This is a genomic window from Brenneria nigrifluens DSM 30175 = ATCC 13028 (genome assembly GCF_005484965.1).
Classification (GTDB): domain Bacteria; phylum Pseudomonadota; class Gammaproteobacteria; order Enterobacterales; family Enterobacteriaceae; genus Brenneria; species Brenneria nigrifluens.
In genome coordinates, this window is record NZ_CP034036.1 from 115,344 (window position 1) to 230,686 (window position 115,343).

At 53.0% G+C, this 115,343-nt stretch carries 108 protein-coding genes and 2 pseudogenes (2 of these 110 cut by a window edge); 47 read left to right on the forward strand and 63 right to left on the reverse strand.

What is annotated here, in order from left to right:
- Together EH206_RS00490 and EH206_RS00495 are read right to left on the reverse strand one after the other, a co-directional pair.
- Positions 1-1,205, reverse strand: the 5' portion of a protein-coding gene (locus EH206_RS00490; protein WP_009110880.1) for an APC family permease. The gene continues 220 nt to the left of window position 1, outside the view; only the first 1,205 of its 1,425 coding nucleotides appear in the window; it begins with the start codon at positions 1,203-1,205; its stop codon lies beyond the left edge, outside the window.
- 80 nt (positions 1,206-1,285) lie between these two features.
- Positions 1,286-2,248, reverse strand: coding sequence for a helix-turn-helix domain-containing protein (locus tag EH206_RS00495; protein WP_009110881.1), 963 nt, complete (start codon positions 2,246-2,248; stop codon positions 1,286-1,288).
- A 414-nt stretch (positions 2,249-2,662) separates the two neighbouring features.
- On the opposite strand from EH206_RS00495, the gene EH206_RS00500 reads away from it, so the two are divergent.
- From EH206_RS00500 to EH206_RS00520, 5 genes are all read left to right on the forward strand, one after another.
- On the forward strand, positions 2,663-3,379 hold the full coding sequence (locus EH206_RS00500) for a DUF3053 domain-containing protein (RefSeq protein ID WP_009110882.1): 717 nt from the start codon (positions 2,663-2,665) through the stop codon (positions 3,377-3,379).
- A 362-nt stretch (positions 3,380-3,741) separates the two neighbouring features.
- Positions 3,742-5,658 (forward strand): PTS mannitol transporter subunit IICBA, encoded by a 1,917-nt coding sequence (locus EH206_RS00505; protein WP_009110883.1) that lies wholly within the window; start codon positions 3,742-3,744, stop codon positions 5,656-5,658.
- Positions 5,659-5,719: 61 nt separating this feature from the next.
- Complete coding sequence (locus tag EH206_RS00510; protein ID WP_009110884.1) at positions 5,720-6,868, forward strand: mannitol-1-phosphate 5-dehydrogenase; 1,149 nt, start codon at positions 5,720-5,722, stop codon at positions 6,866-6,868.
- A 179-nt stretch (positions 6,869-7,047) separates the two neighbouring features.
- Positions 7,048-7,578 (forward strand): MltR family transcriptional regulator, encoded by a 531-nt coding sequence (locus EH206_RS00515; RefSeq protein ID WP_040342782.1) that lies wholly within the window; start codon positions 7,048-7,050, stop codon positions 7,576-7,578.
- Between the two features lie 96 nt (positions 7,579-7,674).
- Positions 7,675-8,037, forward strand: a complete 363-nt coding sequence (locus EH206_RS00520) for a YibL family ribosome-associated protein (protein ID WP_009110886.1) — start codon at positions 7,675-7,677, stop codon at positions 8,035-8,037.
- Positions 8,038-8,326: 289 nt separating this feature from the next.
- Here EH206_RS00520 and EH206_RS00530 read toward each other — a convergent pair whose 3' ends face one another.
- The 3 genes from EH206_RS00530 to fdhD form a co-directional block, all read right to left on the reverse strand.
- Positions 8,327-10,219, reverse strand: a complete 1,893-nt coding sequence (locus EH206_RS00530) for a methyl-accepting chemotaxis protein (protein WP_009110887.1) — start codon at positions 10,217-10,219, stop codon at positions 8,327-8,329.
- A 313-nt stretch (positions 10,220-10,532) separates the two neighbouring features.
- The gene (gene sodA, locus EH206_RS00535) at positions 10,533-11,159 is read right to left on the reverse strand and encodes a superoxide dismutase [Mn] (RefSeq protein ID WP_009110888.1); all 627 of its coding nucleotides are present in this window, start codon (positions 11,157-11,159) and stop codon (positions 10,533-10,535) included.
- A 300-nt stretch (positions 11,160-11,459) separates the two neighbouring features.
- Positions 11,460-12,293 carry a formate dehydrogenase accessory sulfurtransferase FdhD gene (gene fdhD / locus EH206_RS00540; protein WP_040342784.1) on the reverse strand — a complete coding sequence of 278 codons (834 nt, stop codon included), beginning with the start codon at positions 12,291-12,293 and terminating at the stop codon, positions 11,460-11,462.
- A gap of 289 nt (positions 12,294-12,582) precedes the next feature.
- Between fdhD and exaC the strand changes: the two genes are divergently transcribed.
- The 3 genes from exaC (at position 12,583) to EH206_RS00555 (ending at position 16,233) form a co-directional block, all read left to right on the forward strand.
- Positions 12,583-14,118 (forward strand): acetaldehyde dehydrogenase ExaC, encoded by a 1,536-nt coding sequence (gene exaC, locus EH206_RS00545; RefSeq protein ID WP_009110890.1) that lies wholly within the window; start codon positions 12,583-12,585, stop codon positions 14,116-14,118.
- Between the two features lie 362 nt (positions 14,119-14,480).
- Positions 14,481-15,473, forward strand: coding sequence for an acyltransferase (locus tag EH206_RS00550; protein WP_009110891.1), 993 nt, complete (start codon positions 14,481-14,483; stop codon positions 15,471-15,473).
- A gap of 109 nt (positions 15,474-15,582) precedes the next feature.
- Positions 15,583-16,233 (forward strand): DcrB-related protein, encoded by a 651-nt coding sequence (locus EH206_RS00555; RefSeq protein ID WP_009110892.1) that lies wholly within the window; start codon positions 15,583-15,585, stop codon positions 16,231-16,233.
- Positions 16,234-16,242: 9 nt separating this feature from the next.
- On the opposite strand, the gene xylB is transcribed toward EH206_RS00555, so the two are convergent.
- Both xylB and xylA read right to left on the reverse strand, forming a co-directional pair.
- Positions 16,243-17,709 carry a xylulokinase gene (gene xylB, locus EH206_RS00560; RefSeq protein WP_009110893.1) on the reverse strand — a complete coding sequence of 489 codons (1,467 nt, stop codon included), beginning with the start codon at positions 17,707-17,709 and terminating at the stop codon, positions 16,243-16,245.
- 118 nt (positions 17,710-17,827) lie between these two features.
- Complete coding sequence (xylA, locus tag EH206_RS00565) at positions 17,828-19,147, reverse strand: xylose isomerase (protein ID WP_009110894.1); 1,320 nt, start codon at positions 19,145-19,147, stop codon at positions 17,828-17,830.
- Positions 19,148-19,494: 347 nt separating this feature from the next.
- Here xylA and xylF point away from each other — a divergent pair, with 347 nt between their 5' ends.
- The 4 genes from xylF (at position 19,495) to xylR (ending at position 24,595) form a co-directional block, all read left to right on the forward strand.
- A complete protein-coding gene (gene xylF, locus EH206_RS00570) occupies positions 19,495-20,490 on the forward strand; it encodes a D-xylose ABC transporter substrate-binding protein (protein ID WP_009110895.1) in 996 nt (331 codons plus the stop codon).
- 93 nt (positions 20,491-20,583) lie between these two features.
- On the forward strand, positions 20,584-22,125 hold the full coding sequence (locus EH206_RS00575; RefSeq protein ID WP_009110896.1) for a xylose ABC transporter ATP-binding protein: 1,542 nt from the start codon (positions 20,584-20,586) through the stop codon (positions 22,123-22,125).
- A gap of 34 nt (positions 22,126-22,159) precedes the next feature.
- The gene (gene xylH, locus EH206_RS00580; protein ID WP_232216623.1) at positions 22,160-23,287 is read left to right on the forward strand and encodes a xylose ABC transporter permease XylH; all 1,128 of its coding nucleotides are present in this window, start codon (positions 22,160-22,162) and stop codon (positions 23,285-23,287) included.
- Between the two features lie 117 nt (positions 23,288-23,404).
- Positions 23,405-24,595 (forward strand): D-xylose utilization transcriptional activator XylR, encoded by a 1,191-nt coding sequence (xylR, locus tag EH206_RS00585; protein WP_009110898.1) that lies wholly within the window; start codon positions 23,405-23,407, stop codon positions 24,593-24,595.
- A 41-nt stretch (positions 24,596-24,636) separates the two neighbouring features.
- On the opposite strand, the gene EH206_RS00590 is transcribed toward xylR, so the two are convergent.
- Positions 24,637-25,212 (reverse strand): DJ-1/PfpI family protein, encoded by a 576-nt coding sequence (locus EH206_RS00590; RefSeq protein ID WP_009110899.1) that lies wholly within the window; start codon positions 25,210-25,212, stop codon positions 24,637-24,639.
- 401 nt (positions 25,213-25,613) lie between these two features.
- Between EH206_RS00590 and argG the strand changes: the two genes are divergently transcribed.
- The gene (gene argG, locus EH206_RS00595) at positions 25,614-26,960 is read left to right on the forward strand and encodes an argininosuccinate synthase (protein WP_009110900.1); all 1,347 of its coding nucleotides are present in this window, start codon (positions 25,614-25,616) and stop codon (positions 26,958-26,960) included.
- Between the two features lie 386 nt (positions 26,961-27,346).
- Entirely contained in the window at positions 27,347-28,291 is a 945-nt protein-coding gene (locus tag EH206_RS00605; protein ID WP_009110901.1) for an Rpn family recombination-promoting nuclease/putative transposase, read from the forward strand.
- A 232-nt stretch (positions 28,292-28,523) separates the two neighbouring features.
- Here EH206_RS00605 and EH206_RS00610 read toward each other — a convergent pair whose 3' ends face one another.
- The 5 genes from EH206_RS00610 to EH206_RS00630 form a co-directional block, all read right to left on the reverse strand.
- Positions 28,524-30,029, reverse strand: coding sequence for an amidase (locus tag EH206_RS00610; protein ID WP_009110902.1), 1,506 nt, complete (start codon positions 30,027-30,029; stop codon positions 28,524-28,526).
- A 68-nt stretch (positions 30,030-30,097) separates the two neighbouring features.
- Entirely contained in the window at positions 30,098-31,735 is a 1,638-nt protein-coding gene (locus EH206_RS00615; protein ID WP_009110903.1) for a dipeptide ABC transporter ATP-binding protein, read from the reverse strand.
- 10 nt (positions 31,736-31,745) lie between these two features.
- On the reverse strand, positions 31,746-32,618 hold the full coding sequence (locus EH206_RS00620; protein ID WP_009110904.1) for an ABC transporter permease: 873 nt from the start codon (positions 32,616-32,618) through the stop codon (positions 31,746-31,748).
- Positions 32,618-33,562, reverse strand: coding sequence for an ABC transporter permease (locus EH206_RS00625; protein WP_009110905.1), 945 nt, complete (start codon positions 33,560-33,562; stop codon positions 32,618-32,620). The genes EH206_RS00620 and EH206_RS00625 overlap by 1 nt, the downstream gene beginning before the upstream one ends.
- A gap of 58 nt (positions 33,563-33,620) precedes the next feature.
- A complete protein-coding gene (locus tag EH206_RS00630) occupies positions 33,621-35,243 on the reverse strand; it encodes an ABC transporter substrate-binding protein (protein WP_040343569.1) in 1,623 nt (540 codons plus the stop codon).
- Positions 35,244-35,964: 721 nt separating this feature from the next.
- Between EH206_RS00630 and EH206_RS00635 the strand changes: the two genes are divergently transcribed.
- Together EH206_RS00635 and EH206_RS00640 are read left to right on the forward strand one after the other, a co-directional pair.
- Positions 35,965-36,864, forward strand: a complete 900-nt coding sequence (locus EH206_RS00635; RefSeq protein WP_009110907.1) for a LysR family transcriptional regulator — start codon at positions 35,965-35,967, stop codon at positions 36,862-36,864.
- Between the two features lie 268 nt (positions 36,865-37,132).
- Positions 37,133-37,723 carry a hypothetical protein gene (locus EH206_RS00640; protein WP_009110908.1) on the forward strand — a complete coding sequence of 197 codons (591 nt, stop codon included), beginning with the start codon at positions 37,133-37,135 and terminating at the stop codon, positions 37,721-37,723.
- A gap of 423 nt (positions 37,724-38,146) precedes the next feature.
- On the opposite strand, the gene EH206_RS23245 is transcribed toward EH206_RS00640, so the two are convergent.
- The 6 genes from EH206_RS23245 to EH206_RS00660 form a co-directional block, all read right to left on the reverse strand.
- Positions 38,147-38,449 (reverse strand): AEC family transporter, encoded by a 303-nt coding sequence (locus EH206_RS23245; protein ID WP_232216559.1) that lies wholly within the window; start codon positions 38,447-38,449, stop codon positions 38,147-38,149.
- The gene (locus EH206_RS23250; protein ID WP_232216560.1) at positions 38,446-38,694 is read right to left on the reverse strand and encodes an AEC family transporter; all 249 of its coding nucleotides are present in this window, start codon (positions 38,692-38,694) and stop codon (positions 38,446-38,448) included. Before EH206_RS23250 ends, EH206_RS23245 begins: the two co-directional genes overlap by 4 nt.
- Before the next feature lie 2 nt (positions 38,695-38,696).
- Complete coding sequence (locus EH206_RS23255; RefSeq protein ID WP_232216561.1) at positions 38,697-39,062, reverse strand: AEC family transporter; 366 nt, start codon at positions 39,060-39,062, stop codon at positions 38,697-38,699.
- Positions 39,063-39,271: 209 nt separating this feature from the next.
- The gene (locus EH206_RS00650) at positions 39,272-40,561 is read right to left on the reverse strand and encodes a type II toxin-antitoxin system HipA family toxin (RefSeq protein ID WP_009110909.1); all 1,290 of its coding nucleotides are present in this window, start codon (positions 40,559-40,561) and stop codon (positions 39,272-39,274) included.
- A complete protein-coding gene (locus EH206_RS00655) occupies positions 40,551-40,889 on the reverse strand; it encodes a helix-turn-helix transcriptional regulator (RefSeq protein WP_009110910.1) in 339 nt (112 codons plus the stop codon). The genes EH206_RS00650 and EH206_RS00655 overlap by 11 nt, the downstream gene beginning before the upstream one ends.
- A 262-nt stretch (positions 40,890-41,151) precedes the next feature.
- Positions 41,152-41,373, reverse strand: coding sequence for a type II toxin-antitoxin system Phd/YefM family antitoxin (locus EH206_RS00660; RefSeq protein WP_009110912.1), 222 nt, complete (start codon positions 41,371-41,373; stop codon positions 41,152-41,154).
- Positions 41,374-42,672: 1,299 nt separating this feature from the next.
- Here EH206_RS00660 and EH206_RS00670 point away from each other — a divergent pair.
- Positions 42,673-43,374 (forward strand): sce7726 family protein, encoded by a 702-nt coding sequence (locus tag EH206_RS00670; protein WP_009110913.1) that lies wholly within the window; start codon positions 42,673-42,675, stop codon positions 43,372-43,374.
- 288 nt (positions 43,375-43,662) lie between these two features.
- Here the strand turns inward: EH206_RS00670 and thyX are convergent, their stop codons facing one another.
- The 7 genes from thyX to EH206_RS00705 form a co-directional block, all read right to left on the reverse strand.
- Positions 43,663-44,442, reverse strand: a complete 780-nt coding sequence (thyX, locus tag EH206_RS00675; RefSeq protein WP_009110914.1) for an FAD-dependent thymidylate synthase — start codon at positions 44,440-44,442, stop codon at positions 43,663-43,665.
- A gap of 10 nt (positions 44,443-44,452) precedes the next feature.
- A complete protein-coding gene (locus EH206_RS00680; protein ID WP_009110915.1) occupies positions 44,453-45,214 on the reverse strand; it encodes a dCTP deaminase in 762 nt (253 codons plus the stop codon).
- A 214-nt stretch (positions 45,215-45,428) separates the two neighbouring features.
- Complete coding sequence (locus EH206_RS00685) at positions 45,429-46,559, reverse strand: beta family protein (RefSeq protein WP_009110916.1); 1,131 nt, start codon at positions 46,557-46,559, stop codon at positions 45,429-45,431.
- 10 nt (positions 46,560-46,569) lie between these two features.
- Positions 46,570-47,070 (reverse strand): ImmA/IrrE family metallo-endopeptidase, encoded by a 501-nt coding sequence (locus EH206_RS00690; protein ID WP_009110917.1) that lies wholly within the window; start codon positions 47,068-47,070, stop codon positions 46,570-46,572.
- The gene (locus EH206_RS00695) at positions 47,067-47,678 is read right to left on the reverse strand and encodes a hypothetical protein (protein ID WP_009110918.1); all 612 of its coding nucleotides are present in this window, start codon (positions 47,676-47,678) and stop codon (positions 47,067-47,069) included. Before EH206_RS00695 ends, EH206_RS00690 begins: the two co-directional genes overlap by 4 nt.
- 169 nt (positions 47,679-47,847) lie before the next feature.
- Entirely contained in the window at positions 47,848-48,915 is a 1,068-nt protein-coding gene (locus tag EH206_RS00700; RefSeq protein WP_009110919.1) for a hypothetical protein, read from the reverse strand.
- A gap of 200 nt (positions 48,916-49,115) precedes the next feature.
- Positions 49,116-49,379, reverse strand: coding sequence for a helix-turn-helix transcriptional regulator (locus EH206_RS00705; protein WP_232216562.1), 264 nt, complete (start codon positions 49,377-49,379; stop codon positions 49,116-49,118).
- 235 nt (positions 49,380-49,614) lie between these two features.
- Here EH206_RS00705 and EH206_RS00710 point away from each other — a divergent pair, with 235 nt between their 5' ends.
- Positions 49,615-50,130 (forward strand): hypothetical protein, encoded by a 516-nt coding sequence (locus EH206_RS00710; protein ID WP_009110921.1) that lies wholly within the window; start codon positions 49,615-49,617, stop codon positions 50,128-50,130.
- 46 nt (positions 50,131-50,176) lie between these two features.
- Here the strand turns inward: EH206_RS00710 and EH206_RS00715 are convergent, their stop codons facing one another.
- Positions 50,177-50,557, reverse strand: a complete 381-nt coding sequence (locus tag EH206_RS00715; RefSeq protein WP_009110922.1) for a helix-turn-helix domain-containing protein — start codon at positions 50,555-50,557, stop codon at positions 50,177-50,179.
- A 265-nt stretch (positions 50,558-50,822) separates the two neighbouring features.
- Here EH206_RS00715 and EH206_RS00720 point away from each other — a divergent pair, with 265 nt between their 5' ends.
- Positions 50,823-51,626, forward strand: a complete 804-nt coding sequence (locus EH206_RS00720; protein ID WP_009110923.1) for a lysozyme inhibitor LprI family protein — start codon at positions 50,823-50,825, stop codon at positions 51,624-51,626.
- 473 nt (positions 51,627-52,099) lie between these two features.
- Here EH206_RS00720 and EH206_RS00725 read toward each other — a convergent pair whose 3' ends face one another.
- The 11 genes from EH206_RS00725 to dgcA form a co-directional block, all read right to left on the reverse strand.
- Entirely contained in the window at positions 52,100-53,362 is a 1,263-nt protein-coding gene (locus tag EH206_RS00725; RefSeq protein ID WP_009110924.1) for a tyrosine-type recombinase/integrase, read from the reverse strand.
- 194 nt (positions 53,363-53,556) lie between these two features.
- Entirely contained in the window at positions 53,557-54,420 is an 864-nt protein-coding gene (locus EH206_RS00730; RefSeq protein ID WP_009110925.1) for a YicC/YloC family endoribonuclease, read from the reverse strand.
- Between the two features lie 125 nt (positions 54,421-54,545).
- Positions 54,546-55,454 (reverse strand): LysR family transcriptional regulator, encoded by a 909-nt coding sequence (locus EH206_RS00735; RefSeq protein ID WP_009110926.1) that lies wholly within the window; start codon positions 55,452-55,454, stop codon positions 54,546-54,548.
- Positions 55,455-55,686: 232 nt separating this feature from the next.
- Positions 55,687-56,640 (reverse strand): isoaspartyl peptidase/L-asparaginase family protein, encoded by a 954-nt coding sequence (locus EH206_RS00740; RefSeq protein ID WP_009110927.1) that lies wholly within the window; start codon positions 56,638-56,640, stop codon positions 55,687-55,689.
- 52 nt (positions 56,641-56,692) lie between these two features.
- Entirely contained in the window at positions 56,693-57,514 is an 822-nt protein-coding gene (locus EH206_RS00745; protein ID WP_009110928.1) for a M55 family metallopeptidase, read from the reverse strand.
- Positions 57,515-57,523: 9 nt separating this feature from the next.
- Positions 57,524-58,582 carry a DmpA family aminopeptidase gene (locus EH206_RS00750; RefSeq protein ID WP_009110929.1) on the reverse strand — a complete coding sequence of 353 codons (1,059 nt, stop codon included), beginning with the start codon at positions 58,580-58,582 and terminating at the stop codon, positions 57,524-57,526.
- A gap of 9 nt (positions 58,583-58,591) precedes the next feature.
- Entirely contained in the window at positions 58,592-59,491 is a 900-nt protein-coding gene (locus EH206_RS00755) for an ABC transporter permease subunit (RefSeq protein ID WP_009110930.1), read from the reverse strand.
- Positions 59,492-59,499: 8 nt separating this feature from the next.
- On the reverse strand, positions 59,500-60,420 hold the full coding sequence (locus tag EH206_RS00760) for an ABC transporter permease subunit (protein ID WP_009110931.1): 921 nt from the start codon (positions 60,418-60,420) through the stop codon (positions 59,500-59,502).
- Between the two features lie 18 nt (positions 60,421-60,438).
- Positions 60,439-61,980 carry a glutathione ABC transporter substrate-binding protein gene (locus EH206_RS00765; protein WP_009110932.1) on the reverse strand — a complete coding sequence of 514 codons (1,542 nt, stop codon included), beginning with the start codon at positions 61,978-61,980 and terminating at the stop codon, positions 60,439-60,441.
- 45 nt (positions 61,981-62,025) lie between these two features.
- Positions 62,026-63,903 carry an ABC transporter ATP-binding protein gene (locus EH206_RS00770; RefSeq protein WP_009110933.1) on the reverse strand — a complete coding sequence of 626 codons (1,878 nt, stop codon included), beginning with the start codon at positions 63,901-63,903 and terminating at the stop codon, positions 62,026-62,028.
- A 20-nt stretch (positions 63,904-63,923) separates the two neighbouring features.
- Positions 63,924-64,889 carry an N-acetyl-D-Glu racemase DgcA gene (gene dgcA, locus EH206_RS00775; RefSeq protein WP_009110934.1) on the reverse strand — a complete coding sequence of 322 codons (966 nt, stop codon included), beginning with the start codon at positions 64,887-64,889 and terminating at the stop codon, positions 63,924-63,926.
- 259 nt (positions 64,890-65,148) lie between these two features.
- On the opposite strand from dgcA, the gene EH206_RS00780 reads away from it, so the two are divergent.
- From EH206_RS00780 to pyrE, 3 genes are all read left to right on the forward strand, one after another.
- Complete coding sequence (locus EH206_RS00780; protein WP_009110935.1) at positions 65,149-65,577, forward strand: DUF3574 domain-containing protein; 429 nt, start codon at positions 65,149-65,151, stop codon at positions 65,575-65,577.
- Between the two features lie 119 nt (positions 65,578-65,696).
- Complete coding sequence (gene rph, locus EH206_RS00785) at positions 65,697-66,413, forward strand: ribonuclease PH (protein WP_009110936.1); 717 nt, start codon at positions 65,697-65,699, stop codon at positions 66,411-66,413.
- Positions 66,414-66,647: 234 nt separating this feature from the next.
- A complete protein-coding gene (pyrE, locus tag EH206_RS00790) occupies positions 66,648-67,289 on the forward strand; it encodes an orotate phosphoribosyltransferase (RefSeq protein ID WP_009110937.1) in 642 nt (213 codons plus the stop codon).
- 58 nt (positions 67,290-67,347) lie between these two features.
- On the opposite strand, the gene slmA is transcribed toward pyrE, so the two are convergent.
- From slmA to coaBC, 3 genes are all read right to left on the reverse strand, one after another.
- The gene (slmA, locus tag EH206_RS00795) at positions 67,348-67,944 is read right to left on the reverse strand and encodes a nucleoid occlusion factor SlmA (protein WP_009110938.1); all 597 of its coding nucleotides are present in this window, start codon (positions 67,942-67,944) and stop codon (positions 67,348-67,350) included.
- A 113-nt stretch (positions 67,945-68,057) separates the two neighbouring features.
- The gene (gene dut, locus EH206_RS00800) at positions 68,058-68,516 is read right to left on the reverse strand and encodes a dUTP diphosphatase (RefSeq protein ID WP_009110939.1); all 459 of its coding nucleotides are present in this window, start codon (positions 68,514-68,516) and stop codon (positions 68,058-68,060) included.
- Positions 68,485-69,741, reverse strand: coding sequence for a bifunctional phosphopantothenoylcysteine decarboxylase/phosphopantothenate--cysteine ligase CoaBC (coaBC, locus tag EH206_RS00805; RefSeq protein WP_050815633.1), 1,257 nt, complete (start codon positions 69,739-69,741; stop codon positions 68,485-68,487). The genes dut and coaBC overlap by 32 nt, the downstream gene beginning before the upstream one ends.
- A gap of 187 nt (positions 69,742-69,928) precedes the next feature.
- Between coaBC and radC the strand changes: the two genes are divergently transcribed.
- The 5 genes from radC (at position 69,929) to EH206_RS00830 (ending at position 73,328) form a co-directional block, all read left to right on the forward strand.
- A complete protein-coding gene (gene radC / locus EH206_RS00810; RefSeq protein WP_009110941.1) occupies positions 69,929-70,594 on the forward strand; it encodes a RadC family protein in 666 nt (221 codons plus the stop codon).
- Positions 70,595-70,831: 237 nt separating this feature from the next.
- Positions 70,832-71,068 carry a 50S ribosomal protein L28 gene (gene rpmB, locus EH206_RS00815; protein WP_009110942.1) on the forward strand — a complete coding sequence of 79 codons (237 nt, stop codon included), beginning with the start codon at positions 70,832-70,834 and terminating at the stop codon, positions 71,066-71,068.
- An 11-nt stretch (positions 71,069-71,079) separates the two neighbouring features.
- A complete protein-coding gene (rpmG, locus tag EH206_RS00820; RefSeq protein WP_004392084.1) occupies positions 71,080-71,247 on the forward strand; it encodes a 50S ribosomal protein L33 in 168 nt (55 codons plus the stop codon).
- Positions 71,248-71,374: 127 nt separating this feature from the next.
- Complete coding sequence (gene mutM / locus EH206_RS00825; RefSeq protein WP_009110943.1) at positions 71,375-72,184, forward strand: bifunctional DNA-formamidopyrimidine glycosylase/DNA-(apurinic or apyrimidinic site) lyase; 810 nt, start codon at positions 71,375-71,377, stop codon at positions 72,182-72,184.
- A gap of 157 nt (positions 72,185-72,341) precedes the next feature.
- A complete protein-coding gene (locus tag EH206_RS00830) occupies positions 72,342-73,328 on the forward strand; it encodes a glycosyltransferase family 9 protein (RefSeq protein WP_040343573.1) in 987 nt (328 codons plus the stop codon).
- 22 nt (positions 73,329-73,350) lie between these two features.
- Here EH206_RS00830 and coaD read toward each other — a convergent pair whose 3' ends face one another.
- Both coaD and waaA read right to left on the reverse strand, forming a co-directional pair.
- Positions 73,351-73,830 carry a pantetheine-phosphate adenylyltransferase gene (gene coaD / locus EH206_RS00835; protein WP_009110945.1) on the reverse strand — a complete coding sequence of 160 codons (480 nt, stop codon included), beginning with the start codon at positions 73,828-73,830 and terminating at the stop codon, positions 73,351-73,353.
- 35 nt (positions 73,831-73,865) lie between these two features.
- On the reverse strand, positions 73,866-75,143 hold the full coding sequence (gene waaA, locus EH206_RS00840) for a lipid IV(A) 3-deoxy-D-manno-octulosonic acid transferase (protein WP_009110946.1): 1,278 nt from the start codon (positions 75,141-75,143) through the stop codon (positions 73,866-73,868).
- A 260-nt stretch (positions 75,144-75,403) separates the two neighbouring features.
- On the opposite strand from waaA, the gene EH206_RS00845 reads away from it, so the two are divergent.
- From EH206_RS00845 to EH206_RS00870, 6 genes and pseudogenes are all read left to right on the forward strand, one after another.
- Positions 75,404-75,715 carry a helix-turn-helix domain-containing protein gene (locus tag EH206_RS00845; protein WP_009110947.1) on the forward strand — a complete coding sequence of 104 codons (312 nt, stop codon included), beginning with the start codon at positions 75,404-75,406 and terminating at the stop codon, positions 75,713-75,715.
- 14 nt (positions 75,716-75,729) lie between these two features.
- Positions 75,730-76,689, forward strand: a pseudogene (locus EH206_RS23580) (type II toxin-antitoxin system HipA family toxin).
- Positions 76,690-76,960: 271 nt separating this feature from the next.
- Positions 76,961-78,199 carry an ATP-binding protein gene (locus tag EH206_RS00855; RefSeq protein ID WP_009110948.1) on the forward strand — a complete coding sequence of 413 codons (1,239 nt, stop codon included), beginning with the start codon at positions 76,961-76,963 and terminating at the stop codon, positions 78,197-78,199.
- 183 nt (positions 78,200-78,382) lie between these two features.
- On the forward strand, positions 78,383-78,721 hold the full coding sequence (locus tag EH206_RS00860; protein WP_040343574.1) for a helix-turn-helix domain-containing protein: 339 nt from the start codon (positions 78,383-78,385) through the stop codon (positions 78,719-78,721).
- Positions 78,696-79,955, forward strand: a complete 1,260-nt coding sequence (locus EH206_RS00865) for a type II toxin-antitoxin system HipA family toxin (protein ID WP_009110950.1) — start codon at positions 78,696-78,698, stop codon at positions 79,953-79,955. The genes EH206_RS00860 and EH206_RS00865 overlap by 26 nt, the downstream gene beginning before the upstream one ends.
- A gap of 81 nt (positions 79,956-80,036) precedes the next feature.
- A complete protein-coding gene (locus EH206_RS00870; RefSeq protein ID WP_009110951.1) occupies positions 80,037-81,176 on the forward strand; it encodes a hypothetical protein in 1,140 nt (379 codons plus the stop codon).
- Between the two features lie 67 nt (positions 81,177-81,243).
- On the opposite strand, the gene EH206_RS00875 is transcribed toward EH206_RS00870, so the two are convergent.
- The 4 genes from EH206_RS00875 to EH206_RS00890 all read right to left on the reverse strand — a co-directional run bounded on the left by EH206_RS00875 (position 81,244) and on the right by EH206_RS00890 (position 84,111).
- Entirely contained in the window at positions 81,244-81,702 is a 459-nt protein-coding gene (locus EH206_RS00875; protein WP_009110952.1) for a helix-turn-helix domain-containing protein, read from the reverse strand.
- The gene (locus tag EH206_RS00880) at positions 81,699-82,010 is read right to left on the reverse strand and encodes a type II toxin-antitoxin system HigB family toxin (RefSeq protein WP_009110953.1); all 312 of its coding nucleotides are present in this window, start codon (positions 82,008-82,010) and stop codon (positions 81,699-81,701) included. The genes EH206_RS00875 and EH206_RS00880 overlap by 4 nt, the downstream gene beginning before the upstream one ends.
- 183 nt (positions 82,011-82,193) lie before the next feature.
- Positions 82,194-83,348: an FMN-dependent L-lactate dehydrogenase LldD gene (gene lldD / locus EH206_RS00885; protein WP_009110954.1), complete on the reverse strand. Its 1,155-nt coding sequence runs from the start codon at positions 83,346-83,348 to the stop codon at positions 82,194-82,196.
- 43 nt (positions 83,349-83,391) lie between these two features.
- Positions 83,392-84,111, reverse strand: a complete 720-nt coding sequence (locus EH206_RS00890; RefSeq protein ID WP_050815585.1) for an aldehyde dehydrogenase family protein — start codon at positions 84,109-84,111, stop codon at positions 83,392-83,394.
- Between EH206_RS00890 and EH206_RS23270 the strand changes: the two are divergent.
- The 5 genes and pseudogenes from EH206_RS23270 to EH206_RS00910 form a co-directional block, all read left to right on the forward strand.
- Positions 84,065-84,250 (forward strand): annotated as a pseudogene (locus EH206_RS23270) (IS3 family transposase); the annotation flags it as partial. The gene EH206_RS00890 and the pseudogene EH206_RS23270 sit on opposite strands and share 47 nt — an antisense overlap.
- A 111-nt stretch (positions 84,251-84,361) precedes the next feature.
- Positions 84,362-84,715 carry a type II toxin-antitoxin system PrlF family antitoxin gene (locus EH206_RS00895; RefSeq protein WP_009110955.1) on the forward strand — a complete coding sequence of 118 codons (354 nt, stop codon included), beginning with the start codon at positions 84,362-84,364 and terminating at the stop codon, positions 84,713-84,715.
- A 6-nt stretch (positions 84,716-84,721) separates the two neighbouring features.
- The gene (locus EH206_RS00900; RefSeq protein ID WP_009110956.1) at positions 84,722-85,219 is read left to right on the forward strand and encodes a type II toxin-antitoxin system YhaV family toxin; all 498 of its coding nucleotides are present in this window, start codon (positions 84,722-84,724) and stop codon (positions 85,217-85,219) included.
- Between the two features lie 106 nt (positions 85,220-85,325).
- A complete protein-coding gene (locus EH206_RS00905; RefSeq protein WP_009110957.1) occupies positions 85,326-85,577 on the forward strand; it encodes a type II toxin-antitoxin system Phd/YefM family antitoxin in 252 nt (83 codons plus the stop codon).
- Between the two features lies 1 nt (position 85,578).
- Positions 85,579-85,848: a Txe/YoeB family addiction module toxin gene (locus tag EH206_RS00910; protein ID WP_009110958.1), complete on the forward strand. Its 270-nt coding sequence runs from the start codon at positions 85,579-85,581 to the stop codon at positions 85,846-85,848.
- Between the two features lie 336 nt (positions 85,849-86,184).
- Here the strand turns inward: EH206_RS00910 and EH206_RS00915 are convergent, their stop codons facing one another.
- The 13 genes from EH206_RS00915 to envC all read right to left on the reverse strand — a co-directional run bounded on the left by EH206_RS00915 (position 86,185) and on the right by envC (position 100,375).
- Positions 86,185-87,027 (reverse strand): glycosyltransferase family 2 protein, encoded by an 843-nt coding sequence (locus EH206_RS00915; RefSeq protein WP_009110959.1) that lies wholly within the window; start codon positions 87,025-87,027, stop codon positions 86,185-86,187.
- 453 nt (positions 87,028-87,480) lie between these two features.
- On the reverse strand, positions 87,481-88,377 hold the full coding sequence (locus EH206_RS00920) for a hypothetical protein (protein ID WP_009110960.1): 897 nt from the start codon (positions 88,375-88,377) through the stop codon (positions 87,481-87,483).
- Between the two features lie 48 nt (positions 88,378-88,425).
- Positions 88,426-89,394 (reverse strand): O-fucosyltransferase family protein, encoded by a 969-nt coding sequence (locus EH206_RS00925; protein WP_009110961.1) that lies wholly within the window; start codon positions 89,392-89,394, stop codon positions 88,426-88,428.
- Between the two features lie 42 nt (positions 89,395-89,436).
- Positions 89,437-90,462, reverse strand: coding sequence for a lipopolysaccharide 3-alpha-galactosyltransferase (gene waaO, locus EH206_RS00930; protein ID WP_009110962.1), 1,026 nt, complete (start codon positions 90,460-90,462; stop codon positions 89,437-89,439).
- Positions 90,463-90,525: 63 nt separating this feature from the next.
- Complete coding sequence (gene rfaP, locus EH206_RS00935) at positions 90,526-91,323, reverse strand: lipopolysaccharide core heptose(I) kinase RfaP (protein WP_040343576.1); 798 nt, start codon at positions 91,321-91,323, stop codon at positions 90,526-90,528.
- A 9-nt stretch (positions 91,324-91,332) separates the two neighbouring features.
- Positions 91,333-92,454, reverse strand: a complete 1,122-nt coding sequence (locus EH206_RS00940) for a glycosyltransferase family 4 protein (protein ID WP_009110964.1) — start codon at positions 92,452-92,454, stop codon at positions 91,333-91,335.
- The gene (gene rfaQ, locus EH206_RS00945; RefSeq protein WP_009110965.1) at positions 92,451-93,533 is read right to left on the reverse strand and encodes a lipopolysaccharide core heptosyltransferase RfaQ; all 1,083 of its coding nucleotides are present in this window, start codon (positions 93,531-93,533) and stop codon (positions 92,451-92,453) included. The genes EH206_RS00940 and rfaQ overlap by 4 nt, the downstream gene beginning before the upstream one ends.
- A gap of 219 nt (positions 93,534-93,752) precedes the next feature.
- Positions 93,753-95,006 carry an O-antigen ligase family protein gene (locus tag EH206_RS00950; RefSeq protein ID WP_009110966.1) on the reverse strand — a complete coding sequence of 418 codons (1,254 nt, stop codon included), beginning with the start codon at positions 95,004-95,006 and terminating at the stop codon, positions 93,753-93,755.
- A 28-nt stretch (positions 95,007-95,034) separates the two neighbouring features.
- Positions 95,035-96,018 (reverse strand): lipopolysaccharide heptosyltransferase RfaC, encoded by a 984-nt coding sequence (gene rfaC / locus EH206_RS00955; RefSeq protein WP_009110967.1) that lies wholly within the window; start codon positions 96,016-96,018, stop codon positions 95,035-95,037.
- Positions 96,015-97,067 carry an ADP-heptose--LPS heptosyltransferase RfaF gene (gene rfaF, locus EH206_RS00960; protein ID WP_009110968.1) on the reverse strand — a complete coding sequence of 351 codons (1,053 nt, stop codon included), beginning with the start codon at positions 97,065-97,067 and terminating at the stop codon, positions 96,015-96,017. Before rfaF ends, rfaC begins: the two co-directional genes overlap by 4 nt.
- A gap of 25 nt (positions 97,068-97,092) precedes the next feature.
- Positions 97,093-98,025: an ADP-glyceromanno-heptose 6-epimerase gene (rfaD, locus tag EH206_RS00965; RefSeq protein ID WP_009110969.1), complete on the reverse strand. Its 933-nt coding sequence runs from the start codon at positions 98,023-98,025 to the stop codon at positions 97,093-97,095.
- Positions 98,026-98,123: 98 nt separating this feature from the next.
- Complete coding sequence (locus tag EH206_RS00970; RefSeq protein ID WP_198008308.1) at positions 98,124-99,008, reverse strand: divergent polysaccharide deacetylase family protein; 885 nt, start codon at positions 99,006-99,008, stop codon at positions 98,124-98,126.
- Positions 99,009-99,073: 65 nt separating this feature from the next.
- Positions 99,074-100,375: a murein hydrolase activator EnvC gene (gene envC / locus EH206_RS00975; protein ID WP_009110971.1), complete on the reverse strand. Its 1,302-nt coding sequence runs from the start codon at positions 100,373-100,375 to the stop codon at positions 99,074-99,076.
- Positions 100,376-100,812: 437 nt separating this feature from the next.
- Here envC and EH206_RS00980 point away from each other — a divergent pair, with 437 nt between their 5' ends.
- The 6 genes from EH206_RS00980 to EH206_RS01005 all read left to right on the forward strand — a co-directional run bounded on the left by EH206_RS00980 (position 100,813) and on the right by EH206_RS01005 (position 105,800).
- The gene (locus tag EH206_RS00980) at positions 100,813-101,244 is read left to right on the forward strand and encodes a rhodanese-like domain-containing protein (protein WP_009110972.1); all 432 of its coding nucleotides are present in this window, start codon (positions 100,813-100,815) and stop codon (positions 101,242-101,244) included.
- 115 nt (positions 101,245-101,359) lie between these two features.
- On the forward strand, positions 101,360-101,833 hold the full coding sequence (secB, locus tag EH206_RS00985; RefSeq protein WP_040343577.1) for a protein-export chaperone SecB: 474 nt from the start codon (positions 101,360-101,362) through the stop codon (positions 101,831-101,833).
- Positions 101,833-102,852 carry an NAD(P)H-dependent glycerol-3-phosphate dehydrogenase gene (gene gpsA, locus EH206_RS00990; protein WP_009110974.1) on the forward strand — a complete coding sequence of 340 codons (1,020 nt, stop codon included), beginning with the start codon at positions 101,833-101,835 and terminating at the stop codon, positions 102,850-102,852. The genes secB and gpsA overlap by 1 nt, the downstream gene beginning before the upstream one ends.
- 107 nt (positions 102,853-102,959) lie before the next feature.
- Positions 102,960-103,781 (forward strand): serine O-acetyltransferase, encoded by an 822-nt coding sequence (cysE, locus tag EH206_RS00995; RefSeq protein WP_009110975.1) that lies wholly within the window; start codon positions 102,960-102,962, stop codon positions 103,779-103,781.
- Positions 103,782-104,129: 348 nt separating this feature from the next.
- Positions 104,130-104,678: a lipid IV(A) palmitoyltransferase PagP gene (gene pagP, locus EH206_RS01000; protein WP_198008309.1), complete on the forward strand. Its 549-nt coding sequence runs from the start codon at positions 104,130-104,132 to the stop codon at positions 104,676-104,678.
- Between the two features lie 222 nt (positions 104,679-104,900).
- Entirely contained in the window at positions 104,901-105,800 is a 900-nt protein-coding gene (locus EH206_RS01005; RefSeq protein WP_009110977.1) for a carboxylate/amino acid/amine transporter, read from the forward strand.
- Here EH206_RS01005 and metR read toward each other — a convergent pair.
- Positions 105,706-106,641 carry an HTH-type transcriptional regulator MetR gene (gene metR / locus EH206_RS01010; RefSeq protein ID WP_009110978.1) on the reverse strand — a complete coding sequence of 312 codons (936 nt, stop codon included), beginning with the start codon at positions 106,639-106,641 and terminating at the stop codon, positions 105,706-105,708. The two genes, EH206_RS01005 and metR, sit on opposite strands and share 95 nt — an antisense overlap.
- Before the next feature lie 104 nt (positions 106,642-106,745).
- Here metR and metE point away from each other — a divergent pair, with 104 nt between their 5' ends.
- The 3 genes from metE (at position 106,746) to EH206_RS01025 (ending at position 110,950) form a co-directional block, all read left to right on the forward strand.
- Positions 106,746-109,010 carry a 5-methyltetrahydropteroyltriglutamate--homocysteine S-methyltransferase gene (gene metE / locus EH206_RS01015; protein WP_009110979.1) on the forward strand — a complete coding sequence of 755 codons (2,265 nt, stop codon included), beginning with the start codon at positions 106,746-106,748 and terminating at the stop codon, positions 109,008-109,010.
- A gap of 302 nt (positions 109,011-109,312) precedes the next feature.
- Positions 109,313-110,083, forward strand: a complete 771-nt coding sequence (gene udp / locus EH206_RS01020; RefSeq protein WP_009110980.1) for a uridine phosphorylase — start codon at positions 109,313-109,315, stop codon at positions 110,081-110,083.
- A gap of 84 nt (positions 110,084-110,167) precedes the next feature.
- Complete coding sequence (locus EH206_RS01025; protein WP_009110981.1) at positions 110,168-110,950, forward strand: tyrosine-protein phosphatase; 783 nt, start codon at positions 110,168-110,170, stop codon at positions 110,948-110,950.
- 174 nt (positions 110,951-111,124) lie between these two features.
- On the opposite strand, the gene ppc is transcribed toward EH206_RS01025, so the two are convergent.
- Together ppc and EH206_RS01035 are read right to left on the reverse strand one after the other, a co-directional pair.
- Entirely contained in the window at positions 111,125-113,764 is a 2,640-nt protein-coding gene (gene ppc / locus EH206_RS01030; protein ID WP_009110982.1) for a phosphoenolpyruvate carboxylase, read from the reverse strand.
- A 314-nt stretch (positions 113,765-114,078) separates the two neighbouring features.
- Positions 114,079-115,343: the 3' portion of a glucan biosynthesis protein D gene (locus EH206_RS01035; protein ID WP_009110983.1), read on the reverse strand. Its footprint extends 391 nt past the window's final position; 1,265 of the gene's 1,656 nt are visible here — the last part of the coding sequence; its start codon lies off the right edge, out of view; the stop codon is at positions 114,079-114,081.

Genomic DNA, 115,343 nt, shown 5'->3' on the forward strand with positions numbered 1-115,343 from the left:
CTGCTCCACCAGGAAACCGGCAGCGAGGCTTGGCGCAGGAAGTAGACGATCACGGCGACGGAGACGCTGAACTGCAACAGCAGGATCGACATGCTGCCCAGCGCGGACGCCCAGGAAAAAACATGCGCCATCGGGTCAAGCCGGGCGAGTGCGAACAGCGCCGTTGAAGAGAGCATGAAGCCCCCCTGAACGATGCTCGCCACATAGGGCGTCTGGTGGGCCGGATGCGTTTTCGCCATTTTCGACCACAGCAGACCGTCGCGGCTGATGGCGAATAAGTAGCGCGAAAGGGTGTTATGAAACGCCTGCGCGGCGGCGAAAAGGCTGGTCAGCAGCAGGAGGGACATCACATGGATCGCCCAGGAGCCCAGGACGCTCTCCGTCACGCTGAAGATAAACATGCCGGGATCCTTTGCCACTACCTCCGCGATGTTCGCCGAACCGACATACTGAACGAAGGCCCAGCCGGTCAGGGCGAAAAACGCGGTGATTAACGTTACCGCCAGCAGCGTGGCGCGCGGAATGATTTTTCTCGGATCACGGCACTCTTCCGAATAAATGGCGGTGGCTTCAAAACCGACGAAAGAGCAGATAGCGAAGATCATGGCTATACCGACATCGCCGTGGAATACGGTTGACGGACTAAATGAACTCAGATCGAAGGCGATGGGCTGGGTGAGGATAGCGGCGTCGGCCAGTAGCACAATACCGACTTCCAGCAGCATCAGTATCCCCAGCACCTTACCGCCCAGCTCGACTTTGGCGATGCCGAGCGACACCACCAGCGCCTGCATCGCCAGCGAAAACAGCCACCAGGGAACCGCGATCCCGGCTTGCTCCTCAAGAAACAGCGAGCAGAAGAAGCCAAACATGGCGGTAACGGCAAGCTGTATCGCCGTATAGGCCAGCAGCGCGATGCCTAATCCGGCGATACCGCTGCGGGCGCCCAACCCCTGGGCGATGTAGGCGTAAAATGCTCCGGCATTGACCACGTAGCGGCTCATCGCAATGAATCCGAAGCTGAAAACGAACAATAACACCCCGGCTAATACATAAACCCCCGGTACGCCGGCGCCGTTTCCCGCCATAAAGGCGACGGGCAGCCCCCCGATAACCCCGGTTAACGGCGATGCGGCGGCGATGACGAAAAAGATAATTGACCACAGTCCGAGACTGCCTTTTTGAAGCTGATTGCTCTGTGCCATGTTCCTGTCCCCTGCTTAATGGATCATGGCCAGTCTATGAAGCGGTGGGGCGTTGCCGTTATCGAAATCTGGCAAACCTTTCAGTTAAGGTGACGAATGGCTTTGAGCGTCATGGAGGGCAGCTCACCAAACAGGCGCTTATAATCGACGGTGAACTGAGATAGGTGCCAGAATCCCCATTTTGAGGCGATTTCGCTGATGTTTGCGTCTTTATTGCCGACGACCAGCATCCTTTTTACACCGTTTAGCCGCATATTTTTGAGAAAAACCGCCGGGCTTTGTCCGGTCACGGTCTCAAAGCAGTTCTGTAACGTCCGGCGGGAAGTGTGCGTCATCAGGCATAACTCATCCATGGTCAGCGGACGATCCCGGTTTTCCATCAGCGCTTCCTGCGCTTTGGCCACCACGCGCTGCGCTTTCTGGCGTGAATGTTTTACCGAAGGGGGCTGTTTACCGATCACGTCAAAAAAGGAGAACGCCAATCCTCTTATGTCGCTCTTGAACTGGAGTCTGGCCTGCTTTTCCGCCATCTGCAGCGGATGCTCTATCATGCTGTGGAGCATTGCCGTTATCTGTTGTCTGATGCGTGACGCCAACGCATCGTTTCTGACGGCATAAACGGCATGCGGTAATTCATCGATTATGTCCGGGAGTAGGGAAAGCGGGATACTTAATACCTGCAATGAAGAGTACTCTGGCGTTTGCAGCATCAGTTCACCGCGCTTGTAAGACCAGGTCACATCCTGAGTGGTCAGGTTTTTACCCATCCAGCGCGTTTCGCCGGATAAGACATTAAACACGCCGAGGCAGAGCGTTCCCTCGCGGGCCTCACCGCTTTGAAACACCGATTGGGACAGCCGCTCTTCGTAAAATTGCACGCCGTCCAGCCAGGCTTCCTGAATGTTTCCTTCAAAACGGCCCTGGGAAATTTGGTCATAGCGTAATGACCAGTCGGTAAGGAGTTGACTGTGCTGAGCCAGTTCTTGAATGCGTGAGGCGCAGCGGAAACCATTCTGGTGACTTGAATAAGAAGTGAGTTCCATGATCTGTCCTTACCTGAAAAAGAGGGTAACAAAGATCAGCAAAAATCAAGCCATGAAAATATCGAAATATGGCAGAATTTTTATCTATTAAATAATAAATTACAGATACTTATTTTTTTGATTTTCCTTAATTAAGGCATAAATATATTTTCCGCTTAATATCAGACTAAAACCCTCTCTCCCGCTGCACCAATATGGATGAGTTGCTCATTTTTAAAGCAATGCCGCCTCGGCGATCCCGTCCGCTATCATCTTGAAACGCCGTGGCGGCAAGAGTACCAGGGGCGCCGCTTGTCGTTCTGCGGCATGAACTGACTGATTCGACTATGCTTACGGTTATCTGAAACACACTTGCGGCATGTTCCCTATGCGAAAACCACGACGAGCGACAGGCATGCAAAACAGGGGTATGGAATGAAAGGATTGATGGAATATCGTTCACGCTGGCTGCTGCCGGCACTGATGTTTTTTATGGCGTTACAACTGGCTGGCTGCGGTGACTCCGAGGCCGAACAACGCCGGGCATTTACCGATTTTCTGCAAAGCGTCCAACTGCAACAGGATGGGAAATTACCGGCGCTGACCGAAGAGCAAAAGAAGAGCTTCGGCCCTTTTATCAATGACTACGCGGTATTGACCACCTTTTCCCAGCAGGTGAATCAAGCGGTGGCGGGGAGCTTGAAGCCCCTGCTGGAGCAGGTCTCCCGTATTCGCATCCCGCGGGATTATCTGTCGCAGCGCGACAATCTGCGACAATCCATCGGGGCGATGAATCTGCTGGGGCAGCAGGTTCAGGCCGCAAAGGCCCAGGCGGATAATGCCCGCCGCGCGCTCAAACAGCCGGAAGAATTACAGGTCGTCTATGAACGGCTGTATGCGCGGACCGTCACGCAGCCGACCAATGCATTGCTGCCGCTCGTCCCCAGCGCCATCGCCTTTGCGCAAAGCCTGATTCAGGTGGGGGATTACCTTGAGGCCCAGGGCGATCGGGTGGTGTTCGCCGAAGCAACGGTGCAGTTTCATACGCCCGAGCAGGTGGCGCAATACAACGGCATGGTTGCCAACCTGCCGATTCAGCAACGGAATTTAATGACTGCGCTGAAAGGAGTGAACGGCGTGCTCCATCCCTAATTACCCGCCATACGCCTAATCCGGCGACGCAATGAAAATAAATTGTGATTTGCGTCGCATAAAACAAACAAATGCCCACCTGTAAAATGTGATGTTAATCACGTATATGGCGTGAAAGCCATCCCCAATCTAGCCATTTTTTTAGTTTTTTATATTTTTTTGTGAACCAAGTCACTCACTTGTATCGTTGGTGTGGGGTGTTTGTGTGATTTTTGTCACAAAAATGACACCATGTTGCGCTATTGAAACAGAGTGCTAGAGTCCGCGTTACATACAGTAATACCGGCGGATAGCGTTATACCGTCTCACGATAATTATCACGCGCTCTTATTGTCAGCGCGTCTCAATAGGGGTGTGTTTTTATGCTTTCACCAGATATCAAGATCAAAGTTCAGAACTTTGGTCGCTTTCTGAGCAACATGGTGATGCCCAATATCGGCGCATTTATCGCCTGGGGTATCATTACCGCACTGTTTATACCTACGGGCTGGATCCCCAACGAGACGCTGGCGAAACTCGTCGGGCCGATGATTAGCTATCTGCTGCCGCTGCTGATCGGCTATACCGGCGGTCGCCTGGTGTTTGGCGAACGCGGCGGCGTGGTCGGGGCGATCACCACTATGGGGGTGATCGCCGGAGCGGATATTCCGATGTTCATGGGGGCGATGATTGTCGGCCCGTTGGGCGGCTGGGCGATTAAACGTTTCGACGGCCTGGTTGACGGCAAAATCAAAAGCGGTTTTGAAATGCTGGTCAACAACTTCTCCGCGGGCATCATCGGTATGTTGCTGGCGATCCTGTCGTTCCTGGCCATCGGTCCGCTGGTCGAAGTCTTTTCCCAGGTTCTGGCCGCCGGCGTCAAGATCATGGTGCAGAATAGCCTGCTGCCGTTGACCTCTGTTTTCGTCGAACCGGCAAAAATTCTGTTCCTGAATAATGCCATCAACCACGGTATCTTCTCGCCGCTGGGTATTCAGCAGGCGACGGAGACCGGGAAATCCATCTTCTTCCTGATTGAGGCTAACCCAGGCCCCGGTATGGGCGTACTGATGGCCTATATGTTCTTTGGCCGCGGCAATGCGAAGGAGTCCGCTCCGGGGGCGGCGATTATCCACTTCTTCGGCGGGATCCACGAAATTTATTTCCCTTATGTGCTGATGAATCCGCGGCTGATTATAGCGGTGATCCTGGGCGGGATGACCGGCGTATTCACGCTGAGCCTGCTGGGCGGCGGCCTGATCTCTCCGGCGTCGCCGGGTTCTATTCTGGCGGTATTGGCCATGACGCCGAAAGGCGCCTATTTCGCCAACGTGGTGGCGATTGCGGCGGCCTTCACGGTTTCCTTCATCGTTTCCGCCATTCTGCTGAAAAGCGGCAAAAACAAGGACGAGGAAGATATTGGCGAGGCCACCCGCCGGGTGCAGGATATGAAAGCGACCTCCAAGGGCCAAAACCGCACCGATGGCGGCGTTAGCGGCGACCTGAGCACGGTACGTAAAATCATCGTCGCCTGCGATGCCGGCATGGGTTCCAGCGCCATGGGGGCCGGGGTGCTGCGCAAAAAAGTGCAGGATGCCGGGCTGAGCAATATTTCGGTGACCAACAACGCCATCAACAACCTGCCGGACGATGTCGATCTGGTGATCACCCACCGCGATCTCACCGAACGCGCCCTGCGCCATGCGCCGCAGGCGCAGCATATCTCGCTGACCAATTTCCTTGACAGCCAGCTGTATGGCGATCTGGTGGCGCGTCTGGTCGCCGCGCAAGGCAGCGCCTCTCAGGGGCCGAAAGCCGCGGCAGCCAAACCGGATGTCGCCGGCGAAGGGGCAACGCTGTTTCAGCTTGGCGCTGACAACATCTTCCTTAACCAACATGCCGCCACCAAAGAGCAGGCCATCCGTTTTGCCGGCGAGCAGCTGGTGCAGGGCGGCTTCGTCAAGCCGGAATACGTGGATGCCATGCTGGAGCGTGAAAAACTGACTTCCACCTATCTGGGCGAATCCATTGCGGTGCCGCACGGCACCATCGAAGCGAAAGACCAGGTACTGAAAACCGGCGTGGTGTTCTGCCAGTACCCCGACGGCGTGCGCTTTGGCGAGGATGAGGATGACATCGCGCGTTTGGTTATCGGTATCGCCGCCCGTAATAACGAGCACATTCAGGTAATTACCAGCCTGACCAATGCGCTGGATGATGAAGCGGTGATTGAACGTCTGACGCATACCCAGGACGCGCAGGAAGTGCTTGACCTGCTGTCCGGTAAAAAGAACGCCTGACTATACGGTAGCGCCGCCCGCGGGCGGCCTCTTTTTTCTTCGTTCTAAAAGGGTAAGCATAATGAAAGCATTACATTTCGGTGCCGGTAATATCGGCCGTGGATTTATCGGCAAGCTGTTGGCCGACGCCAATATAGAACTGACGTTCGCCGACGTCAGCCAGCCGCTGCTGGAGGCGTTGAATAGTCGCAAAAGCTATCAGGTGCGTATTGTGGGAGAGCAAACGCAGACCGAAAACGTCAGTAACGTGAGCGCGGTTCACAGCGGCAGCCAGGAAGCGGTGGCGCTGATCGCCGACGTCGATCTGGTCACCACGGCCGTCGGGCCGCAGATTCTGGAAATGATTGCCGGGACCATCGCCCAGGGGCTGGTGCAACGTCAGGATAACGGCAATGCGCGGCCGTTGAATATTATCGCCTGTGAAAATATGGTGCGCGGCACCAGCCAGCTTAAGCAGCATGTGCTGAAACTGCTGCCGCAAGATAAGCTGGAGTGGGTGGCGGAGCATGTGGGATTCGTCGATTCCGCGGTCGACCGTATCGTGCCGCCTTCCGAGGCCGGCAGCAGCGATGTGCTGGCGGTGACGGTGGAAACCTTCAGCGAATGGATTGTCGACCGGACCCAGTTCAACGGCGAGCCGCCGGTCATCCCCGGTATGGAATTGACCGATAGCCTGATGGCGTTTGTCGAGCGTAAGCTGTTTACGCTGAACACCGGTCATGCCATTACCGCCTATCTGGGCCGGCAGGCCGCACATCAGACCATCCGCGACGCCATTCTCGATCCGCAGGTGCGCGCCGTGGTTAAAGGGGCGATGGAAGAGAGCGGCGCGGTGCTGATTAAACGCTACGGTTTTGACGCCGATAAACACGCCGCCTATATCGATAAGATTCTTGGCCGTTTTGAAAATCCCTACCTGCACGATGACGTGGAACGCGTGGGGCGCCAGCCGCTGCGCAAGCTGAGCGCCGGCGACCGGCTGATTAAGCCGCTGCTGGGTACGCTGGAATATCAACTGCCGCATGACAACCTGATTATCGGTATCGCGGCGGCGATGCATTACCGCAGCGAGCAGGATCCGCAGGCGCAGGAACTGGCCGCGCTGCTGCAAAAAGTGGGGCCGCAGGCCGCGCTGGCGCAGATTTCCGGTCTGGACGCCGACAGTAAGGTTGTCGCGCAGGCGGTGAATGTGTATAACGCCATGCGGTGATCGGCGCGTCCCGGCACGAGGTAGGTTTGGCCTTTGCCTGATTCCCGCGGGCGTTCGCAACCTTGATGTTGGGAACAGGCGATGTCGGATATAACCGATGTCGCCGTACACTCGCCGGCGAGCCATATTACCGGAGGTGGGAGCGATCTGTGCGCGGGCTAAAGGTACGAGAAGGGACGATGGAAAAAACACAGGCGTTTGAAAACCGGGTGCTGGAAGCGCTGAATGCGGCGACGACGGTGCGCAGCTTTATGCTGCGGGCCGTTGAGCTGTTGGCCGAAGCGGCCGGCATCCTGATGTTGCAGGTGTTTCGCAAGGACGACTATGCGGTAAAATATGCGGTTGAGCCGCTGATGACGGGAAGCGGTCCGCTGGGCGATCTTTCCGTGCGTCTCAAGCTGATTTACGGATTGGGGATAATCAGCCGTAAAGAGTATGAGGATGCCGAATTGCTGATGGCGCTGGGTGAAGAACTGACGCACGACGAGCATGATTACCGCTTTACCGATGATGAAATTCTCGGTCCGATTGGCGAATTGCACTGCGTCAGCGCGCTGCCCGCCGAGCCGCCCCTGCCCGCTGACGGCGACTCGGAGGATCGGTTGCTGATCGGTATGCGGCAACAGCGTTATCAGCAGATGGTTCGCTCCACGCTGGTGCTTTCGCTCACGGAGCTGATTTCCCAAATCAGCTTGAAAAAAGCCTTTTGACCGCTGTTTCTCCACCCTCGTCCACTGCACCGGCAACCGGTTTAGTGTATGCTTGTTCCCCCGCATGATTCTCCCGGTACATAGGTTTATTAGGTTATGAAAGAGCAGGAAAAAGCAGAAATAAAACGCCTCAGCGATCAGTTGGATAAGTTGAACCGTAAGCAGGTTACGCTGCTGGAACAAGGGGATGCGGAAGCGATAACCCTTAATCAGGAAGCATGCGGGAAGCTGGCGGCGGAAATTGAGCGTCTGCGCAATGTCAGAGAGCAGAAGCTCAGCCTGGAAGCGCAAAAGCTGGCCCGTCTGCCGTTTAGCCGCGCCATCAGCAAAAAAGAGCAGGCCAATCTGGGCGCGTTGAAGAAAAGCGTACGCGGATTGGTGGTGGTGCACCCCATGACGGCGCTGGGGCGTGAAATGGGCCTGAAAGAGATGACGGGCTACGCGCCAAAACCCTTTTAGGCCGCGCCTCCCGTCCTGGGCGCGATGCCGTAAACGGCTTCCCTTATCTTCATATATTGCTTACAGCAATTCAGACCATTGATAAAGCCCGTTATTAGGGAGAGCGTGGCGAGGGGCCGTAGCGGCGTAAGCCGCCGACAAATTTGCCGGGAGCAAATTTGAACAGCATTTATGCTGGCCCGCAGGGTGGGACACAAGGAGGTGTCCCATAATAGCCCCTCGCTACGGTAGGCCCGGGTATCTCAGGCTTACAGACGGCTTTGTCAGCAACCTCTCTTGCTTACCGCCATTACTTTTTATAGCCCAACTGGGGCGATGAACGGGAAAATGCGATGCCGGCCGGCGTTGTATCGTCCTGTGAGGTCGCCAGACGAAATACGGAAACGGCCTGTTTGAGCAGCGTCGCCTGCTCTTCTAACGAGTCGGCCGCCGCGGAGGATTGTTGCACCAGCGCGGCGTTCTGCTGGGTGGTGCTGTCCATTTCCACAATCGCCTGACTGATCTGGGTAATTCCCCGGCTCTGTTCATCGGAAGCCGTGGCTATCTCGCCCATAATGTCATGCACCTGCGTCACGGACGTGACGACATCATGAATGGTTTTACCCGCATTACCGACCAGCGTGGCGCCGTGTCCGATCTGGCTGACCGTCTCGGCGATCAGTCCCTCAATCTCTTTGGCCGCCTGCGAACTGCGCTGCGCCAGATTGCGCACTTCGCCGGCCACCACGGCGAAACCCCGGCCTTGCTCGCCGGCGCGGGCGGCTTCAACTGCGGCGTTCAGCGCCAGAATATTGGTCTGGAAGGCGATGCCGTTAATCACCGAGGTGATCTCGGCGATACGCCTGGAGCTGTGTTCAATATCATTCATGGTTTTCACCACGTTGTTCACCTGCTCGCCGCCTTGCTTCGCGGTCTGGGACGCGCCGATCACCAGGGTGTTGGCGTGGTGGGCATTGTCGGCGTTCTGTTTGACCGTTGCTGTTAGCTGCTCCATGCTGGCGGCGGTCTGTTCAACGGCGGCCGCCTGCTGCTCGGTGCGCGAGGAGAGGTCGGTGTTGCCGGCGACGATCTCCCCCGCGGCGGTGAAGATCTGACTGACGCCGACGCGGATCTCGTCGATCATGTTATGCAGATTGGCATTCATTTTCGCCATCGCCCGGATAAGCTGCCCCAGCTCATCGCGGCGGGTGGTTTCGACTGTCATGGTCAGATCGCCGGTTGCGATGCGTTCGGCCATATCCAGCGTGGTATTCAGCGGGGTGGTGATTTGGCGTGAGATAAACCAGGAGATCAGTAACCCGAGGATGAGGGTAATCAGCGCGGTAACGCCCATCTGGATCTCGGAAGCGCGAATATCCTGCTGGGTGAACTGTAGCTGATCCTGAAGCAGGGATTGGATGATGGCATTGAGTTCGTCGGCACTGGTCGCCATTTGCCGCGCCTGCGCCAGCTCTTCCTGATAGGCCGGCATATAAGCCATGGCCCGCTCTTCATAGCTGTTCATGGTGCTCAGGACCGGCGCGAGTATCGCCTGTTGTTCGGCGGGCAGGCTCTGGTAAAGCGTCGTCAGCGAGGTTTGCGCATCGTCAATGGCGGCGGCGAGTTCATCCGCGGATTCTTTGTCCCGGGATAACAACAGGCCGCGGACATGATAACGAACCGCCGTCAGTTTCAGGTTCAGATCGGCAAGCAGCAACTGAAGCGACAGATTATAACCGTCGGCGTTTAATTGATCGCCCAGTTCTTTTAATGGTTTTTCCGTTTCGGAAATATTCCAGCTTTTCCTGACGTCGTCCTTTTTGTGAATGGCATCAACGTAGTTTTTCTGCCGTTGCTGATATTCGGCGATAACGGTTTCGATATGGGCGAATTGTTCTCTGGCTTTTTCCGGCCAGTTCCAGCCTTTGGCTTCAGATACATACTTATTGATATTCTCAATATGGGTAATATTTTGCTTTATATCTTCCGGGGAGTATGTGGCGCTATAGCGTACCCGATAATATTTTGCCTGGTTAATTTCATTATTGATACTGCTGCTTAAATTGACTTTATCAATACTTTCTTTTAATTCTTCAATATGCATAACGCCTGCGCCGGCAATAATTACCGTCATCATTATGATCAGGAAGAAGCCTAAGCCTAATTTCTTACCGACGTTGATATTTTCAAATTTTATAGCCATTTTGTTTCTTCCACTATCTTATGAACTGAATACTGACTCTGGTTTTGCCCCCTTATATGCGAATTATGGGAGACTGCGCCACGAGATTGTCGTGTGAGATACAACATATCGGTATAAAAAATCATACGATAGGATCACAGTTAATTTATCGGCAAATTATGGGGAAACTTTACTATCTCTATTGCTTATCAATATGCAAATAAAGTCTGGAAGAGGGAGAATATTCGATAATTTATAATAAAAAAACCGGAACAAAGACGGTTATTCCGGTTTGCTTTGCCACCGCCCGGACAGGGCGGCGGCGGGAAACGGCTTATTTTTTCGCTTCTGCGAAACGTTTGGCCGCTTCGTCCCAGTTTACGACGTTCCAGAACGCTTTGATGTAATCCGGGCGACGGTTCTGATATTTCAGATAATAGGCATGTTCCCATACGTCCAGACCCAGGATGGGGTAGCCGGATGCGCCGGAAATAGCTTCGCCCGACAGCGGGCTATCCTGATTGGCCGTGGATACCACCGCCAGTTTGCCGTCATCTTTCAGCACCAGCCAGGCCCAGCCGGAACCAAAGCGGGTTGCCGCGGCCTGTTCGAATTTTTCTTTGAAAGTATCGATGCTGCCGAAATCACGCTCGATGGCGGCTTTCAGATCGCCGGCCAGCGTGGTGCCCAGCTTCAGGCCTTTCCAGAACAGGCTGTGGTTGGCGTGACCGCCGACGTTGTTACGTAAAACGGTTTTTTTCTCTGCCGGCACTTTGTCCAGCTTGGTGAGCAGTTCTTCTGCGGACAGCTCGGCGAATTCAGGCAGGGATTCCAGCGCCGCGTTAGCATTATTGACGTAGGTCTGGTGGTGTTTGGTGTGATGGATTTCCATCGTTTGCTTGTCGAAATGGGGTTCCAGTGCGTCATAAGCATAAGGCAGGGATGGCAGTGAATAACTCATGTTTAGCATCTCCGTGGTTATAGTGCTGAGTAATTGTAGTGGTGAACTGTGCTGTACCGAAACGCGACATTGCTCACAATTTCCTAGGCCCGGTACAAGGACAGTATGCGGCGCCGATTTTGTTAGCACCGCGTAAGCACTACGTTCATTATAGTTAATTAAATGATATTGAAAATGATTATTCTCGTCCGAACGCGGTTACCTGCCGGCGTTTAACCCAATATAACAAGCGCTTATGTGGTTAGGGTATGAGGTAAAAACAAATCGGTCTAAGCTCGGCGGCGATTTTCCTGCGCTGCGCTACTCGCTCAGACGCTGCGGATGGGTATAGACGGTGGCGCGCCCCGGACGACAGAACCCCACCAGCGTCAGGTTGCAGCGCTCGGCCACCTCGACGGCCAGCGAGGTGGCGGCGGAAACCGCGAACAGGATCTCCACGCCGCACATGGCGGATTTTTGCACCATCTCGTAGCTGGCGCGGCTGGAAACCAGCACGGCGCCCTGCCGCCACGGCTGTTTTGCCCGCATGCCGAGCAGCTTGTCCAGCGCCACATGGCGGCCGACATCTTCACAGCCGCCGCGCAGCGCGCCGTCCGGCGTAACCCAGGCCGCGGCATGGGTGCAGCCGGTTAACTGGCCCGCCGGCTGTACCTGCTGCAACTGCGCCAGCGCCGATTCAAGGCGGCTGAGCGAGAAGGTTTGGGTAAATGGCAGGGGCGCAACCGGTTTGCCGATCTCCGCCAACTGCTCCACCCCGCAGACGCCGCACCCGGTGCGGCCATCCATCGCCCGTCTGCGGTTTTTTAAACCGGCGAAGCGACGGCTGGAAAGTTCGATTTGTACCTCAATGCCGTTGCATATCGGCTGAACATCGATACCGTAAATATCCTGCGGCGCGGCGATGATGCCTTCCGACAGCGAAAACCCCAGCGCAAATAGCTCCAGGTCTTTCGGCGACGCCATCATCACCACATGTGAAATACCGTTGTAGACCAGCGCCACGGGCACTTCTTCCGCCAGCCAGTCGGCCTGCGGCCGCGTCAGCGCGCCCTGATGGCTGACGGTACGCCGACAGGCCCCCGTGGGGGGAGTAACCGTTTGTGGGATAACGCTTTTCACCTGAAATACCTGCAAGTTAATCGCCTTTAGTCAATGGCGCTATTATTTCACCGCCTCCCCGCGGATGCGAACTTTTCTCTGCAAATGGCGATCGGGCCCACGTCATGGTTGTGAATTTGTTGATTGATGGTTGCTAAATTGTGACATGCTTCGAAAAGTTACCATTCTCTCTGACCGGCGGCTGTCATAACGCGCCATCCCCGCATACGATTTAACCATGCTTACCGTGCAGCGATCGTTTTCATATAGCCTCTATTTCCACTGCGGCTCCGCCGCGTACCCAAACCGCGAAAAGGAGACTGAAATGGCACATATCACATCTGAAGGCCGGCTTATTTCCGATGAGTATGGCGCGCCTAAGCTGAACAAACGCTATGACAACTTTATCGGCGGAGCCTGGGTTCCGCCCGACGGAGGTGAGTATTTTGTTAATCTGACGCCGATTACCGGCCGACCTTTATGCGAGGTGGCCAGCTCTACCTCGCGGGATGTTGATCATGCGCTGGATGCCGCCCACCAGGCGAAAGCCGAATGGGGCGCCATGTCGGTACAGGAGCGCGCGCTGCTTCTGAATCGTATCGCCGACAGGATGGAGCAGAACCTCGGCCTGCTGGCCAGTGTGGAAACCTGGGATAACGGTAAACCGATCCGTGAAACCAGCGGCGCGGATGTCCCGCTGGCCATTGACCACTTCCGCTATTTTGCCGCCTGCATCCGTTCTCAGGAGGGGGCGATCAGTGAAATCGACGGCGACACCGTGGCGTATCACTTCCATGAGCCGCTGGGCGTGGTGGGGCAGATTATCCCCTGGAACTTCCCGCTATTGATGGCCTGCTGGAAGATGGCGCCGGCGCTGGCGGCGGGAAACTGTATTGTGCTGAAACCGGCCAAGCTGACGCCGATGTCGGTGCTTGTTCTGATGGAGCTGATTCAGGACATTCTGCCGCCGGGCGTGATTAACGTGGTGAACGGGTCGGGCAGCGAAATCGGCGAATATCTGGCGACGTCGAAGCGTATCGCCAAAGTGGCGTTTACCGGCTCCACCGAGGTCGGCCAGCAAATCATGGGCTATGCCGCCCAGAACGTGACGCCGGTGACGCTGGAACTGGGGGGAAAATCGCCCAACATTTTCTTTGCGGACGTGATGGACAACGAGGACAGCTTCTTTGACAAGGTGCTGGAAGGGTTCACGCTGTTTGCCTTCAATCAGGGGGAAGTCTGTACCTGTCCGAGCAGGGCGCTGGTGCAGGAGTCGATCTACGATCGTTTTATGGAGAGAGCGATTAAACGCGTGGAGTCCATCCGCATCGGCAACCCGCTGGACGGCAACACCATGATGGGGGCGCAGGTATCCGCCGGGCAGTTGGACACCATCCTCAACTATATCGATATCGGTAAGAAAGAGGGCGCGCGCGTACTGACCGGCGGCCAGCGCAAAGAGATGGCGGGCGAACTGTCCCAGGGCTATTATCTGGAGCCTACCATCCTGTTCGGCAACAACAGCATGCGCGTTTTCCAGGAAGAGATTTTCGGACCGGTGCTGGCGGTAACCACCTTTAAAACCATGGACGACGCGCTGGAAATCGCCAACGACACCGAGTATGGGCTTGGCGCGGGCGTATGGAGCCGCAACGGCAATGTCGCCTACCGGATGGGGCGCGGCATTCAGGCCGGACGCGTCTGGACCAACTGCTACCACGCCTACCCGGCGCACGCCGCGTTTGGCGGTTACAAGCAGTCGGGCATTGGGCGTGAAAACCACAAGATGATGCTGGAGCATTACCAGCAAACCAAATGCCTGTTGGTGAGTTATTCGGATAAGCCGATGGGGCTGTTCTGATTCCTTGCTCAATTATGGGCCGTTGGGAGACTAACGGCCTTTTCCAACCGCGCCCCGCTGCGATTTTCCCCCCGATTCCGCCCGCCGCCGATTGTGCCGACGCTGAACAGGCACTACGCTGTTCACATTACCTATTGAATATACTCGTCATGCTTCAAGTTGCAGATGCGTTGGCTGCGCTCAGTCACCCGAATCACTTACCTGTGTAAGCTCATCGGGATTAAATGAGAGACTTCCTGTCTCTCACCGGAGGCCAGCCGTTGGCTGGTCAAATTCGTTCCCAACGAATTTGTCCTTCCCTTGCCGCCTTCCTGCAACTCGAATCATTTAGAGTATAAAAATCCTATTTTAAGAGGCGGTGCATGACCGACAAGATCGGCTGGATTGATAATTTACGCGCCGTGGCCTGCATGATGGTCGTTCTGATCCACAGCACCACCTATTACATTACCGCCGGCGGCGCGCCGGGCGATGTCCACTGGGATGTGGCGAATATCCTTAATTCGGCCTCGCGGGTTTGCGTGCCGCTGTTCTTTATGATCTCGGGCTATCTGTTTTTTGGCGAGCGCGGCGCCCGGCGGAAACATTTTGCGCGCATTGGTTTATGCATTCTGTTCTATAGCGCTATCGCTTTGATTTATATCGCCGTGTTAACGCCAATCGACCCGCTGAACGCCGCCAGGCAGGTTCTGCAAAAGCCGATTTTTTATCACCTGTGGTTTTTCTACGCCCTTGCGGTGATCTACCTGTTCTCGCCGCTTATCCGCGTCAAGCCGGTGCCGGGAAAGTATCTGGCTATTTTTATTGCGCTGCTGGCGGCGATCGCCAACCCCAATACGGGTAGCGTTGAATTTGCCGGCGTCAAACTGTTGCCGGTTAATCTCTATATCTACGGCGATACCTTTTACTATTTGCTGTACGCAGTGGTCGGGCGGGCGTTAGGGATGCTGGATATCCCCCGCCGCGCGGCGATGGCCGCCATTGCGCTGTTTATTTTATGCGTGTTGCTGGTGGCCATAGGCACCAAGCACCATACGCTGCTGAACGATAATTTTACCCAGCTGTTTTATATCTACTGCGGGCCGTTGGTGTTTCTGGCGGCGGTCAGTCTGCTGGCGATCTTCAAACGCTGGATGAATCACCGGGTTTGGCCCGGATTGGCCTTGATATCGCGCCATTCGCTGGCGATTTACGGTTTCCATGCGCTGATTATCCATTACCTGCGCACCCATGATATGGCGATCTCGGACCGCCCGATGCTGGATATTTTCTATATCTTTATCGTTGCGCTACTGAGCAGCCTGCTGCTGTCGATGGCGCTGCAAAAAATCGATACCCGGCGCCTTGTCAGCTAAGATGAAGTGACAAAGAAGGCCGAATCGGGACATGATAGGGATAAATCGGGACCATTTACCTAAATGGCGTAAACCTTTATCGGCATAGGCAGCAGAAGGCGGAGCAGAGATGTTAAAGACAGTGGGTAAGTTATTCGCTATCGGCTGGTTAATCGGCGGATTAAGCGCCTGTGATAATCCGTCGGATAACAACAAGCCGGATCCGCAGCCAACGCCGCCGCCGTTGCAGGCGCCGGAAAATAAACCCGTCGCGCCGGTTGAGCCGCCCGCCGCGCCTGAAGCGCCGGCGCACAAGGTTTCTCTGCAAAAAGGCAAAATCAGCTTTATGCTGCCGGATGCCTTTTCCGATCAAACTCCGCCGGATGACGTCAACAACGGCGACGCGGGCAAAGCGCATCTGTTTATCAACAGCGCTTCGCGTCAGCAGGTGGTGTTCTCCGTGGTGCCGCCGCCGGCAGGGCAGATTTTGCGCGCGACCGAGGCGGGGCTGGAGAGCCTGGGAAACGACATTTTCACCAATATGCAGGGGCAGTATCAGCATATAAAACGGATACGACAACAGCCCGTCACCATCGGCAAGATACCCATGCAGCGCATGGATAATGAACTACAGGTCGGCGGCCAGCCGGTGAACTCGATGCTGCTCTACGCCGTGTGGCAGAAGAAAATAGTGACGCTGCAAATCAACACCCCGGCCAACCGCGGAGATATCCATCAGGCGCTGATTGAACAGGTGCTGGCGTCGCTGAACTTTGCATAACCGGCCGCGCTAATGGTCTGACATCAGCGGACGAAGCTGCCGGTATAGCGCAGTAAAGGTTTCTCGCTGCTGCGTATAGTAGGCGTGGCGTTGCGCATCAGGCTGATGGACCCGTTCCAAAGGCAACTGAGGCAACAACGCATCCAGCGGCGTATCGGGGTTGATCGCGATCTGCGCCAGGCGCGCGGCCCCCAAGGCCGGCCCCACGTCGCCGCCGGTGCGGTATTCCAGCTCGTGCCCGCTGATATCCGCCAGCATTTGCCGCCAGTAGGCGCTACGCGCGCCGCCGCCAATCAGCGTGATGCGACTGGGCTGCAACCCCGTCATATGCAGGGCGTCCATACCGTCGGCGAGGGCGAAGCCGACGCCTTCCAGTACCGAGCGAACCAGTTCAGTGCGGCCGTGCTGATGCGTCAGCCCCCAGAAAGCCCCTTTGGCGTGGGGATTGTTATGCGGCGTACGTTCGCCGGAGAGATAGGGCAGGAACCACAGCGGCGTGGCGGTGTTATCCGCGGGCGTTTCGGCAACCTCCTGTAGCAGCGCGGGAACGCTTGGCGCATGCGTCAGGCGGGCCACCCAATCAATACAGGAGGCGGCGCTCAGCATCACCGACATCAGGTGCCAGGTATCAGGCAATGCGTGGCAAAAGCTATGGACGGCGCGCTGCGGATTGCTGAGAAAACCGTTGCTGACGGCAAAGTAAACGCCGGATGTACCGAGCGACAACATCGCCTGTCCGGCCTGGTAGAGCCCGACCCCAATCGCCCCGGCGGCGTTATCGCCCCCGCCGGCGATGACCGGGATGCTGTTCATTCCCCAGCGCTGCGCCGTTTCCGGCCGCAGATATCCGGTGATCTGATTTCCTTCATATAGGGCCGGCATGTGCTCCCGCGTCAGGGAGCAGGCGTCCAGCAATACCTCGCTCCAGTCGCGTTGCGCCACGTCCAGCCACAGCGTTCCCGCCGCGTCGGACATATCACTGGCGAATTCGCCGGTCAGACGCCAGCGCAGATAATCCTTGGGCAGTAACACCTTGTCTACCTGACGAAAGATCTCCGCTTCGTGTTCCCGTACCCATTTCAGCTTGGGCGCGGTGAAGCCCGGCATCATCAGGTTGCCGGTAATCTGCCGCGAGGTCGGCACCTGTTGTTCCAATTCCCGGCACTGCTGCGCGCTGCGTCCGTCATTCCACAAAATGGCCGGCCGCAGCACCTGCTGCCGGGCGTCCAGCAGCGTGGCGCCGTGCATCTGCCCGGTCAGCCCCAGCGCTTTAACCGCCCGGAGGTCGTGCTGCGCCGCCAGCGCCTGCAATGCGCTATCGGTTGCCTGCCACCATGCATCGGGCGATTGTTCCGACCATAACGGATAAGGGCGGGATACGGCTAATGCGGCGCTGTGGCTGGCGATAACCTGTCCCGCTTCATTCAGTAAAATGGCTTTAACGCCGGAGGTGCCGAGATCGATGCCGATGTACATGAAGGACTCCTGGAACGGTTAAGGGATAGGGACTGCGCCTTATACCGCCGTCATGCCCGCGCAGGCGGGCATCTTCCATAGCGGGACGCCGGATAAGGGATGAACCGGGAAGCCCGTATTATCCAAATAAATGACGGTTAACGATATTCTCCAGCAATTCCTGATGACCGCTCTGGTGCTGCGGCGCCAACTGGCGGCTTTCCGCATAGCCGGCCAGTGATTCCAGCGACGCCTTGCCTTGCAGGATCTGTTGCCCCAGTTCTCCGTTCCAGCCGGCGTAGCGTATGGCGACCAGCTGATTCAGTTGGTCGTCTTCGATCATCCGGGCGGCGGCTTTGAGCGACAGCGCCAGGGTGTCCATGGCGCCGATGTGGGCATGGAATAGATCGTAGCGGTCGGTGCTCTGGCGGCGGACTTTGGCGTCAAAATTGAGGCCGCCGGTGGTGAAGCCGCCTGCTTTGAGGATTTCATACATCACCAGCGTATTCTCTTCCACGCTGTTGGGGAACTGATCGGTGTCCCAACCCAGTTGCGGATCGCCACGATTGGCGTCAACCGATCCAAAAACGCCCAGCGCGATGGCGGTGGCGATTTCATGGTGGAACGAATGGCCCGCCAGCGTGGCATGGTTGGCTTCCACGTTGACCTTAATCTCTTTTTCCAATCCGAACTGTTTAAGAAAACCATAGACCGTGGCTACGTCGTAGTCGTATTGGTGTTTGGTCGGCTCTTGCGGCTTGGGTTCGATCAGCAAGGTTCCCTGGAAGCCGATTTTGTGTTTATGCTCGACCACCATTTGCATAAACCGGCCGATCTGTTCGCGCTCCCGGCGCAGATCGGTGTTAAGCAGGGTTTCGTAACCTTCGCGTCCGCCCCACAGTACATAGTTTTCGCCGCCCAGCTTCTGGGTGGCGTTCATGGCGCTGAACACCTGCGTGGCCGCCCAGGCGAAAACTTCGGGGTCCGGATTGGTCGCCGCGCCGGCGCCGTAGCGCGGGTGGGTAAAACAGTTTGCCGTGCCCCACAGCAGCTTGACCCCGCTGCTCTGCTGCTTTTCCGCCAATACGTCGGCGATGGCGGCGAAGTTATTCAGGTATTCCTTGAGCGAAGCGCCCTCGGGCGCCACATCCACATCGTGGAAACAGTAATAGGGCACATCCAGTTTTTGAAAGAATTCAAATGCGATGTCGGCTTTGCGTCTGGCCTGCGCCAGCGCGTCTCCCGCTTGCTGCCACGGGCGCTCAAAGGCGCCGACGCCAAACATGTCTGAGCCGTTCCAGCAGAATGTGTGCCAGTAAGCGACCGCGAAGCGTAAATGGTCCGCCATGCGTTTCCCCAGAATTTCCTGCTCTGGGTTGTAGTGACGGAAAGCGAAGGGATTGTCGCTCTGGCCGCCTTCATAGCGGACTTTTTCGATCTGGGCAAAATAGGGTTGCATCGTTGACTCCTTAGCGGCCTTCCCGAGGGAAGAGAGGTATACGCTTTATATTTAGTCCGGATAACGATTTACTCAATTACGTTATTTTACACTGAAATTAAGAGAATTATTAAATGTGCGCTGGGTCGCAAAAATATTGGCGGATTAATCTGGACGCGCTTTGCGGTTTATAAAAATAGAGAAAGTTCGCTGAACAATAAAATATGACCGCTATCAAAAAATAGCAATTAAACCAAAAAACATAATCGGATGATAAAAATCTGTAATTGCTGATGCGTGGTTTAACGATAATACTCTGTTGGCTATCGGAGTTCTCTGCCCTGTATTTTGAAAAAAGGTACTCTACGATGAAAGTTAAACACTTTTTACTGTCAGCCTGTGCCGCACTCGCTTTAGTAAGCCAGCCCGCGTTAAGCAAAGAAGTAAAAATAGGGATGGCGATTGATGACTTACGCCTTGAGCGTTGGCAAAAAGATCGGGATATCTTTGTCGCAAAGGCCAAGGAGCATGGCGCGAGCGTTTTTGTACAATCGGCAAACGGCAATGAAGAAACTCAGATTTCGCAAATAGAAAATATGATTAACCGCGGTGTGGATGTGCTGGTTATTATTCCCTACAACGGTCAGGTGTTAAGTAACGTTATTGCCGAAGCAAAACGCGAAGGAATAAAGGTTCTGGCCTACGACCGTATGATAAACAATGCGGACGTGGATTTTTATATTTCGTTTGATAATGAAAAGGTTGGTGAGTTACAGGCGCAATATCTGGTGGATAAGGTTCCCGAAGGAAATTATTTTCTTATGGGCGGCTCGCCGGTGGATAATAATGCGAAACTGTTCCGTCAGGGACAAATGAAAGCATTAAAGCCGTTGATTGATAATGGTAAAATCAAAGTGGTCGGCGATCAGTGGGTTGATGCATGGTTGCCGGAAAACGCGCTGAAAATCATGGAGAATGCGCTGACGGCAAATAATAACAATATCAATGCGGTGGTGGCTTCAAACGATGCGACGGCGGGCGGCGCCATTCAGGCGCTCGCCGCGCAGGGATTATCCGGCAAGGTGGTCATTTCCGGGCAGGATGCGGATCTGGCTGCGATAAAACGCATCGTTTCCGGTACGCAAACCATGACGGTTTATAAACCCATCAGCAAACTGGCCAGAGATGCCGCCGATATTGCGGTTGCCCTGGGGGCAGGTAAAAACCCCGAGTCCAATGCCGCGTTAAATAACGGCCTGAAAGATATTCCGGCTTTTTTATTAACCCCGATCCCCGTTGATAAAGACAATATTGATTCCACGGTGATTGCCGACGGCTTTCATAAAAAAGCGGATGTCTATTAACCCCCGTTTTCTTTGCGCCGAGCCGCGCTATGCCGTGGCTTGTGAGCGTTCGCTGTCTCTTACGGCGAGTAAGAGTGAATCACGGAGGTCATGATGCCGCGCCTGTTGGAAATGAAAAACATCACTAAAGCGTTTGGCGCAGTGAAAGCGGTGGACAATGTCAGCCTGACGTTGGAGGCCGGACAGGTGCTGTCCCTGTGCGGCGAGAATGGTTCGGGTAAATCCACCCTGATGAAAGTGCTGTGCGCCATTTATCCCTACGGCAGTTACAGCGGAGAGATTATTTTTTCCGGCGAAGAACTGCGGGCCGGCCTTATCCGTGATACGGAGCAAAAGGGCATCGCCATTATTCATCAGGAGCTGGCGCTGGTTAAGGAAATGACTGTGCTGGAGAATATCTTCCTGGGCAATGAGTGGGCGCGCTTCGGGATAATGGACTACGACGGCATGTACTTACGCTGTCAGCGCATGCTGGAGCAGGTTAAGCTGACGATTGACCCCAATACCAAAGTGGGGGAGCTGGGGCTGGGGCAGCAGCAACTGATTGAAATCGCCAAGGCGCTGAATAAGCAGGTGCGTCTGCTGGTGCTGGACGAACCGACGGCGTCGCTGACCGAGCGGGAAACGGCCATTTTGCTCGACATCATCCATGACCTGCGCGATCACGGCATCGCCTGCATTTATATCTCTCATAAGCTCAACGAAGTGAAAGCGATTTCCGACGTGATTTGCGTCATCCGCGACGGTAAGCACATCGGTACGCGTCCGGCAGCGGAACTTAGCGAAGATCAAATCATCGCGATGATGGTGGGGCGGGAGCTTACGGAGCTGTACCCCAGCGAAGCGCATACCATCGGCGAAGAGATCCTGCGCGTCGAGCACCTGACGGCCTGGCATCCGGTGAACCGGCATATCCGCCGGGTGGACGACGTCTCCTTTTCCCTGCATCAGGGCGAAATTCTGGGTATTGCCGGATTGGTCGGTTCGGGGCGCACGGAGACCGTACAGTGTTTGTTCGGCGCCTATCACGGACGCTGGCAAGGTGAGCTGTTTCTTGATGGCAAAAGCGTGAAGATTAACAACTGCCAGCAGGCGATGGCGCTGGGTATCGCCATGGTGCCGGAGGATCGCAAAAAGGACGGCATCGTGCCGGTGATGAGCGTGGCGCACAACATTACGCTGGCCGCGCTCGATCGGTTTTCCGGCCTGTTTTCAACGCTGGACGACGCGCGCGAACAGGATGTTATCCGCCAATCGCTGGCGAATTTGCAAGTCAAAACCCCGAGCCAGGAACTGGCGATTGCCCGGCTGAGCGGCGGCAATCAGCAAAAAGCGGTGCTGGCGAAATGTCTGCTGCTGAATCCGCGGATACTGATTCTGGATGAGCCGACGCGCGGTATCGACATCGGGGCGAAATACGAAATCTACAAACTTATCAATGCGTTGGTAAAACAACAAATTGCCGTCATTGTAATTTCTTCCGAACTGCCTGAAGTCCTGGGGTTAAGCGATCGGGTGCTGGTGATGCATCAGGGACGCATCAAAGCCGATTTGATTAATCGTGATTTAACGCAGGAACAGGTTATGGAAGCTGCATTGAGGAGTGAACATCGTGTTGAAAACATCGCCGTCTGATCGACAAAATGCCGTTGCCGTCCCGGCGCCCTTACTGCAACGGCTTAAAAACATTAATCTTCAGGTCTACGTGATGATTGCCGCCATTATCGCGATCATGCTCTTTTTCACCTATATGACGGACGGCGCTTATCTCAGCGCGCGCAATATTTCCAACCTGCTGCGTCAGACGGCCATTACCGGCATTCTGGCGGTCGGCATGGTGTTTGTGATTATTTCGGCGGAAATCGATCTGTCGGTCGGGTCGATGATGGGGCTGCTCGGCGGCGCGGCGGCGATCTTCGATGTGTGGTTGGGCTGGCCGCTGCCGTTGACCATTGTGGTGACGCTGCTGCTGGGGCTGCTGCTGGGGGCGTGGAATGGCTGGTGGGTGGCGTATCAGAAAGTACCTTCCTTTATTGTTACGCTGGCTGGCATGCTGGCGTTTCGCGGCATTCTTATCGGTATTACCAACGGCACCACGGTTTCTCCCACCACACACGCCATGTCCCAGATTGGTCAAAGCTACCTGCCTTCCGGCGTGGGTTTTATCTGCGGGGCGCTGGGGCTGATGGCGTTTATCCTGTGGCAATGGCGGCGACGCGGCAACCGGGCCCGGCTGGGGCTGCCCGTCAGCCCGCCGGCCGGCGATATCGGCCGTCAGGCGTTTACCGCGGTGATCGTTCTTGGCGCGATCTATCTGCTGAATGACTATCGCGGCGTACCGACGCCGGTGCTGGTTCTTACGCTGTTGATGCTGGGCGGTATTTTCCTGGCGACGCGCACGGCGTTTGGCCGCCGTATCTATGCCGTTGGCGGCAATATTGAGGCGGCCCGCCTGTCGGGGGTCAATGTGGAACGCACCAAGCTTATCGTTTTTGCGATGAACGGGCTGATGGTGGCGGTGGCGGGGTTGATCCTCAGTTCGCGTTTGGGCGCGGGCTCGCCGTCAGCGGGGAACATTGCCGAGCTGGATGCGATAGCGGCCTGCGTGATTGGCGGCACCAGCCTGGCCGGGGGCATCGGCAGCGTAGCCGGCGCGGTGATGGGGGCATTTATTATGGCCTCGCTGGATAACGGAATGAGTATGTTGGATGTGCCGACATTCTGGCAGTATGTCGTCAAAGGCGGCATTTTACTGCTGGCGGTATGGATGGACACCGCAACCAAGCGAAGAGTATGACAAGGTACTGAGCAAGGGTCGGAAACCGGTGATGGTTCGCAATAATAGGGAAATTATTTTGGCCTCCTGAATGGTTATGCTATTCAAAGGTATCGCCACGAACGGACGCTCATCGCCATGTTTGAAAAACGCTATCGCATTACTTTGCTGTTCAATGCCAACAAAGTGTATGACCGGCAGGTTGTCGAGGGCGTCGGTGAGTACCTGCAGGCCTCGCAGTGCGACTGGGATATTTTCATTGAAGAGGATTTTCGCTGCCGTATCGATAACATCAGAGACTGGCTGGGGGATGGCGTTATCGCCGATTTTGACGATCGGGCAATCGTGCGGCTATTGCAGGACGTCGATGTCCCGCTGGTCGGCGTGGGCGGGTCTTATCATAATCCGGCTGATTATCCCCCCGTGCATTATATCGCCACCGATAACCATGCGCTGGTGGAAAGCGCGTTTATGCACCTTAAAAACAAGGGGCTGCATAGCTTTGCGTTTTATGGTCTGCCGGCGTCGGGGGGAAAAGGCTGGGCGCAGGAACGGGAACATGCATTTCGTCAGTTGGTCGCCGCGGGACAATATCAGGGCGCGGTGTATCAGGGAATGGAAACGTCGCCGGATAACTGGCAGGACGCGCAAAATCGCCTGGCTGATTGGGTACGGGCATTGCCGCCGCAGACCGGCATTATTGCCGTAACCGACTCCCGGGCGCGCCATCTGCTGCAGGTGTGCGAACATTTGAACATCCCTGTGCCGGAAAAGCTGTGCGTTATCGGCATCGATAATGAAGAGTTGATCCGCTATCTTTCACGGGTGGCGCTGTCGTCCGTGGCGCAGGGAACCCGGCAGATGGGATATCGCGCCGCGAAACTGCTGCACCAGCTATTGCTGAACCGTGGCGATTTACCCCTGCAGCGTATTCTGGTGCCGCCTATCCGGGTGGTGGAACGTCGCTCGACCGACTACCGCTCGGTACAGGATCCGGCGGTCATCCAGGCGATGCACTTTATCCGTTATCATGCCTGCAAGGGCATTAAAGTCGAACAGGTGCTGGATGCTGTGGGGATGTCGCGCTCAAATCTGGAAAAGCGCTTCAAAGATGAAATGGGACAGACCATCCACGGGGTTATTCACGCGGAGAAACTCGACCGTTCCCGCAATCTGCTGATTTCCACCTCGCTTTCGATCGGCGAAATTTCACTGATGTGCGGTTATCCCTCGCTGCCCTATTTTTATGCCGTATTTAAAAAGGGTTATGACATTACGCCCAAAGAGTATCGCGAGCGCTACGGTGAAGCGGGTTATCTGAGGGGATGAGCTGGCAAGCGCGGCGGACGCCGCCGCGCTGAAGACGACGCTTACGCCGGTACGCGCCAGTAATCGTAATCAATATGTTCAACCTGAGAATTCGCGTCTTCCTTATCACCCGTCAGGCGGCAGGCGATGGTAAAGGCGAAATCAAACGTCACGCCCAGTCCCTTACCGCTGATCAGATTGCCGTCTTCGACGACTTTCTCGTTGACGTAGACGCCGTCGGTAACGTTGCGCCACAGCTCACCGGAGCAGACATAACGGCGGCCTTTCAGCAGGTTATTGCCGCCCAGCACGCGCGCGGCGGCGGAACAAAGCGGACAAATCAGCCTGTTGGCTTCATCATGGCGGCGAATAAATTCAACAACCAGAGGATTCGCCGCCAGATTGACCGTTCCCTGCGGCCCGCCGGGAACGATCACGGCATCAAACAGCTCATCCATGTTTTTTTCCAGTAAGGCATCGGCAAATATACGAATATTGTGATAACTGCTTAGCTCCAGCCTGTCGTGACACGATAGCATGGTGACATCTATTTTCATGCGGTGCAGTACGTCAATCACCATAATCGCTTCCGCTTCTTCAAATCCGGGGGCCAGCAGAATGGCGACTTTTTTAGACATAGCATCTCCAGCAACATGCAGAGGGGAATAAAGAATAGCAAAGAATACATGATAAAATGAAACAATGTTTTATTATTGTTACTGGCGTCGCGTAACCCGTTTTTAGCGCTTAGCGTGTGGGGGAAATCGCGTTATACTTGTACGCTTGGGCGCAAGCCGAGGACGAATTTTTTTGCATAAAATACCACTCTACTCTTCCCGTCCCAGCAAAAAGATGTTTAAATTATCACTCACTTATTTTGCATAAATATGCATTTATTGAGAGTGTCGGTTTTAATGATAAACCCCGTCCGGGCCATCCCCTATCCGGCAAAGGCATCACCTCTCATCAATGTATGGCGTAACATAATGGCGTAGCTGCTAAGCTGCTGCCCATCGATCTTCGAGCAGGGATTTTATTTATGACAACGATTCTCAAACACCTTCCGGTCGGCCAGCGTATTGGTATTGCCTTTTCCGGTGGTCTGGATACCAGCGCCGCGCTGCTTTGGATGCGTCAAAAAGGCGCGGTTCCTTATGCGTACACCGCGAATCTGGGTCAGCCGGATGAGGATGATTACGATGAGATCCCCCGCCGCGCGCTGGAATACGGCGCTGAAAATGCCCGCCTGATCGATTGCCGTAAGCAACTGGTGGCGGAAGGTATTGCGGCGATCCAGTGCGGTGCTTTCCATAACACCACCGCCGGCGTCACCTATTTTAATACCACCCCGCTGGGGCGGGCGGTAACCGGCACCATGCTGGTGGCGGCGATGAAGGAAGACGGCGTCAATATCTGGGGTGACGGCAGTACCTATAAAGGTAACGATATTGAGCGTTTTTATCGTTACGGTTTGCTGACCAATGCCGAACTTAAAATCTATAAACCGTGGCTGGATACCGATTTTATCGATGAGTTGGGCGGCCGGCAGGAGATGTCCGAGTTTATGGCCCAGGCGGGTTTCGGCTACAAGATGTCCGCAGAGAAAGCCTATTCCACCGACTCCAACATTCTGGGTGCGACCCATGAAGCCAAAGATCTGGAGTTCCTGAATTCCAGCGTCAAAATCGTTAACCCGATCATGGGCGTCAAGTTCTGGGATGAAAACGTAAAAGTCGCGGCGGAAGAAGTCACTATCCGTTTTGATCGCGGCCACCCGGTAGCGCTGAACGGCCAAACCTTCTCGGACGACGTGGAACTGATGCTGGAAGCCAACCGTATCGGCGGACGCCACGGTCTGGGCATGAGCGACCAGATTGAAAACCGCATCATCGAAGCGAAGAGCCGTGGTATTTATGAAGCGCCGGGAATGGCGTTGCTGCATATTGCTTATGAACGTTTGCTGACCGGCATCCATAACGAAGATACCATCGAACAGTATCATGCCAATGGCCGTCAACTGGGCCGCTTCCTGTATCAGGGACGCTGGTTCGATTCCCAGGCGCTGATGCTGCGTGATTCTTCCCAGCGTTGGATCGCCAGCGCCATCACCGGTGAAGTGACGCTGGAACTGCGTCGCGGCAATGACTACTCCATCATGAATACCGTTTCCGACAACCTGACCTACAAGCCGGAGCGCCTGACGATGGAAAAGGGCGATTCCGTATTCTCGCCGGACGACCGTATTGGTCAACTGACGATGCGTAACCTGGATATCACCGACACCCGTGAGAAACTGTTCAACTACGTTGAAACCGGGCTGCTGTCCTCGTCCGCCAACGCCGGGCTGCCGCAGGTAGAGCAGTTGCAGGATAAAAGCAAAAAGTAATCCACAGCGGCTCGACGGTTAGCTGATGTGACGGCCCGGCGGCGTTTTTCGTCGCCGGGCTTTTTATGGCGGGCAATCCCTGCCCGCCACCCTTCGGGCCGTCGCAGGCGACGTTGAAAATCGCTCCCGGCGATTTTTTATGGCGGGCAATCCCTGCCCGCCACCCTTCGGGCCGTCGCAGGCGACGTTGAAAATCGCTCCCGGCGATTTTTTATGGCGGGCAATCCCTGCCCGCCACCCTTCGGGCCGTCGCAAGGCGACGTTAAAAATTTCTCCCGGAAATTTTTTCTTGCGAGCGGCTTTGCAGGGCGGGACGTATTATCTTTACCCGCGAGCGGCTGGCGTTATCGTGGCGTTCTTAGGGAACGCCATTCGCCAGGGACGACATGCAATCACATGATAAGGTATTCAAACTTTTTCTCAGCGATATTGATGTGGCGCGGGATTTTCTGTCCATCCATCTGCCGCCGGATATTGGTGAACGCTGCGATTTCAACACGCTGCAACTGGAGTCGGCCTCGTTCGTGGATGAAGCGCTACGCGCCCGGCTATCCGATATGCTCTATTCGCTGCAAACCACCGCCGGAACCGGCTATATCTATTGTTTGATTGAGCATCAGAGCAAACCGGAAAACATGATGGCATTCCGCATGATTCGTTACTGTCTGGCGGCGATGCAGCAACATCTTGAACAGGGCCATAAGCAGTTGCCGCTGGTGGTGCCGTTGCTGTTCTATCAGGGAGAACGCAGCCCGTATCCGTACAGCCTGCGTTGGCTGGATGCATTTGATGATCCGGTGCTGGCGACCCGGATATACATTAAGGCTTTTCCGCTGATTGACCTCACCGTGACTTCAGATGAAGAGATTAAAACCCATCGGCGGGCGGCGTTGCTGGAGCTGGTGCAAAAGCATATCCGTACGCGGGATATGCTGGAACTGGCGCGAGATATCGGGTTATTATTTGAACGCTGGCAGGTGCCGCTGAGGCAGAAACGGGCGTTGCTGTATTACATCGCGCAAACCGGCAATACATCCAGACCAGCCGATTTTATCGAAATGGTGGCGGAGCCGTTGTCAACGGATCGGGAGGAGATAATGACGATTGCACAGCAGCTGAAACAAATTGGATTTGAAGAGGGTATGCAGGCCGGAGTAATACAGGGAAGAGAGCAAGGCATAGAACAAGGCATAGAGCAAGGCATGAAAGCCAGTGCGCGGCAGATTGCGCACCAGTTACTGCTGACCGGCATGGCGCGCGAGCAGGTTCAGCAAATTACCCGGCTTTCCGACGAGGAGATGGCGCAGTTGGCGCTCTCCGCTAACATTTAAGATGATTTATCATTATTTTCTGGGATTCCCCAGGCTCCCGGCGATTTTTATGGCGGGCTATCCCTGCCCGCCACCCTCCGGGCCGTCGCAGGCGACGTTTAAAATTTCTCCCGGAAATTTTTTATGGCGGGCTTATCCCTGCCCGCCGCTAATCGAATCGGAAAGTCATTGCCATTCGTCGTCGCGGCTGATGCTGTAATCGACCAGCGTTATCTGGCAGCCTTTAGTTTCCTCAATAATTGGCGGTTTTTGCTGCCAGCGGCGCGTGGGTCACATGCACGCCGGGTCTTCTGCCGCCGTTCCACTTACCCTCGATGGCGCGTTCAATCTGCGCGGCCAGCTGTAGCAGCAGGCCGTCGTCGCCCTGGCGCGTTTGCGCCTGAATGCCGAACGGCAGCCCGTTCTCCTGCGCGGCCAGCGGCAGGGAGATCGCCGGAATGCCGCACAGATTGGATAACGGCGTATAGGCGAAATTTTCCCATAAGTGGGCGAACCAGTCCGTTACCGACGGGTTATCGCTCAGCGTCAGGTACTCCATGGTGCCGATCTTCGGCGTGGGCAGCGCGGTGATGGGGGTGAGGATAATATCCCAGGACTGGAAGAAAGCGCCAAAGGCGCGCGATGTGTTGTTGAATACGGTCTGCATCGCCGCGCGTTCGCTGAAGGAAATATCTTTGCCGGCCTGCCAGATGCGGATATTGATGGGTTCGATCCGATCCGACGGCGGCGCGTCCAGCCGCAGATTTTTGAGCATGGCGGAAATCGTCTGCGCAAAGTTGCTGATATAACAGGTGGTTTGCGCCGCAAAGGCGGCGCGAAAATCCACCTGCGGCGTCACCCATTCCACATGGTGGCCCAGATCGGCCAGAAAACGGCCTGTTTTCTCCAATTCGGCGACAAAATGCGGCGTGGCCCGATAGTCGCCCCATTCATGGGAAAGCGCGATGCGCAGCGGCGCGGGATCGCGCTGTATCAGCTCGCAGTAGCTTTCCGCCGCCGTCCAGTAGGGCATGAACTCTCCCGGCGCGCCGCCGCGACAGTGGTCGACAAAGGCGGCGGTGTCGCGCACCGTGCGGGTATGACACCCCTGAATCGACACCAGACCGGTGAGATCGGAGGCGTAAGGCGCGATGGAGAACACCCCGCGCGAGGGTTTCAGGCCGATGTTGCCGTTAAATCCGGCGGGAATGCGGATCGAGCCGCCGCCGTCGGTGGCGTGGGACATCGGCACCATGCCGGCCGCCACCGAGGCCGCCGTACCGGCGGAGGAACCGCAGGTGGTGTAGTCCGGATCCCAGGGGTTTCGGGTGATATAGAGCGCCGGATTTTCCGCTGAACTGCATACGCCGAATTCCGGCGTGGTGGTGCGGCCGATGAGATTCAGCCCGGCCTGACGCATTTTGCCGACCAGAAAGCTGTCGCTCTGCGAGCGGTTGCCCTGCATCAGCAGCGATCCCATCTCCTGCAAACGGCCTTTCAGGGTCGGCCCCAGATCTTTCATCAGAAAAGGCACGCCGGCGAAGGCGCCCTGCGGGTTCATGCCGTCTTGCAGCGGGTCGGCGACCACATCGTCGAATACCTCAACCACCGCGCTTAACGCGGGATTCAGCAGGGCGATGGCCTGCGCCGCCTGTGAGGCCAGCTCGGCCGCGCTGACGTCGCCCTTACGTATCAACTCCGCCAGTCCCAGCGCGTCATAGGCCGACCATTCATCCCAGTCCATCACTTGTGACTTCATATACCACTCCAGGTTGCAACATTAAGGGCAGCGTCCGCTACGGGGATGAAGCCCGAAAAATAAGCCGGTTATTTCATCAACATCAAACGCGGCGCCGCAGCCAGCAGGCGGCGCGTGTAGTCATGCCGGGGCTGGCCGAATAGCTGGGCGGTGATGCCTTGCTCAACCACCTCTCCCTGATGCATAACCATGACGCGATCGCAAAGCTGGGCGGCGACGCGCAGATCGTGGGTGATGAACAGCAGCCCCAATCCCAAATCCCGCTGTAATTCGCGCAGCAGATCGAGGATTTGCGCCTGTACCGACACGTCCAGCGCGGAGACGGCTTCATCCGCCACCAGCACCTGGGGATCGCAGGCGATGGCGCGGGCGATGGCCAGCCGTTGCCGTTGCCCGCCGGAAAACTGATGCGGATAGCGATCGAGCGACGCGTGCGGCAGGTTGATGCGGTCCATCAACGCTTCGGCGGTGTGGCGGGCCTGCTGCCGGCTCTGACCAAAATTCATCGCGCCTTCCATGATCGAAGATCCGATGGTGCGGCGCGGATTCAGCGATCGGTTCGGATCCTGAAAAACCACCTGAACGCGCGAACGCAATGTCCGCACCTGCGATTCGGGTAAGGTTTGTACTTCGCGGTCTCCCCACAGGATCTTGCCCGAACTGGGCGCGATCATGCGGATCATGCAGCGTGCGAAGGTGGATTTCCCCGAGCCGGATTCCCCCACGATGCCGACGGTTTCGCCGCGGTGAACCGCGACGCTGGCCTGCCGCAGGGCGTCGAAGCGTTTACTGCGCCCCAGCCAGTCGCGGCTGACATAGGTTTTGCCGACCGACTGGCCCACCAGCAGCGGCGGGAGGCGATTGCCGGGCGGCTGGCGCGGCGGCGGCGGCGTAATATCGGGCACCGCCGCCAGCAGTGAACGGGTATAGTCGGTGGCCGGATGTCGCAGCACCTGTTCGCAGGCGCCCTGTTCCACTATCTCGCCGCGATACATCACCAGGATGTGGTCGGCGATTTCCGAGACCACGCCCATATCATGGGTAATGAAAAGCACCGCGCTGCCCTGTTCCGCCTGGAGTTCGCGGATCAGCTTAAGGATTTCCGCTTGCGTGGTGACGTCCAGCGCGGTGGTGGGTTCGTCGCAAATCAGCAACTGCGGTTTGAGAACGATCGCCATCGCGATAACGATGCGCTGGCGTTGGCCGCCTGAGAGCTGGTGCGGATAGCTTTTGTAGATACGCGCCGGGTCGGGCAGACGCACCCGCTCGAACATCGCCAATATTCTGGCCTTGCGTTCGGCGGCGGGCCAGTGGGTATGCGCGCGCAGCAGCTCATCAACCTGTTCTCCGCAGCTATGAACCGGATTCAACGCGGTCATCGGCTCCTGAAAAACCATCCCCATACTGGTGGCGCGCAGCTGGCGCATCCGCCGGTTGCTGGCGTAATGGCCTGAATCCAGCAGCGTATTGCCCGCCAGCCTGATGGTGCCGCTGTTGATGCGCAGCTCTTTGGCCATCAATCCCATGATGGTGGTGGCCAGAACCGATTTTCCCGAACCCGATTCGCCGACCACGCACAGCGTTTTCCCGGCCTCGATCGCCAGATCGAGCCGTTGAATGGCGTACGGGCGGTCGGCATCCGCCGGCAGGGCTACCTGTAGGTCGGCGATTTGCAACACCGGGGCGTTATGTTCAAGCTTGTTCATCAGATTCCCCCTACAGCCGTTTTGAGAATTTGGGATCGAGGACATCACGCAGGCCATCGCCGAGCAGATTGATGGCCAGCACCGAGGGAACCAGGAACAGCGCGGGGAACAGCACATCCCCCGGACGTTGCGAGAACATCACGCGCCCTTCGGCCATGATGTTGCCCCAGGTGGGAATGTCGGAGGGGAGCCCTAAGCCGAGAAAACTGAGGATCGCTTCCGTCAGCACCGCCGACGCCGCGACAAAGGTGCCTTGTACAATCAGGGGCGCCATGGCGTTAGGTAAAATATCGCGCCACAGGATCATCATATTGCTGGTCGCCAGCGCGCGCGCCGCTTCGACAAAGGCTTCCTGGCGCAGACTGAGCACCAGCGAGCGCACCAGCCGCGTGACCCGCGGCACTTCGGGCACCGCGATGGCGATGATGACCGTGGTCAGATTGCCGCCGAATATGGCGACCAGCGTAATGGCCACCAGTACCGAGGGGATCGCCATCAGGCCGTCCATCATGCGCATCAGCAGCATATCCAGCGTGCGGAAATAGCCCGCCAGCATGCCGAGCAGGCAGCCGGCCAGAATGGCGGCCAGCGCGGTCATCAGGCCGACGGTCAGCGAGATGCGCGTGCCATAAAGCACGCGGCTCCAGATATCGCGTCCCAGACTGTCGCTGCCCATCCAGAAGGTATGCGGGATTTGCGTGCCGTCCAGCAGAGTAACCAGTCCGCGGGTGCCAGCGCCGACGGAAATGAAATTCATGTCCATCACGCCGGGGTCGAAAGTCCCGAGCCAGGGCGCGCCGATCCCCATCATGGCTAACGCCGTCAGGGTCAGCACGCCGATTTTTACCGACGTATTACGCCAAAGTTGTTTAGCTGTATTCATTATTCATTCCGGATGCGCGGATCCAGCCACAGATAGCTCAGATCTATCAGGAAATTCAGCAGGATATAGGTCACCGCGAAGAACAGAACCACGCCTTGCAAGACCGGAAAATCCCGGTTGAGTACGGCGTCCACCGTGAGCTGTCCCAGGCCGGGAATGGCAAACACCGTTTCCGTCACCACCACGCCGCCAAGCAGCAGGGCGGCGCTGACGCCGATTACCGTCGCCACCGGCACCGCCGCCACCCTAAGCGCGTGATGCCTGAGCACCTGTAGTTCGGTGATGCCTTTGGCGCGCGCGGTGCGAATGAAATCTTCGGTCAACGCTTCGCTGACCGCCGCGCGCGTTACCCTGGCGAGCAGCGCCACATAGGTCACCGACAGCGTGAGACAGGGGAGAATCAGGTTGTTCAACCAGGGGAGAAAGCCCTTTGACAGCGGGTTATAGCCTTGCACCGGCAGCCATTGCAGCTTGAGCGCCAGCACATAGATCAGCAGGTAGCCAATCACAAACACCGGTATGGAGAAGCCGACCACGGAACAGGCCATCACGCAGCGATCAAGCCAGCCGCCCATGCGCCAGGCCGCCAGCGCGCCCAGCGGCAGCGCGATCAGCACGGTGAACAGCAGCGTGCCGAACGTCAGCGACAGGGTGGGTTCCATGCGCTGCATCAGCAGCGAGGTCACCGGCTGATTCATGAAAAATGAGTAGCCGAAATCGCCGTGCAGCACGCCCTGCGCCCAGATGGCGAACTGCTTCCACAGCGGCAGGGTCAGGCCCAGTTGCTCGCGGATGCGGTCGATATCCTCGCTGGTGGCGCTGTTGCCGCCGATAACCGCGGCGGGATCGCCGGGAATCAGTCGGACGATCATAAAAATGGCGACCGCCACCACCAGCAGAACAGGGAGTGTCGCCAGCAGGCGTTTGCCGGTAAATGTCAACATGCTCGTTCCTCGTTGCGACTAGCCAACTGGTCGACGGGCGCCTGCGCGCCCGTCGGGATCACTGCTTGCGGATATTCCAGTACACCTGGGCGCCGGAAGAGACCAGCCCGGTTACGTTGGAGCGGACGGCCGCCCGCAGTTCGTACTGGCCCAGCGGCACATGGGTGACGGTTTCAAAGGCGCGTAGCTGAATTTGCGTGGCGAGTTTTTTCTTCTCTCCTTCGTCCATGGTGCGGGCGAAGCGGGCTTTCAGCGCTTCCAGTTCAGGATCGTCCTGCCAGCCGAACCAGCCTTTTTCGCCGCGCGCGTTCATCATCGCCATGGTTAATGGGTTGAGGACGTCTTCCGCCGCCCAGGCGGTCATAAACGCATTCCAGCCGCCGGCTGAAGGCGCGTCTTTTTTGGCGCGCCGGGCCACCAGGGTCTGCCAGTCCATATTCTGCAAATCGACCTTGAAGCCGGCTTGCTCAAGCTGCTGTTTGGCGACCAGCGGCAGTTTGGCGATGGTCGGGGAGTCGGTGGGGCGCATCAACACAACCGGCTGGCCCTGGTAGCCGGCCTCTTGCAGCAGCGCCTTGGCTTTTTGCGGATTGGCTACGCCGGTGAACTCGCCGGTCTCGTCCGAGGCGAAAGTAGTGCCGCAGGGATACATGCTTTTACAGAATTTTTGCAGTTCCGGCACGCCGATTTGCACGCGCAGCATTTGCTGTTCGCCCAGAGCCAGCATGGCGGCGCGACGAATACGTGCATCGTTGAACGGCGGTTGCAGGAAATTAAAGCGGATGATTTGCAACATGCCGATCGGCTGCGCCTTGACCAGATTGATGTTGGGGGTTTTGCCTAATGCGGGGATTTGTTCGAACGCCGGCTGTTCCAGAATATCGGCTTCACCGTTGATCAACGCATTAAACTGCGTTTGCGGATCGCGGATGATCAGCCACTCCACCCGGTCAATGTAGACTTTTTTCCCGCCCGTGGTGCCGGAAGGCGGATCATCGCGCGGCACGTAGTAAGGGTTTTTCACGTAGACCACCCGTTCGCCGGATTTGAACTCGTCGGTCTTGAACATATAAGGGCCGGAACCGAGGGTGCTGCGGATCTGCACGTCGCCGGATGTCTGGGCGACCGCCTTCGGCATGATAAACGGCACGTTGGAAGAGGGTTTGCCCAACGCCTCCAGCATCATGCCGAAGGGCTCTTTCAGGGTGAGGGTAAAGGTTTTCGCATCCACCGCCTGATAGCGCTCGACGAACGACGCCAGCGCGCTGCCAAAGCTGTCGCGCGTGGACCAGCGTTGCAGGGAAGGGATCACGTCATCGCTGGTTACCGGCGTACCGTCGCTGAATTTCAGCCCGTCGCGCAGGACGAATGTCCAGGTCAGGTTATCAACCGATACCTTCCAGCTCTCTACCATCTGCGGCTTGATGTTGCCGTCGATATCGGTGCCGAACAGCGTGTCGTAAATCATATAGCCATGATTACGGGTCACGTTGGCGGTCGTCCATATGGGATCGAGCGAGACCAGGTTGCTGCTGGGGATGATTTTCAATACGTCGGCAGGGGTTTCGGCAAAAGACGACAGGCTGCAAAACGTTGCCAGCAGGCCGTAAATAATTCGAGGTGAGGTTATTTTTGTGGCTATTTTATCAATAAATGCATTTTTAACCGTTATTAATTTCATAATATCCCCGATGATATCAATACCCGCCATCTTTTAAGTCGCCGGTGGCCGGCGACATTCGCTTGCCACCGTTCTGTTACTTAAAATTTATTGGGTATAACAGGTTAAGTGGAATGGAAAGCAAAAAGCATTACCGGCATAGCAGCCGCTGATAAAATAAAACGATCTCCTCCTGTTGCTGACAACATTACAAAAGTATGATTCACGAGACTATCACAACATCAGCGACTCAGTGTTGATAAAAAGTAGACGCCCGCCTGTGTTCATTAAACAGAGGTTAAAATTATTATCATTATTTATCAATTATTTATGGTTTTTTCTGCAATCATGTGCAGGTAAAAGGTAGCCAATAAGACGCATAATGATGGCAATGCCGCATAGTAGTGCAGTGTGAAAAGAGATATTATTATTAGTTATGAATAGGCATTTCATAGTAAATGAATGTTTTTAATTAATAATTGATAAATGCAAGCACCGTCGTTCATTGGTTTATTCTTTGTCCTGGCGTGATGCACTCATTCCCGACGCTAAGTTGCACTGGTATAGTGCAATTTAGCTGTTTTATCAGCCATAAGAAAATAGACTGTGTTAAATGAGGTTTCGTTTTTTTAGCCAAAGTGAGCAATCAAAAGCGCTGAACAGGAATAAAAGAAGATAAACGGAGAATGGCATATTTATTGCTGAAAGAAAGGGAATAGAACCATTATTCTCAGGAGCCGCTATGCAGTTAAGGGCATTAAGATATTTTAACGAAGTAGCGCAATGCGTTTCGTTACGTAAAGCGGCCACCCGACTATATGTCACGCCCAGCGCGGTCAGTCGTCAGATTGAGCAACTGGAGCATTTTTATGGCGCGGCGCTGATTGAACGCAATCCGCGCGGCATCCGCTTAACACGAGAAGGCGAGTTTCTCGCGCAGGCCGTCAATGCCACATTGCGCGAACTGGATCATGTGAAGGAACATATCGCCAACAGCCAGGGCGTGGTGGCGGGCACCATTCGGATATTTGTCAGCGAGAGCTTAATCGCCAGCATGCTGGCGCCGGTGTTGGCGAAATTTTCCCAACAGTACCCCAAAGTGCAGTTTCAAATCGAAACCGGCAGCGCGCCCCGTATTGCGGATGCGTTTCGCGCCGGAGAAGCGGATATCGGGCTGACCTTCTACATGCCGCCCTGCGCTGAAATTGAAGTGACCCACCACTGCGATCTCTGGCATCGGGTTCTGGTGCCGCAGGGACATGCGTTCACCGGACGCCACTCCATCACCATACAGGATCTTGCCGGTCAGCCGCTGGCGATACCCAATTCCACCTTCTCCACCCGGCAAATCATCGAAGCCGCGGCGAGAAAAGAGGGCGTTGAGCTTAATGTCACCTACACCACCAGTTCGGTGGAAGTACAAAAATCCCTGGCTCGGGCCGGTATCGCCTTGCTGGTGCTGCCGCAGGCCGCGCGCCAGAATCGGGATCTGGGAGATGGCCTGGTTGCCGTCCCGTTGCTGGATCCGCTGATTGAGCGTGTACGGGTCGATCTCTGTCTGCCCCGGCAGAGGACGTCATCCATCGCCATCAAAACCTGCCAAAGCATGCTGGCGCAAATTATGGCGGATTGCGCGATTTAGCCGGATCGCAGGAATTGACGACGCCTCTGTCTGGCTTTCTTCGGGATATTAATCGTTAACTGATAGGGGTTAGGGTTTTAAAACAATCGATTATCGCCCTATGCTTATTCTTTTTTGATATTAATGAAAAATTAAAATTGCCGATACCTTTTACTGAACAGTCTCTTTTTAATGCTGGCATCAACTGTTTTTATCATGTGATGGCACTCGCAATATTGTATCTTATAGAACAGAATCTGGTATTACATGAAATATAAAAAGGAGGGGCATGGTGGATATATCAGGTATCGACACACAGCGTCAGAATATAAAGCCTTTTTATCCTGTTGTATCCATTAGCACCCTGGGTAATACAGATTCATCAACGGCTGGTACGGAAAGTGATTCGCTGGAGAAGAATAGTCTGCCGGGCGTCAGTACTCAGGTCACGCTGTCGACGGATGGAAAAAGACAGTCCGGTATAGCGCAGTCCGGCGACAGCCAGACCGATGTTGAAAAGCAGCAGGCCGCCCGCGAAGCGCAGCAGGTTAAAGAGCAGCGGGAGACAGCGTCTGCGGAGCGTTCTCTGCAAATGATCAATGGCATTCCGCTGTACGGCGGCACGCTGGTATCCATGATTAATTACCCTGACGGCAGTTGGGAAGCTTTCGATGCATTTTCCGGTAAGCCGGTGACGGCCGAAGAGAGCACACGGATAGGGCGGGAGACTGACGGCGATAATACGGATGCGTTCAGCTTTTATAGCAAGGGAATATATAACGGTCTGTCCGCGGCTGAAATATACGAAAAGATACAGCAGATGATGGGGATTGAATCGGCCGATCTGGATTGGCAGGTGATTGGCTCCAACGATATTTGAACGTCGAAAAACTAATGCCGACGCTATTATAAACTTGCCGTGAATAATAGAATGGTGGAGAAATAGGGATTCGTCATTTTCGCCATTATTATATTCGCTAATTACCCGCCGTTCCCGATACAAATAGCTATACCCGTCATACTTCAAGCTGCAGGTGCGTTGGCTGCATTACTCGGCCCCTCCCTGGGCCTCGCCCCGTTGGGGCCGCTGCAAGCAGCGTTCAAATCTGCTCCAGGCAGATTTGTCAGTCACCCGAATCACTTACCTGAGTAAGCTCATCGGGATTGAATGAGAGACATCCTGTCTCTCACCGGAGGCCAGCCGTTGGCTGGTCAAATTCGTTCCCGACGAATTTGTCCTTCCCTTGCCGCCTTCCTGCAACTCGAATTATTTAGGGTATATACAAAACGGATAAGACTTATCTCAGCCTGAATAGGAGCATAACTGGGTGAGCATCAGCATCAAGGGAATGGTGATGGCGTCAAGCAAGGTCTGGATGGTGATAATGCCGGCGGATAATTGATGGTCGCCGCCAAGCAGCTTCGCCATGATGTAAGCGGAAGGGGTGCAGGGGAGCGCGTTGAATAGAACCACCGTCGCCAGGACGGGGCCCGTTATGCCGAGAAATATCCCGATAAGTAATGTTATGCCGGGAACCAGCAGCAACTTGACGAAAGAGGATTGTAAGACCGTCCATTGCGCCGAGCGGGCCGCCTGAATATTCACGCCGGCGCCAACGGCAGGGAAGAGCCGCCGAGAATCTTCAATATATTGTCGGCCGTTTGCGCCAACGGCAATCCACTGTAGTTAAACAGTAATCCCGCCAGTATGGACACAATCACCGTATTCTTAACTAGCGCTTTGACAATCGGCAACCATCCGGGCCTGCTGCCTTGCCCGTAATGCATCAGGATAACGATGGAAGCGACATTCAGCAGCGGTATGGCGACCGTAATACTGATGGAGGTCACGGTTAATCCGGTATGTCCGTAGGCTGCTGCTGCGGCAACCCCGATATAGGTATTGGGACGCAAAGCACCCGTGGATCACGGAAGAGAACGTCGGGCCGGGCTGTTTTAACCACAGTCGCCACAGCCAGAGTATTCCCCCCGCCGATAAAAACGGCGCCAAGAATAGACCATGCGATAGGCTGAACCGCGAACTGGCTGAGAGCGGTTTTGCCGACCTGGGCGAACATCAGGGCGGGGAAAAGATAGAAATAGTTCAGTTTTTCGCAAGGCAACCAAAAGCCGATGTCAATCAGGTTCCTGCTGCGTAGCAGGAGGCCCATGGCGATAAGGAACATTATCGGCAGTAGCGACAACAGCGTGGTTATCATAAGACTCTGGCAGGTACGGCATTGATGGCCGCTGTGACGCGTTTTTTCACCATTCCCAACAACTTCAATGAATTAGGTTTTTTTTATTAATGACATTTTGATGACAAGGAGGGAAATGCGTTTAGTGGCAAAGCAAAGGGAAAAAAATCATAAGAGGGTGTTGGCGGTGCGGCGAAGATTCGAAAAACGCGGAGCGCTTATTGCCGTTGTTAAAAATATGGCCGCGCCAGCCGCGATATGGCCTGCGGCGTACTTTCAAAAATAAACGGATTGAGGAACATCCGTCCCCAAAACAGCTTGCGATCCACTTCGCTCAATGCGGCTTCATCGCAAATACTTGTCCAGCGTTCGCGTACGGTTTCGATGTGATGCGTAATGATCGCAATGGCTTCGCTTTCGTTCAGCCGAAACTTCGGGGCCGCACTCAGACAAACGGCAAGATTGCTCATTCGGTTCTCGCCGATGATCAGCATCGCCTGGGTTGCCTCGTTACCCGTCCGATTCTGCGGGCAGATGTCGTAGGCCGGCGTCAGTTTCAGTGATTTACCGTCCCAGAATGCAGCGTGGTTCCGGGCATGATCATCAGTGTTGCCGCAGATGATATTGAAGACCAGACGGCCAAACAACTCGCGCAGCGTAGCTTGCGGCTCATCGAAGTGGTGACGGATGATGTCTGAGAGTTCTTCATAGCTCGCATATCGTGCCATCATCTCATCAAGGCCGAAAAGGGTCAGTGCCGAGACCATCAGCCGGCGCTGCCAGCCATCTCCAGCCTGTGAGCGATCGAAACGCTCAATCAGGATAACGTCCTTTCCTGCCGTATGGCGCAAGTGCACTGGAGCCACATGCAAGCCGACATCCGCAGCCAGGCGCATGGCGATATATTCAGCTTTCACAACATTGTAGGTATCCGTCGAGGACGAGAACTTCGCGATGAATTTGCGGTTCTCGGCTTCGATCATCGCCTTTGGCCGCGCCCCGCCCAGCGAACTTCCATGAAAAAGAGCCTGATCAAGATCGGACGTCAGCGGCACGCCGTTCTCCACCATTGTTGCCGCATTCATTAGTTCTTCAAGGGAGGCCGCCTGGGCAGTGCGTGGCACATACTCTGTTGGCGATGCTTGAAAATCGAGGCCGCCAATCCTGTCTGAACCGGATTCAAGGAGGTATGTCAGTTCATCCAGCGTACCGACATCCATGTCCTTGCCCTTGACGCCCACCAGGCGATTAAGGATGACGCGACGCCCCCATGCGTCAGGCGCCGCGTCGCGCAGTGCACTCGCCAGCTTCAGCCCTGTCCCGGGCGGGATGGCGCCGCGTTTCAGCGGCAACTCAGGCTCATAGATCGGGATGGCGTCGCGCCGCTCCAGATAGCTGCGACCGTAGTTAAAGATAAACCCGTCTCCGTCTCGTCTTAGCAGGCCAGCAACAACGGGCTTCGTTGCATCGGGCAACCAGATCCACACGTAGGCTTCGTTGACGGTTTTTCTAGAAGTCATCCTTCACCACCGTCTTCGAATGATGAACGGCGCGGGGCAGAAGAGAGAGCGTTTTCTCCGCGTTTGCGATATGGAGCGTCACTGCAGATTGATTCGTGGTGAAAAGCGGAACGCCGACGATGGCGGCAAGCTCAAAAACGGCTCCAATAGTGCACCCCATATCGCCTTCTTCGGCACGATAGACCAGGCCGCGTGATACGCCCGCACGCTCTGCCAATTCCTCTACCGTCAGTTTATGCTCGATCCGCGCGTTGCGGATCATTAACCCGAGCAACCGCGCTGCGTCGCGGCTATAGCGAGAGTAGGTGCGAGTGGAGGGTTTCGCCATGGCTGCATTCCTGTTCCATTAATGAGGCGTAAATTGCATATGTGACCTATTTATAGAACATTATGGGTATATATTTAAGGTCAGGCAAGTGGCTCGTTCTATTAATGAAGCATATTTTCTAATTATGCCTTATGAATAGAACAGTCATGTGGGAGAAACAACCCTTAGCGATGCTGTTCAGCCCGGCTTTTTACCAGCGCCAGAATCTGCGGTTTGCCCGCAGGCGGCGGGTTGCGCCAATGTTCGTAACTGCTGACCCATTTCATCGATCGGTCAGCGCTTCCTCCGTGTGACCGTAGCGCTGCATGATGAGATCAAATTCGGCATCCAGTTTTGCATTTTGGTATGCCTCGAATTCCGCCTTGCTGATGACTACGGTTGCGCTTCCGCCCCGACGTATGATTTCAACTGGCTCGCCGTTGACCGCTGCATCCAGCACGGTAGAGATATTGGCTCTGGCTTGGGTTGAGGTGTATGTACGCATATTATTTCTCTTTAGGTGTACATATAGAATGTACGCTTTAAGCGTATTTTATTCCATCAGGCAAAGACTACGTATTGAGGAGGGGGAAGCGGAGAGCCAGCGGTATCGATTCTTTCCACTTCACGCTAACCGTCTTCTTATGGCGGATGCTCGCGGTAGACATGTTTACCCCCCGATTAATACACATGTAATTGAGCTTTGCAAATGGCATCGGTTATTTTACGAGCGGTGCATATTTTATGCAGCGGCATCTAGACCTGAGTTATCGAGACATATGTGCTATGCCGCCCTTACCTGGATTAGCATGAGTCATCTTATCCTGCAAAAACAAAAATGCCCTGTAAACAGGGCGTTGAGGTTGCTGACAAAGTCGCCTGCAAGTCGGAGATACCCGGGTCTACCGTACCGAGGGGCGCTCCGGCGGCTTACGCCGCTACGGCCCCTCGCCACGCTCTCCCTAATAACAGGCTTTGTCAATGGTCTGAACGCCCTGAAAACAGGGCGTTGTGGCAGTCGGTGGAACAGGGTGGAAATTATTCTTGGATCTGAATGTTGAGTGGTAGTATAAGTTCTTTGATTTAATTGCGTTTTTGTAAAATCACTTTTCTATTAACTACACCCTTAAGTACACGGTAAACAGCATGCTATGCTGAGTATTCGGTTGAATTGTTCAACAACGAGCGACTTTCATATGGATTGTGTGCTTATTGAGCAATTCTCTTTCGTGCTCAACTAATAAACTAAATCGTGACACCTTATATAGCTATACCCTGCTATTAATTGACATAGGGCAAGATGCTATGAGGGCAACCTATCCTAGACCTTATGCTAAGCTGCTTGACTACAAAAAATGGTGATAGTAGGTATTTTCCCAAAATCAACTGTCCCAATCAAAATCAGATGTATTCTGGGGGCAAAATTTCCACCATTTGCAGCCCTACAAAGCTAACAATCTGACAAACCGATACAGCAGGTTCAAAAGAAAGCATTGAGCAGGAGATTGAGCTTTGGGGAAAGGAAGACTGACGGGGTATGGTTTCTGCCATAGAATGAGACCATTCTGCATGAAAAGGACTTCGACTCGGTGTGGATTGAAACACAGATAAAACGTGTGGATAAGGACGTGTTGCATAGGACTTATAACTATGAGCAGTGTCTTGAATGGTAGAGAGGATGATTCAAAGGCATACGGATCATATAGTTAACTAAGATTGCAGCCCTTTAAGGGGTGTAAAAATGCTTGCCTGAGAGAATTATTAGTTGATACTTATAAGGTAGGATTTTTTTAATGGCGGTAGTATGAGTAATTTTAACACCTTCGAGAAAGAAATAAAGAAAACTGTCTTGAATTATTTGCTTAATAAAAGTGAATTGAATAAAGATGTTACTGTAATTAATGAGTTAACAATTGACTCTTTTTCAAGACGATTAGATCTTGCCGTTTTGACTAATAAAAGAATAGTGGCTTATGAAATAAAAAGCGATGCTGATAGCCTGTACAGGCTATCAGGTCAATTGGAAAAATACCGTCAATACTTTGACAAAATCATCGTTGTCACAACACCTAAGCATCTAGATAATATATTAAACTTAGTAAGTGATAACATTGAAGTTTGGGAGGTTGTAGAACAGAAAATAACTATAAAAAAAAGAGGGAAAGCTTCGAAAGTTGAGAGTAAAGCTAATTATCTTGATTTACTAAGAGTACAAGATATGAGAAAGTTGGCTAGTGCTTTCAATATACCATTGGGTAAAGGAGGTAAAAAAGAAATAAAAAATATTATAACAGATAATCTTAATAAAATTTCGTATGAAAAGTTAAAATCCTTTGTGATAGATATAATGTCTCAGAGATTCAAGTTAACATCGACTAATTTTTTAGAGAACATAAATGTAGGTAATAAAGTAACTGTTAACGATTTGGATTTTTTAAGTCCTTATTCTAAAATAAAAAACAATGATGTTATAGTTCGAGGTAGTGTGTTAGAACAGTTAAAATAAACAGTAGCCGAAAAAATAATTAATAATAACTAAATATAAAGGCTCAGGTAACAGTGTTCTGTGCTAGAACACTGTTAAACCTGATAGTCGGAAACGAGCGAGGAGTCGACTAATTAACTTATTAATTAGGACTCACTGAGTCTTTAATTAAAAAACACTTGTATTTTTATGAGTGATTTTTTTAATAAAGATTATCAAGTGTATTATAATCTCTCGCTTGATCCCTCGGGGGGATAGATCAAGCGAAAATTAAATGGATGTTTATATTTTTTGAGCTGATAGAAAATTCTACTTTATAAATTTCACGACTTTAGCGTTATCAGTTTTTTCATTTAACACCTTAAAGTCTTGAAATAATGCTGGTGCATCTTTAATAACTATATCAAAAATCCTTTCGGAAACCATTCTCATTTCATGGTCACCATCTAAAGAACCTCGCATTTGTAAAAAATGGCGAATGGCACGAGCATTTGCAGTGACAATTATTTTCGTTTCTGTTGCATTTGGTAATATTGATCTTGATGCACTTCTCAGTGCTCTCATTTTTTCTTTTTTAGAATGGCTGTCCATGTTTTGGTTTTGCTGTATATCTAAAAGAGAGGTCTTGTATAAATCAAGACAAGTTTTAATATGCTTCTTCCATGAATCAAAGAGCCCAGGATTGTTTTTTACCTCAATTGGAACTACAAATTCAGCATCAGATTCGTCGTGGTATTGTTGGGACAACTGGCTGTAAGAAAACCCCGCACGATGACGAACTAATTGGTGGGTAAAAGCTCTTGAAACACCAGTAATCAGAAACGTCCAGTTTAGATGTTCAAGAACACTCTCATGTCCTTGATCAATCAAATTCATTATATATTCAGTGCTGTTTCTCGGGGATTGATTTAACTCTCCAAAAGACATGTAGCATAGTCGACCAGAAGCTTCAACAAGATGTTCAGCATCAGTCGCGACTCCTTTCTGGATCCAAGTGAGGCCTTTTTCATTAAGAAAATCTTTGAAAACTTCATGTTCAAATCCTGGGTGAGATATACATCTTAATGATAATTCAGCAATTTTTATCATTTTACAACCATCACTTAGTAGATTTTTTTACGATTGTAGCATTTTCCTTCGATTCTCGTGAATGTAGAAGTGCGATTTCTTTATTTAAGTTCTCAATTTTTTCCTCTTGCTGTTTGATGCTTTGTTTTAAATCTTTTGTATTATCCCAATATGATGATGTAAGTGTGAATGCTATTGGTACTGCCATACCAACAATAGCAATTATTAAAGCAGCAAAGACAAATAGTGAGACGGACCATTTTGCTAGCGTCTTTCTAAACTCAACTTTCATTCGCGTATTTAATCCGGCGAAATCTTTATCCATTCGGGTCAATTGATCTTCATCGACTTGTGAAACTGAACCTCCCTTATACCCTGTCGTAATTGATGATGTTTTAAATAATAACAATCTTGCCACTGCATCTTTTTCTCTTAGAGAGAATGTTTCCTTTGACATATTCACAAGGTATAAAGTGAGAATCCCTTTATATCCTGGATCAACATGACCTGGATTTGTCATTATTATTCCATTTTTCGATAGTGTATTTTTAGGGAAAACAATTCCAGAGATATCACTTGATAGTGAAAATATCTCATTAATTTCTAGAATAACAGTTTCACCAGGATGAATTTCATGAGATTTTTTTGTTTTTTTCTTTCCCGGAACGTGAATTAATTTGACTGTTAAGTCAATACTTGATGGTTGCACCTTGAAATTTGATACATTAGTGTCAGTTAGATCGAAAATCTTTCCTGACCTCAACTCAGAATTTAATTCACTTTCAGCAAGCATTTGGTTTTCCCTGTCGGTAATTGACGTAGATTTGACATTGTGTGTTAAACAATCCCTCAATAATAATTGGATCGTAATGAAATTAACACAACATAATAGTATCAGCGTCCGCTCTTGGCACAAGGCTGTCTATCAGGTTAGGGGGGGCCTAAGCAAAAAAAGTATCAGATCAAATCTGCGCTAATATAAATTAAATCTTCGGCTCGGAAGATTTTTAATCTTCCCATTCCTCATCGGTATCGATATCTTCAAGCACATAATCATAATATAATTGAGTATAAAGATGAAGATTAATTCTAACCGCAGTAGCCTTTTGCGGTGAATGTATCCCGTACTTTTCTTGTTTTGATGTTAATTCAATCATCTGCGTACCCCACAAATGCAAAGTCTTCGACCAATACTCCTGCTTCATAATTTCTCTGGCACAAAGAAAGTAGAGATACTCTTTCTCTCCATCTTCTGGGGATTTGGGATCTTTAAACTCATGGCGGATAAAACGCCAGTCATTCTTTAAAGCATAATCTATTCTTGGTGGAGGGACATTTCCACCACCTGATTGTTTTTCAATCCTAGCACTTCCACGATCAGAATAGATTATTGGATAGAAATCAATAGAATTTTTAACTTTATTGAATAATAATCTTTCATAAATCGAATTTTCCCCCTTATGAGAACCTACAAAACTAGATGGGAACGATGTGGCCGAAATAGCAACACGTACATATGGAACAATTCCTTTAGTTCTATTAATCAAGTTTATTAAAGGCTGATAATAGTCATTATATTCTTTTGAAATAGAACCTAAATCATAAACAAAGAATATATCTCTTATTTCTAGCTTTGTTATGGTATTAATTATGTCGAGGTAGGATGTAAGGGCTAGTTTTTTTACTTCGAAAATAAATACTAATCCCCTATCCAAACTAGCTAAATTGGTTAGCTGATTTTCAAGCTGATTTAAGTCATCAAAAAAAACTGTTGGAATAGCCTCTGGAATTTCCTTCAAAAAATTGTACCAGTTTTTATAGCCTTGACTTGGATTTTTTAACGCTAATAGTTGATGGTAAACTTCTCTAGGATAAGTTCCTGTAAGTAAGAATTTTTTATTACCAGAAAGATATTCTTTATCAAAATATGCGATCCATGTTCTATCGCCGATAGTTTTTTTGACTTTTTTTAAAGAATTCTCTAGATTCTGGGAGTTCATCCACCCCTTTAAAGGGAATATAGGCAAGATGAAATCCTTATCTTTTTCAGGAAGTTGCTCTAATGCTTCTGTTTCCGCAGGGCTCAGAGAAAGAATGGGAGCATATTTAAAATTAAAAAACTCTTCTAATAGAAACATACTTATTCCCTCAAATTTTGCCAAGACGAATTTTTATAGCTGTAGTAGATACTTCTGCTATATCAGCTAATTTCTCATATTTTTCCTCGTCCCTAAGTTCTGTAAATTCTTTAAGTTTTGGTTGAATAAGATGACCCGGCATAAGTATGTCCGCAGCTAAACGATTTGCTTGAACTTCCATGAAATCCGATAGCTTCGAACGGTATAAAATATCATCAGTAATTCCATCACCGATGCGGTCTCGATGAAGTAGAAAATGAGCTATTTCATGGGCAAGTGTAAAACGTTGACGTTCTTTGACATCATGTCTGTTTACCCTAATTACTACATTCCCATCTTCTTCTTTTATTTCACCTGAAATTCCAGCAGCTAAAGTAGACCTTTTTACAGTAATTCCTAATGCTTTTGCAATGGCTCCAACTGCAATTGGAAATTGAAGTTGATGTTTTCTTATTAATGAGACTTGTTCTTCGGTGAGAGAAACCCATTCACTTGAGTTTGTTAATTTCATTCTACTCCCTCCTGTTTATTATCCTCAAGCATATCGCCAGATGAAAATTCAATGCCGCGGTAAGTTACTTTTTGCACTGCGCTAAAAATTACAGCGTCAAAGTTTCCTTGAGCTATCAACTTGAGCAACACATTTTCAGTCACTACTGGCGCTAATTTCTCAGTAACTTCTGACGCTTTTTCTGTAGAAATTTTTGTGGCCGCATCTTGAGCACTATTGATCATTTTCTTATAACCTAAAAATGAGAATAATGCCATTACGATCCCTAGGACAGTTAGGATTACTGCAACAGAAGCTAATAAAATTCCTGTCCATACGGCAAAATTGAGACCACTACTGTTTTCAAGTTTATCAATTTTATCCTGCATGGATTGAATTTGTTGTTTCTGATCATTAATCAAAGAATTTAATACTAATAGTTTTTGATATTGTAACTCTTGGTTTTGATTTACGTTTTCCTCATGCACCATGTTCTCAGTGTATGTGCTCACTGCTGGGGTTGAGGTGCCAAGCAGTGAACCTTCGTTCACTGCTGTCTGAGCATTTACAGCGTGTGGCGCGGAGCATGTCAGAAGCAAAAGAAGATAAAAATAGGATACTTTATTCATTTAAATGATGAGGTTGAGTTGTCCATTCTCATACTGTACTACCTCTTTATGTTAATCGCCATAGCCACTTTGATGGTCTCATCCCTGAGACCTTCGAACAGGCTCGTTGAGAGGACAGTACCTGACTACTCCTTACAAGAGTAGTCAACCTCTGATTTTCAGGTTTTTTCTAATCTTTCTTTGTGTAGTGCAGAAAGAAAACAGACGCTATGCTGAATATGCTGCTTAATTGTTCAACGCAGAGCGACCATTGCTCCCAAATTGTATTCTTATTGAGTAGTTCAATCTCATGTTTAACGATTATGCCAATGACCGCACGAGGCAAGCGTGAGCCCTGCATGTCTTGCATGACACAACGTTTCAATGCCACGATACTGGGTTCTGCTGGAATCGTTCTAATAAATCCCTCTGTTAGTAGTTCATGTGCTAAATCGTTTGAGTAGATTTGAAGTCGTTCAAAGAGGTTCCCCATGCTCAAAAGGTGAGCCAGCATCAGGGAGTTACCGTTCTTGCTCGTAGGTTTGGCTTTGGGTGTGTATCGGGATTCAATACGCAAGAATTGCCGATGCTCATTCAGATTGATATTAATGAATCTGGATTTCTCCTGGAAAGTGAGTTTTTTGCTTCGATGAGCATCTACCTTTTCATAGCAAAGAATATGTAAAAGAGAACGTGGACTACCGATCCTGACACCCGGTAAGCCATTTTTTGTGTCGTAATATGCTGTTTTCCCTGCTCGTTCTAATCCCCATATATAGTCGTCTAGCCGACAGCCATAAATATCGATAGCAACATCTATTCGTGTAATCCATGATCGCGCCAGCAGATGATAAAATATTTCCCCTAATCGGTGATTTATCCACGATAATAGATGATCAATCTTACTGGCTGTCAGATGCTGGGGGTGGAAGTCTAAGCGTATCCCTCCTGTATTATGATTTATTGGTGAATAGTCAATGCGTAATAAAACTGGCGATTTTTCTTTGATTCCCATGATTAACAGTGCATTGCGATAGGGTTTTCCTGCTTTATTTTTTATGTGTTTTACTCTGTATTTCTTATAGTTTTTATTTCTCATTTTATTCAGTTTGTAATATGATTTATTTTTTTCAGTCTTGTTAAGAAAACAACTTACAACTGTAAGTTTATCAATTCGTATTTTTAATGAATGCCTATCATTATCCTTTCCAATTCTCATGGAAGAACAAAAATCGATATTGTATTTATTTAATAGCATTGTTATTCCTTACGGGCTATTAGCCATGTGCGGAATAGAGAGAAATAATAGTTGATACTTATCCTGATAGGATGAGTAGTTCTAGATATTAAATGTACCTAATGCCTATTGAGCTATGCTTAACTAATATATTCTCTATTCAGATATACTATGTGTATATAACGTGCTATTAGAGCAACGCCATATAGATTGTGGGAGGGTTAATTCTGCTGTACCTGTGATAGAGGTACTTTTTGGCGATTGGCGATCCATTGAAATATTTCTTCTTCCCGCCATGCAATCGCGCGTGAAGAACTACTTTGGTCATTTGCCCCACCTGTTAAACGGACTGGTTCAGGGAAGTGGCCTGCTTTGATCTGACGGTAGAGGGTGGCTCGAGAGAAAGCGCAGTACTCAAGGACTGTTTTCAGTTTGATCAGACGTGAAGCATTCATCGTAAAAACCTGTTCAATTAACGCATCCAATTGATGCGAACCTCCTTTACAGATTTTTAAAACCGCTAAATTTTTGTGTTAAATGGGTAAATCTGATCATCAGACTTCACTAAAAACCGCTTAAAATGGCTGTTTTGGCTTAAACATATGAAAGTCTGAAGATCAGACTATGATTGATTGTAAGTCTGATCATCAGACTAAAATCTTGACAGTTATCAGCTGGAGAGTAATCTGATCGTCAGATTTTGGTATGAGGCATAGAGTTATGGCGAAGGTGGAAAAGCGTTTGGAAGTAGATGAAGTGACTGCTCGAAAACAGAGAAATAATGATTATCAAAATAGACGTAAAAAACGGTTGGAAGAATTAGGTGAGCATAAAATTTCAATCAGGCTTGATAGTGCTTCCTATGAGAAATTGGCTGATTTATGTGAAAGCTTGGGGCATAGACGTCCAAAGTCGCAAATGCGTAACCTCATAGAAAGCTATTCTTCGGCCTTAGTCTATTTGCTTCGTATAGAAAAGATACAGCAGTTATATGAACCTCAATCACAAGCTTCCAAAGAATTGTATTATTTGTATAAAACTGTGGATCATCTTAAAAACGATATAGGACTTTCTGATTCCCAAATCATCAAAAGCTTGAAGAAACGAGACGTTCGTACTCCGCTTGCAATATTCTTAGGTAATGAAGGGCGTAACTGGAAGAAAACTCATATCAAGAGATTATTAAATAACGATCTGATTCTTAGATGGCTATCGATATTAGATGAAGATGAATAAAAATCTTTATCTGTAAATTTTCGGATATAAAGCCTATTGTCATTTATTATTCTTTGGTGTATTCATCAAGAAGCATAATCAATACGCGCCTTTGCTCATGTGTTAAGCGAGGCCATATTTGATCAAGGCGGCTTTTGAGGTCTGCATCTTTAACTGGTACAAAATCTTGTTGCTTCTTGGATTCATTATCTAATGTCGAGAAGCAATCAATAAAAAACCAGCTAATTGGCGTATTCATTTTAATGGAGATTTTTACGAGATGCGCCACGTTTATCTTGTTTGTTCCGCGTTCATATCGAGAAAGCTGCTGATGAGATATGTCAATAATCTCTGCTAAGTGCTGGGCGGTCATCCCCAGTTCTTTGCGTCGCATTTGAATGCGCTGGCCTACCTGCCTGTCTGCGGTATCTGATGCTAACTTAGCCATGTGCCACTCTTCACTTCCAGAAAATGTCTATAACTGGAAGTTTGTGGCCTTTTGACTCTTGCATGAACATCAAATATGGATTATAAATCGATTTTTGCGCTCTTATGGATTTTTTGTTGTGAATGGAGAGATAAATGAAGAGGAAGATGTCGGCTTTTACAGTTTTCGTGAAGATAAAAGGAGTTTTTGACACTGGTAAATTGGAATTAATGGATATAGATTCTGCAATCTATTTTTTAACTACATATTCTAGAGTGAATTTATCATGAAAATAAATTTTTTATTTATCCTATTTCTTATCACATATAGCTCATGTTATGCCGCTTCTTTCGATTGTGAAAAAGCTAATTCCAGTGATGAAAAGATGATTTGCTCAGATTATAAGTTGAGCCGATTTGATGATTTTCTCTCTGAAAATTACCGAATAGCAATGAGTTCTGTTATGCCTGATAAAATTAAAAATGAAATTAAAGAGTCACAAATACAATGGTTAAGTAAGCGTAATGAATGTACAGATTTTCAGTGTATTAAAGATATGTATATAAGAAGGATAGAATATATTAGGTTTAGATGTTTTGAACATATCCCCGGTAAGAGCGGTTGTATCAGTTATTCTGATGCTATAGAAAGAATAGATAAGGAGGAATATACCCAAACACATAAATCATCGGCGGAGGTTGTTAAGGATTTATTTGTTAAACATGCCAGTCAAGTCCATCAATTGGGTTTTAATGGTAATCAGTTAAAATATGGAGTCTTTATCGAACTTGGCAATTATGTTAAATATTGCACTTTAGAAGAATATTTGTCGTTGATGTTTGAATTGCCCGGTTTTAAATCATTAGAGAAGTTAGATTATAAAGATTATGTCGGTTTTAAAATTAAAATATCAGGACAACCTTATTCTGGCTTTATTTTCAGAGAAGAAGGTGATGAATTTTATTTAGTTGGACTTGTGTCAGGGAATGAAATTATTGAAGCTGTTACCGTAGGAGATACTCGTCGTCTTTCCAGTATATTCATGAGCTATGCAAATCATGTTATCAATAATAATAATGTTAAACATTAACTTATTTAATAAACAGTAAGTTAGTGCTAAAATTTTATGAAAGGTGTTTCGATGAAAAAAAGTTAATAGCATTTATTTTAATCGCTAGTTTACCTTTGGCACATGTTGGCGGATACGTTAAACGTAATAGCGTTTTGTCCTTTTTCTAGGGGAAATATTTAATGCAACATCAATGTTTCACGTGGTGATACATCAGTATGTGAAATGGATGGTGAAGCGATATCAACAGCACCTACTAAAGAACAAAATAATCGATGGGTATATAGTGATCAATCGAGCATGTGTGTAGCAGTGAACCGTGAGTTTAAGGATAATTCTATGCAGGTATGACTAGATATTGTGATAACTTTTATGGAGTATCTTTATAGGTGCTATGGGGGGAAATACAAGAAGACATAAATAGTGTAAGAAATACTAGTTCCTAGCCTGAATTAATTCAGGCTAGGAATAATAATTTTTTAATAGCGATGGTCTTACGAAATATCTTTTCTTAACGGCGTCACGTTATAATTCTCACCTTTTTCTAAAGATATGAGTAAATTGGTCCATAGTTCTAATGCTGCTTTGCGTTCTTCAAAATATTGATAACGATTATAGATACCTTCAACGCCTTTAATTCTGTGATTCAGACAACGTTCAGCTACCACAGGATCTATTCCTAGCGATGCCAAGTGCGATCGCGCTGTGCGTCGGAAGTCGTGAATAGTGAAGTTAGGGATATTCGGCATGTTGGATTTTATTTTGCTCAACGCTACAGGCAATGTGCTTTCCTGAATGTGGGGAATCATTCGATTTTGCATCTTTCTTGCCGGAAGAACCCACTGGCTATTATACGACATGGTGTGGAGCTCTTTTAACCATTCAAGCGCAGGAGCGGGAATAGGGATATCGATTGCGTCGCCATTTTTTACCCGTTCAGCAGGTAGATGCCAGATAGCTTTTTCCAAGTCGAACTCTTTCCACTGTGCCCCGCATAGCTCCATTTTTCGGCAGCAGAAAACGAGCAGCAGCTTAATAGTTAGCTCATTTTGACGTGAGAATCCCTTTGTTATAGGCATGGTCTGAAAGAACTGAATAAGTTCTTCACGGCTTAGCCAGCGCTCCCGGCTTTGTTCCTGACCACCAGCATCTGCGATTTCAAAAGCGCCTGTAGGATTAGTTTCAAGCATATGTCGTTTTATGCCGTAATCGAATATGCGGCGAGTCCATCTCAATACATCGTTAGCGATTGTCGGTGCGCCACGCTGGACAATTTTTTGCAGCATGTCATCGATATGGTAGGGGCGAACATCTTCAATTCTTAGATGCCCGATATTAGGGTTGATGTCCTTGTCTATGCGACGGCGCAGAATGTCTGGATGCTTCCAACGGGTCAGGATCTGGCGTTCAAAGTATTCGGCGGCTAACTCTGAAACACGGAGTGCGTGTTTTTCTTCCTCCATTTTCTTCAACGCTTCTGCTTTGCGTTCTTGCTTCTCTCCCGCTACATCATGGCCCAGAGCAACACGAGCGGAAAGTTCTTTAGCAATTTCCCGTGCTTTAGCGAGTGAAATGCTGGAGTAGTAGCCAATGAGCATTACTCTGGCTTTCCCTGCCATTTTGTAACGAAAGCGCCAGAATGGGGCGCTATATGTCTCTGGAAAACAGATATATAGCCCATTTCCATCGGAGCGTCCCGCGAAGTGTTCTTTGTTTTTTATCCATGTACGGATCTGTATGTCGGTCAATTTGCTCATATGTCGCTCGTTACCAGAGTGGGGTGTACTTAAAGAGGTGTACATAAAACTGGATAAGTACACCTTTAAGTACACCTGAAACACGCGCTGTAGTGATACGGTATGAGACTATATAAAACAAAAAAAAGCCATTTTTTACAATGGCTTTTTTAGACGGTGAGATGTGATGAGACTCTATGAGATCGTGTGAAACGCTATTCGATATTCTGGATCTGCTCGCGCATCTGCTCAATCAATACCTTAAGTTCGATGGCGGAGGCGGTGACGTCGGCGTTAATGGATTTAGACGCCAGCGTGTTGGATTCGCGGTTGAATTCCTGCATCATAAAGTCCAGACGGCGGCCGACGGCTTCTTCTTTCTTCAGGATTTTATAGGTTTCCGCCACGTGCGCTTCCAGACGGTCGAGCTCTTCCGCCACGTCGACGCGCTGCGCCAGAATGACCAGTTCCTGCTCCAGCCGGTTATTTTCCAACTGTACCTGCGCGTCTTCCAGCTTGCTGAGCAGCCGTTCGCGCTGCCATTGCAGAATGTTCGGCATCTGCGCGCGCACTTTGGCGACTTCGGCGCTGACGCCGGCCAGACGCTGTTCGATCAGCGCTTTCAGCGCGTTGCCTTCGCTTTCCCGCGCGCTGATAAAGTCATCCAGCGTGCGGTCCAACGCCTGTAGCAGTTCGGCGCTGATGGCATCCAGATCCTGCTCTTCCGCCGCCATTACGCCGGGCCAGCGTAGAATATCGACCGGGTTGATTTCCCCTTCGTCGCTCTGCATTTTTACCCAGTTGGCGGCGCTGACCAGCTGTTTTGCCAGATTTTCATTCAGAATCAGCGAGCTTTGCGCCCGCGGATCGGGATCAAAACGCAAGTTGCATTCAATTTTACCGCGGGTCAGACGGGTACGGATGCGATCGCGAATAACAGGCTCCAGACTGCGGAACTGTTCTGGTAAACGGATGTAGGTTTCCAGATAGCGCTGGTTAACGGAACGCAGTTCCCAGGCTGCGCTTCCCCAGTCACCCTTGGCTTCTCGCCGGGCGTAAGCGGTCATACTGCGAATCATCGGTGCATACCTATAGAGCAAATGATGCAGGGATTATAGCGTTGTGTCTCCGGGCAGGGTAGGGCAAATCGACCGGCCGCTATCCGGACCGCGCAGCGGCCGCTGATGACGCGCTTGGGCGATGGCTAGGCGGCATGCAGCAGCGCTTCGTTTTGTCGGGCGATTTCCCGGCATTTATTTTTCATCATCTGCTTTAATTGCAGCGTCGCCCGTGACTGGGGACAGTCCCGGCGGCTGATCAGCGTGACTTCAAACGGCAGGGGCTGATTGATGGGAACGATTTTCAGCCGGTCGGCGTAACGGCAGGCGGTAAACAGATCGACGACGCCGACTCCCCCGCCGGCCAGCACCATATCGGCAATCACCGAATAGGTTTTGATGTACAGCGCCGCCGCCGGTTGCAGCGACTTGTCGCGTAACGCGCGGTGCAGCACCTGCCCCAGCGGATCCTGAAGCTGCATCAGCAGCAGGTTGTTCGAGCACAGCCACTCCAGCGAGACCGGGCCGTTTATTGAGCTGTCTTTGGGCAGCAGCGCCACCATAGAGGACTGGAACAGCGGCTCCGCCAACAGCGCCGCCGGCACCTGCTGACCGAACACCAGGGCGAAATCGAGCTGATTTTGCAGAATATTCAGGCACAGGGTATTGAAGTGCTCCGTAACCAGCTCCACATTGACCAGCGCTTCCTGCTTATGGAACTCCACCAGCGCGGGCGCGACGATCGTCTGCCCGAAAGCGTGGGCGGCCCCGAGGCGGACGGCGTGTTCTTTGCCGATTTTAATCTGCTCCGTCAATGCGCTGATGGATTGCAGGTTCCTGAAGAGTTCCTGCACGTTGGGAATCAGGCGGCGGGCCTCTTCCGTGGCGATCATTCCTTGCGTACGTCGTTCGAAAAGCGCGAAGCCAAGCTGCTGTTCCGCGTGATTAAGCACCCGGCTGACGTTGGGCTGGGAGACGTTCAACAGGCGGGCGGCGCCGCTGATGGTTCCCGCCTGAATAATCGCCTGGAAAATTTCGATGTGTCGTAAGCGCATGGAAGCATGCTCCGTCTATCCTGGATAAGGTGATACCGTTCCAGAGCGATGCAATAACCACGCCATAGGCGCAATCCGGCTGGCGCAGGCGTTTGTTGCCGGTCTGCACGGCCGTCGGGCGGGGAGACGGGGTAAAGCGGATTACCCGGCGCGGCTAATCGCGGCGATCCTGATCATCTATGGGGCGGTGTGCACCAAAATGAACCTATTGCCGCCGGGGGGGACGTCTTCGTCAGCGGTAAATCTTCGGCTGCGGGGTTGCGCCGATATAACCATAAGCGCGATACATCCCTTCGCTGTTAAACGGCAGCGCGATGTTGCCGCGGCAATCGACGGCGATCAGGCCGCCGCTGCCTTCCAGCCGCGTCAGCTTTTCCATCACCACCCGTACGGCGGCCTGTTGTAGGGGCAGCCCGGCGTATTCCATCAGCGCGGAGACATCATAGGCGGCGACGGCGCGCATGAAAACTTCGCCCGAGCCGGTGCAGGAAACGGCGCAGGTCTGGTTATTGGCATAACATCCGGCGCCGATAATCGGGCTGTCGCCCACGCGTCCGGCTTGCTTATTGGTCATGCCGCCGGTGGAGGTGGCGGCGGCAAGGTTTCCGGCGCCGTCCAGCGCCACCGCGCCGACGGTGCCGAACTTACGGTCGGGGTCGATGGGGTCGTCGTTGGCCCGGCCGTCATGATCCAACAGCACCCGCCCTTCGCCGGCCTGCGCGTTATGCAACTGCCGGCGCCGCTCCTCGGTGGAGAAAAACGTCGGTTCGACCATCTCCAGACCGTGCAGACGGGCGAACGCCTCCGCGCCCTGAGCGGTAAACAGCACATGCTGACTGTGCTCCAGCACCTTTCTGGCCGCCAGCACCGGATTACGGATATGGCTGACGCAGCTGACGGCGCCCGCGTCCAGCGTGCGTCCGTCCATAATGCTGGCGTCCAGTTCGTGGGTTTCGTCATGGGTAAATACGGAGCCCCGGCCGGCATTAAACAGCGGGCACTCTTCCAGCAGCCGGACGGCTTCGGTCACCGCGTCCAGCGCGGTGCCCTGTCGCGCCAGAATGCGCTGCCCGGCGGCGACGATGTCGCTCAGTGCGGCCAGATAGCGCCGCTCCTTTTCCGCGCTCATGGCGGCGCGGGTCAGCGCGCCGGCGCCGCCGTGGATCACGATCACGGGTTTTGTCATGCTATTGCTTCTCTTGTTATTAATTCAGCATGCCTCACGGCGGGCGGCGGCATCAGTTCTGCGTCGTCGCCAGATAGGAAAAGGCGCTTAACAGACTGATCAGCTCCGCCATGCCCTGCGCGTTATAGCTTACCGTGACGGCGTCCTGCCGCACGATGCCGGGGATCAGGCAAAACAAATCCGCCAGTACCGGCTTTGCCGTCATCAGTTCAAGATGATAGGGAGCCTGAATGCGCGACGCGACTTTTTTATGCGCGGTCTGCACGGCGTTCATGGCGGACTGGTGAATAATCCGGCGCGCCGCCTCCGGGCTTAATGATTCGGCGGCATGCTGGGAGATCGCCCGTTTGACGCAGGCATACGCGGCGGCGGGGTAGTGGCGAGCGATCCACTGTTGCAGTTGGTCGTCTCCGCTGACCAGCCAGAGCGGCGTATCGCGTTCCGCCCCCGCGGCGGCGTAGATATCGCTTTCGGCCATCACTTCACCGTTGATGCGCACCCGGTAAAAGGCGCGGCCATTGATGGTATGGGCCAGCACGCCTGCCTCTCCGGCGGCGCTGTGATAACCAATAAACATCATCCCGTCATACTGCTGCTGTTCCAGCCCTTCTACCATGGATAAACCACGCGGCTTACCTTGCACCAGCCGGGCGCGGGGATCGATATTCTCAGCCCGGAGATTGACCATCGCCGCATGGCTGTCCGCCACGACGACGTCGGTTGCGCCGCCGGCAAAGGCGCCGTCGATGGCGGCATTCACTTCCTGCTCCATCAGGCCGCGGGCAAGCTGATATTCCGCCGTGCCGGGGCTGCACTGTTCCGGACGCATAACCCCGGCGATCCCCTCAATATCTGCCGAAATGAAAATTTTCATAACCCTACCTTACTCCAAGAAATCCTGTACCAGACGATCCAGTACCTGTGGCAATGCCGGACGATGGTGGCCGCGAAAACCGGTTACGGCCTGCGCGGATAACAAGGCATCCAACACCGCATGTTCGGTGGCGTCCGCCGCGGCGCTCAGCAGTGGATCAAGGGCGTCGTCCGGCGGCGGGCGCGGCGCCGGGCAGGTGGAGAACGCCACGGCGATGTCGCCGGAGCCGTGCCCCCAGTAGCTGCCCAGTCGCCCCAGCCCGGCGCCGGCGCGTTTGGCGATGCGGCCCAACTGACGGGCGTTCAGCGGCGCGTCCGTTGCCATGATAATGATAATGGAACCGGCGTCCCGCTGGGGCGCCAGCGTCGGCAATAGCGGTGCAATGGCCTCGCCGATTCGCACGCCGTCCAGCGTCAGCGCGGCGAGAGTGCCGAAGTTGGCCAGCACCAGCACGCCCAGCGTGGCGTCGAGCTCGGGGATCAGGCGCGACGCGGTGCCGATGCCGCCCTTTAATCCGAAGCAACTCATGCCGCGGCCGGCGCCCACGCTGCCGCGGGCAAAGTCCGCCGTCGCGCCGTCCAGCGCCTCGCGCGCCATATTTTCGGTCACCGCCAGCGCCTGAATGTCGTTCAGCCAGCCGTCGTTGCATTCCAGCACCAACGGGTTGACGGTGGGAAGGGCGCGGCCCAGCTCAGGGTTGCGGGCGATGGCGTCACGCGCCAGGGCGGTGAATAACGTTCCCACCGCCAACGTATTGCTGAGCAGAATGGGCGTCTGCAGCAGGCCGAGCTCGGCAATCTGTATCAACCCGACGGGTTTGGCGAAACCGTTTAATATCGCCGCTCCGCAGGGCAGCGGGCGGGTAAACAGGTTGTCGGCGACGGGCTGAATCGCCGTCACGCCGGTCTGATTTTCTCCCGCCGCCAGAGTAACGTGTCCGACGCGCACGCCGGCTACGTCGCTGATACTGTTTCGCGCGCCGCAGGCGCAGCGCGGGTCGCCCAACCGCCGATGTTGCCGCCAGCGGCGCAGCAGCAGCGCCGTCTGTTCCCGTTGATAGCAGTCCATGTCCACTCCTTAGCTTTTCAGTTTGGGATCGAGCGTATCGCGCAGCGCATCGCCCAGCAGGTTGAAAGCCAGTACGGTAAAGAAAATCGCCAGGCCGGGGAAGACGCTGACATGCCATGCCCCCGCCATCATCAGGCTACGGCTCATGGCGAGAATGTTGCCCCATTCCGGCACGTCCGGTTCCGGCCCCAGGCCGATAAAGCTGAGGCTGGCGGCGGTAAGAATGCTGGTGCCGATGCGCATGGTGAAATAGACGATCACGCTGGGCAGCGTGCCCGGCAGAATGTGACGCATTAGCACGATGCGGTCCGGAGCGCCCGCGCAGCGCACCGCTTCTACGTAGGCCGCTTGTTTCAGCGACAGGGTGGACGCACGCACGATGCGGGCGAAGACCGGTACGCTGAATACGGCGACGGCGATAATGACGTTGTTCAGGCCCGGCCCGAGGATCGCCACCACGGCTATCGCCAGCAGCATGCCGGGAAAGGCGAACAGCACGTCGGCGCCGCGCATGATTAGCATATCAATCCAGCGGCCGTAATATCCCGCCAGCAGGCCCAATACGATGCCCGCCAGCATCCCCAGCGTGACGGAAAAGATACCGATGTACAGCGAGATGCGCGCGCCGTAAATAATCCGGCTCATCACGTCGCGCCCCAAGTCGTCCGTTCCCATCCAGTGGGCGGCCGACGGCGGCGAGGCGAGGGCCGTCCAGTCCGGCTCCATCGGGTTCCACGGCGCCAGCCAGGAGGCGAAGATCGCCACCAGAACCAGCAGCAGAATAAAGCCGCCGGAGATCAGCGCCAGCGGGTTGCGGATAAATACCCGGGCGAAATCGCGCCAGGGCGAGCGGATGGTATTTTCGTCAAGCGTTGCCGCGGCGGCTACGGGCTCGGAAGAAAGGTTCATCGTGTCTCCTAACGTAAGCGAATCGCCGGATTGACCAACGCGTAGAGCAGGTCCACCAACAGGTTAATGACGATAAATTCAAAAACGAACAGCATCACCAGCGCCTGAATAACCGGCTGGTCCTGCGTTTTGATGGATTCGATCAGCAGCCAGCCCAGGCCCGGCCAGCTAAATACGCTTTCCACCACGATGGAGCCGCCGAGCAGGAAGCCGAACTGCAATCCCAGCATGGTGATCACCGGGATAAGGGCGTTGCGCATCACATGTTTCCAGGTGATCAGCCGGTTGCGCAGCCCTTTGGCGCGGGCGGTGCGCACGTAGTCCTCCTGCGCTACCTCCAGAAAGGCCGAGCGGGTAAAGCGCGCCATAACGGCGGCCACCGAGGCGCCCAGCGTGAGCGCGGGCAGAATGATATCGCTGGGCTGGTTAAAGCCGCTGACGGAAAAGACCCCGAACGGCATCGCCACAAACTGAATCAGCAGCAGGCCCAGCCAGAAGGGCGGCATGGAGATCCCGCCGACGGCGAAGCTCATCAGAGTCCAGTCCTGCCATTTGCCGCGCCGCAGCGCGGAGACCACGCCAATCACCAGCCCCAGCGCCACCGACCAGGCGAACCCGGCCAGCGCCAGCCACATGGTGGGCATAAAACTCTTGCCGATCGCCTCGATAACCGGTTGCTGGGTGCGGTAAGTCACTCCCAGGTCCCCTTTGAGCAGGCCGCCGAGCCAGTTGACGTACTGCTGCGGCAGCGGATCGTTCAGGCCCAACTGCTGGCGCGCCGCTTCAACGGCTTCAATGGTCGCATCCGCGCCGGCGTATATGCGCGCCGGGTCGCCCGGCAGCAGTTTGATAAAACCGAACACCAACAGGGAGACCACCAGCAGAACCGGGATCATTTCCAGCAAACGTCGGATGATATAAGCAAACATGGCGTTCTCCCGGCCTTATTACTTGAATTCCGCCCGATCGAAGACCAGCGAGCCGTCGGCCAGCATGTAAACGCCGGACAGGTTCTTCGCTTTCCCCACCAGATTGTCCGGCGTGCCTAAAAAGACCACAGGGGCATCGCGCCAGATTTGGCGCTGGGCGTCGGCATACGCGGCGGCGCGTTTGCCTGCGTCGGCGGTCGCCAGGCCGGCGGTAATGGCGCTATCGGTCGCCGCATTGCTGTAGTAAGAGACGTTATAGGCGGTCGGCACCCAGGACTCGGTGGCGAACAGCGGGCGCAGCGCCCAGTCGGCGTCGCCGGTGGAGGGCGACCAGCCGTTGTAGAACAGATCGAACTCCGCCTGCTTGGGATCTTTCACGCCGAACAGTTTGGCGTTGCGCGTACCGGAATCCATCGGCGTTACCGTGATCTTGATGCCGACCTGCTCAAGCTGCTGCTTGAAGAACTGCGCGCTGCGGATATAGTCGGTGCGGTTGGTGGTCCACAGTTTCAGGCTCAGGCCGTTGGCGTAGCCCGCCTCTTTCAGTAGCGCCCTGGCTTTCTCCGGGTTATAGGCGTAGTTCGGCTCGCTCTGCGAGGCGAAGAACTGTACGTCCGGCGCCATGGCGGAGGTGGCGGGCTTGCCCATGCCGGCGAAACCGACTTTAAGCCAGATATCGCGGTTGATGGCGTAGTTAAGCGCCTGGCGCACGCGGATATCGTTAAGCGGCGGACGCAGGTTGTTGATCGCCAGCCAGAACTGATAAATGCTCGGGTCGCGCTGGATCGTCAGCTTGCTGTCGTTCTGCACGGTTTTGATCAGATCGGACGGCAGCGGATAGGCCGCATCCACCTGGCCGGACTTCAGCGACGCCACGCGGGTTGAATCTTCCGGCGCCGGATAGAAGGTCACGCTGTCCACTTTCGGCCAGCCTTTTTGCCAGTAGTTGTCGAATTTCACCAGCTTGACGTCTTTTCCCTGCTGCCAGGCGCTGAAGGTGAACGGGCCGGTGCCCACCGGATGCACGCGCAGCTGCGCCTCGTCGGGATATTTTTTCAACGCTTCCGGGCTGTGCATCACCGCCGACGGGTGGGCCAACGTATTTATGAAAGCGCCGAAGGATTTGTTCAGCTCGATTTTGACCTGGGTCGGCGACAGTACGGTCACGCTTTTCACCATGTTAAACAGGCTGTTGCGCTTTAAACCTTTGCTCTGGTCGGCGAGGCGGTCGAGGTTGGCTTTTACCGCATCGGCGTTGAACGGCGCGCCGTCCTGAAAGGCGATCCCTTCGCGCAGCGTGACGACAAACTCGGTGGCGTTGTCGTTGCTGGTGTAGCCGGTGGCCAGCCGCGGTTCCAGTTTCATTTTGTTGTCGAACTGAAACAGGCGTTCAAAGATGCCGCTCTGAATGGAATAGCTCAGCGTATCCGAGGTGTCGTGCGGATCCAGGCCGGTAATATCGGCGTAGATGGAAATGCGCAGATCCTGCGCCTGAGCAACGGCAGCCAGACACAGTGATAGCCCTAAGGCAACCGCGGACCGGCGAACGAATGGCTTCATGATGTCTCTCCTGGTTAGCAATAAAAAATAAAGCTGTTGCGGGTATCAGGCCGCGGATTCAACGTCCGCGACCCAATGATGCGGCGCCACCTGTCGATAGCGCGTTTTGGCCACGATCTCGCCCGCCTTGCGCAGCGGAGAGGGAATTTCACTGTCGTCAAGCTGGCGCTCCCCGCGTCGGGCGGGATCGGCGATGGGCACCGACGCCAGCAGGCGACGGGTGTAGGGATGCTGCGGCGTATTGAATACGCTCTGACGCGGTCCGATTTCCACAATTTGCCCGAGATACATCACCGCCACCCGATTGGCGATACGCTCGACGACGGCCATATCGTGAGAAATAAAAATCCACGACACGCCGGTTTTCTTTTGCAAATCCATCATCAGGTTCACCACCTGGGCCTGAATGGAGACGTCCAGGGCGGAAACGGCCTCATCGGCGATGATCACCTGCGGTTGCAGCGCCATGGCGCGGGCGATGGCGATACGCTGCCGCTGGCCGCCGGAGAATTCGTGAGGATAACGGCGGGCGTGTTCCGGCAGCAGGCCGACGCTTTTCAGCAACGCCTGCACCTGCGGCGTGGCCTCTTCCAGTGATTTCGCCAGCCCGTGCAGCAGTAGCGGTTCGGCGATGGTAAATCCCACCGTGAGGCGCGGATTCAGCGAGGCGTAGGGATCCTGAAATACCATCTGTATTTCACGGCGCAGCGGTTGGAACGCTTTATCCTTCATCAGGGCGATTTCCCGTCCCTGAAAATGGATGCTTTCCGCCTCGCTCTGCACCAGGCGCAGCAATGCCCGTCCTGTGGTGGATTTACCACAGCCGCTTTCCCCGACGATGGCCAGCGTTTCGCCCGGCCAGACGTTAAAATCAATCTGTTCCACCGCGTGCACATGGTGGGTTATGGAGGAAAACAGGCCGCTGCGCACCGGGTAATAGACGCGCAGACCGCGAATATCCAGCAGGGGATCGGTATCATAACGGGCGGTCACCTGGGCGCTTTCGTCCTGGTCGGCGCTTTGGCCGAGCAACGGGAAGCGTTTAGGCCAGGCGCTGTCGCGCATATCGCCCAGCCTGGGCACGGCCGCCAGCAGGGATTGGGTATACGGGTGGCGCGGCGCGGCAAAAATTTGTGCGACGTCGCCGTGCTCCACCACTTCGCCGCGATACATCACCACCACGCGGTCGGCGATTTCCGCCACCACGCCCATATCGTGGGTGATAAACAGCACCGCCATATCGCTTTGCCGTTGCAGGTCGCGCAGAATTTGCAGGATGCGCGCCTGAACGGTGACGTCCAGCGCGGTGGTGGGTTCGTCGGCAATCAGCAATTGCGGGTCGCAGGCCAGCGCCTGAGCGATCATCACCCGCTGGCGCATGCCGCCGGAAAGCGAGTGGGGATAACTGTTCATTACCCGCTCGACGTCGGCGATGCGCACCTTGCGCAGCAGTTCGCGCGCCTTATTCTCCGCGGCGCCGCGGTCGCAAATACGGTGATCGCATAAGGCTTCCGTCAACTGATCGCCGATCTTCAGCACCGGGTTCAGCGACGTCATCGGCTCCTGGAAGATCATCGCCATTTCACTGCCGCGCAGCTGACGGCGCCGATCGGCCCGCATATTCAGCAGGTCATGCCGCTGCCCGTCGCGGGCGGTAAAGGAGATAACGCCGCCTTCAATGCTGGCGGAGTCGGCCAGCAGCCCCATTACGCTGAGCGAGGTGACGGATTTGCCGGAACCGCTCTCCCCCACCACCGCCACTACCTCGCCCTTATTCAGGGTGAATGAGATGCCTTTCAGCGCCGGATGCTTGCCTGAACGCCCGCTGAAGCTGACGCTCAGATCGTTGATTTCCAGCACCGGTAGGGGGGCGTTGGCAGGCGCGGTGGCGGCGATAGCGCCCGTTTGCGTGATATCCGTCATGGTCACTCCGCTTGGTTGATTCATAGCCAGATACGGCCGAGGTTGTACGTCAGGTAAGGCGAACTGTCCGCCGCCAGCCAGATGGGGCCGTCGAGGTCGACGTGTTGCGCGGTGGTGGCGATCGGCAGGGCGGCCTCCATCGCCATGGAGGAGCCGAGCATGCAGCCGGCCATCAGCTGAAAGCCGCAGAACGCCGCCTCTTCCATCATCGCCAGCGCGTCGGTCAGGCCGCCGCACTTATCCAGCTTGATGTTGATCATCTCGTAGCGGTTACGCAGCGCGGCGATGTCGCCGCTATGTCGGCAGCTCTCATCAGCGCAAACCGGAATAGGATGGATAAAGCTCGCCAGTTGTTCGTCTTTTCCCGTCGGCAGCGGTTGCTCCACCACGGCGATGCGATAGCGGGTCAGCGTGCGCAACAGGCTGTCGAGGTCGAGGCCGCTCCAGGCTTCGTTGGCGTCAATCATCAGCGTGGCCTCGGGGGCGGCGTCGCGAATGGCGGCGACTTTCTCCACAACCCGATCGCCGTCCAGTTTGATTTTCAGCAGCATGGCGCCGCGGGAAACGGCGTCCGCGGCCGCGGCGGCCATCGGTTCCGCGCCGTCGAGCGAGAGCGATTCCGCGCAGATGACCGAGGCGGGCGGCTGAATGCCGAGACATTGCCACAGGGTGCGTTTTTCCAGGGCGGCCTTGAGCCGCCACAGCGCGCAGTCAAGCGCGTTGCGCGCCGCGCCGGGCGGCAGGCGGTTTTGCAGTTGTTCTATACTGAGACCGTTTTCCACCGCGGCGGTTATCGCTTGCAGCTGGCGGCACACGCTGTGGGCGGATTCGCCGAAACGGGCGGTTGGGGTGCATTCGCCCTGTCCGATGAATCCCCGTTCTTCCAGCGTAACCCGAACGACGTCGACGGCGCGGCGGGTGCCGCTGGAAAGGGTGAATGGGCGCGCCAACGGCAGGTTGACGGATTCTATTTGCATATGGCGCATGGTTAATCTTGCCCCTCGCGCGGCGCCGCGTTTTTGTCGCCGGCGTCCGGCCGGTAAAGTTGCGGGTTCAACATGACGCTTTTCTCATCAACGAGTCGGTGGTTGATGAGAATATTTCACGGCGGGCCAGCGCTGACGAATACTTGTTCATCGGTAGGGTATAGCCTGAGGTTATATTCCGGCGAGGCAGACATGTTTGTTATGGTAGCCAGCGATACGCTACGCCCTGAGGCGATCGCACAATCAAGGAGTGAAGAAAATGAAAACAGGCAGCGGACTTTCCGCGTTGGCATTGGCTTTTGTACTGGCGGGCTGCGTCTCGCCGGGTAAACCCACGGAGTCGGCCGCGGCCCGGTGCGTAACCGGCGAGAGCATGATGCAAACCACTCTCTATTTTGGCCTCAACCGTCCCGACGGCCCGGCGATTAGCGCCGGTGAATGGCAGGCTTTCGTCGACGGCGAGGTGACGCCGCGTTTTACCGAGGGGCTATCGGTATTTGACGCCAAAGGGCAATGGCTGGGCAACGATGGCGTGCTGGCGCGGGAAAACAGCAAGGCGTTGCTGCTGATCCACGCGGCGGATGCGGCGAACGAAACGAAAATCGAGGCGCTGCGTTCAGGGTATAAACAGCGCTTCCGCCAGGATTCGGTGATGCGCGTCGATGCGCCGGTCTGCGTCGCGTTTTGATTATCGTCCCGGCACGGATAACCAGGCGGGAAAATATAAGCCGCTGCCGGCCGGTAGGCATTGCGACGCTAAGGCCGTATAATGCGCGCCAGTTAACATTTTCCCGCCGGAGATAAGTCATGCGCCCTACAGGCCGAAATGCACAGCAAGTACGCCCCCTGAAATTAACCCGTCATTACACAAAACATGCCGAAGGGTCCGTTTTGGTTGAGTTCGGCGATACCAAGGTTTTATGTAATGCCACGGTTGAAGAGGGCGTGCCGCGCTTTCTGAAAGGGCAAGGCCAGGGCTGGGTCACCGCCGAATATGGCATGTTGCCGCGCGCCACGCACAGCCGTAACGCGCGTGAAGCGGCAAAAGGCAAGCAGGGCGGGCGCACGCTGGAGATCCAACGCCTGATTGCCCGCTCGCTGCGGGCGGCCATCGATCTTAAAGCGCTGGGCGAGTACACCATTACGCTGGATTGCGATGTATTGCAGGCGGACGGCGGCACGCGTACCGCGTCGATTACCGGTGCCTGCGTGGCGCTGGCCGATGCGTTGAACAGCATGGTCGCCAAGGGCAAGTTGAAGAAAAATCCGCTGAAAGGCATGGTGGCGGCGGTTTCCGTCGGCATCGTCAACGGCGAGGCGGTTTGCGATCTGGAATATGTGGAGGATTCCGCCGCGGAAACCGATATGAACGTGGTGATGACCGAAGACGGCCGCATGATTGAAGTGCAGGGCACCGCCGAAGGCGAGCCTTTCACCCACGAAGAGCTGCTGTCGCTGCTGGCGTTGGCGCGCGCGGGGATTGAGAATATTATCCGCGCGCAGAAGGCCGCGCTGGCGGATTGATTTTTTAAAGCTACAGTCCTACTTTTCCATCGTCATTCCCGCACAAAAAAACAGGAATGTTTTTGAACGTCGCTTGCGGCGGCCTGCAGAGCGAGCCATTGGGATGGGGCGAGTAAGCGGGAATCTTATAAGAACGAATTGCCGGCAGGTGCTGGTCCCTGCCTACGCAGGGACGATGGAGAGTATGTGCATACCTGCCGCATCGATTCACCCATGAGCTCAGGAGACGCAGTAATGAAAGCCTATCAGCGCCAGTTTATTGAATTTGCGCTTAGCAAACAGGTATTGAAATTCGGTGAATTTACCCTGAAATCAGGACGTATAAGCCCTTATTTCTTTAATGCCGGATTATTTAATACCGGGCGCGACCTGGCGTTGCTGGGGCGTTTTTATGCTGAGGCGCTGGTGGATTCAGGCATTGATTTCGATCTGTTGTTCGGCCCGGCCTACAAAGGCATTCCGATCGCCACCACCACGGCGGTGGCGCTGGCGGAACATCACGAGCGCGATCTCCCTTACTGTTTTAACCGCAAAGAAGCCAAAGATCACGGCGAGGGCGGCAGCCTGGTGGGCAGTCCGCTCCAGGGACGGGTTATGCTGGTTGACGACGTTATCACCGCTGGTACGGCGATCCGCGAATCAATGGAAATCATTGCGGCTCACGGCGCCACATTGGCCGGGATCATGATTGCGCTGGATCGTCAGGAGCGCGGGCGCGCCGAGATTTCGGCTATTCAGGAAGTAGAACGTGATTATCAGTGTAAGGTGATCTCCATCATTACGCTGCGGGATCTGGTCGCCTATCTGGCGGAAAAACCGGAAATGGCCGCACACCTGACGGCGGTGCAGGAATATCGTCGGCAATACGGTATTTAAGCCATCGCCCGCTCCCGCCAGAAAGGCGTCTGGCGGGAGCGGACAACGGGAAGGAACGTCAGTGCAGCTGTGCGGCCAGCAGAGGCCAGCGGGTATCGAATTCCTGCGTGGGGCGATAGCGGAATTCCGATCGGATAAACCGCGAGAGCATGCCTTCGCAAAATGCCAGCAGTTGGCTGGCGAGCAGCGTTTCATCGTGCTGAAAACCCTTGCCGTCACGTAATTTCTGCTCGCGCAATACCTGACGCAACTGCGATTCGATACGTTCAAATAACTGATTGATGCGGCCCTGCAAACGGTCCTGCTCAAACATCAGCGCGTGCCCGGTGAGAATGCGGGTCAAACCCGGGTTACGTTCCGCAAACCCCAGAATAAGCAATAAAATCAGGCGCAGACGGTTAAACGTCTCTTTTTCATCCTGCAGAATCAGATTAATGCGGGTAGTCAGGCTATCCTCGATAAACTCGATCAGGCTGTCGAACATGCGCGTTTTACTGGGGAAGTGCCGATAAAGCGCGGCTTCAGATACCCCAACGTTCGCGGCCAGTTTTGCTGTGGTAATGCGTTGGCTGCCGTCGCTGGATTCCAGCATTTGCGCCAGCGCCTGCAAAATTTCCTCGCGACGATTCCGTTTCGTATTTCCTTTTTCTGCCATGTCTGAAAAGACCCTTGCTAAAAATTTGACCGACAAGCACCCGGCAGCGCCACAGTCACATTAACGTGCTGTGGCTTATATGAATTTTGATAATACCGGATGGCAGGGGCGTGTTAGTTACGGCCCGAATGGCCGAAACCGCCTTCTCCACGTTCGCTGCTGATGAAATCTTCGACCAGATTAAACTCGGCCTGAACGACGGGAACGAAAATCATCTGGGCGATACGCTCGCCCGGTTCAATGGTGAATGTCTGCTGACCGCGATTCCAGACGGAAACCATTAATTGCCCCTGATAATCGGAGTCGATCAGCCCGACCAGATTACCTAATACCACGCCATGCTTGTGGCCCAGTCCGGAACGCGGCAGAACCATGGCCGCCAGGCTGGTATCGGCAATATGAATCGCCAGCCCCGTCGGTATCAGCGCGGTTTCCCCGGCTTGCAGCTCCACCGCCCGATCCAGGCAGGCTCGCAGATCCAGCCCGGCGGAACCCGGCGTGGCGTAGGTGGGTAATGGGAATTGTTGACCGATGCGCGGGTCAACAATCTTTACGTCGATTTTTTTCATCATAACGGCTGACAATCTCGTCGATTAAATGTTGGCCAAGAAGACGTTTGTCACATTGCGGCAACTGCTTGTCCCCGTGGCGCCAGAAAAGATGTAATGCATTGGTTTCACTGTTAAAACCATGCCCGGAAAGGGAAACGTCGTTAGCGCAGATTAAATCCAGATTTTTACGCGCCAGCTTTTGCCGCGCGTATTCTTCCACATTCTGGGTTTCGGCGGCAAATCCGACGACATAAGGCCGGCTTTCATCCATGGCGGCGACATCCGCGATGATATCCGGATTTTTGATCAGGGTGACAGTCATTTCATCACCGCGCTTTTTGATTTTTTCATCTGCGACCAGCTTGGCTCGGTAGTCGGCGACCGCGGCGCAGCCGATAACGATATGCTGCCGCGCGGCTTCGGCCATTACCGCCTGCCGCATATCCAGCGCGCTGTTGACATCGATACGCTTAACGTCAGGCGGCGTCGCCAGGGCCACCGGCCCGGTAATCAGCGTAACGTTCGCGCCTCTGGCGGCGGCGGCCTGAGCAATGGCAAAGCCCATTTTCCCCGAACTGTGATTGCTGATGAAGCGCACCGGGTCAAGCGCTTCGCGCGTCGGCCCGGCGGTGATCATGATATTCAGATGTTGCAGGTCGCGGGTCTGCGTGAAGTGGCGTTGCGCCAGTTCGACAATCTCCAGCGGGTCGATCATCCGACCGGGGCCGATATCGCCGCACGCCTGGCTGCCGCTGTCCGGCCCCCATAGCTGCAAACCGCGGGCCGTCAGCGTACGCAGGTTGTCCTGCGTCGGCGCCGCGCGGTACATCTGCTGATTCATGGCGGGAACAACGGCGATGGGGGCGGGCGTCGCCAGACACAAGGTGGTCAGCAGATCGTTGGCCATCCCGGCGGCCAGACGCGCGATCAGGTCGGCGGTGGCCGGCGCCAGAATCACCAAATCCGCCCATTTCCCCAGCTCGATATGGCCCATGGAGGCTTCGGCCGCCGGGTCGAGCAGGTCGTCCGACACCGGATGGCCGGACACGGCCTGCAAGGTCAGCGGCGTGATAAAGGCTTTGGCGGCCGATGTCATGACAACCCGTACTTCCGCACCGCTGTCGCGCAGTCGTCTTACCAGCTCAGGGCATTTGTAAGCGGCGATGCCCCCGCTGATACCGAGCACAATGCGTTTGCCAGCAATACGTTTAGCGGAAAGCCCGTTTAGGCTGGAAAGTTCCGTCATCATCATTGTCCGACTGAAAACTGAAAGAGGCGTTATTTTACCATAACCTTGACTGGAGAGAGGAGTGTTAAGCCTTCAGAGCGATTGACGGACAATAATTGCGAAGCGCTTCGCAGCCTGTTACGGCTGACGTCGTCCCGCTGTCCGGGCCGTGTAATGATGGCGTTCAGTCAATGAAGGAGGTTCGATGGGCTGGGGAAATGAGTTGGCGCCGCGGGAGAAATTAGTGAGTTTAGGCGCAGAGGCGCTGACGGATGCCGAACTGCTGGCGATTTTTTTACGCACCGGGTTGCCCGGTATGCATGTTATGCAACTGGCGGAGAGTTTGCTGCTGCAGTTTGGTTCGCTGTATCAATTGATGTCCGCCGATCGAGCGGCGTTTTGTCAGGCGAAAGGCGTCGGCATTTCAAAATACGCGCAGCTAAAAGCGGTGGCGGAATTGTCCCGTCGGCTGTTTTCGTCCCGCCTGGCGAAGGAAAATGCGATGCTGAGTCCGGAGATCACCGGGCAGTATCTGCAATTATTGCTGTCCCGCCAGGAACGGGAGGTGTTTTTAGTCATGTTTCTGGATAATCAGCATCGGGTGATTCGTCATCAGGAGATGTTTGCTGGTACGATTGACTGCGTCGAAGTACACCCGAGGGAAATTGTGCGCGAAGCGTTGAAAAGCAATGCCGCCGCGTTGATTCTGGCGCACAATCACCCGTCGGGGAAAGCGGAGCCCAGTCAGGCCGATCGTGCGATAACCGAACAAATTATCAAAGCTTGTCTGCTGTTGGAGATTCGCGTGCTCGATCATCTGGTTATCGGGCATGGCGAGTACGTCTCTTTTGCCGAGCGCGGGTGGATTTAAGCGATTTTTCCGCGATCCTGAGGGATCTTTAGCTGTTCGGGACTTGAGCGCTCACGCTTCTGAGCGTATACTACGCCACCTTTGAGAATCTTGGGTGTGGCGTTAAGAGCCTATCTCAGCAGGTTTACCCTGATGACGGAGTCTTTTCAGTGAAGTTGCTGAGATGGGCTCTAGAGCCTGACGAGGCGGCGACACCCTATACGAAGCTCGAGCTGATTTGATTTTTGGAGAATAGACATGTCCCGAGTCTGCCAAGTTACTGGCAAGCGTCCGGTGACCGGTAATAACCGTTCCCACGCACTGAATGCGACCAAACGCCGTTTTCTGCCGAACCTGCACTCACACCGTTTCTGGGTTGAAGGTGAAAAGCGCTTTGTAACGCTGCGCGTATCTGCTAAAGGTATGCGTGTTATTGATAAGAAGGGTATTGAGACGGTTCTGGCCGATCTGCGTGCCCGTGGTGAAAAGTATTAAGGAACTGAATCATGGCTAAGGGTGTTCGCGAGAAGATCAAGCTGGTTTCTTCTGCTGGTACTGGTCACTTCTATACCACCACGAAGAACAAGCGCACGAAGCCGGAAAAACTGGAACTGAAGAAATTCGATCCGGTTGTCCGTCAACACGTGATCTACAAAGAAGCTAAAATTAAATAATTTTTAGTGGATTATTGAAAAACCCGGCCAAGGCCGGGTTTTTTTACGTTGGTCTGTTCAGCCCTGTCTTGGGGGCCGCTGGCGGTGCGCTTTTATGCCAGGCACCAGAATTTCCAGGAGATAACGCATGCCTGAATTGCCTGAGGTTGAAACCAGTCGGCGCGGAATTTCGCCCTACCTTGTTGGCCATACCATCCTCTATGCCGAAGTGCGCAACGCCCGTTTGCGCTGGCCGGTTTCCAGCGAGATTTTATCCCTCAGCGATCGGGTCGTTCTGGGGGTGCATCGGCGCGCCAAATATCTGCTGATTGAATTAACCGGCGGGTGGATCATCGTTCATCTGGGCATGTCCGGCAGTCTGCGTATCCTGCCAGAGTACATCGAACCGGGTAAACACGATCACGTGGATTTGGTGATGGATAGCGGCAAAGTGCTGCGCTATACCGATCCCCGCCGCTTCGGCGCCTGGCTATGGACAAACACTCTGCAGGAGAGCACGGTGCTGGCCCATTTGGGGCCGGAACCGCTGAGTGATGATTTTTCCGCTGACTATCTGCACCAGAAATCACGCGGCAAGAAGACGCGGGTTAAGTTGTGGATTATGGATAATAAAGTGGTGGTTGGCGTGGGGAACATCTATGCCAGCGAATCCCTGTTCGCGGCGGGCATCGACCCGGACCGAGCGGCCGGCTCGCTAAGCGAGGCCGAGACGGCGCGACTGGCGGAAACCATCAAACAGGTGCTGCAGCGTTCCATTGAGCAGGGCGGGACAACGCTGCGTGATTTTCTGCAATCAGACGGCAAGCCGGGATATTTTGCCCAGGAGCTGCAGGTTTACGGCCGTACCGGCGAGCCTTGCCGGGTCTGCGGCGCGCCGATACAAATAGCTAAACACGGTCAGCGCAGCACGTTTTTCTGTCGGGTCTGTCAGCGATGATTGACGTTGTACCCGTCATATTTCAAGCCGCAGGGCGATTTGTCGCCTGTCGGCATTTTTCAATCTATTGCGTATAGATTAATTAAGTATTTTATTTATTATTGCCAGCTTAGGGATTGATATGTTTTTTTTCAAAAAGGTAAGACATAAAAAAGAGATTAATCGCATATTAGTTATTCGTATAGATTTTCTTGGTGATATGGTATGTACGACATCGTTGTTGCATGATTTGAAAAAACGCTGGCCTGATTCGGAACTCCATGTACTGGCTAATAAATATAATGCGCCTATTCTGGATGATAATCCGGATGTCGCTAAGATACATTATTATGTTTATTCAAAGAAGTATGAAAAAAACATCAATCCCGGCTTTTTAAATGCCATGCTTGATAAGGTAAAGTTGATTTTTACCTTAAGAAAAATAAATTTTGATTTGCTGGTCATTCCCAATGGCGGGATGAATAAAAACTCAGTTCAGTTCGCCAATTTACTTAATGTCAGAGATGCGCGCTGGCATAATGAAAAAACCGGATTTGATGATCGGAATCAGTCGCATATTGCCACCAGACCAATGAAGCACGAGGTGCTTTCAGGCTATGAACTATTGCCCGAGTTGGGTAAGGTCGATATTGATAAGCTGAATTTATATGTTTATCCGAATGAATTGCTTAGCAAAAAATGGGGAGAGCGGTTAGGCGACAAGATTAGCCCGCGCATCGGATTCTTTATTTCCAATAAAAGTCCGGCGCGAAGACTCTCATGGGATAAGTGGAGTGAGCTGATTGAGAAATTAGGAAATGATACGGAAATTATTATTTTCCATGCCCCTAACGATCGGCCCGCGCAAGAACAGCTGTCAGGTAAGCGCGCTCGCTGCGTATCAACTGATACGGCAGCTGATTTAGTCTCGGCGATGAGTTATCTGGATATCGTTGTCTCGGCTGATAGCGCTCCGGTGCATCTTGCCTCGGCATTGAAAATACCCGTTGTGGCGTTATTTGAGTCCCGGCCTGAGAAGTATTTACGCTGGTATCCCATCGGCGTGGAGAATATCCTTCTTCATGAAGGAAAAATTGTCGATGATATTTACGTTGCCTCGATAGAACGTGCGATAGTTACGCTGTTAAATAAATCGCAGCAATAAAACGCACCTGTCGTTGGCTTCGTTACCGGAGTTTATCGTTTAATGCGTCAGCAATCGGACCGGGCAGGAAAGGAGCAACATCGCCGCCGTGACGGGCTACTTCCTTGACCAGAGAAGAGGAAATAAACGACCACTCTTCGGAAGGCATCAGGAATACGCTTTCCAGCGCCGGCATCAGGTGGTGATTCATTTTCGCTAGTTGAAGTTCGTACTCGAAATCGGCAACGGCGCGCAATCCACGCACCAGGATGGTGGCTTGTTGGCTTTGCGCGAAATGCGCCATCAGATCGCTAAAGCCGATGACTTCCACGTTCGGCAGGTGCCGGGTGACTTCCTGCGCCAGCGCCACGCGCTCATCAAGGGTAAATAAGGTCTTTTTGCTCGGGCTGGCGGCCACCGCCAGCACCAGATGGTCGAACAGGCGCGATGCGCGGGTCAGTAAATCCAGGTGACCGTTGGTTAGCGGATCGAAAGTGCCGGGGTAAATCGCTTTGGTCGTCATGCTTCCTTCGCTCCTGTGCTCAAAACCGCTGCCAGTTAGTGGATGCGGGGTGGCAGATAAGGCGCCAGCAACGAGAGCAACTTCTGCAGGGCCCCTTGATTCTGATGCAACACCTCGACGGCATGCCTGCCATAATAGCGGCAGTAGTCCTCATCGGCGAGCAGATTCCCCACTTCCTTGGTCAGCGAGGCCGTATCGGTAACGGTAATCAGGCCATCCGCCTGCTCAAGTTTATTGCAGATATCTTTAAAGTTGAAAGTATGCGGCCCCATCAGAACGGGGATGGCATGCGCCGCGGCTTCGAGCGGGTTGTGCCCGCCTCGTTCAACCAGGCTGCCGCCGACAAATGCCAGATCGGCAATGCCGTATAGCAACATCAATTCGCCCATGGTATCGCCGATAACCACCTGCGTCTTGGCCGAGGGTTGTTCGCCGCTGCTGCGCAAGGTGTAGGTGAAACCTGAGCTTTGCGTCAGCGCCTGGGTGTCCGCGAATCGTTCCGGGTGCCGGGGCACCAGAATAAGCAGCAAATCCGGGTAGGTCGCCAATAGTTGACGATGCGCGGCTAACACAATGGCTTCCTCGCCTTCGTGGGTGCTGGTGGCGATCCATACCGGGCGGTGCGGTGCCCACTGACGCCGCAGCGTCACCGCGCGGGCCGCCAGCTCCGGAGTAACGGAAATATCGAACTTAAGGCTGCCGGTAACCGTCAGACTCGATCGTTTCAAACCGAGAGCGATAAAACGTTCCCCGTCCTCCTGATTTTGCGCGGCAACCAGGGTGATGCGCTGTAGAATGCGGCGCGTCAGACTGCCTATTTTTTTATAGCCGGCCGCTGAGCGCGCGGAGAGGCGCGCGTTGGCGATCACCAGGGGAATGTTGCGTTTATGCAGTTCGGCGATCAGGTTGGGCCACAGTTCGGTTTCCATGATGATCACCACTTTGGGACGCACCTGATTAAAAAAACGTCGCAGCGCAAAGGGCAAATCGTAAGGCAGATAGACGTGGTAGACCGAATCGCCGAAAGCGGAACGCACGCGCTCTGAACCGGTTGGCGTCATGGTGGTGACGGTTATCGGCAGATTAGGGTAACGATGACGCAGCGCCCTGACCAGCGGAATGGCCGCCAGCGTTTCTCCCACAGACACGGAATGCAGCATGATGCCATCCGGCCGCACTTTCTCGGCGCAAAATCCATAGCGCTCGCTCCAGCGCCTGCGGTAAGCCGGCGCTTTGCGACCGCGAATCCACAGTCGGATCCATATCAGCGGCTGGATAAGGTACAGAAGAACGGTGTAAAGGGCTTGTAACATTGGTCTTGGCTATTATTGGTTATCGCTGGAGGGGGATTTTATCGGGTTAAGCAGGATAAGGCTAATTGTAAAACAGAGGACCGGTATTTCTCGCGCGGATACCGGGTATTCAATATCTTCCTTAAGAGGTGAAAACTACAATATGGCACTTATGGTTACCATAATATGGTAAAAATGATAAACGAAGGTTCCATGTTAATTGTTTACAGAAAAATAGGTGAGCACTATACTTATCAAAATACGCCAATTTGGTAACAATAATGACCATAGAAAAAAACCATCAAAAGCGCAGTGCAGTCGTCTTTCCCAAGAATCAAAAAATTCTTTCTCAGTTGGGAGAAAACATAAAGCTCGCCTGTAAACGACGGAAATATACGCAAGTAATGATCTCGGAAAGGACGGGTCTCAGTCGTCTTACCATTCGCAAAATCGAGCAGGGTGATCCAAAGGTGTCAATGGGTCACTATGTTGCTGTACTCAGCGTACTTGGGTTGGTGGAGGATTTGACCAGAGTGGCCAGTGACGATGAGTTGGGTCGTAAGCTTCAAGACATTGAACTTCTGAATAAATAGAAAGGAAAACAACAATGAATACCGAAGTCTATGTTTTTGCTGACTGGCAGGATTTTACCGAACCTATGCGGATAGGCAAACTGCGCTCGGACATGATAAAAGGCAGAGAGCATTTTAGCTTCAGCTATGATGCCGTATGGCTCCATTCCCCTTATGTACAAAAAATTGATCCGGACTTGGAGTTATATACCGGGGACCAACATAGCCAAGATTCCAAGAACTTTCGGGTATTTCTGGATTCCTGCCCGGATCGCTGGGGAAGGTTGTTAATGAAACGCCGGGAGGCGATTATTGCCCGTCAGGAAGATCGTCGACCCAGAGTGCTTGGTGAAATAGATTACCTATTAGGCGTACTATGACGAGCATGATATTGCACTCTGGGAATTTTTAACCTACCAATTGGCACAAGGGGCAGGTATTGAAATGGCGGAGTCAAGAATAGAACGATATAACAGCCCTCACCATACCTTTTTGACCCGGAGATTTGATCGCAAGCCTGATACCCGGTTTCATTTCACCTCAGCGATGACGCAGTTGGGCTACTATGACGGTGACGACGAGGCCAGCTATCTCGAACTGGCACAATTCCTGACCGAAAATGGCGCTACCACCAGAGAGGATTTGGCGCAGCTCTGGCGGCGTATTATTTTCAACATCGCCGTATCCAACACAGATGACCATTTAAGAAATCATGGTTTTATTTATCGGGATAGCGGTTGGATACTCTCTCCGGCATATGACATCAACCCGGTAACGCCCGCGACAGGCTTACATTTGAATATCACCGATGACGACAATAGCTTGAACTATGATTTGGCAATGGAGGTTATCAGCTTTTTCCAGCTGAATAGCGTTGAGGCAAAAAAATCAAGGATGAAGTATTATCCAGCGTCAGTAATTGGCGTCGTCTTGCGGAACAACTGAATATCAGCAAGGGCGAACAAGAGCTTATGTCAGCAGCATTTAACGTCTGACGGCCGATCACCGACCCGGCATAACGCCGTTAGGCTGCAATTTCTCGCCACAAAATCCCTCGCGCTCGCGCATAGCTTAATCCTCCCGGTATCATCTATTCTGACTTTTATCCGAGGTTAAGTTTACAATCAGACGATGGTTAAGTTTGCAATCAGACGGTGGTAAAGTTTACAATCAGACGATAATTAAGTTTGCAATTAGACGCTAGTGAGGTTTGCGATTGAACCGAACGCTCGTATCCAGAATTTTTGGTAATTTTAAGAAGGCTAAATGACGAACAATTTTCCAAGATACCTAAAACGGGAAGTGGAGCTAGCGTTATCAGATACGCCGGTTGTTTGTCTTTTAGGGCCCCGTCAGGTAGGGAAAACGACTCTCGCTAAAGAGCTGGATCCGAGTCGAGAATACATCACATTTGATGACGCTTCAGTTTTGCTGGCGGCGAAGAATGATCCAATGGGTTTTGTTCATTCGCTACCGGAATATGTCACCTTGGATGAAGTTCAGCGCGTGCCCGAATTATTGATAGCAATTAAGGCGGATGTTGATCAAAACCGCAAAGCAGGCCGTTTTCTTTTAACCGGGTCGGCAAATCTATTATTACTACCTAATGCTCAGGATTCTTTGGCCGGGCGCATGGAAGTCATTTATTTGCAACCCCTGTCCGAGCAGGAAAAGCATCGTTGCGATCGGTCACTGCTGGAAATGATTATTTCCAATGCGATTAAGCCTGCGGTGAAAGGAAATATTGCTCCTATTGAGGATATAGTGAAGGCGATCATTACCGGAGGATATCCAGAAGTTACTCTGCGGGAAGGACGACGAGCCCGGCGCTGGTTTGAACAATATCTGGATGCCGTCATACAAAGAGATGTTCGCGATATTGCAAAAATTCGGGATACGGATGAACTGGCGGCGTTAATGAAGCTTCTTGCATTGCGTACGGGTAATTTATTGAATGTGAATAATGTTTCCCGTGATTTGCAACTCAGCCGCCAGACTATTGATAAATACCTCACTCTCCTTGAACGGCTTTTCCTTATTAGGCGTTTACCGGCATGGCATAAAAATGGCGCCAATCGATTAGTAAAAACACCCAAGGTTTATGTCATTGATTCAGGAATGGCGAGTTATCTTTGCGGTCAGTCCCGCGAGCAATGGAGCAATCCTAATGGTAAATTTGGGCCTATACTGGAAAGTTTTGTTGTCCAGCAACTTATTTGCCAGGCGGGATGGGTAAATAGCGAATTAAAATTTTCCCACTATCGTGACAAAGACCAGGTTGAAGTTGATTTGGTCATTGAACAGGGCGATGGTGCGTGGGGCGTAGAGGTAAAAAAATCCGCGACTTTTCAGGAAAAGGATGCTGCTGGTTTACGCCGTCTGGCCGACGCGGTGGGGAGCAACTGGAGAGGGGGCGTTTTGTTCTATACCGGTAACAACTGCTTTCCTTTAAAAAATATACCGAACGCTTTTGCTGTTCCTGTCCATTGGCTTTGGGCGCGGTAGCGTCACTTGCTCCCTACGTCAGCTATTTCGTGTGGCCTAAAACGATTCCTTTATTCTGTTTATACAACTTTAACGTTGTCATGTTTTATAAAAACAATGGGTAAGTTGTACCATAGTCGATTTACAACTATTATGTTGTTTATGGATAAAAAAACAATGAATATATTGTTTAAGGTGCGGGATATGAACAAGGTAAGTGCGATCGCTCAGGTGCTATCTCAGCGCCGTAAGGCTCTGGGTATGGAGCAAAAAGACATGTATATGCGTATAGGGATGAAACAACAACAATATCAAAGAATTGAAGCGGGAAGTGATGTAAAGCTATCTACTTTGTTGCGTGTGTTGGAGGGGTTGAATCTGCAATTATCAATCACGCCCATTGAGGCGGGAGAATCGCTTCAACCGCCCGACCACAGTTCAGTGAGTAAGACTGCTGACATGCTGGAAGATGATTCAGATGACTTGCAGTTCTGGTTCGGTTCTGAGGATAAGCAACATGGCCAAACAGACGGAAAAAGTTGAAGGGCTAAGCGTTAACCTGCACGGTATCCAGGTTGGTGTCATTGCCCACTATTCCGGGGGGAAGAATATTCTTGGTTTTTCCCCCGATTATCTTGCAATGCCTGAGACTATGCGACCAACATTGACGCTCAGGCAACTGCTGGATTCGAGTTATCTCAGTAAGTCGCAGGTGCGTTCCGAAAAGATCCCTCCCGTACTTTCTAATTTACTTCCTGAGGGAATGCTGCGCGAGTGGGTTGCCCATACCCTGCAATGTCATGTCAGTAATGAGTTTCCGCTGTTAGCGTATTTAGGGATGAACCTGCCCGGCGCCATTGTCGCAAAACCTATCCGGGCAGGAGAGATGCCATCATGGGCTTTGCGATACCGTCTTAATATTGAGCCATTGCAAATTGATGTGAAACATGCCGACAGCAAATTTTCGCTGGCGGGTGTGCAGATGAAATTCTCTTCGTCCAGAGTCGATGGCCGTTACCACATTGATAAAGAAATATCAGATGATATGTGGATTATCAAGACGCCCTCAACGGTGCATAAGGGGGTTCCTATTAACGAATATACCTGCATGAAGTTAGCGGAAGTAGCAGGGGCAGAGATACCGGAAATACGTCTGATTAAACTTAAGGAACTGGATGGATTACCCAGTATTCGCCTTCCTGATGAAACATTCGCTTACGGTATTAAGCGTTTTGATCGTAGCGCTGAAGGCAGAGTACACAGTGAAGATTTTGCTCAAGTATTTGGCCTGTACCCGGCAGGTAAATATCAGAAAGTGAATTATGAACAATTAGGGCAAACCCTGTATCGCGCAAGTCGCGATCGCCTGACCGATATTCAACAAATGGCGAGACGCTTGTTGCTAAATATCTTGCTGGGCAATGGTGATGCCCATCTCAAAAATTGGACACTTATTTATGCAGATAAGCGCTTCCCACGCCTTGCGCCGCTGTATGATGTGGTATTTACTGCACCGTATATTGAGCATGACCGTCTGGCGCTTAATATGGTTAATACCAAGCAATGGAGTGACATGACCATGCGGCATTTTGAATTATGGGCAAATAAAGTGGGGGTGCCATGGGTCGCCATAAAACCGCATTTATTGGATATAATGGAAAAGGCGAGAACGCTATGGCCCGAGCAATTAACGACTCTGCCCATGTTAGACGAACATAAAATCGCACTGCAAATACATTGGCAAAATCTGCATAACGATTTCCGTATTAAATGTTGAGACATCAAGTGAAAGCACATGCCAAAGAGATACAAGGCTTCTGTCATCAATAAGAACCAAATGGATAATGACGAGTGAATAATGGCTGAATATCAATACTATCGATTTGAGCGTCAGGACGGCGTTTTGTCACCCGAGCAACGACGTCAGCTACGGACTATCTCAAGCCGAGCCGAGATCGACTCGATCGCCTTTTCGGTTTATTACCATTATGGCGATTTAAATGCAGACCCCGACGAGCTGATGATGAAGTATTTTGATATCGGTTTTTATTACGCCAATTGGGGGCAGGTGATTGCCTATCTGAAATTACCCTTTGGCACGCTGCCACAGGAATTTATGGCGATAGACGATGACGTCATGGTTTCCATTACAGAAGATAAAGACTATCAGCTACTCACGTTTTCTCTGGATGAAGATGAACGCTATCGGGAGGATGAGGACGCGAAGGCATTTCTTTCACATTTAAGTGCATTGCGCGCCGAATTGCTGGCGGAGGATTATCGCGTCTTATATTTACCTTGGCTGAGTCGAGCTTATGACGGTGAGGATCTGGATAAACTACCGTTAATCGCGTTCGACTTTAATAAATTAACCGGGGCGCAATTGGCATTCGCTGAACTTTTCAATATTCGGTTAGAAGCGGTCAGAGCCTTGAGCATGTTATTGACATCCTCGCCCTCGCACGTTGTTGATACGAAGGTTCTTTCCCCAGAGCAGCAGGTGGCAGCGCTCTCTTCCGCCGATAAAGACCGATTATTGTGTCTGCTTTTTGAACAGGGTCAGTTGGCGCTGACTCAGGTACGCATGTTGATTAGAGAGCCGCTGGAAAAGCGGAATTATCAATATTGGTTGAGTGCGGCGTCATTGCAGGAATATTGGCCGTTGGCCAGTGATGAAATAAAACGGGAGCGGCTCGCGGCTGAAGAAAAACGACTGGCGCAAGAGCAGGTTGAAAGACGAACGCGGTTAAATACGGTTTTTGCGGCGCGGACAACGCACTGGGACAGCGCAATTAAATGTGCGGAGCAAGGGCATGCAAGTGCGTATAACCAGGCAACCTCTATTCTGCAAGAATTATTTGATGCTTACCAAACTAATGAAGCCTTAGCGGAGTTTATTACTCCCTACCAGAGTTTTATCGAGCAACATAAAAAACGCAAGGCGCTGATCGGACGGCTGGAGTCGCTAACTCAAAAGGTCATGGGGGGTAAGCCTTAACACTGCACGCATCCCGGACTCGGCATAACAGCATTAACAAATTGATATTAAAAAATAATAAAAAGAATTAAATAAACGCATCCGCCGGCACGTTAAAACGCAAAGAGAGAGCTTTGATGTGCTGAACGGTTAATGCGCGGCGCCCGCTGAGAATATTGCTCACGTTAGATTTGGATCCTAGTTCCGCCGCCAGGTCGGCAGCTTTCAAGCCGTATTGATCCATGATAGTGCGTACAACCGCAACGCCATTCTGAATATTATTTAACCGCAGGTTCATTTCAGTGAACTCCGGTGCGGTTCTTTCATACTCTGCAATCTTGGCGGCGAGAGGCTCAAAAAGCGGATTTTCGAGATCGTCCCGGTCGATCATGTATTCGATGAGTGCGAGCGCGTTTTTGTATTCGCTTTCGCTATACACGCCGTTCAGCAGAGGAATGTTTTTTACCGCCTGAGCGAACGTATTGATCATACTTTCGGCACTTGCCGCATTGCTTTTATCATCATGAGTGAACGTTATACGGGTCATTCTTTGTTCTCTCTATAGCTTTTCGTCAGTTTGTCGTACTTGGCATGAGTCACGATGTGCTTGACGAAAATCTTCTGCAATCTGTAATCAATGAAAGCCATGAGTCGTAGCGTATTGTCTGACACATCAATGACCCACCATTTGTTCCGGTACTTGAAGTTATCCAGTGAAGGGAGTTGCTTCCTCATTTCATCCGGGCTGCTAAACTGCTGTTTTTCCAAAATGCTCAGCAAGTCAAAAAGTGCTGCGGCGCTGTTTGGATATTTCAATGCCGCCTCGTTGAATGGCAGCCTGCTGATTACATGCAATTTGGCGCTTCCCTGCCGTTGTTTTCATCTTGAAAACAGTATGCGCCCAATGTTTAATCTTTTCAAGATGAAAACAAAACGCATCGACTCGCACTTCGGTAACCTTATTTGGGGCCAACGACTTTGGCACTGGCCGAATGGCGACGTTCATTACAGAAATGGCGCCGGGGCGCCCATATTCGTTTAGCGAACGCCCGGCGATATGCCATACGCCAGCGAGTCCGCGCCGATTTCGGCGATGGATTTGGCGCCGGTCAACGTCATCGCCACGCGCATCTCTTTGTCGATCAGGTTTAGCAGGTTAACCACGCCCGCCTCGCCCGCGGCCGCCAGCGCATAGACAAAGGCGCGTCCCAGCAGCACGCCGTCCGCGCCCAGCGCAATCATCCGCACCACATCCAGTCCGGTGCGAATGCCGGAATCCGCCAGAATGGTGATATCGCCTTTTACCGCGTCGGCGATCGCCGGCAAGGCGTGCGCCGTCGACAGCACGCCGTCGAGCTGGCGGCCGCCGTGGTTGGAAACCACGATGCCATCCGCGCCGAATTTCACCGCCTCTCTGGCGTCCTCCGGGTCGAGAATGCCTTTGATGATCATCGGGCCGGTCCAGAACTCACGGATCCACGCCAAATCTTGCCACGAAATGGAGGGATCGAAGTTCGCTGCCAGCCAGCCGATATAATCTTCCAGCGTGGTCGGTTTCCCGCGATAGGCGGAGACGTTGCCGAGATCGTGCGGTTTGCCGTTCAGGCCGACGTCCCACGCCCACCGCGGATGCGTCACCGCCTGCAACAAACGGCGGGCGGATGCATTCGGGCCGCTCATCCCGGAATGCGCATCGCGATAACGCGCTCCCGGAACCGGCATATCCACGGTAAAGACCAGCGTCTTCACGCCCGCCGCCTGCGCGCGCTCCAACGCGTTGCGCATAAAACCGCGATCTTTCAATACGTAAAGCTGAAACCACATGGGGCGGTCGATGGCGGGCGCCACTTCCTCGATGGGGCAGACCGAGACGGTGGACAAGGTAAACGGAATGCCTTTTTGCGCCGCCGCGCGCGCGGCCTGCACTTCTCCGCGTCGGGCATACATGCCGGTCAGACCCACGGGGGCCAGCGCCACCGGCATCGCCAGCTTCTCACCGAATAACTGCGTCTCCAGACTCAGCTCGGACATGTTTTTCAGGATGCGCTGGCGTAGCGCGATATCGGCCAGATCGGCGGTATTGCGCCTGAGGGTATGCTCGTTATACGCGCCGCCGTCAATATAGTGGAACAGAAACGGCGGCAGCTTGCGCTGCGCCGCCGCGCGGTAGTCCGTTGAAGCGGAAATGATCATCGTGGTTTCTCGTTATCTTTTTCTTGGGTTAACGAAATGGCCTTTAGTGGAATTGTAGATAAGCCACGTGCGTTTGCAGATATTCCTGCAAGCCGTGTTTGCCGTCGGCGCCGCCGACGCCCGATTTACGCCACCCCGCATGGAAACCCTGCATCGCCTCGAAATTCTCGCGATTGATATAGGTTTCGCCGAATTTCAGCTGCTTCAGCGCCTGCATCGCGGTGTTGATATTTTGCGTATAGATCGACGACGTCAGGCCGTATTCGCTATCGTTGGCCATGGCCATGGCCTCTTCCAGCGTGGCGAATGTCGCCACCGGCAGCACCGGGCCGAACACCTCTTCATGCATAATCGGCATATCCTGTTTAACGTCCACCAGCAGCGTCGGCGGGTAAAAATAACCGGTTCCGCCTGCGCGCTGGCCGCCGATCAACACTTTCGCCCCCTGCGATACGGCTTTCGCCACTTTGTCCTCCACCCGCTGCAACGCCGCCGCGCTGATTAACGGCCCCATATCCAGCTCTTGTCCCACGGTGGGGCCGAAGCCGGTGACGATGTTCAGTACCCCTTTGGGCAAACCGATGTTATGAATGATTTCGGCGAAAATTATCGCGTTGTTGGGCGTAATTTCGCTGGGCTTGATAACGATGGTGTTACCGGTGATCAGCGCCGGCGCGGCCTTGCGGGCGATGAGGAAGAACGGAAAATTCCATGGCAGAATACCGGTGGTGACGCCGGCGCAGCGACACAGTGGTGATGACAAAATGATCCTGATGCGGCGGGATGAAGTGTACCGAGCGGCCCAAGTGGCGCATCCGGAACGTTGGTCAGGTGAAACAAGAAACTGGCAACCGATAAGTACCGTGACACTTAATCCAGAGCGGGAAAAGCAGGCAGCTTAAATCAGCAGGGGGTGACAACAACCTTGACACTGACCGGGTGGGAGATAATGCATTTGCATTGGCAATGAAAGTGCATTACTTTAAACGGCAGATAGCGGAGGAGACAATATTATGGCTGCACTAACTGAACTTAAACCGGTTGATATCTGCGAATCAAAAATTACGGAGCGTGGGCAGACCACTATTCCGGCCACGATCCTGCGTACCCTGAATTTAAAAAAAGGCGTGGATCGTATTCAGTACCGCGTATTGCCGAACGGCGATGTATTGATTCCCCGTAAAAACGATGACGAGTCCGACCCCGTTATTGGTCGTTTTCTTGAATTCCTCGCTCGTGATATCGCGGCCAATCCGGCCACATCACTTCAGCCGTTATCTGCTGAACTGGTGGATCGCATCGGTGGGCTTGTCGCCGGTGTGGAATGGGGAGATCTGGATTCACCATTATCGGATGATGAGGATTGATAATGTATGGACGGGAAAACATATAATATCAACGGATGGTATGTTGTGGCGCACCCGCTGTTTATTCGGCAGTTGGAGGAATTGACGAAGGAGGTTGAAAAATTAAAGGTGGAAAGCTCGGATGGCTATAAGAATAAGAAAGCGACTAAACGTCTTGCCGCCATCTGGCACCTGATTATGAACGTCATTACCGTCGATCCCGCCAATTCCGTGTTTCGACAAGGGGATACATTGGGGGCTGAATACAAGCACTGGTTTCGCGCCAAATTTTATCAACAGTACCGCCTGTTTTTTCGCTACGATTCCGGCAGCAGAATTATCATTCTCGCTTGGGTTAACGATGTTCAAAGCCTGCGCACATATGGCGCAAAAACTGACGCATACAAAGTATTCAACAATATGCTCGAAAGCGGCCATCCGCCGGATGACTGGGAGCAGCTACTTGCTGAATGTAACGATCAGCATGCTTTCAAGCAGTTATTGGGACAATCGCAAGATATTTGAATACAGGCTTCCATCGCTGGTATGGGTATCAAACGTTGACTTATTCAATTATCACGACTAATCTGTACGTTAATATGTACATTTTCTATCTGGAGGAGACATAGCTATGGCACACGTTCGTTTGACAGAATTCCGCCAGAACATCGCTGCGCATTTTGACCAGGTTATCTCATCAAGGGCGCCGTTGCTTGTTACACGCCAAGGGTCAGAGGCGATGGTCATGCTGGCAGAGGGTGAATACGAATCCATCCTGGAAACCCTGCACTTGCTTTCAACTCCGGCAAATTCTGATCGGCTGCGCGAGAGCATTAAGCAGCTTGGTGACGGGAAGGTGGTAGAGGTGGATCCGACTCTCTGATATGAAACTTCTATGGACAGAGCATGCTTGGCAGGAGTACTTATTCTGGCAGGAAACGGATCCCAGCATGGCTGGGAAAATCAATGATTTGATCAAGGATACGAAGAGGTCACCTTTCAAGGGGTTAGCTAAGCCGGAACCACTTAAAGGTGACCTCTCAGGTTTCTGGTCACGGCGGATATCCGGCGAGCATCGGTTCGTCTACCGTGTATCGGGAAAAGGCGATGCTCAGCAACTGGAAATCGTGCAATGTAGATTCCATTACAAATAGTGCGTATTCGATTCATTCTTGCCCGGCTTTTCTATTTTTGCCAAATTGCGCAGTTGATCCTCATCTGGATTTTTAGTGTTGTTTTATCTGAAAATTACTGGACAGAGTTCGCCACTGTATGAAAACGATAAATCCCTTTTCGGGAGCCGACCATAGAAAGGAAAAGGTGTAGCGCTATTAGGCGCGGTTATTTAAACTGGATATACGTGAAAATTAATTATTTATTTAAAAAATAATATTTATTTATTTTGTAATTATCATCTAATATATTTTTATATTTTTATATTTTTATATTTTTATATTTTTATATTTTTATATTTTTATATTTTTATATTTTTATATTTTTATATTTTTATATTTTAGCTTTTTCTTTAAAAAAGACTGATGGAGCTTATCGAAGCATGTTTTTTTATTATTTTCTTTCAAAGCGAGAAGGTCTAAATATTTTATAAATGAATAGAATCTTTCTTTCATATAATTCTCATAAATTTTCTGATTCCTGTACACAAACTCTCTATAGGCAAGATGAAATGGATAACTTTTACTTACTCTATATGAGCTATTACGATCGTGATGCATAACATATGTCAGTTTAGGAAGGCGGATTCCTTTTCCATACTTGTCTGCTAGTCTTAACCATAAATCCCAATCTTCAATTGTGCGGCATTTTTCATCGAATCCGCCAACAGCTCTCATTCGCTCTGTCTTTGTGAAAATCTGGTTGGATGCTATGTTATTAAATAACAACTCAGAGGTTTCTATTTTTTCGATATTGTTGTTATCTGGGTAATATGAGCATTCTTTATCTTCATAAGATTCAATGAAATTACAATAAACAAAAGAAAAATCCTCATTCCAGTTTGTAATGAAATATGAGATTCTATCTGTTGTGAATTCGTCATCATCATCAAGACCTGTTATATACTCTCCTCTTGCACTGAATATACCTAAGTTTCTTGCTGCTGAAGGCCCATTATTTTTATCTGTTCTTAAGTACTTTATTCTTGAATCTTCGCTGGCTAATTTTTTCACAACATCTAGTGTGTTATCATTTGAGCAGTCATCGCATATGATAATTTCTATATTCTTATAATCTTGGTTGATAACAGAATTAATCGCTCTGCTTAATTTTGGAGCTCTATTATATGTTGATATGTATATAGACACGAGTGGACACATAACTAATGTTCCTTATGCAGTAATATAATTCTCTATTAATATGTCTTATAATATTTATTTTAAAAGGGAGTCATGATAGGGGTGTTATATAATATCATATCACTTTATCTGCTATTTTTCTCATATTCCTTTTATCCAAGATATCATAACATGATATTTCAACCGAGTTTTTCGGTGAGACTTGCTACTCAATTTTTATTTGTTCGATGAGACTAAAACAACGGCCTGTCCTGTATAACTGAGGGCTGCTAAATAGTATCAAGCCGTTTAACAGATCGCATAATCAACTCTACCCATTCACGTTTATTTTTGAAAATTGCACCAATAGCCAGCCGAATACTCTTGCTGGGTGTCAGTTTGTGAACCATAAATAAACTCTAAAGTGTAAGGTGCTGTATCAAAGAATGAGCATGTCATTTTTTTTGATATGGATTAAATAACTTTCCTTTATTTCTAATAATCGAGCTGATCGGTTGGTTTTATATTTTTATCAATTTCGAATTCTGATCTCGGGTGCCGACCTGCAAACACGCATTTTAATATCTTCATCGCACTGGAATAACTGCATCTTGCCTCAAAGATGAATTTAATTGCATGGAAATAATTTTTTATTATGCTGCTCTTGTTTTTCCATATGATTCTTCTTAATACCAGAGCATAACCATGTTCCAGTTTTGAGGACTCTTTCATCAACCTGAATTCGCCATGCCCGGAGAGGTTGTGTAATATTTTTCCGATGCATTTACCTTTGATAAAATCAAAGTGTTTTAAATTTATAAGAAAACTTTGGTCGGCCAAATAGAATGCAAATCTTTCATCAAAAATAAACCCAAACTGTTTTATTGCTTTCTGGCACAATGAGGATGATATTGATAAACCTGAGCCACAGGTCAATATGCTATTAGCATTGAAGTCGCCTGGAGGTACTTGTTTTTTTGATGGATAGTAAATTGGACCGTCAAGCTGGTTATTATCATTCTCAAGGTAGACTTCGGGACATATCAGTTCATAGTCCTTATTGGTATATATATTAGAAAAAAAATCAGGCGCTATACTGGTGTCTTGATCGAGAACAACAAAGAAGTCATGTTTTTTTTCCGAAAAGAAATGATTATAGATCTTGCTGAGGGATATGTTTCGGATGTCCTGGTAGACAGATGATGATATGCCATATTGGCGGCATTTTTCCATGTAGTTATTTATATCATCTTGCTCTAGAAACTCGGGGCCATTGTTCCATATGGTAATCGTTAAGTTAATATGGGATAAATCTGCCTGAAATATTGCTTTAATGGTATCAGATTGTACAATTCGAGATTTGTATATAACAACGATAGCATTTATAAACATATTAATATCTTTTTTAGTTATTACTGGTTCTTTAGTGGAGGTAGTTTGTTAGCGGATTTTATTCACTGAGGGGATGATTTTTTTATCCAGAACTAATAGGTCTCCAGGGATATTATATAGATATCTGTGATTTTGATCTGACAAACCACGACACACTCTGGTAATACTCGATAGTAAAGTAAACGTTGATATATTAGTTCCAATAAAAATATCTTTATGCACTGCAATTTCAAAATCAACCACTGAAGCTTCCAGCGAATTCTTTGGATGCATCGCTTCTCCCGCAGAGGATTTTTTTTCTTTCAAACGGAATGAGAACTCTTCCTGTGCCAGATTCACTATTTCCTCAAAAGAGCAAGTAATCGCGCTTTTATCATAAGTAACATACATTGTACCGATGTCTGGTAACGTGTTTTTTATCTTGATGAAAATGTTTCTGCATCGCTCCAGTGGTGATGACGCCACGGTAGAGGACTTATTTTTCCAGGAGTCTTCTATACCCAACGGCCAGTCACTTTCAATTCTTAACTGACATACGGCATCGTAGGGTTCCGACTGTGCGATAAAATAATTAATTTTCTTTTCCATCTCGGCAGACGGGATTAAATATTTAAAAAAGTCTATAATTAGTTCTCTATATTTATAATCTTCATTATCAATGAATTCATTGATAATGGCTTCCCCTTTGAAAAAAAGATCGCTCGGGTTGCATCGCTTTGATACAAAACGGAAAAGGTGATAGTTCCTGACTTTTACATTATATTTTCTCAGAAAAGTGAAAAATGAATCACGGTCAAAAATATCAAATATAGGGATGTTGCGTTGAAAATTTTTGTAAATTAAAGAATAGTATATTTTTTTTGATAAAGTGGAAGTGTCTTTTTTGGCAAGAAAATTTATGAAATGAGGTAAAGTAATAGAAGATTGCTGTTCAATGGCTTCTATAATCAATGCCAGAAGAATCATCTTTTGATTGTTTAGTCCACCCCCTGTTCTTTTAAGAAACAACGTGGTCATAAGTATTTCTCCATTATGCGATCTTGGATCCTGGGTAAAAAATTAATGTATTGTTTTCTTTATTAAATATTTAATGAAATAAAAAATCCCATAACGTTTTTTCCCTTGATAAAAATAATGTTTGGAGCAATATTTAAAATTGCTGACGGTTATCGGTTTTATCAGGGGTTCGTCCCGCCAGGGAGAGTGTTTTTTGGCTTGCATAAAATAATGTGTGCTGGGATAGGCTGCGGCCCACTCATGCCACGGCTTTGTCGGTCCGATATAATGGATGAATATAGTGCTGTTTTTTATTCTAGAAGAGTAGCTTTTTTCTTTATTTTTTGTTAATTCATAGTTAATACTAAACTGTTGGTTGTAATCCTCGCTCAGGAAAATCGTTTTCCCAACGAAGAGCAAATTTAATATATCTTGATCCAGGTAAGATATCTTTTTCCTGATATCATCTCTGGATAGTAAATTCATAGCATTTTCACTAATGTTTTCTCTGTTCCATTGGATCAGGTTTATGAGCAAGAATCCAGCATTAAAATAACCCGATTTTATTCTCTCATCACCTAAAGCTAAAGATCTTTCACTCCACCATTGGCTGTCTCTTTCTGCGACAACCGCTGAAAAATTGGTATCTAGCGGATAGTTACTTAATGCACTTAAACTTCCTTTACAGACTATGTCCGCGTCAAGGTAGAGTATCCTTGTTATATCAGGATAAAGATAATCAGCAATAATAAATCTAAAGTAGGTTGCATAAGACCAGTTTTTAGTACTAGGTAATTTTTTTAATTCATCACAGTTAACAATATATATTATAATTTCGGTATTGTAATTTTTTGCTAGTTCTTTAAATTTTTCAACATTATCATCTTCAAAATAATCAGTAAAAACATGAAAAACGAAATTCATGTTTTTATTGTTGAGCAATATTGAGGCGATAGATATGGCACAACCAAAAAGAAAGTTTTTATCAATTCCATATGCAATATTTAATACAGGAGATTCATCTTCTTTATTATATGATTCATTAAGATTAATCTTTTTTAAAATAACATCTTTTCTATTAAAATACATGATGTTCTCGTGAAATTATTAATTAGATAAAGTTACTGCTCGCATTATTTATGGTGTGGAAGATTATAATAATTTTCTTTGGGTTCTTATTTTTATCTTCTCTGCTTTAATTTTTGCTTCACCGAGCAGGGCTTTTTCACTTTCCAGTATCTTGTTTAGCGGCTGATTAAAATAAACTTGCAGAAAATAAAAAATATCCAATTGCGTCAACCCAATATCAAGCGATGAAAAATACAGACCGATCAGGTCTTTATTTCGCCAGCGGGTAGGGACGCTTTTCCTTATTTGCGCGCGGTGCAAATCAATTACCGATATTTTCAGTTCGTCGCTGCCCGGCGTATAGGGCAGGTGAAGCAAGAAATGGCAGATATAGCAATCCCGGTGGTTAACGCCGCCGGCGTGCATCTTGCGCACCATCTCCGCCACCCGGCGGATAATCGCTCTTTTTTCCCGCAACAGCGGGCGGCGGCGCGGCCACTCGGCGCAGTAGTCTTCCAGGCTGATCGCCGGGTTAAGATCTTCCGTAATAATAAAAGAGTGGCGACGCAACGGGTTTAATCCGCGCTGACCAAAGCCCACGCCGCGCATGGTGTCCACGCCCACCTCAGCCAGACGGTGGATGGCATGCCACTCGCGGTCGGCGCCTAATACCGGCAGCCTGAGCGAAATCAGGTTTTTAAGCGCTTCTTTCAGCGTGGTGCCGCGGTGTATTTTGATAAAATACGACCGGTCGCCCAGGGTGAAACGCAGGGTGCGTCGGCTTTCAAGCGCCCGAAATATATCGCCGTCGAGTTTGTCGACTTCTTTAAAGGGATCTTTATCTTTCCATAAAGAAGCGAAAGGTGGTTTTAATTCAATCATGCTGCTCATTTATTTATGGCCGCCTGAAATCAGCATGGCTGCTTTTTCCGGCAAACTGTATAAATCTTCGCTATCGGCGAAATGGCGGGCATTATGCGCCCAGTTTCGTAAGCTGTCCGGCTGGCTCAGCGCGTCCCGCAAGGCGTCGTTCAGGGCGTCCTGACGGTACGGCGCGGGGATGACGCGCCCCGCCTGCGCCTTGTCGATATAGAAAGCATAGCCGCACACCTCGGTAACCATCACCGGTAATCCGGCGGTAATCGCTTCCAGCAGTACGATGCCGGCGGCTTCCTGATAAGCCGGATGCATCAGCAGATCGGCGGCGGCCATAAAGTCCGCGATATCATCGCGTCCGGAGAAAAAGCGTACATTTTCCCCAATGCCCGACTGGGCGGCCAGCGACCGGTAGCGCTCGGGTTTATCCTGTCCGACGACCAGGAACACCACGCGCCGGCGGAGTTCGTCCGGCAGGCTGGCGATGGCCCGGATGCTGCGCTCCACGCCTTTGCGTTTGAAATCGGAACCGACCTGAAGCAGGACGACGGCGTTTTCGTCAATGCCTTGCGCGCGGCGGAAGGTCTGGCGGGCGTCGGGCGCCCGGCGATCGTATTTGCGATCGAGAGCGATGCCCGGCGGCAGAATAAAGAAGCGTTCGTCCTGCGTGGCGTAATGTTTTTTGAAATCCGCAATCTGGCGCTGAGTCAGCATCAGCATTTTGGTATGGCCGGCGCGTTCGAATACCGCTTGCTCAAACGCGGCGTAGTGGCGGTAGCGCGGCGTCAGGCGGTAGAGCCACCCCTTTTCCTGCGCCACTTTTTCCGCGTAGCACACGTCGGCCGCATAGTAGAAATCCAGCCCCGGCATTTTATTAAAGCCCACCACGCGATCGACCGGATGCTGCTGCAAATGGCGCCGCACCCACTCGGCATAGCGGCGGTTGCGGGTATGGTTGCTGATGCCGGATACGGGCACCAGAATAATCTCCAGGTTATCCGGTTTTTCACCTTGCCATGACAAAACATAAACGCGGACGCGGTGCCCCTGCGTGACGCAGGCCTGGGCAATACTGTAAAAGTCGCGCTGTAGTCCGCCGAAAGGAAAATACTTATACAGGCAGATGGCAATATTCATGGCGATTCCTTTATTTCCTGCTGGCCGCCGCGGTCGGCAACCAGGCTTTCCGCCGCCTGAATCACGTCCTGAGCGGGGATGCAGGAGAGGTACTTGCGGCTTCTGTCGAGATGCCGCCGCTCCGGCATGGCCTGATAATCTCCCGCCCAGATAACGATGCTGTTATCCGACCAGGGCCGCCATTTCTTATGGTCGGTAGGACCAAACAGGCACACGGCGGGGGTGTTTAACGCCGCCGCCATATGCATCGGCGCCGAATCCACGCCGATATAAAGCACCGCTTTGTCGATTAACGCGGCCAGTTCCAGGAAGCTGGTTTTGCCGGCGAGAGTGATATCCGGCTTATGTCCGCATCGGGCGTGAATGTCGCGCACCATGTCGAGATCGTCCGACGACGGGCCGCAGGTCAGTACGACTTCCCATCCCTTTTGTTTCAGATGATCAATAACCTGGGCAAACTTATCGTTATCCCAGCATTTGAACAGCTGCCTGGCCGTCGGCTGAATCACCACGTAGGGCTGATCCAGCAGCTGCGGATGCGCGGCGAAAATGCGCTCCGCCTCTTCAGCTCCGTAAGCAAGGGTCATGCATTCTTTCCGCTGTGCCGCCGGCAGGCCCAACGGCGCCAGCATCGAGCGATTTTGCTCGATAATATGCTCGCCCTGCGGGCGTACGCATTCGCTGAACAGCGAACGCCACCATCTCCCTTTCAGGCTATCGCCGCGGTCTAGGGCGATGCTGCGGCTTGCCAGCGATTTGATTAACAGCGCGACGGGCCATTGATCGGCCAGATTGACGATAAGATCGTAATGGTTCCGCTTGAGCGTTTTTCGTATCGCAATGAACTCTTTTATTTTTTCCGGCAAACTCGCCGTTTTTCTTTTTAAGCCGTAGAGATGATGGATATGCGGATTTTTCGACAGTATGGGGCGAGTGTCTTCGTACAGCAGAACATCGATCTTCGCAGCGGGATAATGGGCTTTCAGCGTGCTGATAAGCGGCGTGGTAAGCAGCATATCGCCGTGAAAACGCAGTTTCACAACCAGAATCCGATGATAGGGAAGGGCTTTTTGACTCACTCGCTTTCCTTACTTTCCTTAAATAACAGAACGCTACCGCCCCTGGCTCAACAGCTACCAATGCACTGCGGGTCATGCTCCGGATTATCACAAGGTTATTCGGCACGAGATCGACGTGCCATTTTAGCCGCTATGGTACTAAAAGCCGCTATGCTCTCACAGCGATAATTAAGATTATCCCCGTCATCTTGCATGGGTTCCGCCCGCTGATTTACGCCGCTAGCGTTGCAGCCATCTGCCGGTCAACGTGGTGCCGAGGCAGAAGGTCATAAGCCAGGCCATCAGCATATCGCGCGAATAGAGGATCACGTCGCTGAGCCCGTACATTATCAGGGCAAAAAGGAGCGCGGCCGAGAGGTGGCTGCGTAGAATGAAAAACGAGAAATAGAGCAGCGCCGCGTATAGCATCACCAGGATCAGCGCGCCGGGCAAGCCTTTGAGTGAGAAAGCGTCGATCGCTTCGTTGTGCAGGTGGACGTTCAGGAAGATTACCGCGCCGCTTAGCTGAGGCTTTTGCTCCGCCAGTGCGCTAATACGCGCTGAACGCTGCTCGGCGGATTGCCCAAGCAGGGCTTTTTCCCCCGTCTCAATGCCGGATTGGTACATGGCGATGCGCGCGCCTACCGATGTCTTGCTGTTATTCATGCTGTAACTGCGTATGTCGTTCAGCAGGTCATTGGTTCGTTTGTTAATCGTGTCGTGAAACAGCAGCGAACACAGCAGAATGGTCATCACCGAACCCAGAAAGGCTTTGATAAGCAGTTTCTTATCATGGCGCACTTCGGATAGCAGGATCATGGCGCCGACGATCGGATAGACAAAAATAGCCGCCCGCGTTTCCGTCAGAATGATCGCAATGGTCACCAGCAGGAAATGCGCCAGATAGAGATAATATTTATAGCGCGAGTTGATCGTTAACAGCGCCTGCGCGCTCAGCGCGCCGATAAAAGTGATGAAATAGGCGGCGCTGGTCGCCGGACCGAAAATCAGGCTTACCCGGTGTATACCGCTAAAGGCCGACTGATAAAAGGCATAGCCCAGCGTCAGGGCGCAGATCGCCATAATGCAGGGGAACTGAAATCTTTGCTTCTCCCTGGCGATATGCAGCGTGGTCAGCAGGATAAATGCCCCCAGAATGCAGGCGTGGGCGGAGGTTTGATAAGCGTCGTAAACCGCGGGAAAGGCGGTGTCCGGCTGATAGTATTGCTGGTGCCAGACCAGGTTGCTCAGGCCGAGAACCAGTAAACACAGCGGGATCGCCAGCAGCCGTTTGGCCGCCAGGATGGTTTTCAGGTGCGTCATGACGTAAAAAACCGCCAGCGATCCCGTTAGGTAGAACACCCAGCCGGCGACGATGGTGCTGAACGGCATAATAGCTAACGTCAGTAAACAGCCGGGGAAAATAACGTTGGGGGCGAGGGCCGCGCTTATGCCGGACGATCTGGTCAGATCATAGTCTACATTATTGATCATCTATTTATTCAACAAGGGGAGAGCGGAATTACTCGCCTGATGGGGTTAAGTCTATCATTTGATCCAGTTTTTGCCGGACTTCCCCGGCGCTAATCGCCGTCATTTGCCGATTTTCAGACAGTTCCGCCACCTGATTCAATCCATATCCGCCAATCAGCCCCGGATCGGTGGGGCCATACAAGGTGATATTGGGGCGGTCCAGCGCCGCGGTCAGGTGGCTTAACCCGGTATCGACGGAAACCACCGCCTGCGCGCCGGCCAGAACCTCCGCCACCTGCTGTAGCGTTAAACGCGGCAACACCTCGACGTGGGAAAACCCAGCCGCCAGACGCAAAGCGCGCTGATGTTCATGCTCCGCGCCCCAGGGCAGTTTGATCCGCAGTCCGCTGGGTTCGAGCTGAGAAATCAGCTCGCGCCAGTGAGATTCCGGCCAGTGCTTTTCATCGCGGGTGGTGGCGTGCAGAAAAACCAGGTACTGATTGGCGTCCGCGGGCAACTGGGCGAGAAAGCGCGCGGCAATCGCGTAATCGCCGCGTTCGGCCGGCTTTTTATAGTGCAGGCTGGCCGCGAAGAGTTCCCGTACCCGTTCAACCGCGTGTTGCCGGCGGTCGACGTGGTGGCGGTAGTTATAGAACCAGCTCGCCAGCGGCTCGCGGGCGCTGCGGTAATCCAGCCCGTGTTTTTTCCCGCGCGCCAGGCGGGTGACCAGCGCGGCGCTTTTTATCAGCCCCTGCGCGTCGATCACCGCGTCATAGCGGTATTCGCGTAGTTGCCGCTTGAAATGGGCGCGTTCCCGGCGCGTTTTCGCGCTGAACCAGCTTTTTCTCCAGCGGCGGATAGCCACCGGAAGCACGCGCGACACCGCCGGGTGCCAGCCGGGGATCTGGGCGAAACCCTCTTCCACCACCCAGTCGAACTCAATGCCGGGCAAGGCCAGCATGGCGTCCGTCAGCGCCGGTAACGTGTGAAGCACGTCGCCCATTGAGGACGTTTTGATAATCAGCACCCTCATGGGGTTTCTCCCGCGGCCGGCAGGTATTTTTCCAGCGCGTCGAGAACGCTGTCGGGCTGAATATCGATCAGGCTTTGATGGTATCCCTGCTCCGCATCGCCTTTACGTACCCGGTGATAACCGCTAATCAGGCGAATCACCTGCGCCTGATGCGACAAGGGAGGGGTAAAATCCGGACTGCTGGGGCCGTAAAGAGCGACCAGCGGACGATCGAGCGCGGCGGCGACGTGCATTAACCCCGAGTCATTACTGACCACGGCATGGCAGGCGGCAATCAGCACCACCGCCTGTTCCAGCGAGGTCTTCCCGGCCAGATTGGCGCAATGGCGCCGCGCCTCTTCCGTCAGCGCCTGAAGAATGTCCTCTCCCGCCGGGTGGTCCTTGGCGGAGCCGAACAGGGCGACCTGATAGCCTCTTGCAATCAGCGATTGCGCCAGCGCGGCATAATGATAGTGCGGCCAGCGTTTGGCGGGGCCGAATTCCGCGCCGGGGCAGAAGCCGATCAGCGGACGGGCATCGTTCAGGCCGAAGGTTTGCCGCATCGCGGCGGTTTCTTCAGAGGCGACCTGCAGCCGGGGCCACAGCAGCGGCTGCGGCAGATCCTGGGCGCTATGAATACGGTTGCCGTCGTAGGCCAGGGCGACGTAGCGCTGCACCATCAGCGGAAAGGCGGATTTATCCAGCACGCGGATATCATTCAGCAGGCCGTAGCGCATTTCTCCGCGCCAGCCGGTCCGTTGCGCAACCTTGGCGAAAAAGGGCACCAGCGCGGATTTAAACGAGTTGGGCAACACATAGGCGCGATCGTAACGGGCGGCGCGCAGCGCGATCCCCAGGCGGCGACGTTCGCCCAGCGCCAGCGCGCCGTGGCCCAGCGGCATGGCCAGCGCCTGATTGACCTCCGGCATGCGCGCCAGTAAAGGGCGGCACCAGGCGGGCGCCATCACGTCAATGACCGCTTGCGGATGTTGCGCCTTTAGCGTGCGATACAGGCTGTGCGACATCATCATATCGCCTACCCAGGAAGGGCCGATGACCAGGATTTTCATACCGCTTATCTACTTCCTTGTCCGCTTAAACGGTACGGTTCAGCCAGGCCATGTATTCGGCCACGCCCTCGGCGACGGTTTTAAACGGTTTATCGTAACCCGCGGCGCGCAGTTTGGTCAGATCCGCCTGGGTATAGGCCTGATAACGGCCCTTCAGCTTGGCGGGAAATTCGATGTATTCCACGCTGCCTGTTTTATGGAACGCCAGCGTGGCGTCGGCGACGGCCTGGAATGATTCAGCCCGGCCGGTGCCGCAGTTGAAAATACCGGAAACCCCTTTTTGCCAGAACCACAGGTTGACGGCGGCGACGTCGGCGACATAGATAAAGTCCCGTTTGAAGTTTTCACTGCCGGAGAACAGTTTCGGGTTTTCGCCCTGCTTGATCTGGCTGTTCAGGTGGAAAGCGACGCTCGCCATGCTGCCTTTGTGCCCTTCGCGCGGTCCGTAAACGTTGAAGTAGCGGAAACCGCAAATCTGTGACTCGGCCTGCGGCAGAATCTCTCGCACGTACTGGTCGAACAGGAATTTGGAGTAGCCGTAGACATTCAGCGGCTGCTCATACTGACGCTCTTCGACGAAGTTATCGTTACGCCCGCCATAGGTGGCGGCGGAGGAGGCGTACAGGAACGGGATGTTGCGATCGAGACAGTAGTGCAGCAGGTCTTTGGAGTATTGATAGTTGTTGTCCATCATATACTTGCCGTCCCACTCGGTGGTTGACGAGCAGGCGCCTTCATGGAAGACGGCGTCAATATCGCCCAGATCGTCGCCGGCGATGATACTGGCGATAAAATCCTCTTTATCCATATAGTCGGTGATATCCAGATCCACCAGATTGACGAATTTCGTTCCGTCTTTCAGGTTATCGACCACCAGAATATCCCGATAGCCAATGTCATTGAGCGCTTTTACGATATTGCTGCCGATAAAACCGGCGCCGCCAGTAACGATAATCATGGGATCTACCCTTGTTAATCTTGCCGGTGAGGCACCGCGCCTCACCCTGTTTATGACCGTTATAATAGCATTTCATTTTACCGCAAGCAGCCCGGGGTTTATTTATTCGGGATTTCTGCGGGCGCCAGCCAGGTTTGCCATCGGCGTTTTACAAAGGTGACGGCGGCGCTGTCGCGGATGCCGCTGGCGACCAGCCCGAAGATAACCTCCTCTTTCACCGGCTGCGGCGCTTTTTTCACCTTGCACTGTTGCACGCCGCGGAATGGATTGCGGGGTTTGGCCGGTTTCTGCGTTTCTGACGGCGGCAGGGGTTGGTAGTGCGCCGGTTCGTTCAGCAACTGGCTGGGGCGCACCAGCACAATGTCAGGCTCCAGCGTCGGCAGCATTTGCTGTAGCACCCTGATGGTCGACGGATGCGGATGCCCGATGGCGATGGCGGAACCGCTGCGCCGCGCTATCTGCACCGCGCGGTTAAACTGGCGGCGGATATCGGCTTCGTTCTGCGAGTCATCGAGGAATACTCTGCGCTTAATCACTTTTACCCCGGTTCCGACGGCGGCCTGACTGGCCTGGCTGCTGCCGATGGTCATGCTGTCGAGAAAATAGAGATGATAGGCGCTCAGGGTCTGCATCACTTTCTGCATGCCGGGGAGGCTGGCGGTCATCGCGCTGCCCATATGGTTGTTCATCCCTACGGCGTAAGGAACGTTGTCGACGGACTGGCGGATAATGCGCTGGATCTCTTCGCTGCTCATGCCGGGATGCAGAGTATCGCGCTCCAGCGGCTGTTTGCTCATTGGCGCCATCGGCAGGTGAATCAGCACTTCGCGCCCTTGGTTATGCGCTTTGGTCGCCATTTCTCTGGCGTAAGGCGCGTTGGGCAACACCGCGACCGAAATGGCGGTCGGCAGGTTTAAAATCTGATTCTCGTTATGAGGACGATAGCCAAAGTCATCGATCACAATGGAAAGTTTGCCGGCCATCAGGCAAGGCGATAGCGTTAATAAACTGAAAAATAGAATTATTTTGGATTTTAAATGAGACAAGACTATCTTCCCAGCCAAGGTTGTGGATTGACCGCCTGACCCTGGCGACGAATTTCAAAATAGAGCGCCGGCTGGCTTTGCCCGCCGCTGGTGCCCACCAGCGCGATGGGCTGGCCCGCTTTAACCTGCGCGCCGACGGAAACCAGCGCGCTTTGATTGTAGCCGTATAAACTCATGTCGCTTTTGCCGTGCTGCACCACCACCACCAGACCGTAGCCTTGCAGCCAGTCGGCCATCAGAACGTTGCCGTCGGCGATGGCTTTCACTTCGGTTCCCTCCGGCGCGGCGATAACCAGCCCTTTCCAGCGTAACTCGCCCTGCAGCGGTTCGCCGAAACGGTGTTCAATCCGTCCGCGTACCGGCCAGAAAGCCTGGGCGGCGGGGCGCCCCAGTCCTCCGGTGCGCGCCATCAGCGACTGTTCGCTTTCCGTCGGCTTATAGCTGCCGCCGCGGCGTTTGGCCTGCTGCTCTTTCGCTCGTACCTTGGCGGCTTCGCGCGCTTCACGTTCGGCTCTGGCTTTGGCTTCGCGCTCGGCCCGGGCGATCTGATCGCGCAGGCGGGTTTCATTCTGCCGCAGTTCGGCGAGCTGGCGCTGATCTTTTTCCAGCGAGCTTTCCAGGGTGACCAGCGTTTTTTTACGTTCGGACTGCGCCTGTTCCAGCGCCTGCTGCTGTTGCTGCTGGTCGTTCAGCAGCGTTTTCTGCTGGTTTTGTTTCTGCTCCAGCAGCTGTTTCTGATCGGCCAGTTCGCTTTGCGTTTGCTGTAGATCGTTGATGGATTTCTGACGCGCGTCGTTCAGATAACCGAAATAGGCGAGAATACGTTCGCTGCGCTGGCTTTCTTCCCCGCTCAGAATCAGTTGCAGCGCGCTGTGCCGACCCTGACGGAATGCGGCGTCAAGCTGATGGGCCAGGATGTTCTGCTGCGTTTTCTGCTGCGACTGCAGCCGGGTAATGGAGGCGCCGAGCGCGGTCAGTTCCTTATTCAATGCGGCCAGCGTGTTGCGCGTCTCATGGAGCTGGCGGCTCGACTGGGCAATCGACTGCTCCTGCTTTTTCAATTGCTGGAGTAGCGCGCCGCGCTGCTGCCGCTGTTGCTGAACGCTTTTTTCTTTTGCCGCGATATCCTGCTGCAAGTTTTTGAGCTGCGCCTGGTTATCCGCCGCCTGACTGGTGGCGGACAACAGCAAAACGCCGACGCAAAACGCGCTGGCGCACCGGGTGAACCGCTTGTGACGCGCCGGAGATCCAACGTTGGCGCCACATGCCGCTCGCAACTGAACAGATAACGCTTTTTTACTCATATCAAGGGATTATTCCACGATGAACAGCGGCTGACCAGTTGTCTGTTGTCCGATTTCTATTTCCATTCGTGACAAGAACGACGCGGCCCCGGCGCGGCGGATGCATCAATAATAGATAAATGGGAACGTATGCGCATAAAATGGGTGAATGACATAATCTGTGAGGCGGTTTTTTGGCAACCCCCCCCTTACGGGCCGTCGCTGATGCGACGTTAAAAATTTCTCCTGGAAATTTTTTATGGCCCGCCATCCCTGGCGGCCACCCTCGCGGGCCGTCGCTGATGCGACGTTAAAAATTTCTCCTGGAAATTTTTTATGTATCGCGCCGCAGATTCCGTACGCTATGTTGGCTTACTGGCTGTATTTGCGGTATCACGCAGGTATACTCAGGAACCTTATATTTTATCGCTTAACTGATTCGGGAGTCGTTACACCCCATGCAAGAGATTATGCCATTTATTAGCAAGCATCCTATATTGAGCGTGGCCTGGGTTGCCCTGCTGGTTGCTGTTATCGTGCTGACGGTGAAGAGTAAATTTTCCAAAGTGAAAGACGTGGCGCGCGGCGAAGCGATCCAACTGATCAATAAAGAAGATGCCGTGATTGTCGATATTCGCAATCGTGACGACTATCGTCGCGGTCACATTGCCAATGCATTTAACCTGCTACCCACTGATATTAAAAACGGCAGCATAGGCGAGTTGGAAAAGCATAAAGCGCAGCCGGTGATCGTGGTGTGCGCCAACGGTCTTTCCTCGCGGGAAGCGGCGGGCAACCTGCTGAAAGCGGGCTTTGAACGCGTACTGGTGCTAAAGGACGGCCTTGCCGGCTGGAGCGGTGAAAATCTGCCTTTGGTCCGTGGTAAATAGATCCGCTGGCTGGCCGCAACGCCGGGATTAGGTAAACGCAATTTAGGTAAATGAACGGACGCCTTCGCTGACGATGGACGGCGTCAAAGAAATCCAACAAAAGGTATTATTTAACATGTCCGAACAAAACAACGCCGAAATGTCTTTCCAGATCCAGCGTATTTATACCAAGGATATCTCTTTTGAAGCGCCGAACGCTCCTCAGGTATTCCAGCAGGAATGGCAGCCTGATGTGAAGCTGGATCTGGACACGGCGTCCAGCCAACTGGCGGAAGATATCTATGAAGTGGTGCTGCGCGTCACGGTGACGGCTTCGCTGGGTGAAGAGACGGCTTTTCTGTGTGAAGTACAGCAGGGCGGAATTTTCACCGTGGGCGGTATCGAAGGCACCCAGTTGGCGCACTGCCTGGGCGCGTACTGCCCGAACATTCTGTTCCCTTATGCGCGCGAGTGCATCACCAGCCTGGTTTCCCGCGGTACGTTCCCGCAGTTGAATCTGGCCCCGGTCAACTTTGATGCGCTGTTTATGAACTATTTGCAGCAGCAGACAGAAGGCGAAGGCGCCGCCGCACCGCGTCAGGATGCCTGATGAACGCGTCCGACGCTTCAATGGCCGTAATCGGTGCCGGTTCATACGGTACCGCATTGGCGATTACGCTGGCGCGTAATGGCCACCAGGTTGTGCTCTGGGGGCACGAGCCCGCGCATATCCAGGCCCTGCAGGCCGCTCGCTGTAATCAGGCGTTTCTTCCTGATGTTCCCTTTCCTGATTCGCTGCGGCTGGAAACGGATCTGGCGCTGGCCCTGGCCGCCAGCCGGAATGTGCTGGTGGTGGTGCCCAGCCATGTGTTCGGCGACGTATTGCGCCAGATTCAACCGCATTTGCGGGCTGATGCGCGCATCGTGTGGGCAACCAAAGGGCTGGAAGCGGAAACCGGACGCCTGCTGCAGGACGTGGCGCGTGAAGCGCTGGGCGAGAAAATCCCGCTGGCCGTCGTGTCCGGGCCGACCTTCGCCAAAGAACTGGCCGCCGGTCTGCCGACGGCGATTGCGCTGGCGGCGACGGATAGCGACTTTGCCGACGATCTGCAGCATTTGCTGCATTGCGGCAAAAGTTTCCGGGTATACAGCAATCCTGATTTTATCGGCGTACAGTTGGGCGGCGCGGTGAAAAACGTGATTGCCATCGGCGCCGGCATGTCCGACGGCATTGGTTTTGGCGCCAACGCGCGTACGGCGTTGATTACCCGCGGCCTGGCGGAGATGACCCGGCTGGGCGTGGCGTTGGGCGCCGATCCCACCACCTTTATGGGGATGGCCGGGCTGGGCGATCTGGTGCTGACCTGTACGGATAATCAATCCCGTAACCGGCGTTTCGGTATGATGCTGGGGCAGGGGATGGGCGTTCAGGAGGCGCAGGATAAAATCGGTCAGGTTGTCGAGGGATACCGTAACACCAAGGAAGTGCTGGCGTTGGCGCAGCGCCACGGCGTGGAAATGCCGATTACCGAACAGCTCTGGCAAGTCCTGTATTGCGGCAAAGATGCCCGGGAAGCAGCGCTAAGTCTGCTGGGGCGTACGCGTAAAGACGAAAGCACTAATTTATAACAACCTGTTTTTTCGGGCTTTCTTAATACAGACGGCCCGGATGTTTTTGTGAGTATAGACATCAGGGGCGATGGCGATTGATGCGTGGCATTTCGGAGAGTAAGGCAATGTCGACAGAAGAACTGGCACTGGTCTGGAACAATATTAAGGCGGAAGCGCGTAGTTTGGCTGATAGCGAACCTATGCTGGCCAGTTTTTTTCATGCCACATTGCTGAAACACGAGAACCTGGGCAGCGCGCTGAGCTATATGCTGGCCAACAAGCTGGCGAGCGCGATCATGCCAGCCATCGCCATTCGTGAAGTGGCTGAAGAGGCGTATCAGGCCGACGCGCAAATGATCGTCGCCGCCGCGCGCGATATTCAGGCGGTGTGCCTGCGCGATCCCGCGGTTGATAAATATTCGACGCCGTTGCTTTACCTGAAAGGCTTTCATGCGTTACAGGCGTATCGCATCGGTCACTGGCTCTGGTCGCAGGAGCGTAAAGCGCTGGCGATCTATTTCCAGAATCAGATCTCGGTCTCTTTTGGCGTCGATATCCACCCGGCGGCGACGATTGGCTACGGCATTATGCTCGATCACGCCACGGGCATCGTGATCGGTGAAACGGCGGTGGTGGAGAATGATGTCTCTATCCTGCAGTCCGTCACCCTTGGCGGTACGGGCAAGACCAGCGGCGATCGCCATCCTAAAATCCGTGAAGGGGTGATGATCGGCGCGGGCGCCAAAATCCTGGGGAATATTGAGGTCGGTCGCGGCGCTAAAATTGGCGCGGGCTCGGTGGTGTTGCAGTCTGTTCCGCCTCATACCACCGCCGCCGGCGTTCCCGCGCGCATCGTCGGCCGTCCGGAAACGGATAAGCCGTCAATGGATATGGATCAGTATTTCAACGGCGTGAACCGTGGCTTTGAGTATGGCGACGGCATTTAATACCGCCGAGCCCGCGTATTAATAAAAAACCTCGTATTTATTAACTCTCCGCAAATACGATGGTTTTTTGCTTTTGCGGGTAAGAACTGTCCGAAACCTTTTTCCTAATTATCATTTATTTAACTGCCATTGCCGTTTGTTCCGCATAATGGCGGTGTCGTACTATCTGTGCAAACAGAATGCATTAAGCTATATGTTTTATTAAACCCGGTAGATTTTAAGGGGCGGGAAGGTGCTCGATACGCCGGCGACTTGAAAGGTAAGAGTAGTAATATTATGGCTGCAGAGAGTCTACTAATGTATTTAAAGCGTATTTTAATCATCCTGTGTTTTACGGCGTCATCCGCCATGCCGATTGTGACTCATGCAACTGACACGGCGCATAGCGGCGCCGGCGCTGAAGCCGGCGCGCATGATGAAAGCTGGTGGCAGAGAAGTAAAAATAACCTGTCTAAAACATGGTCGGAATCTCCGAACCACGATATCTATATTCCCGCTATTACCTGGCATAACCGCTGGACCTACGATAAAGATAAAACCGACGAATATAACGAGCGTCCGTGGGGCGCGGGATATGGTATTTCACGTCTGGATGAAGACGGCGACTGGCATGGGATTTACGCCATGGCGTTTAAGGATTCCCATAATAAATGGGAGCCTATCGGCGGTTATGGCTTTGAGAAACGCTGGCGCCCGACCCGCGATCAGGATTTCCAATTGGGGCTGGGTTTTACCGCCGGCGTGACGATGCGCGATAACTGGAACTATATTCCTATTCCGGTGTTGTTGCCCCTGGCCTCAATCAATTATCAGAAGCTCTCTTTCCAGGCGACCTATATTCCCGGCACTTACAATAACGGCAACGTCTTTTTTGCCTGGTTCAGATGGCAAATTTGATCCCGCCGTTCCCGTTTGCCGGTACTTAATTTACCTAACCCCTGCGCAATATTGCAGGGGTTTTTATATTTGGCGCAGGGAACTAAATTCGTCGCGTTTGTAGGGTGATTATCGGGTAGTCGTTCGCCGGTTATTTATTCAGATGTAAACCATATTGACTAAAATTCATTCGCCGTTCTCCGCTACAATAGCGACACTTCTTTTCTAAGCGGATATTGCGCTGTGCCATTACTGATTATCACCACCATATTGTGGGCTTTTTCATTTAGCCTGATTGGCGAATATCTGGCAGGCCAGGTCGACAGCTGGTTTTCCGTATTGATGCGCGTCGGGCTGGCGGCATTGGTCTTCCTGCCGTTTTTACGCTGGCGGGGCTATGCGCCGCGGGTGATTTTACTCTATCTGCTGGTTGGCGCCTGCCAACTGGGGATTATGTATCTGTTTGTTTTCCAAGCTTATCTATATCTCACGGTGCCTGAATTTTTACTCTTCACGGTGATGACGCCGCTGTATGTCACCTTAATTTACGATCTGCTGCGGCGCGAGCGCCTGCGCTGGGGCTATATGTTCAGCGCGCTGCTGGCGGTGCTGGGGGCGGCGGTGATTCGCTACGACGAGGTCAGCGCGCATTTTCTGTGGGGGCTGGTGCTGGTACAGGCCGCCAATATTTTCTTTGCCATCGGGCAGGTCGGATACAAGCGCCTGATGGAAGTGCATCCGATGCCGCAGCATACCGCCTTTTCATGGTTCTATCTGGGCGCGCTGGCGGTTTCGGTGACAGCCTGGCTGCTGTTCGGTAACGCCGATAAACTGCCCACGACGTCGTTGCAGTGGGGGGTTTTGGTCTGGTTGGGGGTTGCGGCTTCTGGGTTGGGCTACTTTATGTGGAACTACGGCGCCACCCAGGTCGACGCGGGCACCCTGGGGATCATGAATAATTTCCACGTTCCCGCGGGATTGCTGGTCAACCTGGCTATCTGGCAGGAAAAGGTCCACTGGCCGAGCTTTATCATTGGGGCCATTATCATCATGTCCTCGCTGTGGGTACACCGACACTGGGTCGTGAAGCGTCCCGCACAAAGGGTAAATGCTCACAGGCGTGCTGACGCGCCGAGCGAATAAAGGCTTCGATCACCGGTTGGCGCTGTTCCCCGTCCCGCACGGCGGCGTACAACCGGCTCCACAGTCCCTCTCCCAGCGTTTTTGTCACAATCAGTCCCTGACGTTCAAAGCTCTCCACCACCCAGTGCGGCAGCGCGGCGATCCCCATGCGGGCGGCCACCATCTGAATCAGCAGCAGCGTGTTGTCGACGCTTTTCAGCGCCGGGCTGACGCCGGCCGGTTGCAGAAAGTGGCGCCAGACATCCAGCCGCTGGCGCTGAACCGGATAGATCATCAGGGTTTCCGAGGCCAGGTCTTCCGGTTCGATTTTGTCTTTTCCCACCAGCGGATGGTCGGGCGCCAGCGCCAGCCGGACTTCAAAATCAAACAGCGGCGCGTAGTGCAGCCCGCTGCGCGGCAGGATATCCGAGGTCATCACCAGATCCAGCTCGCCCTGTTGCAGCGCGGGCTGCGGGTCGAAGGTGACGCCGGATTTAAAGTCCGTCGCCACCTGCGGCCAGTTTTGATGGAACTCATCCAGCGCCGGGGTCAGCCACTGAATACAGCTGTGACACTCAATCGCCAGACGCAGCGTGGCCTGGTGCGGTTCATGACACGCCTGTAGCGCCTGCTGAATCTGCGGCAACACCTGCTCGGCCAACTGCAACAGGATCTCTCCCTGCGGCGTAAAGCGCAGCGGCTGGCTTTTACGCACAAATAGCCTGAACCCAAGACGCTGCTCCAGATCGCTGAACTGGTGTGATAACGCCGACTGGGTTTGATGCAGCGCGGCGGCGGCGGCGGCCAACGACCCCGTATTGCGCAGCGCTTGCAGCGTTCGCAGGTGTTTAAGTTCGATCATGAGAGTCCTTCACAGTGACAGTGAATAAATTGCGCTTGTGCATTATACACTACCTGCGGATTATGGATGTGTAAACATCTGGACGGCTAAATGAGGAATTAACGATGACCATCTTAAATCACACACTGGGTTTTCCGCGCGTTGGATTACGACGTGAACTGAAAAAAGCGCAGGAAAGCTATTGGGCAGGCAACGCAACCCGGGAAGAGTTGCTGGCCGTTGGACGCGATCTTCGGGCGCGTCACTGGCAGCAACAAAAGGATGCGGGCGTCGATCTGCTGCCGGTGGGTGATTTCGCCTGGTACGATCATGTCCTCACCACCAGCCTGTTGCTGGGGAACGTACCGGCCCGTCATCAGAATGCCGATGGCTCGGTCGATCTGGACACGCTGTTCCGCATCGGCCGCGGACGCGCGCCGACCGGCGAACCCGCCGCCGCCGCCGAGATGACCAAATGGTTCAACACCAACTATCACTACATGGTGCCGGAATTCACCCAGGGCCAGCAGTTCAAACTGACCTGGACGCAGCTGCTGGACGAAGTAGACGAAGCGCTGGCGCTGGGCCACAAGGTGAAGCCCGTGCTGCTGGGGCCGGTCACCTACCTGTGGCTGGGTAAGGTAAAAGGCGCGCCGTTCGATCGCCTGTCGCTGCTGCCGGAGATTCTGCCGGTCTATCGGCAGGTGCTGGCCGAGCTGGCTAAACGCGGCATCGAATGGGTACAGATCGATGAGCCGGCGCTGGTGCTGGAGCTGCCGCCAGAGTGGCTGGCGGCGTTCCAACCGGCGTACGATGCGCTGCAAGGACCGGTGAAACTGTTGCTGACCACCTATTTCGACAGCATCGGCCAGAATCTGGATACCGTCAAAGCGCTGCCGGTACAGGGGCTGCATGTCGATCTGGTGCACGGCAAGGACGACGCGGCGACGTTGCATCAACAATTGCCCGCCGACTGGCTGCTGTCGCTGGGGGTGATTAACGGGCGCAACGTCTGGCGCGCCGACCTGAGCGCCTGGTTTGAACGCCTGCAACCGCTGGCGGGCAAACGCAATCTGTGGCTGGGAAGCTCCTGCTCTTTGCTGCACAGCCCGATCGATTTAAGCGTCGAAACGCGTCTGGATGATGAGGTGAAAAGCTGGTTTGCTTTCGCCATCCAGAAATGTGCGGAGCTGTCTCTGCTCGCCCAGGCGCTGAACGGCGGCGATGGTCAGGCGCTGGATGTGTACAGCGCGCCGATTCGCGCTCGCCGTACGTCCACCCGCGTAAACAACCCGGCGGTGGAGCGGCGTCTGGCCGCCATCACTGCGCAGGATAGTCAGCGTCAGAGCGCTTACCCGCTGCGCGCCGCGGCTCAGCGCGAACGCTTCAAGCTGCCGGCATGGCCGACCACCACCATCGGCTCTTTCCCGCAAACCACGGAAATTCGCGGCCTGCGTCTGGACTTCAAGCAAGGGCGTCTGGACGGCAACAACTACCGCACCGGCATCTCCGAGCATATCAAGCAGGCGGTGGTCGAGCAGGAACGTCTGGGACTGGACGTGCTGGTGCACGGCGAAGCCGAGCGTAACGATATGGTGGAGTATTTCGGCGAGCATCTGGACGGCTTCGTCTTTACCCAGAACGGCTGGGTGCAGAGCTATGGCTCCCGCTGCGTGAAGCCGCCGGTGATTATCGGCGACGTCAGCCGCCCGCGGGCCATTACCGTTGAGTGGGCGAAATACGCCCAGTCGCTGACCGACAAGCCGATGAAGGGCATGCTTACCGGCCCGGTGACCATTCTGTGCTGGTCTTTCCCGCGCGAAGACGTAACGCGTGAAACCATCGCCAAACAGATTGCGCTGGCGCTGCGCGACGAAGTGGCCGATCTGGAAAAAGCGGGCATCGGCATTATTCAGATCGATGAACCCGCCCTGCGTGAAGGTCTGCCGCTGCGCCGTTCCGACTGGGATGCCTATCTGGCATGGGCGGTGGACGCTTTCCGTCTGAATGCCGCCGTGGCGCAAGACGATACGCAGATCCACACCCATATGTGTTACTGCGAGTTCAACGACATTATGGATTCCATCGCCGCGCTGGACGCCGATGTGATCACCATTGAAACCTCGCGTTCCGATATGGAGCTGCTGGAGTCGTTTGAAGAGTTTGAGTATCCGAACGAAATCGGCCCGGGCGTGTATGATATCCACTCGCCGAACGTCCCGAGCGTGGAGTGGATCGAAGCGTTGCTGAAGAAAGCGGCGCAGCGCATCCCGGCGCAACGTCTGTGGGTTAACCCGGACTGCGGTCTGAAAACCCGCGGCTGGCCGGAAACCCGCCAGGCGCTGGCCAACATGGTTGAGGCGGCACGGCGTCTGCGCGACGCGCGCTAAGCCGGTAACGTTAACGATCGATGACAGGGAGGCGCTGCCTCCCTTTTTCATGCCTGGAAATAGCGGGTTTTGTGTCTGCCGCGAGGAATATCAACGGCTAAAGAATCTACAATAACGGAACCAAAACGGCGCAAAGGCGGTGTTGATAACGCTTATTAGTGATGTGTATCACAATTTTATGTATGTTGAGTTTCTGTTTCTTTTTTATGAGTGATGGTCATCACTAAAAATCGCCTGGTAATAGGCTAAAGTTTTTTCCTTATTTCCTCTGATCACTCGACTCATTGCCTGGGAGGGCGGTTATGTCCAAATCTGATGTGTTTCATCTCGGTCTGACAAAGCCTGATTTACAGGGCGCGACGCTGGCGATTGTGCCGGGCGACCCTGAGCGCGTGGAAAAAATAGCCCGTCTGCTGGATAACCCGGTCCCTCTGGCGTCGCACCGTGAATTTACCTCCTGGCGCGGCGAACTGGAAGGCAAGCCGATTATCGTCTGCTCCACCGGCATTGGCGGCCCGTCAACGTCGATTGCGGTGGAGGAGCTGGCGCAGCTGGGCGTTCGCACCTTCCTGCGGGTGGGGACGACCGGGGCGATCCAGCCGGGTATCAACGTGGGGGATGTGCTGGTGACGACCGCGGCGGTACGGCTCGACGGCGCCAGCCTGCATTTCGCGCCGCTGGAATTTCCGGCGGTGGCCGATTTTGACTGCACCACCGCCCTGGTCGAGGCGGCAAAGGCGTCCGGCGCGGCGCTGCACGTTGGCGTGACCGCATCATCCGATACGTTTTACCCCGGCCAGGAGCGTTATGATACCTTTTCAGGCCGCGTGGTGCGCCGTTTCCAGGGATCGATGGAAGAGTGGCAAAGCATGGGGGTGCTGAATTATGAAATGGAATCCGCCACCTTGCTGACGATGTGCGCCAGCCAGGGGCTGCGCGCCGGGATGATTGCCGGGGTGATTGTCAATCGCACCCAGCAGGAAATTCCCGATGTCGCCACCATGAAGCTGGCTGAAACCACGGTGGTCAAGGTTCTGCTGGACGCCACCCGTCGCCTGCTGGCTCGTGCATAAACGGTATTACCGCATGTCGGGCCGGCGATGGGCAATGCCGGCCCGTTTCCCGGCCTGCCCTTTATGACCACCGCAAGGAGATGTATGACCGAACCCACGCTACTCCATCCTTCCCTGGTTCCGCTGGACGGCGGGATCAATTTTCGCGATCTGGGCGGCAATCGGACGGCGGACGGGCGGCTTATCCGCCGCGGCAAGCTATTTCGAGCCGGTTCGCTGGATTTATTGACGCCGGCGGACTGCGAACGCCTGGCCGGCGTGCCCGTCGCCGATGTTCTCGACTACCGCGATCCGGATGAAATCGCCCTCAAGCCCGATATCCTGTGGCCCGGCGCGAACTACCATCCGTTCCCCGCCAACCCGCTGCGGCACGAAGTCACGGCGAATCTGGATTCTTTGGGATCGGAGGTGCTGGAGTCCTTCGACTCGCGGGCCTTTATGCTGGAACTTTATCGCCGTTTGCCTTTCGATAATTCCGCCTATCGCCAACTGGCGTCGCTGCTGTTGCAGCCGGATAACGGCGCGCTGGTACAGCACTGCGCGGTGGGTAAAGACCGCACCGGTCTGGGATCGGCGCTGGTGATGCTGGCGCTGGGGGTTGATGAGCAAACGGTGATTGAAGATTATCTGCTGACCGAAACCACGCTGACGCCATTCAGGCAGCAGTTGCTGACGCATCTGGCGCAGACCCTGAGCGAGAAAGCGCTGGTGCGGTTTTCCTATGTGCTGTCGGTTAAGGAAGAGTTTATCGTCACGGCGCTGCGGGCGATTAATGAACGCCACGGTTCGGTTAACGGCTGGATGGAGGCGGAGTACGGGCTGGATAAACGCGCCCGGCAGTTTCTGCAGGATAAATATCTGGCGTGATGCCGTCTCTTGGCCTACCCGAACCCTTCATATAAGGGCGAAGGGTTAGCTCCTCCCCCTGGCAAGGGGGAGGCCGGGAGGGGGACATTAATGGCAAAATGCCCAATGAAGTCAATGATCTGAAAGGCCGGTCATGGACCGGCCTTTGTCGTTTCCGCGTTTAGCTTTTATCGATCAGCCGGTATTGCGCATACCGGCGGCCACGCCGGCGATGGTCACCATCAGCGCCAGCTCCACCTCCGGGTCCGGCTCTTCCTGTTGGCGCGAGCGGTGCAGCAGCTCGGCCTGAAGCACGTTGAGCGGGTCGGTATACACGTTGCGCAACGCGATGGATTCGGCGATCCACGGCAGGTCTTCCATTAGGTGATCGTCGTTGGCGATGGTCAGCACCACATGGATATCTTGCGCCAGTTGCTCGCGCAGCTGTTTCCCTAACGGCCACAGCTTCTTATCCACCAGACGCTGGTCGTAGTATTCGGCCAGCCACAGGTCGGCTTTGGAAAACACCATTTCCAGCATCCCGATGCGGGTGGAGAAAAACGGCCAGTCGCGGCACATGGCTTCCAACTGCGCCTGTTTGCCGTCGTTGACGACTTTTTGCAACGCGGCGCCCGCACCCAGCCACGCGGGCAACATCAGGCGGTTCTGTGTCCAGGCGAAAATCCACGGAATGGCGCGCAGGCTTTCCACCCCACCGGTAGGACGGCGTTTCGCCGGGCGGGAGCCTAACGGCAATTTACCCAGCTCCAGTTCCGGCGTGGCGGAGCGGAAATAAGGGACGAAGTCCGGATTTTCGCGTACGTAGCCGCGATACATCTCGCAGGAGACGCGGGACAGTTCGTCCATCACCTCGCTCCACTCCTGTTCGGGTTCCGGCGGCGGCAACAGGTTGGCTTCCAGAATCGCCCCGGTGTACAGCGCCAGGCTGCTGATGGTGACTTCCGGCAGGCCGTACTTAAAGCGGATCATCTCCCCCTGTTCGGTGACGCGCAGGCCGCCTTTCAGGCTTCCCGGCGGCTGGGACAGCAGGGCGGCATGGGCCGGCGCGCCGCCGCGGCCGATGGAGCCGCCGCGACCGTGGAACAGCGTCAGCGCAATGCCGGCTTTCTCGCAGGTTTTAATCAGGGCGTCCTGTGCGCGATATTGCGCCCAGGAAGCGGCCATCACGCCGGCATCTTTCGCCGAGTCGGAATAGCCGATCATCACCATCTGTTTGCCCTGAATGACGCCGCGATACCAGTCGATATTCAGCAACTGGGTCATTACGTCGTCGGCGTTGTTCAGGTCTTCCAGCGTTTCAAACAGCGGGGCGACCGGTAGGGCGAACGGGCAGCCGGCTTCCTTGAGCAGCAAATGCACCGCCAGCACGTCGGAAGGCGTACGCGCCATGGAAATGACGTAGGCGGCGATGGAGCCGGCGGGCGCTTTGGCGATGACTTTACAGGTGTCGATCACCTCTTTGGTCTCTGCGCTGGGTTCCCACTGGCGCGGCAGCAGCGGACGTTTGGAGCTTAATTCACGGATCAGGAAGGCCTGTTTGTCGGACTCGGACCAGCTTTCATAGTCGCCCAAACCCAGGTAACGGGTGATTTCCGCCAGTGCCTCGCTGTGATGGGTGCTTTCCTGACGAACGTCGATGCGCACCAGCGGTACGCCGAAGCAGCGCACGCGGCGCAGCGTGTCCAGCAATTGACCGTCGGCGATGATGCCCATGCCGCAGGCATGCAGCGACTGATAACAGGCGAACAGCGGATCCCACAATTGTTCATTGCTGACCAGCAGGTCTTTCGGCGGTAACAGCTCCCCGCCTTTGAGACGCGCATCCAGATAAGCCAGCGTACTATTCAACTGGGCTCGCAATGATTTCATGATGGCGCGGTACGGCTCCTGTACTTCGTCGCCGCCGGCCAGCTTGCGTAGTTCCGGCGTACAGGCGGACATCGACAGTTCCGATACCAGGGTCTGAATATCCTGCAGGAACAGGTCGGCCGCTTTCCAGCGGCTGAGTAATAATACCCGGCGGGTCACTTCGGCGGTCACGTTGGGGTTGCCGTCGCGGTCGCCCCCCATCCATGAGGTAAAGCGTACCGGCACGGCTTCTACGGGCAAACGGTAGCCGAAAGATTTTTCCAGCAGTTCATCGAGCTCGCGTAAAAAAGCGGGAACGCCTTCCCACAGGCTATTTTCCACCACCGCGAATCCCCATTTGGCTTCTTCCAGCGGGGTCGGCCGTATTTTGCGGATTTCGTCGGTATGCCAGGACTGGGCGATCAATTGACGCAGGCGGCGCATAATACGGTTGCGCTCATAGTCCGCCAGATCGTCGTGATCGAGCTGCTTCAGGCAGGTATTCACCTCGACCAGCTTGTGGATCAGCGTGCGACGGGTGATCTCGGTGGGGTGCGCGGTCAGCACCAGCTCGATGGACAGCGATTCGACCGCGTTGCGAATATCCCTTTCCGTCAGATGCTTATTTTCTTTTAAGCGCGCAAAGGCCTTGGAGAGCAGCTCCGGGTTGCTGGCCGCCTCGCCGTGGGGCGAGATGGTGTGGTATTGCTCGGCGGTATTGGTAAAGTTAAGGAATTGGCTAAATGCGCGGGCAACCGGCAATAGCTCATCGTTGGACAGATTTTGTAGTGTGTTCAGCAGTTCCTGACGGTGCTTTTCACTGCCTGCTCGGGAGGATTTTGATAATTTACGGATCCTTTCAACCTTATCAAGAATGTTCTCACCCAGCGCTTCCTTAATCGTATCGCCAAGCAGCTTGCCTAGCATGCTGACGTTACTGCGCATTGCCGAATATTGCTCGCTCATAGTTACCCTGACCCACCTCTGATTTTTTGTAAGTTTGTTTCACCTGAAAGACGTACTGCGCTCCTTTCATCTAGCCATGATGCGGTTGATTCGTCAATTGACGATTCTTTGCGCGCGTTATTCTTTTATACCGCCCATATTTTTACCTGCTTTGATGTGGACATGGCAATTTGTGAAATTTAATTACAGACGTGCTGACATTAGAGGCGCTTATCGGGAGAGGAAACGGGCCGCATGACGTAGCGGCGATCGCGGGCCGTGCAGACCGGCGATCGCCATATTACTTCAGCTTATTTCGCCGGGCGGCGAAATAACTAATGCATTTCCCGGTCGTCGATATAACGGCGTTGGTCCGCGGCGGGAGGGAAATACTGATAAAGCCAGGTTTCGCTCAGCGTCTCGCCCTGCGAACGTAAGAACAGCCGCATATCGACGGGGTCGTTCTTCTCGCTGGTCGGATACCAGTCGAACAGAATACGGTAGCCGTCAAAAGGCTCGACGTAGAGGATTTCGATATTTTTGGCCTGCCCGTCGGAGAGGGTAATCACCGGTTCTATCCCTCTGGGGGCCGCGGATTTCAGATCGCCGCCGACGAAATCCACCGCAAAACGCCGCGCCCACTGTGCGGGATAGTGTTCGCCCGGCGCCCACCCTTCCGGGAAGCCGCCCATTCCCGTGCGCGTGGCATGCACCCTGGCGAGAGGCGTGCGCACCGGCGCGTCGGCGCTCCAGTACAGTTTATAGCGGTAGTTGTATTCGCTGCCGGCTTTTATCGGGGTTTCGGGGTGCCAAAAACAGACGATATTATCCAGCGTCTCTCCGGTGGTCGGGATTTCCATCAGCGTGACGGCGCCTTTGCCCCACCGGCCGACGGGCTCCACCCACAGGCTCGGCCGCTTGTGATACCAGCCGATAACATCCTGGTAATTATCGAAATCGCGATCGGTTTGCAGCAGCCCGAATCCTTTGGGGTTATTGTCCTGGTAGGTGTTGAAGCGCAGTTTTTGCGGATTGTTCAACGGCCGGCAAATCCATTCTCCCGCTCCCGTCCACATGGCCAGCCGGTCGGAGTCGTGAATCTGGGGATGGATGGTGTCGCACATGCGGCGCTCGTGGTTACCGCAGTTGAACATGCTGGTCATGGGCGCGATGCCCAATTGCTGGATATCCTTACGGGCATGCAGCTGTTTTTCGATATCCATCACCACGCGCTCCGCCTCGCAGTCGATGACGAAACGGTAGGCGCCCGTGGCGCTGGGGCCGTCCAAAAGCGCATACACGGTGAAGGAGGTCGCTCCCGCTGCCGGCTGTTCGAACCAGAAGGCGACGAAGTCGGGGAACTCTTCGGGCTGGGAGGTATAGGTGTTGATGGCGATCCCGCGCGCCGACAGGCCGTACTGATAGGTGGAGTCCACGGCGCGGAAATAGCTGGCGCCGAGGAAAGAGACGATGTCCCGCTGGGTCAATTCCGGCGCTTTAAATACCCTGAAGCCGGCGAAACCGAGATCGTCTTTACCTTCGAGCTGCGAGACGTCGACGCCGGCGCCGGTATAGTCGAACAATTCCGGGCGGAAATGAA

Excerpts from the sequence above, each read along its gene's own strand:
- EH206_RS00980 (WP_009110972.1), top strand. The coding sequence starts at position 100,813 with ATGCAAGAGATTATGCCATTTATTAGCAAGCATCCTATATTGAGCGTG.
- EH206_RS00765 (WP_009110932.1), bottom strand. The coding sequence starts at position 61,980 with ATGAAGCCATTCGTTCGCCGGTCCGCGGTTGCCTTAGGGCTATCACTG.
- EH206_RS00740 (WP_009110927.1), bottom strand. The coding sequence starts at position 56,640 with ATGACAAAACCCGTGATCGTGATCCACGGCGGCGCCGGCGCGCTGACC.
- EH206_RS00940 (WP_009110964.1), bottom strand. The coding sequence starts at position 92,454 with ATGAATATTGCCATCTGCCTGTATAAGTATTTTCCTTTCGGCGGACTA.
- EH206_RS00575 (WP_009110896.1), top strand. The coding sequence starts at position 20,584 with ATGCCGCGCCTGTTGGAAATGAAAAACATCACTAAAGCGTTTGGCGCA.
- EH206_RS00875 (WP_009110952.1), bottom strand. The coding sequence starts at position 81,702 with ATGACCCGTATAACGTTCACTCATGATGATAAAAGCAATGCGGCAAGT.
- lldD (WP_009110954.1), bottom strand. The coding sequence starts at position 83,348 with ATGATCATTTCCGCTTCAACGGACTACCGCGCGGCGGCGCAGCGCAAG.
- dgcA (WP_009110934.1), bottom strand. The coding sequence starts at position 64,889 with ATGCGCCATATGCAAATAGAATCCGTCAACCTGCCGTTGGCGCGCCCA.
- EH206_RS00845 (WP_009110947.1), top strand. The coding sequence starts at position 75,404 with ATGACCATAGAAAAAAACCATCAAAAGCGCAGTGCAGTCGTCTTTCCC.
- EH206_RS00925 (WP_009110961.1), bottom strand. The coding sequence starts at position 89,394 with ATGACCACGTTGTTTCTTAAAAGAACAGGGGGTGGACTAAACAATCAA.
- EH206_RS00915 (WP_009110959.1), bottom strand. The coding sequence starts at position 87,027 with ATGTGTCCACTCGTGTCTATATACATATCAACATATAATAGAGCTCCA.
- EH206_RS00625 (WP_009110905.1), bottom strand. The coding sequence starts at position 33,562 with ATGTTGACATTTACCGGCAAACGCCTGCTGGCGACACTCCCTGTTCTG.
- EH206_RS00860 (WP_040343574.1), top strand. The coding sequence starts at position 78,383 with ATGAACAAGGTAAGTGCGATCGCTCAGGTGCTATCTCAGCGCCGTAAG.
- EH206_RS00615 (WP_009110903.1), bottom strand. The coding sequence starts at position 31,735 with ATGAACAAGCTTGAACATAACGCCCCGGTGTTGCAAATCGCCGACCTA.
- metR (WP_009110978.1), bottom strand. The coding sequence starts at position 106,641 with ATGATCGAACTTAAACACCTGCGAACGCTGCAAGCGCTGCGCAATACG.
- pagP (WP_198008309.1), top strand. The coding sequence starts at position 104,130 with ATGCCGATTGTGACTCATGCAACTGACACGGCGCATAGCGGCGCCGGC.
- rfaP (WP_040343576.1), bottom strand. The coding sequence starts at position 91,323 with ATGATTGAATTAAAACCACCTTTCGCTTCTTTATGGAAAGATAAAGAT.
- EH206_RS00690 (WP_009110917.1), bottom strand. The coding sequence starts at position 47,070 with ATGAAATTAACAAACTCAAGTGAATGGGTTTCTCTCACCGAAGAACAA.
- metE (WP_009110979.1), top strand. The coding sequence starts at position 106,746 with ATGACCATCTTAAATCACACACTGGGTTTTCCGCGCGTTGGATTACGA.
- EH206_RS00610 (WP_009110902.1), bottom strand. The coding sequence starts at position 30,029 with ATGAAGTCACAAGTGATGGACTGGGATGAATGGTCGGCCTATGACGCG.
- EH206_RS00520 (WP_009110886.1), top strand. The coding sequence starts at position 7,675 with ATGAAAGAGCAGGAAAAAGCAGAAATAAAACGCCTCAGCGATCAGTTG.
- gpsA (WP_009110974.1), top strand. The coding sequence starts at position 101,833 with ATGAACGCGTCCGACGCTTCAATGGCCGTAATCGGTGCCGGTTCATAC.
- EH206_RS00770 (WP_009110933.1), bottom strand. The coding sequence starts at position 63,903 with ATGACGGATATCACGCAAACGGGCGCTATCGCCGCCACCGCGCCTGCC.
- rfaD (WP_009110969.1), bottom strand. The coding sequence starts at position 98,025 with ATGATTATCGTTACTGGCGGCGCCGGTTTTATCGGCAGCAATATCGTA.
- EH206_RS00530 (WP_009110887.1), bottom strand. The coding sequence starts at position 10,219 with ATGGCTATAAAATTTGAAAATATCAACGTCGGTAAGAAATTAGGCTTA.
- xylF (WP_009110895.1), top strand. The coding sequence starts at position 19,495 with ATGAAAGTTAAACACTTTTTACTGTCAGCCTGTGCCGCACTCGCTTTA.
- EH206_RS00870 (WP_009110951.1), top strand. The coding sequence starts at position 80,037 with ATGGCTGAATATCAATACTATCGATTTGAGCGTCAGGACGGCGTTTTG.
- EH206_RS00720 (WP_009110923.1), top strand. The coding sequence starts at position 50,823 with ATGAAAATAAATTTTTTATTTATCCTATTTCTTATCACATATAGCTCA.
- waaA (WP_009110946.1), bottom strand. The coding sequence starts at position 75,143 with ATGTTACAAGCCCTTTACACCGTTCTTCTGTACCTTATCCAGCCGCTG.
- pyrE (WP_009110937.1), top strand. The coding sequence starts at position 66,648 with ATGAAAGCCTATCAGCGCCAGTTTATTGAATTTGCGCTTAGCAAACAG.
- rfaC (WP_009110967.1), bottom strand. The coding sequence starts at position 96,018 with ATGAGGGTGCTGATTATCAAAACGTCCTCAATGGGCGACGTGCTTCAC.
- radC (WP_009110941.1), top strand. The coding sequence starts at position 69,929 with ATGGGCTGGGGAAATGAGTTGGCGCCGCGGGAGAAATTAGTGAGTTTA.
- EH206_RS01025 (WP_009110981.1), top strand. The coding sequence starts at position 110,168 with ATGACCGAACCCACGCTACTCCATCCTTCCCTGGTTCCGCTGGACGGC.
- rpmB (WP_009110942.1), top strand. The coding sequence starts at position 70,832 with ATGTCCCGAGTCTGCCAAGTTACTGGCAAGCGTCCGGTGACCGGTAAT.
- EH206_RS00730 (WP_009110925.1), bottom strand. The coding sequence starts at position 54,420 with ATGATTCGCAGTATGACCGCTTACGCCCGGCGAGAAGCCAAGGGTGAC.
- EH206_RS00895 (WP_009110955.1), top strand. The coding sequence starts at position 84,362 with ATGGCTGCACTAACTGAACTTAAACCGGTTGATATCTGCGAATCAAAA.
- EH206_RS00700 (WP_009110919.1), bottom strand. The coding sequence starts at position 48,915 with ATGCTATTAAATAAATACAATATCGATTTTTGTTCTTCCATGAGAATT.
- rph (WP_009110936.1), top strand. The coding sequence starts at position 65,697 with ATGCGCCCTACAGGCCGAAATGCACAGCAAGTACGCCCCCTGAAATTA.
- EH206_RS00670 (WP_009110913.1), top strand. The coding sequence starts at position 42,673 with ATGAGTAATTTTAACACCTTCGAGAAAGAAATAAAGAAAACTGTCTTG.
- rpmG (WP_004392084.1), top strand. The coding sequence starts at position 71,080 with ATGGCTAAGGGTGTTCGCGAGAAGATCAAGCTGGTTTCTTCTGCTGGT.
- EH206_RS00500 (WP_009110882.1), top strand. The coding sequence starts at position 2,663 with ATGAAAGGATTGATGGAATATCGTTCACGCTGGCTGCTGCCGGCACTG.
- udp (WP_009110980.1), top strand. The coding sequence starts at position 109,313 with ATGTCCAAATCTGATGTGTTTCATCTCGGTCTGACAAAGCCTGATTTA.
- EH206_RS00650 (WP_009110909.1), bottom strand. The coding sequence starts at position 40,561 with ATGACTTCTAGAAAAACCGTCAACGAAGCCTACGTGTGGATCTGGTTG.
- EH206_RS00760 (WP_009110931.1), bottom strand. The coding sequence starts at position 60,420 with ATGTTTGCTTATATCATCCGACGTTTGCTGGAAATGATCCCGGTTCTG.
- EH206_RS00620 (WP_009110904.1), bottom strand. The coding sequence starts at position 32,618 with ATGAATACAGCTAAACAACTTTGGCGTAATACGTCGGTAAAAATCGGC.
- EH206_RS00710 (WP_009110921.1), top strand. The coding sequence starts at position 49,615 with ATGGCGAAGGTGGAAAAGCGTTTGGAAGTAGATGAAGTGACTGCTCGA.
- EH206_RS00855 (WP_009110948.1), top strand. The coding sequence starts at position 76,961 with ATGACGAACAATTTTCCAAGATACCTAAAACGGGAAGTGGAGCTAGCG.
- EH206_RS00970 (WP_198008308.1), bottom strand. The coding sequence starts at position 99,008 with ATGGCCGGCAAACTTTCCATTGTGATCGATGACTTTGGCTATCGTCCT.
- slmA (WP_009110938.1), bottom strand. The coding sequence starts at position 67,944 with ATGGCAGAAAAAGGAAATACGAAACGGAATCGTCGCGAGGAAATTTTG.
- thyX (WP_009110914.1), bottom strand. The coding sequence starts at position 44,442 with ATGATAAAAATTGCTGAATTATCATTAAGATGTATATCTCACCCAGGA.
- coaD (WP_009110945.1), bottom strand. The coding sequence starts at position 73,830 with ATGACGACCAAAGCGATTTACCCCGGCACTTTCGATCCGCTAACCAAC.
- EH206_RS00725 (WP_009110924.1), bottom strand. The coding sequence starts at position 53,362 with ATGAGCAAATTGACCGACATACAGATCCGTACATGGATAAAAAACAAA.
- EH206_RS00515 (WP_040342782.1), top strand. The coding sequence starts at position 7,048 with ATGGAAAAAACACAGGCGTTTGAAAACCGGGTGCTGGAAGCGCTGAAT.
- argG (WP_009110900.1), top strand. The coding sequence starts at position 25,614 with ATGACAACGATTCTCAAACACCTTCCGGTCGGCCAGCGTATTGGTATT.
- EH206_RS00750 (WP_009110929.1), bottom strand. The coding sequence starts at position 58,582 with ATGGACTGCTATCAACGGGAACAGACGGCGCTGCTGCTGCGCCGCTGG.
- EH206_RS00660 (WP_009110912.1), bottom strand. The coding sequence starts at position 41,373 with ATGCGTACATACACCTCAACCCAAGCCAGAGCCAATATCTCTACCGTG.
- EH206_RS00605 (WP_009110901.1), top strand. The coding sequence starts at position 27,347 with ATGCAATCACATGATAAGGTATTCAAACTTTTTCTCAGCGATATTGAT.
- exaC (WP_009110890.1), top strand. The coding sequence starts at position 12,583 with ATGGCACATATCACATCTGAAGGCCGGCTTATTTCCGATGAGTATGGC.
- rfaF (WP_009110968.1), bottom strand. The coding sequence starts at position 97,067 with ATGAAAATCCTGGTCATCGGCCCTTCCTGGGTAGGCGATATGATGATG.
- EH206_RS00780 (WP_009110935.1), top strand. The coding sequence starts at position 65,149 with ATGAAAACAGGCAGCGGACTTTCCGCGTTGGCATTGGCTTTTGTACTG.
- EH206_RS00695 (WP_009110918.1), bottom strand. The coding sequence starts at position 47,678 with ATGAATAAAGTATCCTATTTTTATCTTCTTTTGCTTCTGACATGCTCC.
- EH206_RS00550 (WP_009110891.1), top strand. The coding sequence starts at position 14,481 with ATGACCGACAAGATCGGCTGGATTGATAATTTACGCGCCGTGGCCTGC.
- cysE (WP_009110975.1), top strand. The coding sequence starts at position 102,960 with ATGTCGACAGAAGAACTGGCACTGGTCTGGAACAATATTAAGGCGGAA.
- EH206_RS00635 (WP_009110907.1), top strand. The coding sequence starts at position 35,965 with ATGCAGTTAAGGGCATTAAGATATTTTAACGAAGTAGCGCAATGCGTT.
- mutM (WP_009110943.1), top strand. The coding sequence starts at position 71,375 with ATGCCTGAATTGCCTGAGGTTGAAACCAGTCGGCGCGGAATTTCGCCC.
- EH206_RS00685 (WP_009110916.1), bottom strand. The coding sequence starts at position 46,559 with ATGTTTCTATTAGAAGAGTTTTTTAATTTTAAATATGCTCCCATTCTT.
- ppc (WP_009110982.1), bottom strand. The coding sequence starts at position 113,764 with ATGAGCGAGCAATATTCGGCAATGCGCAGTAACGTCAGCATGCTAGGC.
- EH206_RS00640 (WP_009110908.1), top strand. The coding sequence starts at position 37,133 with ATGGTGGATATATCAGGTATCGACACACAGCGTCAGAATATAAAGCCT.
- sodA (WP_009110888.1), bottom strand. The coding sequence starts at position 11,159 with ATGAGTTATTCACTGCCATCCCTGCCTTATGCTTATGACGCACTGGAA.
- EH206_RS00865 (WP_009110950.1), top strand. The coding sequence starts at position 78,696 with ATGGCCAAACAGACGGAAAAAGTTGAAGGGCTAAGCGTTAACCTGCAC.
- secB (WP_040343577.1), top strand. The coding sequence starts at position 101,360 with ATGTCCGAACAAAACAACGCCGAAATGTCTTTCCAGATCCAGCGTATT.
- EH206_RS00910 (WP_009110958.1), top strand. The coding sequence starts at position 85,579 with ATGAAACTTCTATGGACAGAGCATGCTTGGCAGGAGTACTTATTCTGG.
- EH206_RS00745 (WP_009110928.1), bottom strand. The coding sequence starts at position 57,514 with ATGAAAATTTTCATTTCGGCAGATATTGAGGGGATCGCCGGGGTTATG.
- envC (WP_009110971.1), bottom strand. The coding sequence starts at position 100,375 with ATGAGTAAAAAAGCGTTATCTGTTCAGTTGCGAGCGGCATGTGGCGCC.
- coaBC (WP_050815633.1), bottom strand. The coding sequence starts at position 69,741 with ATGACGGAACTTTCCAGCCTAAACGGGCTTTCCGCTAAACGTATTGCT.
- EH206_RS00900 (WP_009110956.1), top strand. The coding sequence starts at position 84,722 with ATGGACGGGAAAACATATAATATCAACGGATGGTATGTTGTGGCGCAC.
- xylB (WP_009110893.1), bottom strand. The coding sequence starts at position 17,709 with ATGTACATCGGCATCGATCTCGGCACCTCCGGCGTTAAAGCCATTTTA.
- EH206_RS00715 (WP_009110922.1), bottom strand. The coding sequence starts at position 50,557 with ATGGCTAAGTTAGCATCAGATACCGCAGACAGGCAGGTAGGCCAGCGC.
- EH206_RS00920 (WP_009110960.1), bottom strand. The coding sequence starts at position 88,377 with ATGTTTATAAATGCTATCGTTGTTATATACAAATCTCGAATTGTACAA.
- xylR (WP_009110898.1), top strand. The coding sequence starts at position 23,405 with ATGTTTGAAAAACGCTATCGCATTACTTTGCTGTTCAATGCCAACAAA.
- EH206_RS00755 (WP_009110930.1), bottom strand. The coding sequence starts at position 59,491 with ATGAACCTTTCTTCCGAGCCCGTAGCCGCCGCGGCAACGCTTGACGAA.
- dut (WP_009110939.1), bottom strand. The coding sequence starts at position 68,516 with ATGATGAAAAAAATCGACGTAAAGATTGTTGACCCGCGCATCGGTCAA.
- EH206_RS00950 (WP_009110966.1), bottom strand. The coding sequence starts at position 95,006 with ATGATCAATAATGTAGACTATGATCTGACCAGATCGTCCGGCATAAGC.
- waaO (WP_009110962.1), bottom strand. The coding sequence starts at position 90,462 with ATGTATTTTAATAGAAAAGATGTTATTTTAAAAAAGATTAATCTTAAT.
- EH206_RS00905 (WP_009110957.1), top strand. The coding sequence starts at position 85,326 with ATGGCACACGTTCGTTTGACAGAATTCCGCCAGAACATCGCTGCGCAT.
- EH206_RS00655 (WP_009110910.1), bottom strand. The coding sequence starts at position 40,889 with ATGGCGAAACCCTCCACTCGCACCTACTCTCGCTATAGCCGCGACGCA.
- EH206_RS00680 (WP_009110915.1), bottom strand. The coding sequence starts at position 45,214 with ATGCTTGCTGAAAGTGAATTAAATTCTGAGTTGAGGTCAGGAAAGATT.
- EH206_RS00630 (WP_040343569.1), bottom strand. The coding sequence starts at position 35,243 with ATGAAATTAATAACGGTTAAAAATGCATTTATTGATAAAATAGCCACA.
- EH206_RS00505 (WP_009110883.1), top strand. The coding sequence starts at position 3,742 with ATGCTTTCACCAGATATCAAGATCAAAGTTCAGAACTTTGGTCGCTTT.
- EH206_RS00510 (WP_009110884.1), top strand. The coding sequence starts at position 5,720 with ATGAAAGCATTACATTTCGGTGCCGGTAATATCGGCCGTGGATTTATC.
- EH206_RS00555 (WP_009110892.1), top strand. The coding sequence starts at position 15,583 with ATGTTAAAGACAGTGGGTAAGTTATTCGCTATCGGCTGGTTAATCGGC.
- EH206_RS00495 (WP_009110881.1), bottom strand. The coding sequence starts at position 2,248 with ATGGAACTCACTTCTTATTCAAGTCACCAGAATGGTTTCCGCTGCGCC.
- EH206_RS00590 (WP_009110899.1), bottom strand. The coding sequence starts at position 25,212 with ATGTCTAAAAAAGTCGCCATTCTGCTGGCCCCCGGATTTGAAGAAGCG.
- EH206_RS00735 (WP_009110926.1), bottom strand. The coding sequence starts at position 55,454 with ATGCGCTTACGACACATCGAAATTTTCCAGGCGATTATTCAGGCGGGA.
- xylA (WP_009110894.1), bottom strand. The coding sequence starts at position 19,147 with ATGCAACCCTATTTTGCCCAGATCGAAAAAGTCCGCTATGAAGGCGGC.
- EH206_RS23255 (WP_232216561.1), bottom strand. The coding sequence starts at position 39,062 with ATGATAACCACGCTGTTGTCGCTACTGCCGATAATGTTCCTTATCGCC.